Origin of the sequence: Vibrio sp. 1557 (assembly GCF_033340175.1) — a bacterium.
Lineage (GTDB): Bacteria > Pseudomonadota > Gammaproteobacteria > Enterobacterales > Vibrionaceae > Vibrio > Vibrio alginolyticus.
In genome coordinates this window covers 460,256-575,598 of record NZ_JAWOVZ010000001.1, presented here as the reverse complement: position 1 = coordinate 575,598, position 115,343 = coordinate 460,256, and the positions used below count along the sequence as shown (strand labels likewise).

Sequence of the window (115,343 nt, the reverse complement as noted above, 5' to 3'; positions counted from 1 at the left end):
AATTGAGGATATTGTCAGCTATATTGAAACTCACCTTGATCAAGAACTACGCTTGGAAAAGTTGGCGAGCCAATTCTCAATGAGTGTTTCAAACCTGCAGCGTCGATTTAAACAATCACTTAATATGACCATAAACGGCTACATTCGTTTTCGACGTCTTGAGATTGCTAGGCAACATTTGGAACGTGGCCTAGTGACGATAACAGAAGCCGCCTATGAAGCCGGATACCACCACCCTTCTAACTTCACTTATGCCTTTAAAAAGGCATTTGGTGTGCCACCACATGAAGTGATTAAAGAGTAAGGGGACTCTAGGTAACTGACTGTTATTTAGGAGTGTCTTATCCACAACATCGGTATATACTCGCCTTAAACGTTATGGAGGTTAAACATGAATATTGGTGCCGTCGCGAAGCTCACTGGGCTTTCATCTAAGTCGATTCGATTATATGAAGACAAAGGGGTCATATCTCCACCAGCGCGTAGCGACTCTGGCTATCGCGAATATTCAGATAATCATATTCAAGAGCTTAACTTGGTATCACGCGCAAAAAGCGCAGGCTTTTCGTTGCAAGAATGCAAAGAGTTCGTACAACTTGCTCATAACCCCAATCGCAAAAGTAGCGAAGTAAAAGCAAGAACCATGGACAAACTGAGAGAGGTTGAAGAAAAAATTGCACACCTCATGGAGATCAAAACGCAACTTGAAGGTTGGGTTTCTTCTTGTCCTGGAGATGCAGAGAGCCGATGCCCAATCATAGACGAGCTCACCAAGTAAGCCCGCCTATCTATTGATCTCGTTAAAAACGAACTAGCTCGCTTAATGATAAGTACACATGCGCTTACCGTTTAACTCTATGATGTTAAATGGCGTTTCATAGATGTCCTCTAGCGTAGACGCTTGAATAACATCTTCAACCGCACCACTCGCCACAACTTTACCTTTCTTAAGCGCCAATATGACATCTGAGTAACACGCCGCGAAATTAATATCATGAATCACGACCACCATGGCTTTATTCATGTCATGGGCTAACTGCTGCACAACTTTCATGATCTGAAGAGAGTGTTTGATATCTAAGTTATTAAGAGGTTCATCAAGAAAGACATAATCTGTATCTTGTGCAATCACCATAGCAATAAATGCAAGCTGTCGCTGACCACCACTTAATTCATCCAAGTATTTGTCTTGAATATCTTGCAAATCTAAGTAGTCGATCGCTTGTTCTATGACCTCATGATCTTCTTTAGTCAGATTTCCTTTAGAGTATGGGAAACGACCAAAAGAGACTAACTCTTTTACGGTAAACCGCATTGTAATCGAGTTAGCTTGGCGAAGTACTGCCAGTTTTTTCGCTAGCTCTTTTGTGTCCCATTCCGCGATTTCCTTGCAATCAATGATAACACTACCGCCATCTCGCTCCGTTAAGCGCGAGGCCATAGATAACAGCGTGCTCTTTCCCGCGCCATTTGGACCGATAATCGATGTTACCTTGCCCTTTTCAAACTGAGTATTGGCCTCGTCTACGACTTTGTTTGAACCGAAAGCCTTCGTTAATTTATCTATTACTATCATATTTATACAACTTTGTTTTTCAGCAGCAGGTATAAGAAATACGCACCGCCGATAAAGTTAATTACGACACTCAACGTCGTCTCAAAACTGAACACGTTTTCGATTATCCATTGCCCAGCAAGTAATGAACTGATGGATAGAAACGAACATCCGACCAATAGCGTTTTATGTTGGTAACTTCGGAACATTTCTCGGCTTAAGTTGGTCACTAGTAAACCAAAGAACATGATTGGCCCTACCAAAGCCGTAGAAATAGCAATCAAAACCGCCGAGATAATAAACACATTTCTCGTCACTTTAGGTACATCAACACCCAAACTTTTCGCATTGTCTTGGTCGAGCCAAAACACATCTAAAGTGCGATGCATCCTAAACAACAACCAACATGCAAACATCAAAGCCGGAGCACTAAAGTAAACCAAGTTCACTTTGACATTATTGAAACTGGCGTACAGTTTCGACTGAACAATTGCATATGTGTTTGGGTCCATCAGCAAAGAAAAGAATGACGCCGCATTGGAAAATAGCTGACCAAAGATCAAGCCGACCAATAGCAACGTAATCAAGTTCTTGCTGCCTTTTGAAAAGTAAAACCCAAACAGCAGTAGCGAAAACGACACCATTACAATTACTGCAATCGCGAAATTGACGTACAAGTTAAGAACTAAGGTACTCAACCCACCAAAAATCAACACGATCAAAATTTGGGTTAACACATACAGCGCATCAAAACCCATGATACTTGGCGTTAAAATTCGGTTGTGCGTAATGGTTTGAAATACAAGTGAAGACTGAGCAATGGCCACACCCGCTAGCACTATCGCCAATACTTTAGGAACTCTACGAGACAAAAAATATTGGTAGTTGTCAGCCGTTAGCCCAATACCAATAAACAGACACGCGAAAAGAATCGCAATGCCACCTAGCAGCAGGATTTTCGTTGAATCACGCATGTTGCTTACCTCGCAACAACATTGCGATGAATACCACGCCACCCAATATGCTAATCACGATAGAGATTGGCATTTCATGAGGGAAAATAATTAAACGACTCACCAAATCGCAACACAACACTAAAATGGCCCCATACATGGCCGTAAGCGGAATGTTCTTTTTGAGGTTATCGCCATAAAAGTGACTCACGAGATTCGGTACAATCAGCCCTAAGAATGGCAACTGGCCAACAATCATCACGACACTTGCTGACATGATGGACACCAATAGCACGCCAATCGTCACAACCTGCTGATAATTCAAACCCAAGTTAATCGCGAAATCTTTTCCGATACCTACGGCAGAGATCCTTGCGGCAAAAAGATAGCTGAGGATAACCATTGGTACCGCGATGTACAGCAGTTCAAAATCACCACGCAAGATGTTGGCGAAGTTTGCGACTGTCCAAGCATTCAGACTTTGAAGTGCATCATATTTGTAAGCGATAAACGTAGTCATGGATTGGATGACATTGCCGAAAATAATCCCGACAAGTGGCACAAAAACCACGCTCTTAAATTGAATGCGCTGAATAAAGAAAACAAACGCCAGCGTCCCAAATACCGAGATGCCGAACACGAGCCAAAGGTGATTATCATTACCAAAGAAAACCACGCTCAGTACATAGCCCAGCATGGCACATTCGATCGTACCAGTTGTAGAAGGTGCCGCAAATCGGTTCTGGCTGATTTGCTGCATGACAAGACCCGCAATACTCAAGCCAGCACCAGCAAGCAATATGGCAAATAAACGTGGTATACGGCTGGTAAAGAAAAGTTCTAATGCTTTCTCATCACCTGAAAAGAGTTGTTGGGGCGTCATGTTTGCCACCCCAACAAATAACGAAACCGTGCTTAAAACCACAAGGGTTAGCAATAACTTCTTCAAAGTTAACCTCTGCTATCTTGGATTACAGTTCAACGGTTTGCTTTATCTCACTGACCATTTTTTCTGTTGCTGTCACACCAGACATCGACAAGTACCACGCGTCCACATCTAAATAAGTGATTTTATGATTTTTATATGCCGCAGTCGCTTTGACTAAGTCGTTATCCATGGATTTACGAATATCGTTATCCGGCGTACCTGTCAGAGAATTTCGGTCAACCACGAGAATATTTTTCGGGTTAGCTTCACGAATAAACTCATAAGAAATGACATCTCCGTGAGTGCCCGTTTTCACGTGCTCAACCGTTTCCAAGAAGCCAAAGTCGTTATAAATGACGCCAAATCGCGACTGGGCACCAAACGCGCTGATGTTGTCACCCATGCTCAAAATCGTTAATGCATCATTTTTGTTCGATTGGTTGTAGTCACGGATTGCTTTAAATTGAGCATCTAGCGCTTCAATTTTCTGCTCTACTTTTTCTTCGATATTGAAGATCTTACCAATATTGCGCCATTGCGCTTGCGTGCCTTCCCAATAGCCTTGGTTCTCTTTCGCCGCAAAAACAACTGTAGGGGCAATTTCACTCAGCTCTTCATATTTCGCAGACGCTCGCGGACCAACCAAAATCAAATCCGGTTTTTGCATGTAGATGGTTTCAAAATCAGGTTCAAACAAACTACCCGCAGAGGTGTAGTTATCTTTGCTGTATTTTGAAAGGTAACTAGGAAGATTAGAAGAGTTAGATACTGCAACAGGATCGATACCAAAGTTGTCCAACGCATCTAGCGGGCCAAAGCCAATCACAACCACACGCTCTGGGGATTGTTCTAGCTCTGTTTGACCCATGTAGTGGTCAATCACAACTTTAGCAGCGAAAGAAGGAGAAACAGTAAATAACGACAGCATAGCCGCACCAACGAATTTTTTCATTTTGTTAAGCCTTAATGAGATCTATTATCATACGCGTTCGCAATATAACGCTACTCTTTAATGCATTCAACAAAATTTAAGGTACTTTACATTAGTTACGTTTACTCAAGACTTAGATATATCAAAGACTTATAAAACCCATCAGTTCCAATACCTGGGCGTATCATTCATGCGCTTCAATAAACGCTTTGAGTGCCAGCTCATCAATAATCTCCAAACCGTTGTCCGTTTTTGTAATCAATCCCTTTTCAATCAAGTCCTTAACTGCACGTCGATAGACTCGGCCTGAGGTACCAAACCGCTCAGCCTCTTGGTTCACTTTATCAAAACCACCAAGCAACTTATCCGTCTGATTACGGACGAGAAGATCATAGGCAATGTTGTAAGTAATGGGATGCAACAAACGGTTAGTGTAGATATCCATGGAGTCTTGATAATCCTCAGCCAATGCTGAAGCGAAGAACACCATCATTTGGGGATGATTTTGCAGTGCTTCGGTTAGTTTTTGGATACAGATAACATCAACCTGCATATGTTCATCTGCTATCACATTCCATTGACAAGGAGTCTGAGTGAAGAACTCCATTTCACCATAAATATGATAGTCGCAGTTAGCTTCCCCTAATTGAAAACGTCGTCCATTTGCGGCCAATATGTTCATCGAGACTCGACCTACTGGCACAACATACAAGTACTGAAGTTGCTCACCTTGGCGGAGAATTGCTTCCCCAGCATCAAAGTAACGCGAATTTATTTGGCATTGATAAATCAAATCGCGAAAGGTGGCACTCTTTTCTTCAAGGTATGTTTTGAAGCGACCAGTCGGATAAGGGCTGATTTTCATTTTCTGCTCTCTCAGAAAAAGTTACGGACAACTATTTAAGGTGGATTGTACCCCGTAACTCCAAATAAAAAAGCGACAGTGACCTGTCGCTTTACATCTATTCTGTTTATGTGACTTACTGAGATAGAGACTGGCTAACGCTGAGCAACCAAGGCTTCTAATGCCGTAATCGCGGCACTCTTCTCACCTTGCATCATTACTTTGGCCTCATCAACGTACTGACCAACACCTTCTTTCACATCTTGTTGATACAGCACCACGTTGTTTAATATCGAAGCCACATGAAGGCCTCGTAGTCGACCGACCGTAAACAGCGCAGAGGTTTCCATATCGGCACCTAAGATGCCTTTCTTGTTCCAATGTTGGCATATTGCATCCTCGTCATCGGTATAGAAACTGTCGTGAGAACGCACCACACCAAAATGATAATGCACTTTTTGCATCGACAAGTAACGCTCAACTTCCTTTAACAGTGGAAAGCTTGCGTAGGCTGGATAAGACGAATCGACATACGCTTTAGAGCCGCCCTCATCTCTTACCGCGCCTTCGGCAATGATCAACTCGCCAAGATGAATGCCTGATTGCATTGCCCCCGCCGATCCAACGCGTACCACATGAGTCACACCGCACTGTTTTAGCTCTTCCACTGCGATGATCATCGATGGCGCACCTATACCTGTACTACATACTGAAACAGGCTTGCCTTTGTAGTTGCCGGTAAACACACGGTACTCGCGGTTTTCCGACACCATTTCTGCATCATCAAATAATACCGCGATACGATTCGCTCGATCTGGCTCGCCGCATACAATAACGAGGGGAGCGATTTGTGTTTCATCCACTCCGATATGAGGTTGTTTGGCCATTTTTCGTTCCTTACGCAGCAGCGTGCGCTAAGGTTTTATCGCCATTGCGCTTAGCGCTACGAGCCCACTCACGCGTGCCATTGGCAGCGATGAACATAAGAATCGCGTACTGAACAGACATTGCGTAAACACCTTGCGTCGCGTAGATACCCACACTGATAATATTAATCACAACCCATAGAATCCAGTTTTCGACGTATTTACGTGTCATCAGAATTTGTGCAACAACAGAAAGTACTGTCATGGTTGCATCCCAGAACGGGAACGCGTCAGGTTCAAGCACCGGTTCAGCCAAGTCAGCACCAAAGAGATTCAAGCTATCAACAGCAATGTTTGCTAGCGCAAAGAAAAATGGGTCGATATAGATCGTTAATAATGCGATACATGCAACGCTAATAGAGGCAGTAGTAATAAGTTTCTGTTTATTTAACCAGCGAACCTCCAGCGTTTCACCTTGTGCGTTTGGACGAGTCCACGCATACCAGCCGTAAATGTTCGCACAGAAGAAAAACAATTGAAGAAGCAATAATCCGTATAACTGAATTTGAAAAAAGATAACGGCAAAAAGCGTGACATTCAGCAAACCGAATAAGTAGTTGATGGTTTTTTCTTGGCTGGCAAACCAAATGCAAAGCAGTCCAAAAACGGTACCGAAAGCTTCGATCCAGCTCATTGCGTAGCCGTCGCCAATCGGAATGTTAACGAGAGTATTATTAATATCGAGTAAGGCAAAGAGGTCCATAACATGTCCTTTATTATTTTGTTTGGAATACGCTTATATTAGAGCGTGATCCCCAACAAAAAGGAGGACATTTGTCCTCCTCTTGATGCACTCGATCATAATTCAGTTCAATGTTTACTTGAAAGCAATAAATGATGCTATTGAACGGTGTTGGAAATAGACGTGCCTATGAGTCCAAGCCTAGATAGCGTTTTTTGAATGCAGAAGCTGATGCAAATAAAGCTGACGCCAAAAGTGTAATAATAAAGCCAATTGCGTACTCAAATGCTTCATTAACCAGTAGCTGATAGCAGCTCACAAAAAAAATCAATACAACTGTAATAACATTAACTCGGTGAAACCAAGGGTGTTTTACAGATAACTTAGCGTAACCTTTTGATAACATTTGACTAATCCGCCAGACAACAATTAATAGTTTTATTTATAATCAACGACGATAGTAAGGCTTTATCGTATAAAGAGAAACGACTTTTTTAATTTTTTAGCTCAACATCACACGTCATTCAGTGAGGTTTGACTTTAACCTCTTGACGCTTTTTCGTTCCACTAGAGTCGGCTCTAATTGTACGACCTGTGCCTCTGTTGATTTTTCATCCAACTTTCGGACAAGAGTCTCAACGGCAGCCTGCCCCAAACGGTACTTAGGCTGATGAATGGTAGTTAGCGATGGCGACATAAATTTCGCGATATGGATGTCATCGTAACCAATAATGGATAGGTCGTCCGGCACTTTAATACCGAGCTCATTTGCGGCGTTAATCACACCCATCGCCATCATATCGTTAGAGACGAAAATCGAGCTGGGTAATGCGCCACGCTGAGCCATTTTTTTGAACGCTTGATACCCACCCTCACATTCGAAGTCAGACTCAATGATCCAATTGGCATTAAATTCCAAGCCAGCTTCGTTCATTGCTCGCTTATAACCTTCGTATCGCATTTGCGCTTGGTGTTTAATCAAAGGGCCAGTGATGCACCCAATTTCGGTATGGCCGCAATCAATTAAGTATTTCGCCGCTAAGTAACCGCCACGAAGTGAGTTGTCTTGTATTTTATCGCTTGTAAATAGCATCGGCCCCCAGTCCATTACCACAACTGGGATATCTGGGTAACGCTCAAATACATCGATACGCTCTCCTTCTAGCGACGAGCACATCAAGATCAAACCATCGACACGCTTTTGCAATAGCGTATTAATGGATTGACGCATACGTTCGTTATCACCCTCGGTGTTACATAAAATGAGGCTGTAGCCTTTTTGGTAGCAGCTGCGTTCGACGCCTTTTACGACTTCGCCAAAGAATGGGTTGGTTGAGGTTGTCACGAGCATACCAATGGTTTTGGTACGATTGACTTTGAGGCTACGCGCCAACGCAGAGGGCGCGTAGTAGTTAAGCTCTTTTGCGGCATTGTTAACGCGTTCAGAGATCTCTTCGCTCACAAAACGCGTCTTGTTAATAACATGGCTCACTGTTGAAGTGGAAACCCCTGCCAGTTTTGCGATGTCTTTCATCGTCGCCATGTTACTACTCCTATTTTAATGAGGCGTTGTGCGCCTTATTGTTCAGCGAGAAACGCGTCCACCTCTTCGCGGGTTGGAATCGACGTTTGCGCGCCAAAGCGGGTCACAGAAATTGCAGCCGCCGCATGTGCAAACTTAATCGCTGATTCTAAAGGTAAACCTTCTAGGAGACCAGTGACGAATGCCCCATTAAATGTATCGCCCGCTGCGGTAGTATCCGTCGCTTCAACGCGGAAACCCGAGATGATTTCGCCTCGACCGTTTTGGCTTAGCCAAACGCCTTTTGCACCGAGTGTGATCATGACAATTTCTATACCTTTACCATGTAGCACATTCGCCGCTTCTTGCGCGCTTTCGTTGTCTGTTACAGTAATACTTGTCAGAACTTCAGCTTCCGTTTCATTTGGCGTAATCACGTCAATGTAAGACAGTAATTCATCTGACAATTCACGAGCTGGCGCAGGATTCAAAATTACGTTGGTTTTGGCATCTTTCGCTACACGCGCAGCTTTCTCAATGCCGCACATCGGCGTTTCCAATTGCATTAGCAAGTAATCTGCTTGGCGAATACGCTCTAAATCTGGCTCAATCGCTTCTGCTGTCAGTTTGGCGTTCGCTTCAGCTGAAATGCAAATGCTGTTCTCACCACTGTCCGACACTTGAATCATCGCGATACCTGTCGGGCAATTTGGCTGCATCTTCACACCAGTGATATCGATGCCGTCCATTTTGAAGTTTTCGCGAATGTTAATGCCGAATGAGTCGTCGCCCACACAAGCGATAAAACCGATGTCTGCATTTAATCGCGCCGCCGCGACGGCTTGGTTGGCACCTTTGCCACCTGGGATAACTTGATAGTTGCGACCATGCAGCGTCTCGCCTGGGCGAGGGAAAGAAGGCACTTGAAGAACATGGTCAGCGTTTACACTACCTAACACCACTAACTTATTCATACGGTTATCCTCGGTTCTGAATGAACCCTTTTTAAAAACTGTTTAGGAAAATACATTAGATGACTTTAACTTCTCTTCCTGATGAAGGAGTCTCGATAAAAAGCCAAAGGCATCTATACCCCACACTTTGCAGTATTTTGGGTAAGTTTGCCCTCACCTCCTAAACGACAGATATAAACGGAGGAGAGAGCAAAAATTAGGATGATTTATTGGAACTTGAAACTTACTTAGTGACTACTTTTAGTGGTACTGGGATGTACTCTTCTACTTCTTCACCTTTCAAAACTTTGTCAGCCGTTTCAACACCTAAAGCACCGATAAGGTCTGGTTGCTGAGCAATAGTTGCCGCTAGTTTGCCACGGTTAACTGCTGCAATGCCGTCTTCCGTACCATCAAAACCAACGATAACGACATCTTTGCCAGAAGCTTGAACTGCGCGAAGTGCACCTAGCGCCATTTCATCATTCTGTGCAAATACCGCTTGTACATCCGGGTTAGCCGCTAGCAGGTTTTCCATTACGTTTAGACCTTTTGTGCGGTCAAAGTCAGCTGGTTGGCTAGCAAGAAGATCCATATCGCTGCCCTTCACGGCATTCATAAAGCCTTCACCGCGCTCACGCGCTGCCGATGTGCCCGCAATACCTTCAAGTTGAATGACTTTTGCTTTTTCGCCTACTTTTTCCATGATGTAGTGGCCTGCCATTTCACCACCAATTACGTTGTCCGACGCGATGTGACTCACGACTTCACCACGGCTTGCACCACGGTCTAATGTCAACACAGGGATCTTAGAACGGTTCGCCATACGAATTGCATTAGACACTGCATCAGAATCCGTTGGGTTGATAAGAATTGCTTTTACGCCGCGAATACTTAAATCCTCGATGTTCGACAGTTCTTTACTCGGGTCATTTTGCGAGTCCAGTACAATTAAGTCGTACCCCAATTCTTTCGCTTTTGCTTCCGCACCGTCTTTCATCGTTACGAAGAACGGGTTGTTTAGCGTCGAAACCACAATCGCCATGGTATCTTGAGCTTGCGCCGCTACCGATACGGTTGAAGAAAGAAGTGCAGCAGAGATAAGAGTTGCAAGTTTTTTCATCGTTCTAGTCCTTTGTGTAGGGTGAGCCAGTACACGTCCCCTGACTCGGTTTGTATTCACTGTTTTATATATACAGATTGTTATGAATTACTTGTTTTTGTTGTCTACCAATACCGCAAGCAAGATAACCACTGCTTTTGCAATCATTTGGTAGTAGGAAGAAACATCAAGTAGGTTAAGTGCATTGTTCAAGAAACCGATGATCAGCGCACCAATCAAGGTACCCATGATACGGCCTTTACCGCCCATCAAGCTGGTACCGCCAAGAACAACCGCTGCGATAGCGTCTAGCTCGTAGCCCATACCTGCTGTTGGCTGCGCCGAAGAAAGACGAGACGTTACGATAATACCTGCAAGCGCTGCTAGCATACCGCAGATGGCGTAGACACCAATCTTCACTCGGTCTACATTGATACCTGATAGGCGAGTCGCAGACTCATTGCCGCCTAGTGCGTAAACATAGCGACCAAAGCGCGTGTGGTTAAGTAAATACCAAGCCGCAGCGAACACAACCACCATTAACCAAACAGGAACTGGAATGCCTAGCGCGTAGCCAGTACCAAACCATGCGAACGCATCCGCGGTGTCAGTAAAGCCTGTCGAGATTGGACGACCTTCGGTGTACACCATGGTCACACCGCGTAGTAACGTCATGGTAACCAGCGTAGCGATAAATGCCTGCACCTTACCCTTCGCAATAATGATACCGCTGATCGCACCTAACGCTGCACCTGCGACTAAAGCAGTTGGAACCGCCACTAGCACCGGAACCTCAAGCGCAATCATGCTTGCCGCAAAGGCACCACACAATGCCAATACCGAACCAACACTTAAGTCGATGCCTGCTGTTAAAATAACTAATGTCATACCCACTGCGATAATGGCATTCACGGAGGTTTGACGAAGAATGTTGAGAATGTTGTCGACCGTAAAAAAGTTCGGGTTCAAAAATGACACAACAACGATCAGAAAGATCAAAGCTATCAGTGATTTTTGCTCAATCAGCCACTCTTTTGTGAACAACTTCTTGTTGCCAGTTTCGGTTGGTTTGCTCATGGTATTCGTACTCATGCTGCTTCCTCATTGATCTCTTTGCCTACGGCACAGGCGAGTAATTTTTCTTGATCGGCGTCTTTCGCATCAAATTCGCCAGTGATACGACCTTCATGCATCACTAAAATACGGTCGCTCATGCCGAGCACTTCAGGCATCTCGGAAGAAACCAAGATGATGCTCATGCCTTCGGCCTTAAACTTGTTGATGAGCTGATAAATCTCTTTTTTTGCTCCGACATCAACACCACGTGTTGGCTCATCCAGAATCAGAACTTTAGGTTTCGTCATTAACCCTTTCGCAATCGCAACTTTTTGCTGGTTACCACCAGATAAGTTGCCGATGATTTGATCTCGCGTTGGGGTTTTAATGTTGAATAACTTAATAAAATCTTCCACTGCAATCACTTCGTCGCTGTGTTGAATCTGGAAGCCTTTGGTCAGCTGGTTTAGCGAACAAAGTGACATGTTCTCCTTAACTGAAAGACCTAAAACCAAACCATCGCCTTTGCGATCTTCAGAGATGTAAGCGATACCATTTGCCAAGCCATCTTGCGGGCTAACCGGGTTAATAGTTTTGTTATCAAGATTGATAACACCATGCTCACTAGGTAATGCGCCGTAAATGACTTTCATGAGTTCAGTGCGGCCTGCGCCCATCAAGCCAGAAATTCCAAGAATCTCACCACGCTTGAGAGTAAAGCTCACATCCTGAACGCCAGATCCAGTCAAACCAATGACTTCAAGACAAGCTTCGCCATGTTGTACATCAATACGTGGATATTGCTCTTCTAATTTTCGGCCAACCATCATTTCAATTAGGCCATCTTCATCAGTGTCGGACACCTTGCACTCACCGATAAACTTACCATCACGAAGTACGGTAATGTCGTCACAGATTTCAAAGATTTCTTTAAGACGATGCGAAATGTATACGATGCCGCATCCTTGCTCGCGAAGCTCATTAATCACTTTAAACAGTGATTCCGTTTCGGTATCGGTCAATGCGTCCGTTGGCTCATCCATAATGATGACTTTCGACTCAAACGAAAGTGCCTTTGCAATTTCCACCATTTGTTGTTCACCAAGGCTTAAATCGCCAAGCAATGTTTTTGATGAGTGCTTGACATTGAGACGTTTTAAAAGCTTGTCAGCTTCGTCATACATTTTGCCCCACTGGATACGCCCTAAGGATCCAGTGAACTCTCGTCCCAAGTAAATATTTTCGGCAATCGTCAGTTCAGGAATCAGGTTCAGCTCTTGGTGAATAATACTAATACCAGCTTCCTGTGAATCGCGTGGCCCTTTAAAGGCCGCCGGCTGACCTTGATATTGAATGCTCCCCGCATCCATGTGGTAAATGCCTGTCAACACCTTCATTAACGTTGACTTGCCTGCTCCATTTTCACCCATCAGCGCCATAACACGGCCTGGATAAACATTCAGGCTTGCTTTGTCGAGTGCTTTTACGCCCGGAAACGCCTTCTCAATTTCGCTTAGTTGTAGAATGGCTTGAGTCATAATCTGTCCTCAATATCTCTGGCTTAAAAAACCACGCCCGCTTGGAAAATAACGTTCGCATATGGCGAGCATTCGCCGGTTCTTACGATAGCGCGACTTTGCGCCGTACGTGCTTTAAACGCTTCATGTGACACGTAGCTCACTTCAATAGATTTGCCCGTTTCTTCACTCTCTTTGCTCAGTTCGTTGAGCAACGCTTCATGCAAAACTGGGCTTGCATCAGAGAACTCTTCCGCAATGATGACCCCTTCGATTTGGGACTCAGATAGAATTACGCGAACAGTATCAAGAAAACTTGGTACCCCATGCGTTAGCGCCAAATCGATTCGCTGAACATGCTCTGGGATTGGTAGACCAGCATCACATATCGTGATCTCGTCGGTGTGGCCTAGCGTCGCCACCAAGTAAGAAATATCTGAGTTAATTAGGGTACTTTTTTTCATCTCATCGACCTTTCGGTTACACGTTCATACAACCATGAGCGCCTGTTTTAAAGTGTTTTCGTTATTAACAGAAAACCCATCGAAACGTTTCGATGAAATAATAATTCGTCATCGCAATTTGACCAGTGTGAGATCGATAAGGTGTGAGAATGATCTGTAATTCAATTGTCATTGAATAGGAAAAGTGCACTTGAGTCACACTTTACCATCGAAACGTTTCGATGACGATATTTCCCTGTCATTACGGTTAGGTTTTATACAGGGAGGAAGGAAAAGAGACGTCCAACTACTGAGAAAACTTCTAGTTAATAAGCTCGAAACCTTTCACGTCATCACAATTCTTAGATAGCTGCCTGATTTTGGAGAACGCTCACCTTACAATCTGGTTACAATTTGCCAAAACACATCATCCGTTCAGTACCTTACCTGGTACGCGACGTTTGTAGGGACACAAACGGAAACTAAGAACCATAATGAAGTTAAGCAATAGAGTCATTTTGCTTGTCGCGCCAGTGATCTTATTAAGCGCGTTAGTATCTAGCTATATTATTTATAGCATTCAAAAAGTGACGCTCATCAAGCGGGAAGACAGCTATATTCAGTTGCAGATGGAAAAGCTCGCCGGGCAGTTTCGACAAGCGAATATTTTTCTTAATAGCTATGCCTATACGCTCAGTAAAAGTGATGTATTACAAGACTATTTGGTTAATCATAACAACCCCTATCGTGAGCGAGTCTTGTTTAATCGATTAGACGAGACCGCTGAAGTATTAAGCCATGGTTACAAAGGCGATGCGAGCATGGCGATCCTCGACGGAAAACAAAACCTTCTCTACTACACAGAAAACAAGTATTACGAATCATCGGGCGTGGTCGACCCAAAGGTGTTAGAGTACATATCACGAAGTTTCAATGAGAGAGAGGCTTTCAGTCACACTGGCTTTATTTATAACTCCAGTGGACAAAGCATTCTTCTTCAATACGAGGTCGTCGACAAAAGAACGGGGACTCACCCTTTGAGCTTTGACTCAAAAAATGTGTTTTTTGTGGTAGTTTCCGTATCACTTGAAGCCTTTAACGAGATTAAGCATGACATCGAGTTTGACACGCACAGCGTGATTACTTTCGCCGACAAACCCATTTATCTTGATATTCCTCTCGCTCAAACCATTGAGCTGCTGCCGCACTTTTATGCCGTGCTTTCTCCTGCCGAATATTTAATGTGGAATAAAGTCGATAAAGTGTGGCTAGAACTTGCTTTCTCCTTTGGCGTAGCGGCGTTTTTCACCATCACATTAATCATTTTGGTGTTGTATCGCTATGTGTTGCGCCCCGTTTCTCGCCTTGATAAGCAGCTGAACGAACTTGAATCTAATCAACGTGACAATATTGAAAAGCTAGAAACAAACGATGAAATAGGACGCCTCTCTGCACGCTTTTTTGATATGTATGAGGAACTTAATGTCATCTATAAAAAGACAAAACGCCTAGCTGAAACGGATCACCTGACGCAACTCGCCAATCGCCATCGTTTTCATGAGCTTGCCACTCGTGAACTTATCTCCCCTTCGCAGTTTTTGTGGGTTGTTTACGTCGATCTTGATAACTTTAAATACGTGAATGATAAATACGGGCATGAATTGGGAGATAACTTATTAAAAGTGTTCTCATCACACATCAAGAATGCTTGTCAAAAGTTCTCGCACGATTACAACAGCCCCTGCTTTGCCGCCAGGTTATCTGGTGACGAATTTGCAATTTTACTGAGCTCAAATCAAGAGGTAAAACGCTTGCCTGATTTGCTTGCATCAGAGCTGCTAAAACCAATTAGTAATCTCAGTTCATCTTGGAGTAATTCATTTCCCGTTACGGCAAGCGTAGGTATTGCACAATATCCTCAAGACGGTACTGACATCGCGAAGTTACTCTCCAGTGCCGATGCGGCTATGTATCAAGCAAAACGGGCAGGGAAAAATCAATACGCCTATTATTCAGCCGCTCTCAATATTGAGTCTCAAAGACGAAGTCAACTTGAACGTGCGCTCCGAAAAAGCAATGTAGAGGAAGAATTTCACCTTGTTTTTCAACCCTATATGAACAATCGAAGCAACGAAATTGAGGGGTTAGAAGTCTTGTTGCGCTGGGAAGCCGAAGGTATCGGCCCTATCCCTCCAAAGGAGTTTATTCCAATTGCAGAGCAAGCCGGATTATTTGATAAAATTGACCGCTGGGTTTTCGCCAATGCAACGGCGGAATACCATCAATTAAGGAATATTTTCGGTAAGGATATTGTTCTTTCGGTCAATCTTTCATCAGCAGAGCTAAACTCGATAGAAATGGCAAACTACATCCATGAACAAGCGACACTGCACAGTGTTAAACCAGAATGTATTGAGATAGAAATAACCGAAACCTTTGCCGCAGAACAACAAGGAACGGCTCTACTTGATGAGCTATCAAAACGTGGCTACCGTCTTGCAATTGATGACTTTGGTTCTGGTTACACATCGTTAACTCAGCTCGTTCAGTATCCGGTTCAAAAAATCAAATTTGATCGAGAGTTCCTCGTTACATTGATGAAGACCAACAACGGCCATGTGATCAAACCTATTATTGAGCTATGCCATGCCCAGAATAAAACGGTTACAGCAGAAGGTATTGAACACAATATGATGCATGAATGGCTATCGGCATACCGCTGCGACTATATGCAAGGCTATTTATTTGGCAAACCAATGACTAAAGAACAATTGAGCTTGTGGTGGCAATCGGCAAATGACGACAGTCGATTTGATGCGTCCATGGCCAGCTCAATTAGGGTTTCAAGAACATAAGTTAAGGGGAGACGTACAGCTGTCACAACTGTGGCGGCTGTATTTAGTTATATATGAGCTTCATTGATAGATGCTCAGCTTTTGTTCCCCCATACCTATATCTATGACTTTAGTCGAGTAAATCACTATTTATTCGTTTTTAAACCAGCACTTCCTTGAAATCCAAACCGGTCAAATTCAGCGCTTTGACGCTATCGTACAAGCCACCTTTTTTGTCCGTGCAAAACGTTCTGAGCCCAGCACCTTTTACTCTGAACAAGTCAGATTCATTAACGGCTTCTCTATTCAAAACGAGTTTCTTAAACGGTCTAGCACGACTTAGCTTACCATGACGAAGATTATACTCGGTAGCAGAGGTATCAATGGCATCAATTTGAGTGACAATGTTTAATGCTCGCCAAGGCTTTCCTTGTAGATTTAATGGTAAAAATTCGACATTCTCGCTCAACACATCGAGCTTATCCGCAATAGAAGCGGATACAGCAAGAGTAAAAGATCCCCATGCTGCAATATCAGGCCTGGGTAATGGCTTTTCACCCTTAACGTCTAACCATTCAATATCAATACTTTTCCAACTGGCTTTAACAGACTCTCCATAGAGTTGGATAGGTTTGCTTGCCGTTACTTGAAGAGACATTTCCAATGGCGACTCTCGCAACATTGCAAAATCATTAACATTGGGAGTGACAATAAACACTTTATTAAATGCTGTCATAACCGTCCTTAAATAAATTTGAGCGCTTTTCTTAATGAGATGAGCACTCTCCCACCAAACCAAACATAATAGATAGAGTTTACTTTCATGTTCAAAAATTTAATGAATTCAGATCTGGCGTTCTTCTCTTTTAATTTCGAAGTTTTATTATTCATATATTTAATCCACACGATAGAATTATTTTTTCAATTTTTACTATGTACCCTTCCTTATGTAATCGAATAAATTAGAGAATAAACAATAGCACGCATCACTTCACTTTTGTCGAGCTCATCACTCTCACTTAAACGATACATTCACAAGTTCAATTTTTGTACGACTTAGACTTAGCTTTGTCAATCGTGAATTAAAAACAACCGATTCACCGCTGTTTTACTGCCTTTTCTTACCACCCTGTTGTTTATTCATACATTATAAATGCACTTATACACATAACGATTCGGCGTTACGATTTGTTACGAGTTAAATCACAAACTTTTGAGGTATTGGATAAAGCGCAGAAAAAGAAAACACATTGAAATAAAAAGAGTTTCTAAAGTACGAAAAATAAAACGCCGTTTTTATAAATTGGCAACTTCACAAATATCCTTAAACACAGTTTTATTAATTACATATATCAGATATTATTTACGCCGAAGTTTATAGAAACCATCGTTAAACTTCATATTTTATATAAGTTTCAAACAGTTAGTTTTTAACTCGAGAAATTATCGTCAACCCAATATCAAGCACCTAAGCGTGCAATAAGAAACATTGGGAATAGAATTATATTGATGTGCATGTTGTTTTAACGAGTGCATGAAGCAATCGGTAAATTTGTAACACCATAGAGTTTTATTTAGCCAAGATGAAAAAGTTAATTATATTATTTACATGTGCGCTGTTGTCTGTCTCACCTTTTGCTTTTGCAAAACAATCAGATAACGAACCCAGGGATCATTTACGACCAAAGCAAGTTGAACATGTGTTTAAACAAGCCAAGCTAGATGGCATAGTAGACTTTAAGTTGTTCAGTGACGCTTACATCGCTTATCAGAAGACACCCGATAGAAAGAAGTCGGTACTAACGATCATCGACTATAGTAAACCATCAACTGAAAAGCGTTTTTATGTGGTTGATTTAGATAAAAAGAAGCTAATTTACAATACGTATGTTTCTCACGGCGTGAACAGCGGAAAGAAAACAGCGACACAGTTTTCAAATGTCGTGAACTCGCGAAAAACATCATTGGGCACTTTTTTGACTGATACCACTTACTACGGCTCAAATGGCTATTCACTTCGATTAGATGGGCTAAGCTCTGGATTAAACGACAAAGCTCGCGAGCGTTACATTGTCGTGCACGGTGCCGATTACGCAAACCCTTCCTTCATCAAGAAGAATGGATACCTCGGACGCAGTTGGGGTTGCCCTGCTTTGCCAGAGAAGTTGTCTCGCGAGATCATTGACACCATAAAAGGCGGCAGCGTTATTTACGCAAGCGCATAATATCGATGCGACGAATATGGGGAAGAAAAAGAAGATTCTATTTCTTCCCCAGTAATAATCCTGTTAGCTTAATCGTCCTTGTGCAACGACTCTCTTTCCATTTTCGCTTACTCGAAAGCGAAAAATTATTGTGTTATTCGCTCATATGCCTAAGTGCGATCAGAAAACTCTGTTCATCCCCCTTCCATCTCGTTAGTATACGCTGAGTTCATCAGACACTGGCTTTCATCGTTATCATAGTTCCACTAAGATTCCTTAATCATGGTGGGTAACTGTGGCTTTATATGTTTAGGGTTACTTCTTGCGTTATCTACACCGTATATTATTGATGCTTTCTTTGTCCCTGCTTTCAGGGCTCATCACAGCTTCATATGCGCATGAGTGGCACCACACCAAACATTACACTTCCGAGCGTCTACTTAAACTCTCTCAACAAGACGATTTTGAGCTAGCACACACTGATTTTCATGCCTCAGCTTCTCTGAGCTCTTGGGGTTCAGAAAGTTACTACCTACATATAAAGCGCGAGTTGTTCGGGCTTGTTTCCTGTCGCCGAACATCAGCTACTGATGGCGTTTTATCATCAGATTTTACTCCTGATTATTTTTTACTTATTGCTTTCTCTTCTCCACCACTACTGGAGTTGGCAAAACAAGCATCTCGCTTACCTCTAGACAGTTATGGCGGACTCATGAGTCAACGCTCTCTTTATCGCCTCTCAGGAAGAAAGGAAGCGAACTTAATGTACGTCTTTACTCATGGTCGCAACGCCTTCTCTGTTGTTTAACTTTTTATGACATACAGAGAACACGAAAATGTAACGATAAGAGCCAATATGCTCATTGTTACTAGAACCAATTTGAGGTCCATATAATGACAAGAATCGCTACAACCATCGCACTAGCATTACTATTTTCAGCGGGCTCAACCTTAGCAAACACAGAAACTAAGCCAGAAGAAATGAGTAACGACACTCTGTTAGAGTGTGCCAACGTTTCTAACGCACGTATTGCAGTTCCGGAACACAGAGCGATGTTCAGACACTACTTAATGTCTGAGAGAGACTACAGCTTTGACCAGCTATCGTCTGCCGAACTTGAATTTAAAGCAGCAGATAAGAATAAGTCTGAAGTAGAGAACATCTACAAGTCTCAGTGCAAAGAAGTTGGCGAATACCTATATAGCATTGGCTATTAAATTCGAAACCCTAACGACACTCAAAAAGAAAGGCGCATACATTGCGCCTTTCTTTTTACTGACAAAAACCTGTCGATTAGATGTCTAATCTGCATACAAGCTTAAAAGTGTAAATCAAGTAAACTTACTGAGAAAACTCAGACACATCCTTGGGTTTACAGAACGCTCGACGTGCTTTAACAAACAAGAAACTAAGCACTCCAATCACAAGAGTAATTATTGGTGCCGCCATTAATAGCATTGTGATTGCTTTGCTCATATTTTCCGGTAGCAAAGGAAGTAATGAACCAAAACCGCATAATATCAGCGTCCATAAAATCGCACTCAGCCACGCAAAGTAATGGAATTTACTAATACGTTTCACTCGCAACCCCATCATTAATGGCAATAGGGAACGAACAACCGGAATAAACCGCGCGCACAAAAGCGCAACCAATCCATGTTTACTGAGTAATACGTCGACTTGTTCCAAACGCTTTTGAGGAACCGCGCTCACCCAACCTTGGACCTTAGGTAAGCGATTTAGCCACTTGCCTTGTAAATAAGCCGCCCAACTTCCCAATCCCGCACTAACAGCTATCACCAACATGATCATAATTGGGTCAAGGACGCCAACCGCCGCCAGCGTACCGGATAATACGACGACACTGTCGCATGGGAAAGGTGCAGCAGGAATAAAACCACTTTCCAAAAAAATAATCACAGCAACAACAAAATAAACTAAACCTGCACTGCCTGGCGCCATTAACGCCGTGAAATCTTGATGCCAAAAGGCACTCAAGACCTGAATTATCGAATCAAACATAAACCGCTCCTAAGCATAATTAACCAAAAGTTGCAAAAACATGGAATGTGTTAGCGAGCATGTATAAAGCGGTATATAAAATTCGATTCTTTTCTCACGCCGATTCTGTATTTAAAGTGAGTAAAAATACTTTCAATACAACAACCTAAAGCCTCATTGCCGATGCGTTTTAGCCGCTTCATCGAGTAAATTGCCGAACGATGCGCCCACCATGCTACATCAAGCATTTCAAACCATTCGGGTTCTACATCGTCGTTCGAGCTCATTTCCTTAGCATGGCTAACCCTCAATACATTCCGGCTGTTTAAACTCGGATAGTCTTGTTGTATTGGAGAGATAGGATATTCTGAAAAGTGCTTCGACTTAGCGTCAACAGCAATATTCTGGTTATGAAAGGAAAGAAAATTTGGGTGTGAGTGCGCCAGGCTCATGCTCGGAGCCAACAAGCAGAAAAGTAGTCCGAGTAAAGCAATCAGAATCGTACGCACAAAGGTAACCAAAACCAAAATAATAAGTTCTTTTAACCCTGTGCGTAACTATTGGCAATTAGTATTCTTAATCGTTAAGAATACTAATTATTTTTCACCGTAAGGGTAGCTTTCAAACATCTTCGCGATTTCTTCTTGGATGAGAGATTCTCTTTTCTCAGAGCTCATTGACTCAGACAGTTTACGACTTGAAACGCCTTTCCAAACGACTTGATTAGCCTTTGCATCAACCAGTTCAACCACCAACTTCCCATACTTACGTTCTTTATATCTTTCTGGGCTTGAAGTGATCACACCAAAGCTATTCCAGCCATAGCCAAAGCTCACCGACGATCCTGAAGAAACAAGCTCGGATTCTTCTACGATATCATGATGTACGTAAAGGTCACCGCCACTATTTACCTTAATTAAACCCTTACCCTCAAGCTGTTCAGCAAGCCCTTGCTCAATACGTCGACCATCAATACTGGTAGGAGCTTCCGCCTGAGCACCGAAGTCAAACGTTCTGTAAGCTGAAAAGTCGGCTTGTTTATCTACATCGGTTGTAACGTTAGTACAAGCAGATACCAGCATCACCACCAGCCCTAATATCAAACCTCTCATCATGTTAAATCTCCTTTGGTTAAGCTGACTGTTTCAGCAGAATTACCCTGTGTTATACATACGCATCAACAGTAAAAAGTAATCATTTCAATATCTAGTCTTGACCATGAAACGTGACTGTTCAATAAACGAGATTAACCTTTACACAGAAAATCTTGAATATCATCAACATCTAAACACCTAAGAATTCGGTGTTTACGACCTAATTGGAAGCCCCTAGGCTTAGTAGCGGAATCGCGAGTGCCACAAAAAACCAGAGACAATGAACACTTTAACATCAGTCCGCTACTTTTTTAGGCAACTGACAAACATTTGATGAGAAAAGACTTTTCTTTTTCGTCCAGTGTGGCATATTAACTGAGTCCTATCGATGCGCGGGCATCGTATAATGGCTATTACCTCAGCCTTCCAAGCTGATGATGCGGGTTCGATTCCCGCTGCCCGCTCCAATCTCTTTATCTCAATTTACTCATAAAAATCCGATGGCGGAGCGAACAAACGGCGGCAGCGTTGTTTCCATGATAAGTTTGGTCGAGTTACGTCATAAAACATGTCTTTCCATTCTGCAAACGTCACGCGGATGGGATTAAAGCTGTTTACAGGTTTAGAAACCCCATACCGAACCGTTTCCACCTCTGGTTCAAACGTTCCGAACATTCGATCCCAAATAATTAATACACCCGCATAATTTTTGTCGATGTACTGACGGTTCACACCATGATGAACGCGATGGTGAGACGGCGTGTTAAATACCCACTCTAGTGGCCCGAGCGAACGAATTGATTGGGTGTGAACAAAAAACTGTAAGCCCAGATTAAACAACACAACGAAGACAACCCATTTTGGCTCAAAACCAATAATCACCAAGGGCAACCAAAAAATCCACATCCCCGCTAGCGGATACATTAAACTTTGACGAAAGGCGGTACTGAAGTTCATTCTTTCCGAACTGTGATGAACAACGTGCGCGGCCCACATCCAACGAATACGATGGCTAGCCCGATGAAACCAGTAATAGAAAAAATCTTGCAGGACAACAAGTAAAAGAAAAGCTGAGACGCTCATTTCGATATCAAACAAACGCCAATCGAACCACCACAAATACAACTGAGCAATCAGTAAACCCGTGAGTATGTCTGTCGCTTGGTGTAAGCCCGCAAGAACAAAATTACACGCTACTTCAGGGAAGTAATACGTCGCGCTTTCAGGCAAGCGTCCCCTTCTTTGTCCGAACCAATATTCGGCAAGCATGCAGAAAAAGAAAACTGGAGCCAGAATCATCAGAAGTAATTCTGGGCGGTCCATCAACTGCGTCCAATCCATTGTGTTTCTACCATTTTGCATAGTGATCTTCAGTAAGACCCATAACTTCTTCTAACTGATGTTTGATGCCATTTCCATCGATAAGATAGCCAGAGAAATAACCGATATACTGACGAAAGTTACTTTTGAGAAGCCAAAAATTTTTCTTCTCTGAGCGTCGATTCAAAGGCGTGAACTGTAAGTTAACTCGTTTATCTTCAGACGTAATATGCCACTTTTGCCCTTCATCACTTCGTGAAAACTGAAACTGCACAGGTTGCAAAAAGTGACGCTGACCATTAATCCACAATACATTTTCGCAATAGCCAGTTTCATTAACGCCAGCTGCCAAGTTCAACCCCAGACGCCTGTCATCCTCAAAGCAATTGATACTCGCCCAGCGCCAACTTGTTTCTCGCCGCATGTACCCAGCGGAAAAATCGTAACCAGCAGCCACCTCTGAAAGATCTTGCTCTTTTCCTAATATGAACAAGTTACCGTCTACTGCTAACGCATTGTGCTTCTGAGTATATGTCCAACCCGCATAACCTGTTGGCGTACACAACATTAATGGCAAACTCATGTTTTCTGGACGTAAATAGAGATCCGCATTGACTGACTCTGTCACAAAGTGGACGTGCCAAATACCATCCTTAATAGAAAACTGAACTCTTTTGTTAGCAAGATGGGCAAGACTGCACCAACTGGAAGGCTGAGTTTGATAACCTATATTAAAAGGTTTCAACCATTGTTGCTCAATCAACTTATTCTTTTTAATATCAAACAGGTAGCAAAAGCCGGATGCTAAATACCGTATATCAGCAATCGCTACTCCAATGACGTAATCAGGTGTGACCAAATTGACGAACTGAAACTGCTTATAATCGCGGTAACGGCGCCACTTAGACACTGGCTTATCCATCTCATCGAGGTAAGTAAATTTATCTAGCTGTAACGATGTTGGAATTCCATCAAGGTGGCCAAACGCTGGTAGACCATTCTGCTGAATAAACGAGTTCAGAACCTTAAGCTCATCCATATAGTTGTCTTTTCACAAGTTATCACACACAAACTTTAACATGACGTTAACATAAACAATTTGCGTAACTGCACAACAACATCGACTAAAGTGATTTCTGCTTGTTATATGTGAAACTGATCACTCAACCACCCGCTTACTTAGCTCGCCCTACCTATCTCAACCAACACTGCCTGGGTTAGAAGCTGCACATTCTCATCCGCAGGAAAGACCACTACAACCATTGAATCTTGGTCAAAATCACTATTTAATGGAAATACATTCATATAAACTGATTGCTTATTCACATCAAGGAAGAAATCTATGTCATACATACACGATACTATTGTTGCGTTGCAACACAGTAGCCCTGCGCAAAAAGAATTTTACCAAGCGGTAGAAGAAGTATTAACTTCTCTCGCGCCGGTAATAGAAGGCAATAATAAATATAAGGAACAAGCGATTATCCAGAGGATCGTCGAGCCAGAACGTCAAATCATGTTTCGAGTTCCTTGGGTTGATGATGCTGGAAATGTACAAGTAAACAAAGGTTATCGAGTTGAATTCAACTCTGCTTTGGGGCCGTACAAAGGAGGATTGAGATTCCATCACTCAGTCAATGCGAGCATCATAAAATTTCTCGGCTTTGAGCAAATCTTTAAAAACGCACTGACTGGCCTTCCTATCGGTGGCGGCAAAGGCGGTTCAAACTTCGATCCTAAAGGAAAATCCGACGGCGAGATCATGCGATTTTGCCAATCATTTATGAACGAGTTGTACCGTCATATCGGTCCTGCCACCGATGTTCCCGCAGGCGATATCGGCGTCGGGGCGCGCGAAATTGGCTATATGTTTGGTCAATACAAACGATTGACGGGGCGCTACGAAGGTGTGCTTACAGGCAAGAGTCTGCTTTGGGGGGGCTCACTCGCCAGAAAAGAAGCGACAGGATATGGCGCCGTCTATTTTGCAGAATGCATGCTCAACGACCGCAACGATTCATTGAAAGGGAAAACTTGTCTCGTTTCTGGTGCTGGCAACGTGGCTATCTACGCCATTGAAAAACTGTACCATATGGGAGCAACGCCAGTTACATGCAGCGACTCTCGAGGTACGATCTATCATGAGCACGGTATTGATCTTAAGCTCCTAAAACAACTGAAAGAAGTGAAAAGAGCAAGCTTAGAAGAATATTTAGAAACTTACCCTGAAGCAGAATACACACCAGAGGGCGACTATCCTAATGAAGGACATGCTGTTTGGCGATATCAGGCTGATGCTGCCTTCCCTTGTGCGACTCAAAATGAATTAACGTCAGACGACGCACTGGCTCTTATCGAAAACGGATGTATTTTGATTAGTGAAGGGGCGAACATGCCAACCACCCGTGATGCTGCCAATATTATCGTGGACTCAGACATAGCTTATGGGCCTGCCAAAGCAGCCAATGCAGGCGGTGTTGCAACCAGTCAACTTGAAATGGCGCAAAACGCCAGCATGCAAAACTGGACGTTTGAACAAGTGGATAGTCAGTTGCAAACCATCATGAAAAATATTTTCATCAATGCAAACGAAACCAGTAAAGAGTTTGGCCAACCTGGAAATTTAGTTTTAGGCGCCAACATTTCAGGCTTTAGAAAAGTCGCTGATGCAATGATTGAGCAAGGTGTCGTCTAGATGAACGAGCCAGCAGGATGACTGCTGGCTTAATATAACTCCGCAATAGGCCGCGCTTTTTGATAAAGAGCTCCACTTAATTCGCAATAAGCGTTGTCACTTCTGTTTTAACGGAGTTGGCGATAAAGCAATTCTCATGGGCCATGTGGTGCAGTTTTTCTAATTGAGATGGTGTCGGTTGTTTTTCACCTGAAAATGTTATCTTAGGGTTTAACGTTACCTTTGATACCCACTCTTTTCCGTTTTCGCCTTTTTCAAGCTCCCCTACCGCTTCATCGAAGTAACTGTCCACAACGTAACGCCGCTTTGCTGCAATAGACAGGAAAACGAGCATATGACAACTAGAAAGTGCCGCGACAAACGCTTCTTCTGGATCAACGTTTTCTTCTACGGATAGTGGTAATGGTACTACGTGGGGAGATGGAGATGCTGGGACTTGCAACCCTCCATCAAATTGCCAAATGTGTGCCCTACTATACTTATTATCCTTAAACTCTTCGCCAGCTTTACGATGCCATTTGATTAAAGCGGAATGCTTACTCATTCTAACTCCCTGATTTTCCGACGACGAATCAACACTATCCGTCCTTGCCACAGTAAACCACAACAAAATGAGTTAAGGAAAGCATCGCACTCACAGGGACTATAAAATCTGTTGAGGATCGGCATTGTTCTTCTGGATATCATCCAAAAGTCTATGAGACTGATGGATGTTGACCTGTAACCGATTGATCAGCATCTGCAACTGCTCAATCTCGGGACTTTGGTTGGCTTTAAGTTGAGTTTCCAGGGCCTCCGTTTGGCTCGCCAAAATAGGTAAACTTAGGTTCAGTGCCATCCCTTTCGTTTTGTGCAACGTCAGCTCTAATGAAGCAAAGTCTTCAGCCATAAAGTATTCAATAAGCTCATCAACAGATGTCTCAAAATCGACAATAATGCTTTTTAGCAGCTCGTCGAGCGCTTCTGGCTCATCTCGTAAAGAAGCAAACATGCCTGAGCGGGAGAGTTCTTCCTCTGTTAACCTTAAGTTCTCGATTGGCTTACGCTGCAACTGAAGCACATTGCTGTCACTCGTTAGTGGCGGATTCTGTTTCGGTTCGAGTCTGGCGGCAAACTGTTTGAGAGCGTCTGAAAAGCTCTCATGCTGTAGCGGTTTTGTAAGCACATGGTCTGCTCCTGCTTCAATAAAGCTATCATGGGCTTCACGAAATACGTCTGCCGTGTACGCAAAGAGTAATGTCTTGATACCTAACTCTTGTCGGATAACGCGTGTCGCCTCAACGCCATTCATCTCGGGCATATGGTTGTCCATCAAGATCAGGTCGTACTCGTTCTCTTTCGCCTTTTTAACCGCGATTAATCCATTTTCTGCAACATCCACTTCATGCCCAAGCTTTTCGCAAAACCCCTTTGCCACAATGGCATTCACACGGTTATCATCAGCAAGTAGTATCTTTAAATGGTGTGATTTTGCGCGAGGTTTCGGTGCTTCTTGCTGCTTTTTCGGAGCAGATTCTACCCAAGGAATCGGCAACTCAACGATAAATTGACTTCCAACGCCTTCTATACTCTTCAGAGTAATATGGCCACCCATCAAATCGGTTAGTTTTTTGACGATGGCTAACCCAAGCCCTGTTCCGCCGAACCTTCGAGTCGTTGATGAGTCTGCTTGCTCAAACGAGTTAAAAATATGCTCGTGCTTGTCTGGCGCAATACCAATACCGGTGTCGCTCACGCGCATGACCAACAACTGATTCGATTCATCTAACTCAGTTCTAACCAGCACATGCCCTTCGTTGGTAAACTTCACCGCGTTACCGGCGAGATTAAACAAGATCTGTCGTAAACGCGCACAATCTCCAGTAAATTCAGTATATTCAGAAACCTCGTTTTCCAAGATTAACTCGATATTTTTTTCATCAACAAGTGGTTTTATTGCGCTACACACCGGAGAAAGCACTTGATCGAGCTTAAACTTAGCTTGCTCAAATTCCAGTTTGTTTTCTTCAACTTTAGAAAAATCCAAAATATCGTTGAGGATAGTCATCAGATGCTGGCCAGAGTCAAGAATAACCCTAATGTGCTCTTTCGTCGTCGGCTCTTTGGTCTCTTCTGCAATCATTTGAGAAAGCCCTAGTACGCCATTCATCGGCGTTCTTAGTTCGTGACTCATTGCAGCGAGAAAATTTGATTTCGCTTTTGCCGCTCGCTCGGCTTTGTTTCTCGCCTCTTCAATTTCAAGATTCAACTGTTTTAAGTTATGCATTCGGTGATGCGACTGATAAACAAACGCGCTAACTAGAAACATCACCGCGATAAATACAAACAGCCACGTAAAACGCGCCTCACTTTGAGCAATATTGAGTAACCGATGCTCTGAGCTTTCGACAAACTCAATATAAGTGTGATCAAGCAGTTCATTCGTCAGCAATTCAATTCTTTTATCACTCGTTTGAAGCCGTTTAAGGAAGTTCGCTTCCTTTTCACTCTCAACTTCGGTTTGTGTTAGAAGCAACTGGTTGAGAAATTCAAAATAACGACTGCCACCCAATGATTGACCGCTATCGATAGAAACCTCTTGCTGATACAAATTGAACAACATGAGTAATGCATACCGGTTTTCTACCTGAACACCAATTAACATATCAAGCTTCAACGTTATTTGAAGCACTCGCTCCTTAAACTGTTCAAGCGTATCCCTAACTTTTATACGATTGGGTGTCACAGGAAACCAAACTGATGCCTTTGATGATTCCAACAGTGCCTGTGCTGCGATTTCTATCTCTACTAAAGATGTTGTTAACTCATAGTTTTTCCTATCTTCAACGGCATATCGGTTCACGATAACATCACGCTCTTCAATCAACTCATGTCCGATATTCATTAGCTCTGCATGAAATTCTTGAGCGTTTTTTGAGTTCATATACGACATATACGCCAGTGTGCAACACGCCAGTATCCCAATAAAAAAGCAAAAATTGATCAGTTTGAATTTATTCATTTTCCAACACCTCTAAAATTATGGGTCTAGGTGCTGTCAACGACTGCAAGAATGCTTCAATGTCCGCGACATTCTCATCGTTCATCGTTATACCGAGTTGGGTTTTAGCCATGATTTGTATCGCGTCGGATAACTTATCGACTTGCCCATTATGAAAATAAGGACTCGTTAGCGCGACATTGCGCAAACTGGCTACTCTAAAATAGAATCGCTCTTCATCTTCTATCGTAACGAGTTGCCTGCCCGAGTCCTCTACTACTGGCTTATCCTTGAAATAGGCGAACCTTTGGATCATCGCTCCGCCGATATTTTTGCCCTGATGACACTGCACACAACCTGAAGTCTGAAATGTTTTCCAACCTCTGATTTGCTGTTCACTCAGTACATGCGTGTAACCCAATAAGTAAGCATCGAATGGTGCGCCAGGCGTCTGCAGCCCTTCAACAAACTCCACAATAGCGGACTTGATATTATGAACGTTAATCGGCAATTCACCGTCACGATTAAATAGCGCTTGATAATGTTCACTCTCTTTTACATATTGCTCTATTGTTTGCCAGTTTGAGTCCATTTCCATTGGATTATGGATTGGACCATCAATCTGAGCCATCAAGGTGTTTTCCGTACCATCCCATAAAAAACGATAATTTAACGCTGCATTAAACACTGTTATAGAATTTCTAATTCCATCACCTTTCACCCCCGTAGAGACAGGTGTATTTTCAGCGCCATTGGTTTGCAGATTGTGGCATGTCGCACAGCTGACATTACCATTTGACGATAATTGAGGATCGCGGAAGAGATGCCAGCCAATTCTCGCTAGCTTAATATCCACATTAGGATCACCCTGTATGGGCTGAACTAGGGAGATATCACCTAACATCTTCGCGTTTCTTGCGGTTGTTGTTTGGCTCAAAATGAGTGTTACAACAGCTAGTGCGATTGCGCTGAATTGCCTCATCAACTACATACCTTAAACTTGTCATTGATATGAATTTAGTTGCATTTTGGCGTTTTTTCCACCGACAGGAAGTTGAAAAAACGAGTTAAGTATTGCTTTGTTTAAGGCTTTGGTTGAAGAGGGAGTAATAAGGCGAATAGGAAGAAACTTATCGCCTTATGAGTAGCTAACGTATTGAAATCTGAGTTTAGTGTAGAAAAGCCAAAAACCGTTGAAACCAAGTCACCTCTCCATAGGAGATCAGATCGAAAATAGTAAAGAAAACGGCACAGATAACGGCCAACTTAATCAAACGCTGAACAATAAACATAAACATCACAATTACCAATAATTTGCTTTAGTTTACTATCTCACACAGCGTTTATATATAAAAAAGTAGTCTCCTAATTAGCCTCGGCAACTTATTCATTAGAACCTATACTCAAGCATCTCTAAGTTATTTGGATATACTTGAATTAGGATTTCAAAAAGTCCCTGTGACCACACAAGGAGGACTGCATGAAACGACTATGGATATGGTTCTTACCTTTACTCTTGATTGCCAGTCAAGCACTGGCGAATACCGTTTGGATTGTTCCTGTCAAAGGCGCTATAGGGCCTGCTACTAGCGACTATTTATCTCGTGAAATAGAAGAAGCTCAACTAAACGGTGTCAGTTTAGTGATCTTAGAGATGGACACACCAGGCGGCTTAGATAGCGCAATGCGAGATATTATTCACGCGATTACCACCTCCTCGACTCCCATTGCGACTTGGGTCGGCCCATCTGGTTCTAGAGCCGCCAGTGCCGGAACATACATCTTGCTCGCTAGTCACGTAGCCGCCATGGCTGAAGCGACAAACCTCGGAGCTGCAACGCCCGTCGCGTTAGGTGGTGCGCCTCAACCTCCTTCATCGGATGATGGCAAAGATCAAAACGCGGAAGAAACGCCAGAAGGAACCAACGAAAGCTCAGAAAAAGTTCCCGCTAAAACCGCAATGGAGAAAAAGGTAATTAACGACGCCAAAGCCTACATTAAAGGCTTAGCAAAACTTCATGGACGAAATGCAGAATGGGCAGAGAAAGCAGTAAGCGAGGCGGCGAGCTTGGATGCAACAGAAGCATTAGAATTAAACGTGATCGATTACATCGCCAATTCGCCAGAGGACTTAGTCAAAGCCATAGATGGGCAAACTGTTAAAGTAAACAATCGCACTGTGACATTGTCACTTGAAAATCCAACATGGGTTGAAAGAACGCCAGATTGGCGAGCAGAAATGTTAGCCGTTATCACCAATCCAAACGTTGCCTACATTCTAATGCTCATCGGCATCTACGGTTTACTTCTTGAATTTTACAACCCAGGAATTGGCTTACCCGGTGTGCTAGGTGGGATTTGTCTGCTTCTTGCCATGTACGCACTACAAATGATGCCCGTCAACTACGCAGGTCTTGGTCTGCTGTTACTCGGTATTGCACTAATGATAGCGGAAGCATTCAGCCCGAGCTTTGGTATTTTGGGCTTAGGCGGCGTTGTCGCCTTTGTTCTCGGTTCAATATTTCTCATGGACAGTGAGTTACCAGGATTCCAGGTCGCCCTTCCTTTGATTTTTGGTATTGCCATATTTTCCGTAGCTCTAATCGTGCTGACTGTCGGCCTGCTGCTTAAAATTCGTCGCCGGCGTGTAACGACGGGTTTAGAGACATACCCTGGGAAGGTCGCCGTGGTAAGCGATGACTTTATCGATGGCGAAGGACGCGTTCAACTCAACGGTGCGTTATGGCGAGCTAAAGCCAAAGACCATCAACAATTCAAACAAGGTGATCACGTCACCATTGTTAATGTTAAAGGGCTGACCTTAACTGTGATGCCTGATGACCGCCAAAATAAATAGGAGGCGCTTTATGATGCTCTATACCGTTGCGGTGATCGTGGTGCTGCTGTTCGCACTAGCGACCCAAATGTTCAAGGTTTTGAGAGAATACGAACGTGGGGTTGTGTTCTTTCTTGGTCGATTTCTAGAAGTCAAAGGACCTGGTTTGATCATCCTTATCCCATTTATTCAGCAAATGGTGAGGGTTGATTTACGTACTGTCGTTTTGGATGTGCCGACACAAGATTTAATTACCAAAGATAACGTTTCTGTGCGCGTCAACGCGGTCGTTTATTTTCGCGTAGTCGATCCTCAAATGGCGATTAACAATATTGAAAGCTACAGCGATGCTACCAGCCAGCTAGCACAAACCACGCTGCGCTCGGTATTGGGTCAGCATGAACTCGATGAATTGCTATCAGAGCGAGAACGCCTCAATAAGGATTTACAATCCATTCTCGATCAACAGACTGATGACTGGGGAATCAAGATTGCTACGGTTGAAGTCAAACATGTTGATTTAAATGACAGCATGGTCAGAGCCCTAGCCCGTCAGGCAGAAGCAGAACGTAACCGTAGGGCGAAGATCATTCACGCTACTGGTGAGTTAGAGGCTTCAAATAAATTAAAAGAAGCAGCGCAAATGCTCAACGAAGCACCGAATGCACTGCAATTACGTTACATGCAGACACTCACTGAAATCACTACAGACAAAACATCCACTATTATTTTTCCAATGCCGATCAATCTTGTCGAAGCTGTCAGTGATATCGCCGAAGCGGTGAAAAAGAATAAAGAGACACAAGATAAGTAAGGTTCTGACCCTAGGAAGTAACGACCACTCACGTTACTTCCTTATTTGGTACTCGCTTTAAGGAAGTGCCCATCTTCTTTATCACATTCTTGTTTCATTACTTCTAAGCCCGTTTTAAAGCATGTTCGCCAAGCGGTTTCAACATCGGCATCGTACCCGGAATCACACTGTCGAACCGTTTCTAACAAACTCTCAAGCCAAACATCAAAATCCTGCGGCTCTATACCAATATCTGCACTTGCATGCTTTTTCCCATACTTTTCCACCATTTTGTGCGCTTCGGTCGAGGTATCTGCCATCATAAAAAATACGATAGACCCTCTAAGCATTCTCACTTGTTGGTGCATGTCTATACCATCAAACTTCTGTCTAAAGTTGGCGCTTTTCGACCATAAATTTTTGTAGAACAAGTCGAAAAACTCCTGATCTGAAGTACAACGTTCATAGCTATCATTAAAAACTTCAATCACGTTCATGTTGCTTTCCCCTACGCCTTAATATGAGTTTAATTTAATATCAAATAAAAGCTTCCAAATAAGGACTTTTAAGTTTCAAACCGATCAACCCACATCGATTTTCAACAAAAAGTAAAAAGTGATTTAAATAAACACCCTCTTATCAATGAAAAAATATCCATTATCATGACCCCATATTCGAGGTACGCATGGTTGTCGATGCTAGTGCATCCTCATCTGTCATCACATAAAGAGGATATAAACGTGTCCCATCAAATCATTACCGATCTAAATAGCCGTTACACTGCAAAAAAATATGATGAAACCAAGCGCGTTTCTCAAGAAGACATGGCGATAATCAAAGAAGCACTGCGTTTGTCGGCGTCTTCTATCAATTCACAACCATGGAAATTCATCGTTATTGAAAGTGATGAAGCGAAGCAACGTTTCCACAATACGTTTGCAAATATGCATCAGTTTAACCAACCACACGCGAAAGCCGCATCACATACGATTCTGTTTGCTTACGATCCTAAATTTACTAAAGAGAAATTTGCGAAGCGTGTGGATGCAGAAGTAACATCTGGCCACTTGCCAGCGGAGATGTACAACAACTTTATGGGTGCTTACGCTTTTGCCGATGCAAATACGGACGAAAATGGCTTCAACGGAAACTGGACAAAAGCACAAGTCTATTTGGCACTAGGCAACCTACTACACACATTGGCACGACTAGGCATTGATTCAACACCGATGGAAGGTGTCGATCCGGCTCTGATTGGAGAAGAGTTTAAAGAAGAGCTCGAGGGCCATATTTGTGAAGTTGCGCTGGCGATTGGCTACCATAAAGATGGGGAAGATTACAATCATGGTCTTCCAAAAGCACGCCTTGCAATGGATGAGGTAATTACGACTCTATAGTCGACCATTGTCTTAGCTTAGCGACTTAACTCATTGTTTAAACTAAAAAGAGCCGCATTAATGTGCGGCTCTTTTTTACTTGGTTCTGCGTCAACGTTACGCAACTTGCTCTGACTTAAAATTACCAAGCAATGCATCGTAAAGCTCATTGTCGCTTAACACACCAACCAGATTATTATCTTCAACCATAAGCAGAGGCTGATTGCTGCGCTGTTTAAGTTCAATCGCTTCTCGCATACTGATTTCTGGGCTAACCTGAACCAGAGAGTTTTCATTAACTTCATCAAGGTTCGAAGAATCGCTCTTCCATTGAATCAACGATTTACCTTTATCCGCTAAACTTAACCCCTTGCTCTCTTGTATCACCCAAATATCTTTATCAGGGCAAATCAGAACACGCGTATCTTCGCGAACCAAATCGTCACGCATTAAGGAACGTCCCTTCAGCACATTTAATGGATTAGTGTGAGCAACAAAGTCCGCCACATAATCGTTTTCTGGAGCAAGAATGATCTGTTCTGGCTTGCCATGTTGAATCAGCTTTCCTGATTCCATAATGGCGATGTTGTTGCCGATTTTAAGCGCCTCATCCAAGTCGTGACTCACAAAAAGAATGGTTTTGTTTAGCTTTTCTTGCAGCAGAATCAATTCATCTTGAAGCTGAGCACGAATCAATGGGTCAAGCGCTGAAAACGGCTCATCCATTAACAAGATATCTGTGTCCATCGCGAACGCTCGCGCTAGGCCAACACGCTGCTGCATACCACCAGAGAGCTCGTGCGGGAATTTCGTTTCCCACTCAGACAAACCGACCATTTCGAGCTGTTCACGCGCTTTTTTACGGCGCTCAGCTTTACCAATGCCTTGCATCTCTAGACCAAACGCTACATTGTCTAACACCGTTAACCATGGCATCAATGCAAACTTCTGAAACACCATGGACACGCGGTGCGTACGAAGGTGGCGCAGCTTCTGTTCGTCACAGTTAGAGAGCTCAACCATATCGTCGCCATCTTTGATTTTCAGAGAGCCACGAGAAATATCGTTCAATCCGTTAACCGTTCGCAGCAAACTTGATTTACCCGAGCCCGAAAGCCCCATCAAGACACAGATCTCACCCTGTTTCACGTTCAGCGAAACATTATCAACCCCAACCACTTGGCCAGTTTCATCAATGATTTCTTGTCGAGACTTCCCTTGATCTAGTAGTGCTAGCGCCTGTGCTTGTTGCTGACCAAAAACGACATCAAGATTTTTAATAGTAATAGCGTCCATGATTATGCCTCCTTCTGGTTTGGTGCTTTACACAAGCGATCAAGAATGATGGCAACGAGTACAATCGCTAAACCCGCTTCAAAACCTTGTGAAATGTTTACCGTATTCAGTGCACGTACGACTGGCTTACCAAGCCCATCAGCACCAACAAGCGCCGCAATGACAACCATAGACAAAGACAACATAATACATTGCGTAACGCCAGCCATAATACTTGGCAATGCCGCAGGTAACTCCACCTTAAACAGTAGCTTCATGCGGCTGGCACCAAATGCTTTACCCGCTTCAAGTAGCTCCTCCGGCACTTTAATAATGCCGAGGTACGTCAATCGAATTGGCGCAGCGATAGCGAAAATGATGGTCGAGATTAGACCAGGGACAATACCTAAGCCAAACAGAACCAAGGTTGGAATTAGGTAAACGAATGTCGGTACGGTCTGCATCAAATCGAGTATTGGCCGCAACAAGGTGTATAACCAAGGACGGTGCGCCGCCATAATGCCCAACGGCACGCCAATTAATACGGAAATCGTTGTCGCTGCAAACACAAGGACAAAGGTTTCCAGCATTTCTTGCCAGTAACCAAGGTTGAGAATTGCGAGTAAGGCCAACACGATAAATACGACAAGAGGAATGCTGCGATGTAAGAACCAAGCAATTGCCGCCGTCATAATGATTGGCGCTGCAGGTGGCATCCATTTAAAAATGTCCACCACGAAAAGAATGATCGTTTCAAGTGTAATAGAGATTGCATCGAAAAAACCCGATGCATTGATGGTTAACCAATCGACGCCAGTTTCCATCCATTGGCCCAACGGTAGTTTGTTGTCCGTAATAAAATTCAAAATAAAACCTTTGTGTTAATGAAGCGGGCAAAACTCTGCCCACTTTCTTTTAAAAAAACGAGCTCAAATACTGCTTATTAAGCGTTTGTTTTTAAGTAGTTTGTAATAGCTGTTAGCGCATCTTGGCCATCTACCGTTTTCACGCCCTCTAGCCACGCTTCAATTTGCTCTTGGTTTGCATTCAACCATGCTTGCGCTGCTTTTGATGGCTTCTGTTTCTGGTTAAGAATCGCTTCCATCAGTTCATTTTCCATTTCTAGGTTAAACTCTAGATTTTTCACTAGCTGACCTACATTTGGACACTCAGCGAGGTAATTTTTACGTACGTTTGTGTAGACGTTCGCGCCGCCGTAGTTAGGACCGAAGAAGTCATCACCACCCGCTAGATATTCCATTTCAACGTTACTATTCATTGGGTGCGGCGCCCAACCTAGGTACACAATCCATTGATTGCGGCGTGCGGCACGTGATACTTGAGACACCATGCCAGCTTCACTGGACTCAACTAGGCTGAAATCTTTTAGGCCGAATGCGTTACTATCAATCATTGACTGAATTAAGCGGTTGCCATCGTTTCCAGGTTCAATGCCGTAAATGCGGTCTTTAAATTTGTCGGCATGTTTTACTAGGTCAGCGAAGTTGGTTACGCCTGCGTCATAAACGTATTTTGGAACCGCTAGCGTGTACTTTGCGCCAACGAGGTTCGCGCGTACGGTTTCAACAGTACCTGCATCACGGTATTTCGCGATATCACCTTCCATCGTTGGCATCCAGTTACCTAAGAAAATGTCGATATCGCCATTAGCCATAGAGGAGTAAGTTACAGGCACAGACAGAAGATCAGTCTTCGTTTTGTACCCCAACCCTTTAAGTAACTCTGATGTAACGGCAGTGGTCGCTGTGATGTCAGTCCAACCTACATCTGCGAAACGAACCGTTTCACATTGGTTGGCGTAAGCGCCTGTTGCTAAAGTACTTAGTGCAATTGTTGAGAAGATTTTTGTCATCTTAGACATGTTGAATTCCTTGTAATGATTACTGACTTTTTCATTTTATGAGATCGAATCGAGATCTCTTTTTGGCGGATGCATTCGTTGCATCTCTTGCCAGTCCGGTGCAATCCAAACTGGTACGTTGTTCGACGTTTCTAGGGCGTTATCCAAAATCATATCCGCGGCGCGTTCTGCCACCATAATCGTTGGCGCATTTAAATTACCGTTCGGAATGGTTGGGAAAATAGAAGAGTCCACCACACGCAAGCCTTGAATACCGCGTACTTGGCATCGCTCATTTAAGACGGCTAATGGGTCGTTATCTGCGCCCATTTTGCAGGTACAAGATGGATGGTAAGCACTCTCGACGTTTTGCTTCACCCATTCATCAATCTGTTCATCCGTTGTGATGTTCAGACCGGGTTGGATCTCATCCCCACGAAACTCATCCATGGCTGGCTGATTGAGGATCTCGCGAGTAAGGCGAATACAATCACGCCAATCCTGCTTATCTTGTTCAGTGGAAATGTAGTTAAACTCAATCTTCGGCTTATCATTCGGATTCGCAGAGACAACTTCAACCGACCCGCGACTTTCTGGCTTGTTAGGTCCAACGTGCACTTGGAAACCATGACCATCAAAAGCAGCTTGCCCGTCATAGCGCATTGCCGCTGGCAAGAAGTGATATTGAATATTTGGCCACTTTAGTCCTTCACGAGAGCGGATAAACGCACACGATTCAAAGTGGTTAGTAGCACCAAGGCCTTTGCGAGTTAATATCCACTCAGTGCCAATCAAGCCCTTGCTCACCAAACCTAATTTGCTGTTGAGCGTGATAGGTTGCTTACAGTGATATTGGAAGTACACTTCTAAGTGATCTTGCAGGTTTTTACCTACCCCTTCCAACGAGTGTTTCACCTCAATGCCCGCTTTTTCTAATACTGCCTTAGGGCCAATGCCTGAAAGCTGCAACAGCTGAACGGAGCCAACCGAACCCGCACTCGAAATCACTTCATTATTCGCAAAACATTGCTGAATTGAACCTGACTTTTCAAATTCAACGCCTACCGCTTTCTTACCTTCTGCACCAGTTTCTTCTAATAAAACTCGATGAACCGTCACCCTCTTCATTAGGGTGAAGTTTTTGCGTTTTTTAGCGCGGCTTAAGTATGCATTAGAGGTCGAAGCGCGTACGCCTTTGTCGACGGTCATATGCATTGGGCCAAAGCCCTCTTGTTGATAACCGTTGTAATCTTTTGTTTCTGGGTAGCCCGCTTCTTTGCCTGCATCAATAAAAGCTTGGTACAGTGGATTGAGCTTCATATCGTTGCCGTTACATGTGCCGACTGGACCGTGATCGCCCCGATATTCATCAGCACCACCAATCCAAGACTCTGCTTTACGGAAATAAGGCAAACACGACTGATAATTCCAGCCTTTCGCGCCTTCCTCTTCCCACTGGTCAAAGTCACAAGCGTGTCCGCGAACGTAAACCATGCCGTTGATGGATGAGCTACCACCCAGAACTTTTCCGCGAGGGCAATGAAGTTGACGGCCATCCAACCCTTGCTCTTCAACCGTCTCAAACTGCCACGCGTATTTTTCAGTGTTCATCGGGTAAGAAAGCGCCGTTGGCATTTGGATAAAAATACTTTTATCCGACCCACCCGCTTCGAGTAATAGGACCGAATTTTGACCACTTTCACTTAAGCGATCCGCTAACACACAGCCGGCCGAACCCGCACCGACGATGATGTAATCGTAGTGTTGTTGCATTTTTATTCTCCTAGGAGTTAATACTCATCACCGTAGATAAGTGAACGAAATTAGCGTAGGAAAAATGCTTGAGAACAAGGCGGAAATTTTCGATAAGTAGTTAACCTACAATCAAAATTGACAACGCAGTTATCGAGCATTTTTTCAAGCTAAAGTGGTCAGTTATCTACTACGATTGGTATCATTTGTAAGGGCTTTCGAAGTCGCTTAGCTGAACCAGAACACTCTTCGTTTGCGTGTAATGTTTAAGGGTTTCGACTCCGTTTTCACGGCCAACACCTGATTGCTTGTAGCCGCCAACTGGCATTTCTGCAGGTGAGTCACCCCATGTGTTCACCCAACAAATACCCGCTTGAATTTGATGGATCACACGGTGCGCACGAGATAGGTTTTGAGTAAATACACCTGCCGCTAAGCCATAATCGGTGCCATTTGCACGCGTAATCACTTCCGACTCATCGCGGAATTTCAGAACTGACATTACCGGGCCAAAGATTTCTTGTTGAACGTGGCTCATGTCATCATCGCAATCGACAAATACGGTTGGAGCAACAAAGTTACCATTAGCTAGACCATTGTCTGTTACTTTGTAGCCGCCAGTCAGTAACGTCGCGCCACTCGCTTTCGCGGCTTCAATCGCTCCTAGAACTTTCGATTCATGATCTTTAGAGATTAGCGCGCCAATTTGCGTGTTCTCATCAAGCGGATCGCCGACGACTAACAGCTCGGTTCGGGCTTTAAGCTGTGCGATAAAGTCGTCATAAATACCTTCATGGACAAATACACGTGTACCATGCGTACAAACCTCACCTTGGGTGTAGAAGTTCGCCACCATGGCCGCAGAAACGGCATCGTTTAACTTCGCATCATCAAAAATAATCAGCGGAGACTTGCCACCCAGCTCCATCGTTACTTGTTTTAGTGTCTTAGCGCTGTCACTCATGACGACTTTACCGGTGCCTGACTCACCCGTGAATGACACTTTTGCGATATCAGGATGCGCCGTTAGCATCTGTCCTACTCGGTAATCCCCTTGCACGACATTAAATACGCCATCTGGCATGCCCGCTTCTGAATAAATTTCGGCGAGCTTAAGCGCCGTTAATGGTGTTTCTTCTGATGGCTTGAAGATCATTGCGTTGCCCGCAGCGAGTGCTGGCGCCGATTTCCACATCGCAATTTGAATTGGATAATTCCAAGCGCCAATACCCGCGCAAATGCCCAATGGCTCACGACGTGTATAGAAAAACTGATCGTCGCTGAGTGGCTGCTGTTCACCTTGTAGACTTGGAGCAAGGCCAGCGTAGTACTCAAGAACATCGGCACCTGTTGTGACATCAACCGCGATAGCTTCTTGAATGGGCTTACCAGTATCTGCCACTTCCAATGCAGCCAGCTCGTCATTACGCTCACGTAAAATGGCAACGGCTTTGTGTAAAATACGGCTGCGCTCAATCGCAGTCATCGCCGACCATGCAGCAAAACCTTTCTTGGCCGATTCAATCGCTGCTTGAAGATCGTCTTGGTTCGCTTGTTTAATGTTGGCCAATGGCTCACCATTCGCCGGATTGTAAGTGGTGAAGTGTTCATCTGAACACCCGTCGTACATCGCACCATTGATATAGTGTGCTTTCATTTCCATTTTGAAGACCTGTAACTTTTATATTTTTTCAGAATAAAACGTAAGTTGTTTTTCGAGATAATCGTTGATGATGATTCTCGCTCTTTCTGCATCAATGCCTTGCGGGTTGAGCGTTCCGCGCAGCCAAATTCCATCAATAAGTGATGCAATACCATGAGCAACCAATTCAGCCTGCTCTGCATTTAATAATGCTTTGAGTTCTTTTCTTAGATGGGACAATAGACGTCGTTCGTTGACACGCTGCAAACGCTTGAGCTGCTCGTCATGCATTGAGTACGACCAAAACGCCAGCCAAGTCTTAGCAACTTGGTTTTCTGCCTGATAGCCGACAAAGTTACCATCAATGATGGCGTTAATTCTTTGGTGATGAGCATCACTTGGCAGCTCACGTAACTTCTGTGTGATAGTGGACGAAAGCTGACGCAAGATTTCTCGCATCGTTTCCTCCAGCAATCCGTGCTTACCACCGAAATAGTGGTTGATAATCCCCGTTGATACACCGGCTTCTTTGCTGATTAACGAAATACTCGCCGCGTGTAAACCGACTCTATCAATCACTGACATTGTCGCTTTCACAAGCTGCGGTTTTCTGATTTCAGGCATCCCCACCTTTGGCATTTTGCGTCCCTGTTATTTTTAATTGAACGGTTAGTTAAATATAAAATGCCTGAAAATTAATTCGAACTCAAATTATTTTTAAAGAAAAATGTTAGTAAAAAAGGATGAAAAGTTGAGGGTGTACGAAAAATCGCTCGGTAAGAACTTGTTGGGATAACTAGATTTCAGTTTAAGAACAAACAAACAAGAAAAACAAAATCAAACACTTAACTCTTTCTCTATTTTTGAAACGATGATGAACGAGTTGATTTTTGAACAACAAAAATCTGTGCCACAAAAAATTTATATCGACCACTAATCATTTCACCTGTACATGGTTTGTTTGTACAAAGAATAGACACACTAGTTTGTTATAGTTTTGTATACACAAGTGGCATTCGCACTTTGAAGGTGAAGGAGGCAAAAAGAGAGGTTATATTGAACGCCATGAATATGCGATTCGATATCCTTAAGCCATTTTTAAGTAATATCGCCAAGTGACTTTAAGATGTTAGATTCAGCGTTTTATATTCGAAGCAAGGATCTCAAAGTCACTTGGCTATCAAAGTAAATGGGAGGGATAAGTTCAGATTCATCGTGCGATGAGCCTGAACTTTTGATTTCTGTTACGCTAGCGAGCGACCTTTCACGCAGTTGCGTCCGTTCGCTTTCGCTTGATAAAGCAATTTATCGGCCTGATCGCAAAGTGATTTAAAACTCATCTCATTATCTTCAGTGGTAACGACTCCAAAACTACAGGTCACTCTCACTTCTTCTTTCTGTTCCGTAACAAAGCCATGTAGGGATAAAGCGCTACGTAAACGTTCTGCAGTAATAAGGGCGTTTTTATGGTCTGTATTGGGCATAACAACAACAAACTCTTCACCACCAAAGCGAGCAACAATGTCGTTCTCACGTACAGTTTCCTCCAACACTTTGGCAACGCCCGTTAGTACGGTATCTCCAAACACATGCCCATAGGTATCATTTACCTGCTTGAAATAATCCACATCGATTAACGCTAAAGTTACTGGCCCCGATTGTGGTTTATTTGGCACCATTTTCTGTTTATCGAGTTTGCTATCTACCCATTTATTTAAAGCTAGATAACCGTACTTAACTTGCTCGACTTGCTCAAAAACAAAGTGTTGTATCTTTTCTTGCTTAGATTGAGGTACCGGTTTTTCTTTTCGCTCACGCCTCACTTCTACTGGCTTAGTGAACCAGTCCTCTAAAAAACGGCGATTGAACAACCCTGTCAATGTGTCTGTCTTTGCGAGGCGACGCATTCTCAAACGCGAGCGATTGACGACGAGAAATACTACCGCCATCAAAAATAGAACACCGATGAGCGCAAGTAGCGCTTCACCCAATAAGTAAAAAGTACGACGGTTATTTTCTAGCTCCATACGCTGCAACACATTGTTCCAATTGAGATCTTCGTTCTCATATTCAAGTCGTTCCAACTCAAATAACGTCTGCTGGCGCTCAAGATTTTCAACTTCTCTTTGATTGCTAAATTGGATAAATTTATCGTGATAGTTACCGTAAGTTTCGAATGCTAGTTTAAAGTCATTGCTTCCCGCATAGGCCATAGCGGCGACTTTTAGTAGCTCCATTTGCTGTTGCTTGACGTATCGACTCTCTATAATCTCCGGCAGCATTGGCGCGATCATCGCTAAAAGTATTTCAAATTGCTGCTGCTCTAACATATATTCGGCTTGTAACAACTTAAATGTTGCCAAATATGCGCTAGACGTTTCTCTGTACTGTAAATTCTCCGCCAGCTTCAAGTGGTTAACCATCTTCTTTTCTTGATTCGTCTCGCGATATAAAGCTGCAAGTTCAAGGTTAACTCGAAATCTAAAGCGTCCATCACCGATAATTTGAGCCAGCTTTAACGCTCGCTGATATGACGCTATCGCCTCTTCGTATTGGAACTGTGCTTTATGAAGTTTCGCTATCGTCAAAACGCTCAACAACTCATTGAACGACATACGCCTATCCCTAAAGTAGCGATATGCTTGTTCCAAAAGCGCCTCAGATCGGTCGTAGCCCTGAATTTTGACAAGCACGTCACCTAGCTCTAATGCTGCACGTTCGACCAGCCCGTGAACACCTGAAGATTCAGCCGCATCCATGGACGACATAAGTGCAGCATAGGATTTTTTAAACTCACCTTGCTCATCGTAATAGCGTCCTTTTAGCAACAGGATTTCTGATTCAAGTTGCTTATCACCATTCTCACGCGATGTTTCCAACAAGCTATCCAACGCAGAAAGCGCGGTATCGATATCGCTCTTTCCAACCATAGTTCGCATCTGAATCAACTTAAACAGGAGATACTCATGGCTCTGTGGACGCACAAGCTCCAATCCTTTTTGAACGACACTCTGACTCTCTTCTACGCGCCCTAGCAGCTCTAAAACCGTGGCCTTGGCAAGCCAGTAACGCACCAACAGCGCTGTTGGTTGGTTTTGTAGTAAAGACTCTTCTTCTAACGCTTCAATCAAAGCTAAAGAACTCTGAGGTAATGCGTAAATTTGATTTTCGATGCCTTCTAACGACTGTAAAAACTTACCTTCCTGTTCCACCTTTTCTGTGGAGGCCTGAACAGAAAAACACAGACACCCCAATAATAGCGGCATCGTCCTAAGCGAATGAAATAGTGACATTATTGCTCTTCCCTAATGGGTAGTTACTTCAGTGTAATTGAGAATTCTGATTATTTATTATTAAGACAACTGAAGGTTATTCAGTCAGCCTCATATTCCCATGTATTTTGCGCTGAATAATAAATCACCATCTTTAGATGCCGAAATAGTTTTCGGTTACAATATGACCAATAAGAATGTTTTTTACACACCAAGAATAACGATCTCGTTAGTGAGACAAAAGATCGTCTTAGTTGTGAGTTAATACATTTACATGACAAGCAATATAGAACTAACCATTCACATTAGAAATAGAATCAATTTTTATACCGTTCGATGAGATAGCAGTCGACCATGCATCCAATACATTTTTCAGATAGAAGCAATAAAAGACAGAAGAAAGTGGAAGGAAGCGGACAATCAAACTCGCTCCCCTTTTTTATGTTGCAGAGGGGGTTACATTCGCATTCCGCCATCGACTTCGAACACTCGTCCGGTCACGAATTCGTTGGTTAACACGTATTTTATGGTCGATGAAATTTCATCCGCCAAACCTAAACGTCCAACCGGAATCATTCCGATTAAACGTTCCATCGCTTCAGGTTTTATTTGGTCTGTCATGGCAGTTTTGATGACACCCGGAGCAATCGCCACTGAGCGAATTCCGAAACGCCCTAACTCTTTCGCCCACACCGTTGCCATGGTGGCTACCGCCGCTTTAGATGCTGAATAGTTGGTTTGACCAATATTCCCGGCACGCGCAACGCTGGATATGTTGATCAGAACCCCTTTGCTATCGGTGTTCAGCATTACCTTGCTCGCTTCACGGCCACACAGGAAAGTGCCTGTTACATTCACATCTAGAACAGACTGAAATTGTTCCAGCGACATCGTGTTAACCTGACCATCTTTGACTTTAATGAACATACCATCACGCATAATACCTGCGTTATTGATAACACCATTGAGCTGCTTGAAATCTGCCTCAATTTGCTCAAAAGCAGTGCACACCTGCTGTTCGTCAGTCACGTTCGTCACATAAAAACGAGCGGTAACGCCGAGAGATTCACATTCCGCTTTCGTTTCAGCCAGTTGCTCTGAATTGAGGTCGATAAGCGCAAGATGAACGCCATTTTCCGCCAGTGACAGTGCCATTTGTTTACCCAGCCCCTGCCCTGCCCCCGTGATCGCAATGACCTTATTTGCTAACTCCATAAGCGCTCCTTAGGCCTGATTTTGCTTTTGGTAGAACTCAAACAAGCTTGAAAAATCTTTTTGCCCGTTGCCCTGACCGTTGTGAAAATTAAACAGGTTACGAGCCAAGCTGCCCATTGGCGTCGATGTTTGACTGGCAACTGCCGCTTCCATCGCAAGACCCAGATCTTTAGCCATTAACTGGCTCATAAAGCCGCCCTGATAACCATTGCTTGCTGGCGTATTTTCCATCACACTTGGACAAGGGTTATAAAGCTCTAGCGCCCAGTTACGTCCTGAACTTTGCAACATGATGTCGGAAAGCACTTTGGGATCGAGTCCGTTTTCCATCCCTAAATTGAGTGCTTCACAGGTGCCGCTCATCAAAATGCCCAACATCATGTTATTGCAGATCTTCGCCACCTGACCAGCTCCAGCATCGCCTGCATGGAAGATGTTTTTACCCATGTGGCTAAGCACCGCTTTGGCTTGAACAAAGTTCTCTTGTGAGCCGCCAACAATGAAAGTTAACGTACCTGCTGCTGCGCCCGCAACGCCACCAGATACTGGTGCATCAACAAAACTGATACCAAGTTGCGATGCTTTTTCGCCAACCAAACGAGCAGTCACCGGATCGATGGTGGAAGAATCAATCAGCAAGGTACCTGATTCGACGCTATCTAAGATGCCATCTTGACCAAGATAAACGCTTTGAACGTGTTGGCTCGCTGGCAGCATAGTGACAACCACGTCAACACCTTGTACTGCCTGCTGAACGGAATCGGCAGTTGAAGCGCCCAATGCGGTCAACTCCTCAACTGCGCTTGGGTTCAAATCAAATACTTCGACATTCAAGCCCGCTTTGAGTAGATTCTTAGCCATAGGCGCACCCATGTTACCAAGGCCAATAAATGCAATTTTGTCCATATCGTATTTCTTCCTTGTACTAAAGTGCCGCTATAGCTACCGACGATGCGGTCAGTGGGTATTCTGCTGAGTCAATTGGCGAGAAGAAGCGCTCCAAAGCTTGTGGCGTTACGTCAGAAACCGTGCGATGTTGCCAAGTCGGTTGATTGGTTTTATCAATAATCAGCGCACGAACCCCTTCTCTAAAATCACCTTCTAAGCCACAACGTAGTGTTAGGTTAAACTCCATATCAAAACACGCTTTCAAAGAGAGATTTTGATACTGCGTTAACTGCTGATAAGTGATACTGAGCGACAACGGACTGCCATAGTTCAGTGACTTCTGCGCATTGACGAACCACTTGTTATCAACGTTAGCACGGCTGATTGCGTCAACAATTGACGCTAAGTCACCCGAACATAACTGCTCAATCAATTCCGCATAGGGCATCAACATCCCTTCGCTTGGCTCGTCCACGTGTACCGAACGCAGCGTAGTAGCGATTTTTTCGTTGATGTTCGCTTCACCTTTCCAACTTACCGATGCAAGCAGATCCAGCAGCACTTGCTTGTTTTCTGGCTGTGCAATCCATTGGCTTAACCCCAACGCTTTCATATCTGTTGCGTTAATTTGGCAAGCCGTCAAACTTAAGAACAGAGCCAAATGTTTTGGCAACTGGTTTAGGAAGTACGTCGCGCCTACATCTGGGTAAAGGCCAATTTTAATCTCTGGCATTGCAAAGCGGGTGGTGGTTTCTGCTACGCGATGACTTGCGCCCATAAACAGGCCAACTCCCCCGCCCATCAAATAACCATGTCCCCACGCGATGATCGGTTTTGGATAAGTATGAATAAGATGATCACAGCGATATTCGAGGTCAAAGAAGGTTTCCATCGCTGAAAACGCAGAATCAAAATCTTGCTCTTTGTTTTCAAGTGCACGGTAGATCGCTTGAATATCGCCACCAGCACAAAACGCTTTTTCACCTTGAGCATGCAAGAATACCGCGACGACGCTGTCGTCCGTTTGCCATTCACTAAGCTGTTTGTACAACTTCTCAATCATCACGTAACTCAACGCGTTGAGAGCAGCTGGATTATCAAGCTCTAGCACACCAATAATAGAGCCATCAGCGCACTTAAGTTTTGAAACATTTACTGTACCTGTCATTTGGCCTCCGCTAGCTGTTTGTCCATTGTGGCTTGCGCTTTTGCAAAAACGCATTCACACCCTCAGTCTGATCTTGTGTATTGAACAGCTGTAAAAACAGTTCACGCTCCAAAACCAATCCAGCCGCGTGAGTTTGGCTGCGTCGACCTTGAATGAGCGTTTTGCACGCTGACACAGATTTCGGTGATTGACCTGCAACACGCTGCGCTAGTTCCATAGCCGCTTCGAGTGCTTGACCTTTCGCTACCACCTCTTCGACTAACCCAATTTTTTCCGCTCGCTCGGCCGTCACTCGTTCGCCACATAGAATCATACGCTTCGCCCAACCTTCACCTACCAATGCGGTCAGGTTTTGTGTCCCACCCGCACACGGCAACAAACCTACCGATGCTTCAGGAAGTGCCATTTGTACTTGTTCTTCTGCGATACGAATGTCACACGCCATCGCCACTTCCAGACCGCCGCCCATCGCATAGCCATTAATCGCTGCGATAGAAACCCCATCGAATGCAGAAAGCGCTTCAAACGCTTCACCAAATGCGAACGCCATGTTTGCTGCTTGTGATTTATCACCCGATGCAAAGTTATTAAGATCTGCTCCAGCAGAAAAGAACTTCTCGCCTTCGCCTGTTAAAACCAACGCATAAATAGAGCGATCATTGCTAAGTTCAATCGCCAACTCTTTTAGCTGATTCAAAGACTCAAGCGTCCAAGTGTTCGCTGGCGGATTACTAATCGTGAGCTTGGCAATATGCGCTTCGCGCTCTAATTTGATTTGTGCCGTCATAATCTTTCAGTCCTTTTTAATTTCTTTAGGTAAGGCTGTGTCTCGCTGATTAAAGCAGCTCAACGCCTTCCGTTAGTAATCGTCTTGCGACGATCAGACGCATGATTTCGTTGGTACCTTCAAGAATTTGGTGAACACGAACGTCTCTGAAATGGCGCTCGACTGGATATTCTTTGATGTAGCCATAGCCACCGTGAATTTGCAGCGCCTGATCGCAGACTTTAAAGCCCACATCAGTAGCAAAGCGTTTTGCCATGGCACAGTACGCACTTTTTTCTGCGTGCTGGGCATCGAGTTTAGCGGCAGCGAGTCGCACCATTTGACGCGCAGCGACCAGCTCAGTCGCCATATCAGCAAGCTTGAACTGCAACGCTTGAAATTGCGCCAGTGAACGGCCGAACTGTTTGCGTTCGTTCATATATTGCTTGGCTTCGTTCAGTGCTTGTTGCGCAGTACCGACGGAACAAGTAGCGATATTGATTCGACCACCATCAAGGCCAAGCATGGCGAACTTAAAGCCTTCTCCCTCTTCACCCAACAGATAGTCAGCCGGAATGCGGACATTTTCGAAGGTAATCATGCGAGTTGGCTGGCAGTTCCAGCCCATTTTGGCTTCTTTTTTACCGTAGCTAATGCCTTCGCAATCAGCAGGAACAACGAATGCAGAAACGCCACCCGCTCCTTCACCACACGAACGCGCCATCACGACGAGAACATCTGTATCACCCGCACCCGAGATAAACACTTTTGCTCCATTGAGGACAAACTCATCGCCATCACGCACTGCGCTAGTCGTTAGAGAAGCGGCGTCAGAGCCGGCATTAGGTTCGGTTAAACAGTAGGAAGCGAGCTTTTCACCCGAAATTAGATCCGCGCTAAATTGCTGCGCCACTTCTGCTTTGGCAAAGCTGGTGATCATCCACGTCGCCATGTTGTGAATGGTCATAAACGCAGTAGTCGCGGTACAACCCATAGCCAACTGCTCGAAAATGATCGCCGCATCCAAACGAGATAACCCTAAGCCACCATGCTCTGGCGGCGTATAGATGCTCAGAAAACCAAGTTCACCTGCTTGACGCAGTACGTCTTTAGGGAAATGATGGTTTTCATCCCACTCGGCCGCATGAGGCGCTAACATTTGGTCTGCAAACTGCTTTGCTACTTCGGCAAACGCGAGTTGATCTTCGTTTAATTCAAAATCCATCTTGAAGTCCTAAGGTCTAATTCGTTGCATTTGTATCCGAGCCAAGCCCACTTAAACGGTGGCGCTTGGCTAGAGGTGTCGCTAATCCAGTAATTAGCTAAGTTGAATGGTCATGTTTGGACCGCTTGGAATGTCATCTTCAAACCAACGCGCGGTGACAGTTTTCGTCTCGGTGTAGAAGCGAACCGCTTGTTTACCGTAAGCATGCAGGTCGCCGTAGAAGCTGCCTTTCCACCCAGTAAATGAGAAAAATGGCAATGGCACCGGAATCGGCACGTTGATGCCTACGTTACCTACTTCGATATTGTGTTGATACTTTCTCGCGGCAGCGCCGTTCGCCGTGAAAATAGACGTACCATTACCAAAGCGGTTTGCATTGATCAGTTCAATCGCTTCATCTAGGTCATCCACTTCCATAGTTAACAGTACAGGCCCGAAAATTTCTTCCTGATAAATCGACATGTCTGTGGTCACGTTGGTAAACAGTGTTGGCCCCACCCAGTTACCGTTCGGGAAGCCAGGTACTTGGCACTCTGTCCCGTCCAGAACACAATTCGCGCCTGACGCTTTGCCTTCATTAATCAAATTCACCACTCGCTGCTTCGCTTGAGGGCTAATCAGTGGACCATAACCGGCGGTTTCATCATCCCACGCGCCAGGCTGAACCTGAGCTAACGCCTCTTTAAGCTCTGGAATCCATTCTTTGGTTTCGCCGACAAATACGGCAACCGAAATCGCCATACAGCGTTGGCCTGCAGCACCAACTGACGCGCCAACTAGGTTATTGATGACTTGCTGTTTGTTTGCATCCGGCATGATGACCATGTGGTTCTTAGCACCTGCAAATGACTGCACGCGTTTCAGGTTGTCTGTACCTGTTTTGTAGATGTACTCACCAACGGGCACAGAGCCAACAAAAGAGATCGCACGAACAACTGGATCAGTCAGAATGCGGTCGACTTGCTCTTTGGTCCCGTGAACAACTTGCAATACGCCTTTTGGTGCGCCAGCTTGTTCAAACAGCTCCGCCAGTTTCATTGCCGTTAGTGGCACTTGCTCTGACGGCTTCAAAACAAAGGTGTTGCCACAAGCGATCGCCATCGGGAACATCCACAATGGGATCATCGCAGGGAAGTTAAACGGTGTAATGCCAGCACAAACGCCGAGCGGTTGAATGTAAGAGTAACCATCAATATTGGTCGCGACGTTCTCAACCGTTTCGCCCATCATTGAGCTACAAATGTTTGCAGCTTGCTCTACCACTTCAATTCCGCGCCAAATGTCACCCTTTGCATCCGCGAGGGTTTTGCCTGTCTCACTTGAAAGCAGTATCGCCAACTCATCGTGTTGCTCTTTTAACAGATGTTGGTAGCGCAACATCAATCTAGCACGCTCCGGCGCTGCAACTTCTTTCCAGCGTTTGAACGTTTCTGTTGCGCTGGCAATCGCCGCATTCATTTCCGATTCCGTGGCACAAGGTACTTGTGCAATCACTTCGTTGGTTGCCGGGTTGGTTACATCTAGCCATTGTTTTGAATCGGAGATGGCAAATTCACCACCGATATACTGCTTTACTTGTTCTGTCATGATGACATCCTTGTATTTTTCAGCTTGTTACTGACTACTGTTATGTAAGTGAAACTTTGTTGAGAATGATTTAGCAGATTTCAATCGCGATAGCGGTAGCTTCGCCGCCGCCAATACAAAGCGATGCAACGCCACGCTTACCACCAGTTTGTTTTAGCGCATGAATCAAAGTGACAAGGATTCGATTGCCACTTGCGCCTATTGGATGCCCCAGCGCACAAGCCCCTCCGCGAGGGTTCACTTTGCTCTCGTTCAGTTCGAGAGCTTTCACCGCGTATTGAGTCACGACAGCAAAAGCTTCATTGATTTCCCAAAGGTCCACGTCTGATTTGTCCCAGCCCGTTTTTTCCAGCAGCGATTCAATCGCGAAGACTGGTGCGATGGTGAACTCATCAGGCTGTCTTGCATGCGTGCTGTACGCGACAATTTTGGCTAGAGGCTGAAGGTTTTCCTGACGACCAAACTCACTATCGACTAAGATCATTGCCGACGCACCATCCGAAATGGAACTAGAGTTTGCTGCGGTTACGCCGCCATCTTTGGCAAACGCAGGGCGTAAGGTAGGAATTTTAGTGACGTCGAGTTTGCTCGGTTGCTCATCATCTACAACCAAGGTTTCGCCGCGCCGACTTTTTACGTTAACAGGCACGATCTCTTCTTTGAACAAACCTTGCTCGATTGCTTGCTGCGCACGAGTCAACGACTGTTGCGCCCAGGCATCCATACTTTCACGGCTGAACTGATACTTTTGCGCCGTCTGTTCTGCAAAGACACCCATCAGCTCGCCTTGGTAGGCATCCTGCAACCCGTCATAAAACATGTGATCAAGCACTTGCTCGTGACCTAAACGGAAACCATCACGCGCTTTCTTTAATAGATAAGGAGAAGACGACATGTTTTCCATGCCACCAGCGATGACAGCATGCGCATTACCAGATTGAATAAGGTCATATGCCAGCATCACGGTTTTCATACCCGATCCACAAACTTTGTTCAGTGTCGTACAACCAATCGATTGTGGCATTTCAGCTTTAAGGCTTGCTTGTCTTGCAGGCGCTTGCCCCACACCGGCGGGTAAAACGCACCCCATCAACACTTCGTCTATTTTGTGCACATCGAGTTGGCTTTCGGCTAGCGCCCCTTGAATGGCTTTCGCACCGAGTTCCGTGACATCTGTTGAAGCTAATGCACCTTGAAAAGAGCCGATAGGCGTTCGCTTAGCGGCAACAATCCATGTTTCATTTTTCATTCCATTAACCTTTTGTTGACGTTTACGTCATAACTATACTAACATTTACGTTAACGTCAAGTTTGAGGTTATTGTTTGTTCGAGTGATTCTTTGATTTCGAGTAAATGCGAGTGATATCAAGGCTCAAGAGTGGATGTTGTTTGTTTACTTTAACGTTAACGAATTGTATATTCATGTAAATGTTATACGAAAGTCGTAAGGTTAAGGAATGAACACATTTAAGATCAGCGAGCTCGCGAAAGAGTTCGACATTACTACTCGAAGCATTCGCTTCTACGAAGATTTAGGTCTCCTAACTCCAGAACGTAAAGGCAACACTCGAATCTACAATGGTCGTGATCGAATTCGACTAAAACTGATTTTGCGAGGTAAGCGATTGGGCTTTTCTCTTGCAGATATCAAAGAGTTATTTGAACTCTACGATACCGATCAAAGTACTGAGCAGTTGAACTATATGATTCGGTTGATCGAAGAGAAGAAGGCAGCATTGCAACAGCAAGCAAACGACATTCAAGCGGTAATGATGGAGTTAAATGCTGCGCAGTTGCGATGCCAAAACACACTGAGATCCATGAAAGGCGAAAAAGTCACCTAACACCTCAACTCTGGGATGTAGGTGACGTAAAGGCAAGGACACGCAATGAAATCTACCTACTCTTCCCTGAACTTTGTTTATGACGAAAATACCGATTTGCTTCGCGAGCAAATCAATAGTTTTGCTGCAAGAGAAATTGCGCCGCTAGCGCAATCTATCGACCAAACTAACGACTTTCCAAACCATCTTTGGTCCAAATTAGGTGACATGGGTCTTTTAGGTGTGACCACCAGCGAAGAGTTTGGTGGTGCAGGCATGGGCTATCTCGCCCACGTTATCGCTATGGAAGAAATCAGCCGAGCATCCGCTTCGGTTGCGTTAAGTTACGGCGCTCACTCCAACCTTTGCGTCAACCAAATCCACCGTAACGGCACACAAGCGCAAAAAGAGAAATACCTACCTAAGCTCATCTCCGGTGAACATATCGGCGCCCTTGCTATGAGTGAACCCGGCGCCGGCTCTGATGTGGTCTCTATGCAGCTTAAAGCCGAACGTAAAGGCGATATTTTCCTGCTAAACGGCAACAAAATGTGGATCACCAACGGCCCTGATGCACACACCTATGTTGTCTACGCAAAAACCGACCCAAGCCAGCACTCCAAAGGCATCACGGCGTTTATTGTGGAACGCGGATTCCCTGGATTTACTCAAGCACAAAAACTCGACAAGTTGGGTATGCGCGGCTCGAATACGTGTGAGCTGGTCTTCCAAAACTGCGAAGTCCCTACGGAGAATATTCTCGGCGAAGAAAACCAAGGCGTGAAAGTATTGATGAGCGGCCTCGACTACGAACGTGTGGTGCTTGCAGGCGGCCCACTTGGCATCATGCAGGCGTGTATGGATATCGTTGTGCCTTACATTCACGACCGTAAACAGTTCGGTAAATCCATCGGTGAATTCCAGCTAGTTCAAGCAAAAATCGCGGATATGTACACACAAATGAATGCCGCTAAAGCGTATGTTTACGCCGTCGCTGCCGCTTGTGATCGTGGTGAAACCACACGTAAAGATTCTGCTGGCGCGATCCTCTACAGCGCAGAGCTGGCAACCAAGATGGCACTGGATGCGATTCAACTACTTGGCGGTAACGGCTACATCAACGAGTTTGATACGGGCCGTTTGTTGCGAGATGCCAAGCTGTATGAAATCGGTGCGGGCACTTCAGAAATTCGCCGCATGCTTATTGGTCGCGAATTGTTTAACGAAAGCGCCTAATCAACATACCTAGGCGTTCTGAATCTAAATAAATTCCTTATTCAACCTAAATCTTATTCAACATAGATAAAGGCGGGTGGTGTCACCCGTCTACCGAATGGAGATCGGCTATTTATGGCTTGTTTGACGACCAATATTAATACCCACTCAGAGCAGTATCAGGAAAACTACCGCTCTATGGCGTCACTTGTAGATCAACTTTATACCGTGACTGCCCAAATAGAAGATGGTGGCGGTGAGAAAGCCCGCGAGCATCAGCAGAAGAAAGGCAAACTTCCGGTACGTGAGCGCATTCTTGCCCTACTCGACCCTGGTTCGTCCTTTCTAGAAATTGGTCAATTTGCTGGCTGGGATGTGTATCCAGATTACGTTCCATGTGCTGGAGTGGTTGCCGGTGTGGGTGTAATTGACGGCAATGAGTGCATGATCGTCGCGAACGACGTGACGGTAAAAGGCGGCAGTTACTACCCACTCACCGTGAAAAAGCACTTAAGAGCACAAGAAATTGCAGAAAAATGCCAACTGCCGTGTGTTTACTTAGTCGACTCTGGCGGCGCTAACCTACCCCGCCAAGATGAGGTATTCCCAGATAAAGACCATTTTGGCCGTATTTTCTACAACCAAGCCCGTATGTCGGCCAAAGGCATTCCACAAATTGCGGTGGTCATGGGGCTATGTACCGCTGGCGGCGCTTATGTTCCTGCGATGTGTGATGTTTCCATCATAGTCAAAGAACAAGGTACGATTTTCTTGGCAGGTCCACCTCTTGTAAAAGCAGCGACAGGTGAAGAAGTCAGCGCGGAAGATCTTGGTGGCGCAGACGTTCACTGTCGCACCTCTGGTGTGGCGGACTATTACGCAGAAAATGATCACCACGCGTTAGAGTTGGCAAGACAAGCGGTTTCACAAATCAACCACTTGAAACCCGTTCAACTCAAGCAAAAAGCACCTCAGGAACCACGTTTTCCTGCCCAAGAGCTGTACGGCATCGTCGGAACCGATCTTAAAAAGCCGTTTGATGTTAAAGAGGTCATTGCCCGAATTGTTGATGATTCCCAGCTCGATGAATTTAAAGCCTTGTTCGGCGAAACCTTGGTCTGTGGCTTTGCCCATATTCACGGTATGCCGATTGGCATTGTCGCTAACAACGGCATTCTATTTTCGGAATCAGCACAAAAAGGCGCGCATTTTATTGAGCTGTGCGCACAACGCAAAATTCCTCTGCTCTTCTTGCAGAACATCACGGGCTTTATGGTCGGTCAGAAGTACGAAGCCGAAGGCATCGCCAAACATGGTGCGAAAATGGTAACTGCTGTTGCGTGTGCAGACGTGCCGAAGTTTACCGTGGTTATTGGTGGATCGTATGGCGCAGGAAACTACGGCATGTGTGGCCGCGCTTATGATCCAACCATGATGTGGATGTGGCCAAACGCGCGCATCTCCGTCATGGGTGGAGAGCAAGCGGCTGGCGTGATGGCGCAAGTGACCCGCGATATCAAAACTCGCAAAGGTGAAAGCTGGAGCGTAGAGGAAGAAGAAGCGTTCAAACGTCCAATTGCGGAGCAATATCAGACTCAAAGCCATGCATACTACGCCAGTGCACGCCTGTGGGACGACGGCATTATTGATCCCGCCAAAACCCGTGATGTTGTCGGCATTGCTCTGTCTGCTGCGCTTAATGCGCCAATATCAGACAGTAAATTTGGCATCTTCCGCATGTAGTCGGATGCAAGGCAAGCCTTAACTCCTCGCGAATACCGATGTTTATACAAGTAACGGTTAGCGAGTATTGGAATACAGACTGAAATGTCAGACAAAGGAAGTCACATGACCGGACTACTGCTCGAAAAAGACAACAATGGCGTTGCTTGGTTGAGCCTCAATCGACCAGAGAAACATAACGCGTTTAATGATGAATTAATTGCTTCACTTATCGAAATCTTGGAAAAACTTGATAGAGACGACTCTCTACGTGCATTGGTACTAACGGCCCAAGGTAAACACTTTTCTGCGGGTGCGGATCTTGGCTGGATGCAGTCAATGGCAACCAAAACCGAGGGTGAAAACCTGCAAGATGCACAGCAACTAGCAAAACTTTTGCATACGCTGGATACCTTTAGCACACCGACTATTGCTATGGTGCATGGCGCTGCATTTGGCGGCGCACTTGGGCTTATCTGCTGTTGCGATATCGCTATCGGTACACCTGAAAGTCGCTTCTGTTTGAGTGAAGTGAAGCTCGGTTTGTTACCCGCCACCATCGGACCTTACGTAATCCGAGCGATTGGACAAAGACAGAGCCGACGCTACTTTTTAACCGCGGAACTGATTGATGCCGAAACCGCGCTATCGATGAGTATTCTTCATCAGATAGACGCTCAACCACGTGAAGCCGTCAATCGCACCATTGATCACCTGCTCAACAACGGTCCACAAGCCATGCAGGCAGCAAAAACGCTCTGCTTACGTTGTGACAATCAACCTATCGAGCATTCATTAATTGAATACACCAGCCAAGCTATTGCAACCGCCCGCGTGTCCGCAGAAGGACAAGAAGGACTGAGTGCATTTTTTGAAAAGCGCGCCGCCAATTGGAGGAATCATGTTTAAAAGAATACTGATCGCAAACCGCGGTGAAATTGCCTGCCGAATCATTAAAACCGCAAAAAGCATGGCTATCGAGACGGTTGCCGTCTATTCCGAAGCGGATCGCAGCAGCTTACATGTTAAACAAGCGGATTTCGCTGAATTCATTGGCCCCGCTCCGGCGAGTGAATCGTATCTCGATATCGATGCGATTATCGGCGCTGCGAAAAAATGGCAAGCCGATGCTATCCACCCTGGGTATGGTTTTCTTTCCGAGAACCCGAAACTGGCCAAAGCGTGCAGCGAAAATGGCATTGTTTTTATTGGCCCTTCCACCAGCGCAATTGAAGCAATGGGTTCGAAGTCGCAAGCCAAAGCCATCATGTCTGAGGCGAACGTGCCCTTGGTTCCCGGCTATCACGGCACAGACAACAGCGTAGAGCACTTATTAGCGGAAGCGGAAAAAATCGGTTACCCAGTGATGCTTAAAGCAACACAAGGTGGCGGCGGTAAAGGCATGCGAGTGGTCAATAGCGCAGCCGAAATGCCTCTGGCCATCGACGGTGCGCAGCGTGAAGCACTTTCAAGCTTTGGCGATAAGCAGCTTCTAATCGAAAAATGTATATTGCAGCCTCGCCACGTTGAAGTTCAGGTATTTGCTGACCAACATGGCAACTGTGTCTATCTTTCTGATCGCGATTGCTCCATTCAACGCCGTCACCAAAAAGTAGTCGAAGAAGCACCAGCTCCCGGTCTTAGTGATGAACTGCGTAAACAAATGGGTGAAGCTGCGGTTCAGGCCGCTCAAGCGATCGACTATGTTGGCGCTGGCACGGTGGAGTTCTTACTCGATAGCCGAGGTCAATTCTACTTCATGGAGATGAACACCCGTCTGCAAGTTGAGCACCCTGTCACTGAATTGATCACCGGCGTTGATTTGGTGGAGTGGCAATTCAAAGTCGCAGCTGGCGAGCATTTACCTATTTCGCAATCTGAAATCACCCACGACGGCCATTCAATTGAGCTGCGAATTTACGCAGAAGATACAGACAATGACTTTATGCCGTCGACTGGCCGCATTGACTACTTAAAAGAACCCGTATCAGACAGTAATGTGCGCCTAGCGCGCGTACGCGTTGATAGTGGTGTTACCCAAGGCGATAGCATCAGCGAATATTACGATCCAATGATCAGCAAACTGATCGTCTGGGGGCAAACTCGTGATATCGCACTAAAGCAGCTTAAGCAGGCGTTAACTCAATATCACGTACGTGGAGTAACGACAAACATTGGTTATCTGCACAGTATTATTTCGCAGCCAGCCTTTGCCGAGATTGAGCTCGATACAGGTTTCCTCGTAACACATCAACAAGGCATAAATGAGCAGCAAGACGTGTCGGATTCAATCTGGCTTACATTGGCGGCGGTTGCTCACCGGAATGATCTCATTTCAAAATCAGACAGCTCAACGTTACCCGCGCCAACCAGACGAGGTTTTAGACTGTCAGTTGACAACGTTTACCGATTTAACTTCACGGATGCCAATGCCAACCATCAGGTACGTTTGCAACAATCATCGCAAGATACAGGATCTCACTTCACTGTCCGATGTGGTGAGGAGCTGCATCAGGTCATCCTGCTTGAAAGTGGCAACCAGATTATCGTCGATATTGATAATGTGCGTTACACCTTTAATGCACTTAGCGATGAACAAAGAACAACACTATTTTATCTTGGTCAGCAGCGCACGTTCGCTCATCAACCTAACTTTGACTCTGCAAAAGATGTAGATGATGAACTAAGTCCAACCGCACCACTCAACGGCATAATTTCAGCAGTTATGGTGGCTAAAGGTGACGAAGTGGCGGCGGGCGTTCCGCTTTTGGTACTCGAAGCAATGAAAATGGAATACACCATCACGGCTCCGGTCGCAGCAACAGTCGACGAATTGTTTTATCAGCACGGGGACCAAGTACAGCACGGTTCCATACTGCTGAATTTGTCTTTGATATCGGATAACGTCAGTGAAGATAAGGAGCGCGAATATGCTACCAGCGAAGGTTAATATCGTCGAAGTCGGCGCTCGTGATGGTCTGCAAAATGAAACGGCAGTGACGCTGGTTGATAAAATCCGTTTGATTAACCAACTAAGCAGCAGTGGCTTAAAGCATATTGAGGCGGGATCTTTCGTCTCTCCAAGGTGGGTGCCTCAAATGGCCGATTCCGATCAGGTGTTTGCTGGTATCTCAAAAAAGCCTGACGTGGTTTATAGCGCGCTCACACCAAATCTCGCAGGGTTAGAACGTGCGCTGGAAAGCGGTGTAAAGCGAATTGCGGTGTTTGGCGCCGCTTCAGAAACGTTCAGCCAGAAGAACATCAACTGCAGCATTACCGAAAGTCTCGCTCGATTTGAACCCGTTATCGAATTGGCGAACCAGCACAACATTCCTGTACGCGGGTACTTGTCTTGTACCATGGTGTGTCCATATGAGGGAGTAATCAAGCCAGAGCAAACTACCAAGGTCGCCAATACGTTGTTTGATATGGGATGTTATGAGATTTCGCTCGGTGATACTGTCGGTAAAGCAACGCCTAATCGCGTTATCGCCATGCTGGATTCGTTGTTAACGCTACTGCCAAAAGACGCGCTCGCAGTACATTTTCATGACACTTATGGACAAGCATTAGCCAATATCTACCAAGCCTTGTTAATGGGCATCAACACCATTGATAGCGCAGTAGCGGGGCTCGGCGGCTGCCCTTACGCGAAAGGAGCCAGTGGTAATGTTGCAACGGAAGATGTACTTTATCTGTGTGAGCAACTTGGGATTGAAACGGGCGTTGACCTTAGCGTCATCAATGAAGCGGGTTGGCAAATTTGCCGTGCGTTAGGAAAGTCTCCTGCTTCTAGGGTCGCATTAGCTCTGGGCGATCCGTATAGCTTGTAAATCATCAACAACCAATCAGGTAATGTATTTCAACGGGCATGCAGACGTACGTGCCCGTTTTTTGTTGTTACTCATAAAAACCTTAACGCTCAACGGTCTTCATCACATTAATTAGTGTCTGATTTCAGCTACAATTTAGTTTCAAACCGAACATATAAAACAGGATCAGGTAAATGCTCATAACATTTCGTTGTCGAAGCCACTCAAACGTCACGATGTTTGGTGATATTGCATTAGATATGCTCAAAATGATGGGTCACAGCGGCACGGTGCCGGGATCAATTTCCGCTCAAGATGTTCCTGACGCGCTATCAAGATTAACTTCTGCTCTATCTGCGAAAAATGCAGCTGAAGAAAACCTCCCTACTGATGTAGACGAAGAGGAAGAACAAGCAGAGCCCGCGGTAAGCCTAGGACGCAGAGCGTTTCCACTGATTGAGTTGCTAAAATCAGCAATCAAAGAAGAATGCGAAGTCATGTGGGACAACCAATAACGCCTTCAAACTGGTTTCTAGCGAGGTGAATCCGTGTTGTGACCGCCTCGCTATGGTTACTCGACACCAAGATAAGAACACCAATACCGCTTATCGCCCTATCCGTTTCTCTCCCTAGACAACTTGATTTCCCCATCAATGTGCACATCTCGTTGTGGAAACGCGATTTCAATACCGTGCTTTTCGAAAGCTTCATAGATTTCAAAACGTATGGTACTTGCGACCGTTCGAATCCCGCCCTCAACCGTTGAGTTAATCCAAAAATAAGATTCGAAGATCAAAGCATTGTCACCAAAGTCTTGAAAAAACACGTCTGGAGCTGGCGAACTCAGAACTTGCGCTTGCTGCGAAGTCACTTCCGCCATTAAGGCAGCAACCTGTTTGACATCGCTCCCATACGCGACGCCGACGACGACCGAGCCACGGACTAATCTGTCGCATAACGTCCAGTTGATCACCACGTTCTCAATCAACTGACTGTTGGGAATGAGCATGTGAACGCCATCGGTTCGCCTGATTCGAGTTGAACGTGTATTTATTTGCTCGACAATGCCTTTGGCGCCCTCAACCTCTAAAAAGTCCCCAATTCGGATTGGCTTTTCACCAATCAAAATCCAGCCACTTATGAAGTTGTTAATGATGTTTTGTGCACCAAAACCGAAGCCGATAGCGATGGCACCAGACAGAAAGGCGAACGCGGTAATTGGCACATTGATCATCGAAAATGTGGTCATAAAAATAATGGCGAGAGCGATGACAAATAATATCCGTTTAACCAAATGAATGACGTTTGGATCTTTCCCCGATGAGGACATTCTTGACGTAACGGTTTTGATTAAAATTTTGGACAACCATAAAGCGACAATCACCCATGTCGGCACCATCAATATCGCCCACAACGTGATAGGTTGTTCGTTAAAGGTAAACAGCGTTGTTTCTAAAAATGAAATGACCCGTTCGAACATAAAGTGCTCACTCTTGATTCATCGTTACCAGCAAGCCAGAGCGCATAAGTCTTATATTTTTAGCCCAATCGATAGCGCAAGCGGCTCAATTAAGTTCTTCTTATTAACTATATTGTAATCTACGCAAAACGCTTCGAGTGGTTTCCCGCTTTGGCTTCAACACGATTAAGCCATTTAAGGAGTACGTCTTTGTGTACTCAACGAGCCAATCAACCGACTAAACACGCAAGGCAAATCAGTGATAACTTTCTGATTTTTAAGCATCAAATTTTCACTTCGAATCTCCTTCACTTATCATTATGCACCTTATTGCAAATAATATTGATGGAATGATTGTTATGTCAGAACTGACTCGGATGCGCTCTGGAGAAACCTATAATTGTCTGGATGAAGAACTAAAGCTCATGCGCGCCAAAACCGCGCAGCTTGTCTTCCAATTTAACCACGAGCCAAACCCAGATATCCGTAGACAACTGCTGGCGGAAATGGGCGTCCGTATAGAAAACAACGCCTGTATAGAGCCACCGCTTCAACTTACCTACGGTTGCCACTTGTCCATCGGGGAAAACACCTACATCAACTGGGACGCCATTATTCTGGACAATGGGCAGGTTGAGATTGGCGCGAACGTCATGATTGGGCCTAGAGTGCAAATTTACACAGCCGCTCATTCACTCGATACACAAAGACGCTTAGCCGGAGATGAGATCGCCAAACCGGTAAAAATCGGCAATAACGTTTGGATTGGTGGGGGCGCAATCATACTGCCAGGCGTGGCCATTGGCGATGAAGCCGTCGTCGGCGCTGGCTCTATCATAACCAAAGACGTTGCGCCGGGCGATCGAGTTGCTGGAAATCCGGCGCGCTCCATTAAACCCAAAAACTGAAGAAAGTCGCTATTTTGCCAAATGACAGCGAATAATGTTGGCAAGCAAATTGAGAGCATGGACGTATTTGTCATTAAGCTCAAAAGAAGCGTTAAGACGAATACAGTGATCGTATTGTTCTGTCAGGCTGAACATCTTTCCCGGTGCGATGCTGATATTACCTTTTAGCGCTTCTCGATATATCTGCAAGGCATCAATATGCTTGGGAAGCTCTAACCAAATAAAGTACCCACCGCTTTGGCTTAACACTTTGACTGCTTCAGGTAACAGCTCACTAAGCAGAACCGTCATCTTACTTTTACGTTCAAACAGCTTTTTCCGTAACTGCTTCAAATGAGATTCATAATTGCGGCTTGTTAAATAGTGTACCAATGTCATTTGCACTGGTGCACTCGTCGCTAATGTACTCATTAACTGTAACTTTTGTACCTCTAGCGCCCGCTTTCCCGCCGCAACCCAACCAATACGTAGCCCTGCGATTAATGATTTTGAAAACGAGGAGCACAACATGGTATTGCCCGTGTCATCAAACATTCTTAGTGGATAAACCGAGTCATTCCCTGCATGCAGTTCGCTGTACACGTCATCTTCAATCACTGGCACGTTATATCGCTGTGTCAGTTCAATCAGCTTTTGTTTTTTCTCGTTGGAAAGCGTAAAACCCAGAGGATTCTGGAAGTTCGACATCAGCCAGCACGCTTTCACATCGTGTGTTTGCAGCGCTCGTTCCAATGAGTCTAGGTCAATGCCCGTGACTGGGTCTGTTCTTACTGAGAGCGCTTTCAAACCTAACCGCTCTAAGGATTGCAATGCACCATAAAATGCAGGCGACTCCACAACCACCCAATCTCCCGGTCTTGTGCTGGCTTGCAAACTGAGCGTTAACGCCTCCAGCGCGCCTGCCGTAATGACAATTTCATCGGGTGAAATTTCAATGCCTTTCGCAGCATAACGCTTCGCGATGATGGTGCGTAATTGTTCGTTTCCCGGCGGTAAGTTATCAAAGGTGGTGGAAATCGGCATATTGCGAGCGGCTGCGCTCATCGCCCGATTCACGTGATAGCGTGGATACAAACTTGGGTCTGGATAGGCAAAGCCAAAATTGATCATGGATGGATTTTTACTCGCCTGCAGAACATCAAAGATAAACTCATTGATGTCTACCTGCTCTGTCCACGAAACCGCGGCTGGCGCTTGGGGTTCATTTGAACTCTTAATATTGGGAGCGACTCGATAACCAGAGCGCGGCTGTGACGTTACCCAGCCTTGAGATTCCAGAATTTGATAGGCATGCAACACCGTCATCAAGCTTAAACCCGAGTGTTCAGATTGGCGACGCAGAGAAGGCAGCTTGTCACCCGGATGCCATATCCCCGATTTTATCTGCCTTTTAAGCTGTTCCACTAACTCTTGATACTTCGCCAAACGCAAATCCCCTTCCCTAAAGCCGAATTCAAAATAATAACACTTCAATATTTAATCTGTTATAGGTTTATAGTCACTGTCTGTACCTACTTCCCTCATTCCGCTCCTCTTAAAATAGCTCTCTCATAAAACTTAAAAGATCAAAGGAAGTTTAATGTTTGGCCTCGACGCATTTATGCTTGCACGGATACAGTTCGCCTTTACGGTATCCTTTCATATTATTTTCCCCGCTATCACCATAGGTTTGGCCACCTATCTCGCCGTGCTGGAAGGCTTATGGCTAAAAACACGCAATCCCGATTACCAAAAGCTCTATCATTTCTGGTCGAAAATTTTTGCGGTTAACTTTGGGATGGGCGTTGTATCTGGCCTTGTCATGGCCTATCAATTCGGCACCAACTGGAGTGGTTTCTCCGACTTCGCTGGTTCTATCACTGGCCCATTACTGACTTATGAAGTGTTAACGGCATTCTTTCTCGAAGCCGGATTTCTTGGCGTAATGCTGTTTGGTTGGTGTCGCGTCGGCGAAAAGCTGCACTTTTTTGCAACCTCGATGGTGGCGTTAGGAACGATCATTTCGACGTTCTGGATTCTCGCCTCCAACAGTTGGATGCAAACGCCACAAGGCTATGAAATTGTCGACGGACGTGTGGTGCCAACCGACTGGTTTGCTATCGTTTTCAATCCTTCATTTCCTTATCGTTTGGCGCACATGAGCGTCGCGGCTTTCGTCAGTTCAGCACTCTTTGTAGGCGCGTCAGCCGCTTGGCATTTATTGAGAGGCAATCAATCGACTGCGGTAAAAACCATGTTTTCGATGTCGCTCGGGATCTTAGTGTTCCTTGCGCCACTCCAAACCGTGATTGGCGATGTGCACGGGCTAAACACTCTGGAACACCAGCCCGCCAAAATCGCTGCCATCGAAGGACATTGGGATAACAGTGATGGCAAACCAACCCCATTGATATTGTTCGGCATGCCAAACATGGAACAAGAACGCACAGACTATGCCTTAGAAATTCCTGTTTTAGGAAGTTTGATCCTACGCCACAGTTTAACTGAGCCAATCCCGGCACTGAAAGACTTCCCGAAAGAGGAACGACCGAACTCACCTATCGTCTTTTGGTCATTTCGAATCATGGTCGGGCTAGGACTTCTGATGATTTTACAGAGCTTCTACAGCATATGGTTACGAAAAAAGAACACGCTTTATACCTCGCGTTGGTTCCTCAAGTTTTCATTATTTATGGGGCCATCTGGTCTTATCGCAATACTCGCTGGCTGGTTTACGACAGAGGTTGGTCGGCAACCTTGGGTCGTTTATGGCGTACAAAAAACGCGTGATGCGGTTTCTGCACACGGAGACCTACAAATGAGCATCAGCCTGCTGTGTTTCCTTGTTGTGTACAGCTTGGTGTTTGGTTTTGGGTATTACTACATGATCCACCAAATCAAGAAAGGCCCCGATGCAATCGAACACGATGAGCACGACATGACGACCGTTTCAGGCCGCATCTAGAATTTGTCACAAAGTTAAGGTAGAGAATATGCATTTTGATTTATCCGTGATTTGGTTCGCGATCATCGTTTTTGCCACTTTGATGTACATCATCATGGATGGCTTCGATTTGGGTATTGGAATACTGATGCCCTTCATCAAGGATGAAAAACAAAAAGACGTCATGGTCAACAGTGTCGCGCCAGTTTGGGACGGCAACGAAACTTGGATTGTGCTTGGAGGCGCATCTCTATTTGGCGCTTTTCCGATGGCTTACGCGGTAATTATTGAAGCGCTAACCATCCCTTTAACGTTGATGTTGATTGCTTTGATCTTTCGTGGCGTCGCGTTTGAGTTTCGCTTTAAAGCATTGGAAAATCACTTAAAGTTCTGGGATCGCTCTTTTATGGTCGGCTCGATTTTAACCACGTTTTTCCAAGGCATCGTTGTTGGCGCGGTAATTCAAGGCTTTGCGGTGGAAAACCGCGTCTTCGTAGGTAGCCAACTCGACTGGCTCAGCCCTTTTCCCATCTTTTGTGGTTTGGGTTTAGTCGCAACGTACGCGCTGCTTGGTAGCACATGGCTCATCATGAAGACGGAAGGTGAACTGCAAAACACGATGCACCGCTTCACTAACAAAACACTACTGGCGATGATCTCCGCATTAGTCATTGTGAGCGCTTGGACTCCACTTGCTTACCCTGCCATTGCGGAAAGATGGTTTTCTCTGCCTAATTTGTTCTACTTACTGCCCGTACCTGTCATTACTGGGCTGGTATGCTTGAAGATTGCCGACTCCGTTAAAAAGCGTAAAGAGCGCAGCCCTTTCGTGATGGCGTTAGTGATCGTGATTCTCGGGTTCGCTGGGCTTGGCATCAGTATCTGGCCAAATATCATTCCTCCTAGCATATCAATATGGGAAGCAGCGGCTCCTGCAAGCAGTCAGCGCTTTATGCTCGTTGGAGCAGTGATCATCATCCCGATTATTCTGGCTTACACCTTTTGGAGTTACTACGTCTTCTCCGGAAAAGTAAAAGAAGGCGAAGCGTACCATTAACGAGTTGATAAGGAGTGAGTATGAAAATCAAAAATTGGTGCCGCCAATGGGCTTGGATGGTTGGAATATGGGTCGTTAGCGTCGCTGCATTAGGGTTAGTGTCTATGTTATTTCGCGTCATGATGACCGCTGCAGGGTTAAAATCTTAGCTCGGCACGTTTAAGTCAATAAAAAATGGATGCCTCTAGATCTTGTGTAAGAGCTAGAGGCGTTTGCATTCAAGTCCGACTTTTCACGTGTGCAGACAATACGATCGTAGATTCTAAACCGCGAGCCACTTCAAAATAACCACCAGCACGAGATAGCTGACGAGCCGTCAATTTTTCTTTGCCTAGCTTTTCAAACCAATAAGGCGCCAATGAGCACTGAGCCGAACCTGTGGCAAGATCTTCTGAAATACCGATTTTAGGTGCAAAGTAACGCAGCACATAGCCACTATCAGAACTTTGAGCCGTCACGATGACAGCATGAAACTCATCAATTTTAATCAGCTCATCAAAGTTAGGTTGATAGCGAACAACATCATCTTCTGATTCGAGAACAACAACCAAATCACGCGTTGTAAAAGCATCTACGGGGTGATTGGAAAAGCCTGAAATACCCAAGGGGATGGCATGAGGCTTGGCTAGCCAACTTGGCATCACTATCCGATACATTCCATCCAGTCCAGTAACGGTAACATGACCATACTGACTTTGTAGAATGACCTCGTTCTTATGATAGTTGGAAATGATTGCAGCGCCTGCGCCCAAACTTCCGTGTCCGCATAGGTTGATCTCTCCTTCTAGGCTAAACCAGCGAATGTGGTAGTCACTGCCAGACTGAACCACAAATGATGTGACAGGTTGAGCGACCTGATGAGTGATTTGAAGTAATTCAGAATCACTCAGCCAGTGATTTAGTTCGACAACGCCACATGGATTACCTTGAGCTAACTCATCACAAAATACATCAAATATTTGCGCTTTAATCATCCATCACCCTTGCGGTTTAACCATGCATTAAATCAAGGTCCTCGTCATTATCATCTCGATAAAAACGAGAGTTCAGCTATCAAGTCAACTTGATGTAGGTAATATATACGACAACAGAGTCGCAATCTTCAGTAAGTTTTGTTCGTTGGGTACAATCGACAGGTTATATGACAAAGCTTTAAGCCTCAACATGACCGATGTGCATGGCTACTTTTAGCGCTTGTTTATTGAGATTAGACGCCTCCCAAGCAACAACAACACGACTAGTGAGAGGGATATCCTCAATCTCGGCGACTGTCGCGGAATCATCGAGATGTTCAGCCAGTGAGCGCGGAACGAGAGCGATACCTAACCCAGCCTGCGCCATGGCAATCGTCGTACGAAGTTGCGGTGCTGCGAACTGTGGTTCGAGCCTTACTCCTGCGTCGGCAAAAAGTGTGCTCATGCCATCAAACAATGCGGGTCCAGTCTCTCGTGGAAACAGTAAAATTTTATGGCCTCTCAACTGTTTCATCTGGATACAGGGATATTTTGCCAGTTCGTGCCCCGCCGGAATCACCGCGACAAACGGGTCGTTAAACAACACCTTGTGCTCAAAAGGCTCACTGGCGTAACAGGGTAGCCGCATGATTGCGAGATCAAGTTGTTTGCTTTTTAACTGAGTGGCAAGCTCTGGCATTGATAGTTCCGCCGTCTGTAAATGAACCCCATTCTCTTGAATACGCCCAATCCTCTCCAATACCTTAATGCAGGTTGATGTTGACGTCGCGAACGCGATTTTAACCTGCGTATTTTCACCACGGGCAATCTGTCGGGCTTTTGCTTTAGCGCGTTCCACATCAGCAAGAATATTTACCGCATCCGTATAAAAGACTTGCCCTGCATGGGTCAGTTCTACTCCTCTAGACAAGCGCTTAAATAAGTCCACGCCAAGCTCGTGCTCTAGCTTTTTGATTTGTTGACTCAAAGGAGGTTGCGCAATCCCTAACTGTTCAGCTGCTCGGGTAAAGTGACGAGTCTCGGCGACCGCGACAAAATACTTCAGGTAGCGAAATTCCATATATTTTCCATATCAAAATAAATCTTTTTTATATTGGATTTAGCACCGTGTAGAAGTCAATCTAAATATACTCTTCATTGCATAACTGGTCTTACTCATGCGTGGATTTTATAACCCTCTATGCGCTTGTTCGCTTGAAGTAGCGAAAGAATTTTCTGAATACCATCACGTTACCGGAGATGGTGAGATTTATCAGACTTCGTTAATGAGTGCTTTGATAGCTGGTGTTTACGAAGGCTCAACAACCATAGAAGAACTGCTGAAACATGGGGATTTTGGTTTAGGTACGTTCAATGAATTGGATGGTGAGTTGATTGCTTTTGATAAGGAAGTTTTTCAACTCAAGTCGGATGGCTCCGCAAACCCGGCAGACCTAGCGCAAAAAACGCCCTTTGCTGTCATGACTTTTTTTAAACCTGATATCGAGCTGCCACTGACATCGCGCATGTCACGTCATGAAGTCCATAACCTCATAGACGACATGGTTCCAAGCGATAACCTATTTTGCGCAGTGCGCATTGATGGCGTTTTCGATTCAGTTCGCACTCGTACCGTACCTAAACAAACACGCCCTTATCGGCCAATGCTTGAAGTGGTCAAAGAACAACCAACATTCCGCTTCACGCATAAGCAAGGCGTGGTCGCCGGCTTTCGCAGTCCTAAATACACGACTGGCATTAATGTGCCCGGCTATCACGAACACTTTATTACCGATGACCGCCAAGGAGGTGGTCATATCCAGGATTACAGCATTTCGTCAGGGTTCCTCCAGATTGGCAAAGTCTCACGGCTAGTGATTGATACCCCAGTATCGACAGACTTCCTCAACGCCAATTTGGCTCCGGAAGATATAAATACCGCCATAGAAAAGGCGGAAAAGTAACAAAGTCAGGCAAATAATAAGGACAACAAATGCAATCCAAACCTTCAAATAAAAATGGAGCTCAGTTGATCGCTCAACAGCTAGAGTCTCTCGGCATTAAGTACATTTTCGGTATTCCTGGTGCAAAAATAGATCGACTGTTCGATGCGATTGAAGACACTAACATCCAAATGATTCCGGTACGTCACGAGGCTAACGGCGCGTTTATGGCGGGCGTTATGGGAAGACTAACCGGCAAAGCAGGCGTCACAATGGTTACGTCAGGCCCTGGCTGTGGAAATCTAGTTACGGGGGTTGCAACAGCAAACTCCGAAGGCGATCCGCTGATTGCTATCGGTGGTGCGGTGAAACGAACTGACCAGCAAAAACAAACACACCAGAGCATGGATACCGTCAGTATTTTTCGCTCTATAACTAAGTTCAGTGCTGAAGTGCAGCATGTGGACGCCGCAAGCGAGATCATGGCGAACGCATTTCGTATCGCAGAGTCAGGTCGTCCTGGGGCTTGCTTTTTGAGTCTCCCCCAAGATGTTTTATCCGAGCAAACCCAAACGGACATTATTGTCCCCTCGCCTTACACACAGCCTGGTTGCGCAGACATCGCAGCAATCGAAGAAGCGGTCAGTCGAATCAGTAAAGCAAAGCGCTGTGTGGTTTTACTTGGCCTTCACGCGAGCCGCAGTCAAAACGCTGCTGCTATCGCTCGGTTTCTTCAAAATACGCAGCTACCCGTTGTCGGCACTTACCAGGCCGCCGGCACGGTAGACATCAATTACTATCATCACTTTGCTGGGCGTGTCGGTTTGTTTAATAACCAACCTGGCGATGTTTTACTGCGGGACGCCGATTTAATTCTCACCATCGGCTTTAGCCCAATAGAGTATGACCCTGAGCTTTGGAACAGCCACCGCAACCCAGTGATTCACCTCGATATTGAACCAGCAGAATACCAACTTAATTATCAGCCTTGTGTTGAAATCGTCGGAAACATTGCGCAGTCATTAGACAAGATGGGCAGCTATATCTCTGAATATGCTCGCCTTTCCCCAACGGCACTTTCAGTACTGGAAGAGGTCGCACTGCAACGGCAAGTGATCAAAACCTATCCCAATGTCTATCACAAGCAAGGATTTCATCCACTGGCGCTAATAAAAGCTATGCAATCTATCATCACACCGGATACCACGCTATGCCTTGATATGGGGAGCTTCCACATCTGGATCGCTCGTTACTTGAGCTGTTTTCGAGCTCGCCAAATGCTGGTGTCTAACGGCCAACAAACAATGGGCGTTGCACTACCATGGGCCATTGGTGCCAGCCTACTAAAACCTGGTAGCAAAGTGGTATCGATATCAGGAGACGGCGGTTTTATGCAATCGAGCATGGAGTTAGAAACCGCGGTTAGACTGAACTGCAATATCGTCCATATTGTGTGGGTTGATAACGCCTACAACATGGTAGAAATGCAAGAGATCAACAAATATCAGCGCTGCTCTGGTGTGAAATTTGGACCAATTGATTTCAAGGCCTACGCCGAATCATTTGGCGCGAAAGGCTTCGCAGTGACTAGTCAACACGAATTGCTACCGACATTGAATAAAGCCATGGACGTTGAAGGACCAGCAGTGGTGGCTATCCCCGTAGATTACAGCGACAACGACAAACTGATGTTGCCGCGCACAGAGAAAAATCAAGATCCCGTTTTTGTAAGTTTCGAAGGAGAAATCGCATGAGAGGATTAAAAAATAAAGTCGCACTCGTCACTGGTTCTGCCAATGGTATTGGTTTGGCCATCGCAAAACGTTTGTATGAAGAAGGCGCAAACGTCGCTCTTGCCGATTGGAATGAAGAGCAGTTGGCAAACGCCGTTGAGGGCTTTGATAAACAGCGTGTGTCTGCGCATTCTATTGATGTTTCTGACCCAGAAAAAGTCGCAGCACTGATTTCTGATGTTGTTACCCGTTTCGGTAAACTGGATATTTTAGTAAACAATGCTGGCGTACATGTCCCTGGTTCCGTGATTGAAGGTAGTGTGGAAGACTGGAAGAAGATCTCTGGTGTAAACATTGATGGTGTTGTTTATTGCGCGAAGTTTGCTTTGCCTGAACTCTTAAAAACGAAAGGTTGTATGGTAAATACCGCGTCCGTTTCCGGTTTGGGTGGTGACTGGGGTGCCGCATTCTATTGCGCGAGTAAAGGCGCAGTGGTGAACCTTACCCGAGCGATGGCATTGGACCATGGTGCGGAGGGCGTAAGAATTAACGCCGTATGCCCAAGCTTAGTAAAAACCAACATGACGAACGGCTGGCCGCAGGACATCCGCGATAAATTCAATGAGCGCATTGCGCTCGGCCGAGCCGCCGAACCTGAAGAAATTGCGTCCGTCGTGACTTTCTTGGCAAGTGATGACGCATCTTTCATTAATGGCGTAAACCTACCTGTAGACGGCGGTGCCACCGCATCAGATGGCCAACCTAAAATAGTATAAGCATGAAATAGACAGATCAGTGAGAGACGTTCTACTACCTTTCGGATCGATGCTGATCTGTCGCTTTACGCTCTGAGCACACAACCCGTGCCGGCAATAAACTCAACCACTCGACCGCTGTTAGAGATATCTCAACAACTTAAACCAGCAACGAGAAATTAATGTTTCACACAAACCGACAAACTATGTAAGCATTCCATCAGGCATAGAGTGAAGACCTATGTATCAGCGATTCACAAAGAACCAGACAGTTTCCGCGAATACTTTCTAAAGAAGTCTCAGTGACGACTAACGTTTCTGCCACACCATCCATTGCTCTCTGCCTTTAAAAACCTCAACACTGTTTGCCACCACTGAGGACTTCACAAGTTCAAACGTGGGCTCTAGAAAAGATGCCAACTCCCCACTTCGCAAACAAAATGGAGGAAAGCGTGATAGGTAATTATCATCAATGACGAAAAAACCAATTAGAAAACCTCCGCTTGGCAATAATTTATCCACCATCGAAAAGTATTCTGACCACATATCTCTCGGTAGTGCTGCGAGAAAGGCCCGCTCGTAAATGACATCAAACGAGTGAGAAAAATCGGCATTAAATACATCACCCAATACGACTTTATCTTTGTAGTTACCTAACGTTGATTGCGCCATTTTTACCGCTTCTTGGCTGTAATCCATCGCGATCACGTCATGCCCATATTGAATAAAAGTGCTCAGTTCATAAGCGGCACCACACCCAGGAATAAACACTGACTGGCCTACATGAAGTGAATTGTCGAGATAGTCCTTGAGTTCTTGAGGTGTCGATTGGGCATCCCAAGGCATAGTGCCTCGGATAAACAAATCATCCCAGAATTGTGTGTTAATCATTGGTGCCTGTTTCATTTACCCGCTCCCTGATTGCGGTAGTAAAAAATAAAGGGATACGCAGCGCAATGTGGTATCCCTTTTCTAGCCTTTTGTCTGACGTTGTTAGTTTTTTATGACAACCACTTTCTACTGCACTTATGCCACCAATGAGTTAACTGCGAAGATCATTGATTAACGGCTGCTCCGCTTGGTTCGGTACAAACTGGACATTGCCTTTCAGTTTAGTGACAGACTGGAGTGTTGCTTGAATGTCCTCTGCTGATACATGCACATCATGACAACAGAAAGTAATGGCATCGTTGAAGCCATCGCGCTCAATTTTCAAGGAGCCTTTAATATCGTGGCGACGACAGACTTCTTGGATCTGATGCGGATAAACAAACAGCCCTTTTACTTTCACCGCGGAGTCTGCTCGTCCCATCCAGCCCTTAATTCGTGCATTCGTGCGTGAAGAATCAGAACTTGTCTCTAGGTATGCCGATAAATCTCCCGTTGCGTAGCGAATCAGCGGGAACTTCTCATCGAGCGACGTTACAACGACTTCACCGACTTCTCCCGGTTGTACAGGAACACCATCAGGATCAACGATTTCAACAATAATATCTTCGGCAATCACTAATCCTTGTTCACCAGACACTTGATAAGCAATCAAACCAAGCTCTGCACTTGCGTAGGCTTGAAAGACTGCAATGCCTTTTTCCTCAAACATCTGTTCCATGTCTGCTGTAACCGCTTCACCAGAGACCAGAGCTTTCTCAAAGCTAGGCAGCTCATTGTATTTCTCTTGATACTTTTGTAGCAACGTCAGCAAATACGAAGGTGTACCAGTGTAACCATTAGGTTGAAGCTGTTTAATTGCTTCTATTTGCGCTTCGGTATTGCCTACTCCAGCCGGAAATACCGCACAGCCACAAGCCCTTGCGCCACCATCCATAATAAATCCGCCAGGAGAGAAATGGTAAGAGAGCGTGTTATGCACTAAATCACCCGCACAGAACCCAGCTGCGTGAAACGCGCGCCCCATACGCCAGAAATCGGCCTCATCCGTTTGAGCCTCATACAAAGGCCCAGGAGACTGAAAAACACGTGCCATTTGACCAATGGCAACGCTATTTAAGCCACCAAACGGCGGTTTAAGTTGCTGCTGATTAGGTACATTGAACTTACGTGTAATCGGGAACTGAGCAAGCCCTTCACGATTGTTTGCCAATGTAGGATCTAACTCAGAAAAATGCGCTGCGTAATGTTCGCTATTGGCTTTCGAATTTTCAATCAGCGCTGGCAAACGTTGAAACAGCGACTCTTCTCGCGCCTGTAGAGACAACGATTCTTTCGCATCAAATAGTTCGTTCATCCTTGCTCCTTACAACCAACGCTTACGACGTTTGTAAGATTTCAGATTCTTAAAGCTCTTGCGATCTTCATCGCCGCCGCCAAGGTAGAATTCTTTTACGTCTTCATTGTTTAGCAATTCGTGCTTGCTGCCATCTAGTACGATTTTGCCTGATTCCATGATGTAACCGTAATCGGCCGCTTGAAGAGCGAAGTTGGCATTCTGTTCAACCAAAAGCATGGTAATACCTTGCTCTTTGTTGATCTTGTTAATAATGCTGAATACTTCTTTAACTAGCAGTGGAGAAAGCCCCATAGACGGTTCGTCCAACAAAATCATCTTCGGTCGAGCCATTAACGCTCGGCCAATAGCTAACATTTGTTGCTCACCGCCAGACAAATAGCCCGCCAGGCCAGTGCGCTCTTTGAGTCGCGGGAAATAGTCAAACACCATTTCGATGTCTTGTTCAACTTCGTTGTCAGTGCGTGTATAAGCGCCTAAGCGAAGATTTTCTATTACCGTCATATCTTCAACAATTCGGCGCCCTTCCATAACTTGGAAGATGCCCGAACGGACGATCTCTTCCGGGCTTTTGTTGTCTATACGCTCGCCCATGAAGTTGATTTCGCCGCGCGTCACTTCACCATCTTCGGTTTTCAATAAACCAGAAATGGCTTTCAACGTTGTGGATTTACCCGCACCGTTGGCGCCCAGTAAGGTCACAATCTGCCCTTTTGGAACTTCTAAACTCACACCGCGAAGTACTAGTATTACTTCGTCGTAGACGACTTCAATGTTGTTCACTGAAAGCAGTATTTCTGCCGGTTCGATATTCGTTGCTAATTCAGCCATCAAGCTACTCCTTGCTAGGGTGAGAGTGTTCTCTCACCCATCCTTATTTTCAGTAAGCTTTGTTATTAATAAGTCGTAGATTAGTAACCTAGCCAATCGTCACGACGTGACAATGTCACCTGAGATACTTTCTTAATATCAACTGCGCCGCCATCGTTGTTGCCCATAAAGACGTTCACGGTTGTTGTGCCTCGGTGATCTTCCGGTTTCCAGTTCGCAGGGACACAAACACCTTCTAAGCCTTGTGGTACCCAGTTGTCATGGACATACATGCCCTTCTTGATGTTTTCACCTGTGATGCCACCGTTGTCTTTCGCCCACTCCATTGCTTCTTTCATATAGAACGCAGAACAAATACCGCGAATGTAATGGTGAGTTCTGAATTCGCCCGGCTCTGATTCAGACTGCTTAGAAATCTCACGAACCAGCTTCATGCCCTCATTATCATCTCCCCAAAACGCCGTCATACCCGGGAAAACGTAATCTTTAAGGCCATCGCCTGCTGCTTCAAGCACTGGCTTGTCGCCGCCCCAAATGTTTGCCATGTACTGGAACTCTGTCCCAACCGTGTTACAAGACTTCACTAGTGAGATAACCGAGCTACCGATATTAGCAATGTAACCATAGTTGGTGCCTGACTCTTTCAGCGACAAACATTGCGCTTTGAAGTCCCCTGGTTTTAGTGACACAACGACTGGGTTTTGCACATCAAAACCAAGCTCTTTAGCGTACTCTGCACACGCTTCTTTTGGCGCATTCGGGAATGGATGGTTATCGCCAATGTGCGTAAATTTCGGCGCACCTTGATTGCCCTTAGATTCCCAATCTTCTTTCGCCCACTTAACTAGCGCACGGCACGCATCTGAGTACGACGCACCATAAAAGAAATTATAAGGCGCTGGTTTCGCGGTTTTTGGGTTTTTGCCAGTTGGGTCAGTTAAGTGACCAGAGTAAGAAGCAGAGAACACCGGCACTTTGTCTTTGGTGACAAACGAAATAAGTGCTTCGGTATCCGCCGTACCCCAACCTTGCAGCGCAACCATGTCTTTACGCGCCACCCAACGTTTATAGTTAGAAATCGCCACTGGTACTTTGTACGCCATGTCTACTGTTTCAAATTCGAGCTCGGTACCGTTAATGCCACCGTTTTGGTTAATCCAACGCAATGCGTCTCGCACGCCAGAACCATAAGGCTTGCTCACATAGGCAGTTGGTCCAGAAAAGTCGACTAATTGCCCGACAAACACAGAATCTTTTGCCCAAGTTGCGGTAGTAAACAGTGCAGATGACAGCACCAACGTTGTCGCTAAATGTCCTTTGTTCATAACTCGTTGTCCTTGTTATTGAGGTATATTCCACTTAATTCCACGTTAATATGAGAACGGATAGTGTTTCCAATATGCTCGAATCTGTTGCCAGCGATGCGATAATCCTTGAGGTTCGAAAATGAGGAACAGCATGATGACTAAACCAATCGCCATCTCTTTGAAGTAAGCCAGACCATCAGTGAAAGCGGTGGTATCACCAAACGCTGAAAGCCCCGTTACGCCAAACTCTAAAACTTCAGGCAGAAGTACGATAAATATCGTCCCCATCAGCGTACCTTTGACTGAGCCTAAGCCACCAATGATGATCATGGCCAAAAACTGGATAGACATCATGATGGTGAAACCTTCTGCTGATACAAACCCTAGATAATGTCCGTAGAGTGCGCCCCCGATGCCTGCATAGAATGCACACACTCCAAATGAGAGAAGACGATACTTGGTTAGGTTGATGCCCATGATCTCTGCTGACAGATAGTGATCTCGTACTGAGACAAACGCGCGACCGTCACGAGAACGGATTAAGTTTGATGCCCACATATACATGAAGATCAGCGCAAACAGAGCGATGTAGAAGAAGCTTTCGTCAGTCGTAAACGCAAAGCCAAACAAATTAATTGGGTTCGCGCTTGCACCGTATGAGCCGCCACTGAACCAATCTGCGCGAGCAAAGAAGTCCTCTAGAATAAACTGCGCCGCCAACGTTGCGATAGCTAGGTATAAACCTTTAATTCGAGCCGCTGGCAGACCAAACAGCATCCCCACAATCATGGTTAAGTAACCCGCAAGCGGAATCGCAAACACGACTGGAATGTTAAACTGGTTATTTAGCCAAGCCGATGCAAAGGCGCCAAAGCCAAAGAACGCACCGTGACCTAGCGAAATTTGTCCGGTAAAACCAACCAGAATGTTTAAGCCCAATGCCGCGATACCGAGGTATGCAATCTGAATAAACAGGTTTAGGAAGTAAATATCCAAGACCAGCGGTGCTGCCAGCATGGCGATGACACCTGCAATCGCAAGGCTTCTGATGGTTTTGGTTTCAAAAATTGGCGTATCGCTTTTGTATGTGGTTCGAAAATCCCCACACGGGCGCATGCTAAGTTGAGCCATGTTATTTCTCCTTAAATACGCTCAATATCTTTGGTACCAAACAGGCCATATGGCTTGAAGGCAAGAATGATTAACAGCACATAGAATGGTGCGATGTTGTACAAGTTACCCACTTGCAGGTATTGGCTATCAAAAAACTCAGCCAAGTTTTCTAGCACCCCGATGGTGATACCACCGACAATTGCGCCGACTACCGAATCTAAGCCACCTAAAATAACGGCTGGGAAAACTTTGATACCAATAATGGATAGCGCGTCAGATACGCCGTTAACGATACCGATAACAATCCCTGCTGTTGCAGATACCATTGCCGAAATGGCCCAACTGATGGCGAACACTTTCTTGATGGAAATGCCAAGACTCTGGGCTACTTGCTGGTTGAATGCCGTTGCGCGCATTGCCAGACCCATTTTGCTGAATTTGAAGAACCAGTAGAACGCGCCCATGATGAGCATTGAGAAGATCAAGCTCAGAATGTAAGCAAACTCAACATTCAAACCTCCGATATTCACCACGTTGGTTTCGAACACTTGCGGGTACGACACAGCAGAGACACCGAATATCCACTTCATCAGCGCTTGGAAAAACATCGATAGACCAATGGTCACCATGATCACAGAGATAATCGGTTCACCAATCAACGGTCTGAGCACAATGGTTTGCACGGCGATACCAAAAATCATCATGAACGCGAGCGTGAGTAAAAAGCCTATAAAAAACGGTAACTGTAGGTGTACCAATGCCGCCCAACATACCCATGCGCCAATCAACAGGAACTCACCCTGAGCAAAGTTGACCACCTGGGTCGATTTGTAAATCAATACAAAGCACATGGCGACAACGCCATACAACATGCCAACGATCACGCCATTAATGACGAGTTGCAGTAATAAATCCGTATTCACTATGCGATCCTCCGTTGTTCGCTATCCACTAGTGTTGGCTCATGCTCAATAAGCGTTTCAATAACTAGCGACGTTTGAATGCGTGTTTTGGTGCCATCTTGATAAGTGATCACTGTATCGACATCGACTTTTGGATCGTCGCTGTAGATGGTTTCGATGATGTCTCCGTATTTCTCTGCAACCACACCACGGCGTACTTTACGTGTGCGAGTTAGCTCTCCATCGTCGGCATCCAGCTCTTTGTAAAGTAGAATGAATTTGCTGATCTTCTGTGCATCCGGTAGGGATTCGTTCACTTTTTGAACTTCTTCACGAATCGCTTGGTACACTTCTGGTTGAGCAGATAAGTTGGTGTAGTTGGTAAATGCCAAGCCGCGTTGCTCTGCCCACTTCGCGACGATCGCATAGCGAATACAGATGATGGCAGACAGCCAAGGTCGACCTTTACCTACCACCACGGCTTCTGCAATAAACGGCGAGAACTTGAGTTTGTTTTCAATGAACTGCGGAGAGTAGCGGTCGCCGTGGCTGGTTTCCGACATATCTTTCAGACGATCAATCACCACCAAGTGACCGGAATCTTTAAAATAACCCGCATCGCCTGTGTGCATCCAACCATCTTGAACATCTTCATCATATGCTGCTTGGTTGTTTAAGTAGCCAGTAAACATGCCTGTACTTTTCGCGATGATTTCACCAACGCCATTGCTGTCTGGGTTGATGACTTTCACTTCTGCATTATCAAACGCAACACCAACGGAATCGTAATCCACATCATCCGCTTGGTGCACGGTGTATGCGCCACACATTTCGGTCTGACCATAAAGCTGCTTAAGTGGCACACCAATAGCTTGTAGGTAACGGAAAGTGTCAGGCCCCATCGCCGCACCGCCCGTTGCAGCAGATGTTAGGTTCGAAAAGCCTAAACGGTCTCGCAAAGCACGCAAAAGAATCCATTCGGCGAGTTTAGAACGTTTGCCCTGCTCTAACGCTTTGTTGGCTAAGCTCATGCCCAGTTTGTACATCTTTTGCTTAAACGGTGTCGAATCCATCATTCGTGCAGACACGTCTGCCACAATGTTTTCCCACACACGTGGCGCTAACAGCACAAAGTTTGGACCGATTTCACGCAAGTCGGACATCATGGTTTCTTGTTCTTCCACAAAGTTAACGATTTGACGAGAAATCAACGCCTGACCAACCACGTAAACCTGCTCCATAATCCAAGGCAAAGGCAGAACAGAAACGTAGTTGTCGCCTGGGGAACGAGGGTCTGCACGCAAGTAAGCCGCACAGTGATCCAAGAACGTGCCACTGTGTAGCTGAGCCAATTTTGGTTTAGAAGTCGTACCCGACGTTGTACAAAGAATTGAAAGATCGCTGCCTTTGGTTTCAACAACCATATTGAGATATTTGTCTGGGTCCGCTTTATCAATCAGCTGACCTTTTTTGTAGACCTGTTCAACATCAATCAATCTTGGATCATCGTATTTACGCATTCCACGAGGATCGCAGTAAATAATGTATTCAACGCTAGGAATTTCATCACCAAGCTCAAGCAGCTTGTCGCATTGCTCTTCATCTTCGGCAATCACGACTTTTGCTTTGGCATAGTTGATAAGGTACGCCACCTCTTCGTGCATAGAATCTTGATAGATGCCCAGCGAGAAACCTTTGATCGCATGTGCCGCTAACTCGCCCCATACCCATTCCGGGCGGTTATCACCTAACAAACCAACGACATCTTGCTCACCAATACCCAAATCTCGTAGTGCCAGTGCCATCCACTTGACGCGGTTTTCATAATCCTTCCAAGTGAACTCTCGCCATATACCAAACTCCTTTTCACGCATTGCGACTTGTTCGGGCCAGTTCTTGGCATTGTGTTGCAACACTTTTGGAAAGGTATCTAAGCGGGTTATATCTGCCCAATCATTATGTTGCTGTGCCATTATGCACTCTCCTCTAATGTCGGTAACTCTTCGCCTAAGTACGCTTGTTTCACATGTGGGTTGGCCATCACTTCTTCAGGCTCACCCGTAGCAATGTGTTTACCGAAATCCAAAACCAAAACGCGATTAGAGATGTCCATGACCACGCCCATGTCGTGCTCAATCATGATGATCGTGATATCTAATTCTTCATTCAGATCCATGATGTAACGTGCCATGTCTTCCTTTTCTTCCAAGTTCATACCTGCCATTGGTTCATCAAGCAGCAGTAACTTAGGTTTTAAGGCAATGGCACGAGCAAGCTCTACACGCTTACGTAAGCCGTAAGATAGGGTGCCTGCAGTCGCTTTTCGGATGTGCTGGATTTCTAGAAAATCGATCACGTCTTCCACATATTTGCGGTGCGCCATCTCTTCTTTCTGCGCATTAGAGAACCAATAGAGTGGCCCCGTGACGAAGTTGTTTTTTAGTAGGTGGTGTCGGCCAACCATGATGTTGTCCAGTACCGACATGTGAGAAAAGAGCGCTAAGTTTTGGAAGGTTCTTCCCAACCCTAACTCAGCTCGTTGGCTAGGTGTCCGTTTAGTTACATCATCTCCAGCGAAGATTACAGAGCCTTTGTTTGGTGTGTATCGACCAGAGATGCAATTGAGCATTGAGGTTTTACCTGCACCGTTTGGGCCAATGATTGAAAAAATTTCCTTTTCATTCACATGGAAGCTCACGTCAGTTAAAGCTTTCACCCCACCAAAAGCCAATGAAATATCGTTTACCTGCAACAGAGGCGATTCCGATACCATAGTTGATCTCCCTTTCGTTATTTTAAGTGCGTTCCATTGAGCACTATTTGATCAAACCTAACTTTGATACTGGTAACCGCTTTTACACCTATGCATCAACTTTGTATTCAGTTTACGTAAACGTCAATTTAAAATCAGAATAGTGCCTGAAAGATTAAGTTGCAATCGAGTTCATCGAGAAAGATTTGAACTAACGCAAACTTTAAGTAAATAAATTGTTAATAAAAATTATTCTCAAACGCTTACATATTTGGATAGTTCGGACCACCACCACCTTCTGGCGGAGTCCAGGTAATATTTTGACTTGGATCTTTGATGTCGCAGGTCTTACAGTGGATACAGTTGGCCGCATTTATTTGCAGCTCTGGCTGCTGCTCCCCCTGTACGATTTCATACACGCCAGCCGGACAATAGCGCTGTGCTGGCTCTGCATATAATTCAAGGTTCTGCTCAATAGGGATCCGCTGGTTCTCCAGTCGTAAGTGGCATGGTTGATCTTCCTCATGGAAGATATTGGATAGATAAACAGAAGAGAGGCGATCGAAACTTAACACGCCATCAGGCTTCGGATAGACAATTTCATTGCTGCTTTCCGCCAATAACAGAGACTGATGATCAGGCTTATCACAGCGGATATGCCACTTAGCTTTGCCTTTTAATACGTTATGTTCCAGCAGCGCTAAACCACCGCCCAGCCACGATCCAAAGCGGTGAATGCCACTTGAGAAGTTACGTGCTTGATAAAGCTCTTCATACAGCCAAGACTGTTTGAAATGCTTTTGATAATCAGCAGTAACTGACTGACTCTCAAGGGCTTCACATACTGCTTCAGCGGCAAGCATGCCAGATTTTATTGCCGTGTGTGTGCCTTTGATTTTAGCGCCGTTAAGTGTTCCTGCATCGCATCCAATTAATAAACCACCAGCAAATTGCTGAGTGGGAAGCGAATGAAAGCCACCCTTGGTGATCGCCCTTGCGCCATAGCTAATACGCTTCCCATTTTTGAGGTATTGCTCAATCAACGGGTGGTGTTTAAAACGTTGAAACTCATCAAATGGACTCAAGTGCGGATTCTTATAATTCAAGTCAACAATCAACCCGACGGCAACTTGGTTTCCCTCTAAATGGTAGAGATAACTGCCACCTGTAGCTTCATTTGATAGCGGCCAACCTAATCCGTGCACTACTAAACCTTGCTGATGCTGCTCTGATGGGATTTCCCACAGCTCTTTAAAACCGATAGCGTAATGTTGAGGCGTTTTCTCTTCAGCAAGATTAAATCGGTTAATCAACTGCTTACCAATATGCCCCCGTGCGCCTTCAGCAAATAAAGTAAACTTCGCTCGCAGTTCAATACCAGGTTCGAAATTTCCTTTTTGTTCACCATTTTTGTCTAACCCCATATCGCCCGTGATCACGCCACAAACACGACTATCTTCATCGATGATCGCTTGACTGGCGGTAAAACCTGGGTAGATCTCCACCCCCAAGTTCTCAGCCTGCAACGCCATCCATCGGCATAGACTGCCCAAACTTATGATGTAATTACCTTTGTTATGTAACGTATTAGGCACCGCCCAAGAAGGCAGTTCATGACCATTGATGTCATTGCCTAGATAGTAGGTTTTATCTTGGTTTACTTTGGTATTGAGCGGAGCGCCTTTCTCTTGCCAGTCGGGAAAAAGCTCATCCAAACTTCGCGTTTCAAACACCGCACCCGATAAAATATGCGCTCCAACTTCAGAGCCTTTTTCTACCACGCAAACAGAGAGGTCTTGTTCTTTTTCTGCTGCTAATTGTTTGATTCGGCATGCCGCAGACAAGCCTGCGGGACCTGCGCCTACAATCAGAACATCAAATTCCATGCAGTCTCTTTCCATGATTGCATTCCTTTTTCTTTGCATGTTGCCAACTTGTTAATCAACAATATATTTAAAGTTGACGCAAACGTAAAGGTAAATTAACATCATTTTAAAGACGTCATCACATCGTCTTCACTGTAAACACATAGTCTTCACTGTAAAAGGAATCTAACGTGAAAATACTAGTGCCAATCAAAAGGGTCATTGATCCCTACGTTAAAGTTCGCGTGAAAGCGGACCATAGCGATGTTGAAACCAATAACGTCAAGATGACGATTAATCCATTTTGCGAAATAGCCGTTGAAGAAGCCGTACGACTAAAGGAGCAAGGTATTGCAGATGAAGTCATCGTTGTCAGTGCCGGCGGTAGCCAGTGTCAGGAGCAACTACGTACTGCGCTTGCGTTAGGTGCCGATCGCGCTATTCATATCGATACTGAAGACAAAATAGAGCCATTGGTCGTCGCTAAGCTGCTCAAAGCTCTGGTTGAGCAAGAACAAGCACAGCTTGTGATTACGGGTAAACAATCCATTGATACGGACAACAACCAAGTGGCTCAGATGCTGGCCGCCCTACTTGACTGGCCTCAAGCAACTTTCGCTTCCGACGTGAAGATAGAAGATCAAAAAGTTCAGGTCGTGAGAGAAGTGGACGGCGGCTTGATGACGGTCGCGATGAACTTACCTGCGGTGATCAGTACTGACTTACGCCTGAATGAACCGCGTTTTGCCTCTTTGCCTAATATCATGAAAGCTAAGCGCAAGCCGTTAGATACCATCACACCTGACAGTCTGGGTGTTGAAGTGGTATTTAGCCAAACCATTCAAGAAATCACACCGCCAGCGCAAAGAAAAGGTGGCATCAAGGTTGAATCTGTCTCAGAGCTTCTCGATAAGCTGCGTAACGAAGCGAAGGTGATTTCATGAAGAACTTAATCATAGCAGAGCATGACAATAACCAATTGCATGCTGACACACTCAAAGTGGTTAATGCAGCAAAACAAGTCAGCCAAGACAATGTTTTGATCGTAGTGGGCCACCAGTGTGAAGAAGTCGCTCAACAAGCTTGTCGCGTTGATGGTATATCAAACGTAATTTGTGTCGATGATGAGCAACTTAAGCATCAATTTGCCGAGAGTATCGCACCTATTGTAGTGAGTGTTGCTGAAGGTTTTGACGCAATCTGGGCTAGCTCATCATCAAAAGGGAAAGATCTTGCACCGCGAGTAGCAGCGAAGTTCGGCGTTGGGCAAATTTCCGATATTGTCCAAGTTATCGATGAAAACACTTTTATCCGCCCTATTTACGCAGGAAACGCATTTGCCAAAGTGACCACCAGCGACAAGGTTCGCGTCATCACCGTGCGCGCGTCTGCGTTTGAGCCGGTTACTTGTCACAACCAAGCTGATATTAAGCATCAGCAGGTCACTATCTCAGCTCCAATGGTTGAATTGGTTTCTGTCGATAAAACCGTGTCAGAACGTCCTGAATTAAGCGCGGCAGAGGTGGTTGTGTCAGGTGGACGCGGGGTCGGTAGCAAAGAGAACTTCGCGTTGATCGAACAAGTTGCCGATAAACTAGGTGCTGCCATTGGCGCTTCTCGCGCGGCAGTTGATGCCGGGTTTGTTGCCAACGACTTACAAGTGGGTCAAACCGGTAAAATCGTTGCACCTAAGCTTTATATAGCGGTTGGGATTTCCGGTGCCATCCAGCATCTTGCAGGAATGAAGGAATCCAAAGTGATTGTCGCGATCAACAAAGATCCAGAATCTCCTATCTTTGAAGTTGCCGACTATGGATTGGTTGGTGATTTATTTGAGGTACTACCTCAGCTTGCCGAACAACTTTAAACGATCAGATAAGGGGCGAACACCGCTATGTTCGCCCCTTTATTTTGTTTTTGGTCATATTCAAAAGAATTGAAATTAGAGGGACCTATGCCAAATTCTGCACCTATTTGGTCACCATCTGCTGAGCGCGTCAGCAATAGCAACTTATTACGGTTCATCGAAAAGGTTAATAAAGACAAAGCCGAAGGTACCGTAATCAACAATTACACGTCTCTACACCAGTGGTCCATTGAGCACAATGATGAATTTTGGCGACATACTTGGCAGTTTTGCAACGTAATCGGAGATATAGGTTCGCAAATCAAGAGCCTTGGCAGTCCCAAATGGACACAAACAGGTTCTAATCATCACCATGTAAATAGAGACACAGTATGGTTTGCTGACGCCACGCTGAACTACGCAGAGAACCTCCTATCTCAGGCTGAGCAATCACCAGAGCGTGAGTTTATTGTTTTTAGCAATGAAAGCGGTGAACACCGACAACTCACCGGTAAACAGTTGCTTGAACAAGTTTCTGCCATTCAACAATGGCTACTCAATTGTGGTGTCGGTAAAGGCGATGTCGTTGCGGGTTATTTGCCCTACCTTCCTGAAACCGTTATAGCCATGTTGGCTACTACAAGCCTTGGCGCTATTTGGACTTCAACCTCTCCTGATTTTGGTATCGATAGCGTCGTAGAGCGTTTTGGTCAGGTTAAGCCGAAAGTTCTTTTTTGCTGTGATGGCTACCAGTTCGGAGGCAAAGCTTTCGATATGACGGACAAGAACACCACTCTTAGTAGTAAGTTAAGCAGTGCCTCCGAAGAGACTACTATTAGCGTATGCCAAATCGAATATTTACAAAACGCTAAGAGAGCTACCACTTCTGACTTTGTCTCTTGGTCCGATATTACTCACCACTTTTCTCCACAATCAATTCAATATCAACCAATGCTGTTTAATGACCCGTTATTCATTTTGTATTCTTCTGGTACAACAGGTCAACCTAAGTGTATTGTCCATTCCGCAGGCGGTACCTTGCTCAATCACCTCAAAGAACATCAACTGCATTGCGACATCAAATCGCAAGACAAGGTTTTCTACTACACAACATGTGGTTGGATGATGTGGAACTGGCATGTTTCCGCTCTTGCGAGTGGTGCAGCCTTAGTGATTTACGACGGTAGTCCGGTTTACCCTGATCACTCCGTCTTATGGCAATTAGCAGAAGAACATAGCGTGTCGCTGTTTGGTACTTCAGCGAAATACTTAGAAGCACTGGAACAGGCAAACTGCTCTCCAAAACTAGAACATAACCTGAAGTCACTCAAAACTCTTTGCTCAACTGGTTCGGTGCTTTACCCAGAACAATTTAGTTATGTCTATCAGCACATCAAGCAGGACTTGCATCTCGCTTCTATCGCTGGCGGCACGGATATTTGCGGATGCTTTGTACTGGGAAACCCTATCTCACCAGTTTACAAAGGTGAATGCCAAGGCGCAGGGCTGGGAATCGACGCACGTGTTCTAGAGGATGATGGACATACTATTACGCAAAAACGCGGCGAACTGACTTGTAATAACTCGCTACCTAACTTCCCTATTGGCTTCTGGCACGACAACGGCGAACTTTATCACAACGCTTATTGGAGCAAGTTTACCGATATCTGGCACCATGGCGACGATGTGATGCAAACCGAACATGGCGGCTTTATTTTTTATGGCCGTAGTGACGCAACCTTAAATCCAGGCGGCGTACGCATCGGTACCGCTGAAATCTATCAGAAAGTGAACGCGTTACCCGAGGTTGAAGACTCCATCGCTGTCGGCAAGTTAAACCAGCAGTCTGAAGAAATCTGGTTACTAGTAAAACTCGCTCACAACGTCGAGTTAACCCAACAACTCACCGATTCAATTCGCCAAACATTGAAAACAAAATGTTCACCGCGCCATGTCCCACGACAAATTTTTGCTATCAGTGATATTCCTAAAACGCGCTCAGGCAAATTGGTTGAGCTAGCAGTGAAACAATTGGTAAACGGACAAGCTGTAAAAAACATTGGTGCTATTGCTAACCCAGAAGTGCTGGAAGAAATTAAAACGCTTTTCAACATAGAAAGTGGCGCCACTGTCACTTAGAGACTCAACAAGTCTTCCAACAATACAGACGGGTATAACCTAACTGTATTTTTAGCTCGCTCAATAACTCCTCCCCACTTTCGTGGAAACTGCGCGAAATATGCTTCATGTACACAAAAAAGGTGAGATAATTCTATCTCACCTTTGAGCCATATGAGCTGGAGCATTAGTTTGGGGGTTAAGCTTTTATCAGTTGGCTCATATCTTCGCGAACTTGTGGCACCGTTAAACCAACGATGATTTGAAGGCTCTCTTGATTTCTAACAATATTCACCGCTCCGTGCTGTGTGAAAAATGCGTTCTCCTTTACAAGAGAGACATCTTTAACTTTAACACGCAAACGCGTCGCGCAATTAGTTAACAATTCAATGTTTTCTTTTCCACCCAGACCTTCAATAAAGGCACTAGCTTGTGACGGACTTGCGCTACTGTTATGGACCGCTTTCGCTTCTTTGTAGTCAGCTTTGGAATACAACTTACTATCTGCACCTTCACGTCCCGGAGTAAGTATGTTGTATTTTAAAATAAGCGCGCGAAACGTAACAAAGTAAACACCAGTAAACATGAGACCAATAATAATCTGAATCACGTATGTTCCTGCATGGTTACCAGCCAAAGGCAACCAGTTTTGGAAAATGAAGTCTATCAAGCCAGTCTGAAAGTTACCGGAAACACCAAACATAAAGGCGATCGTTGCCATTGTCGCAGATAACAACGCATGCAAAGCAAACAGCGCAGGTGCGATAAATAAGAATGTAAACTCTATTGGTTCGGTTATCCCTGTAAGAATTGCTGTGATTGCGGCTCCGAGCACTAACCCCATCACCATCTTTTTATTTTCTTTTTTCGCAACTGAATAGAGTGCTAGTGCGATACCCGTACAACCAAACACTTTACCCATTCCCGTCAACATCAAACCACCCTGAGGAAATTGTGTCGTTAAACTTTCCGAGCTCTGGGCGAATGTCTGTATATTTTGAATCCAATAGGCAACCGTTCCGCCATCGACTGCAACTGGCCCATAAAAAACGGGACCATATACGAAATGATGCAACCCCGTTGGTATCATGATTCGCTCTAAAAACGTAAATAGCCATACCCCTAACGATCCAGCAGAAACCAAAAATGATTGCAGATTGTTAATACCATGCTGAATACTTGGCCAAGTCAAACAAGTTAGAATTGCCATCACGACCATAATGGGGAAACTAATGATCACAACCAATGGCGTTCCGCCAAATACAGCCGCCCAATCCGGTAGCTTTTTATCAAAGAATCGGTTGTGAACCCAAACAGAGAGACTTGCAATTAAAATGGCACCTAGTAAGTTGGTATCAAGCGTTAGAATGCCACCAACTTCAGTCAAACCTCGCTCACCTTCCGTATAGTTCACGCCCAGTTCTGGTCCCCAAAATTGAAGGATTCCACCAATAACGTAGTTAAACGTAATGTAGGAAACGAGTGTTGCAAGTACAGCGCGACCAGATGCTTTTTTAGCTAAAGCGATAGGTAACCCAACGGCAAAAATAAGTGCCATATTTTTAAATACAGCGAGAGATGCCTGTAAAATGATCGTCGAGACTTTAACCCAAGCACTCCCCTCTAGTGCCCAAGGAAACACTTCTTGATTTAACAGCACAACAGAGAAACCCAATAACATGCCCGCTGCTGGAAATAATAGAACGGGAACAAACATCGCGGCTCCGAACCTTTGAATAATGTCTTTCATATAAACCTCTTGTTTCATTCACGGAGCCTACAAGTAGGCCCCGAACGTCCAGTTGTTATTGAAAAAATTGAGGAAGGTAGGCTTTATTTTCTTCTAGTAATTGTTTTGTTATTTCTTTAGCTTTTGGCACATTAACCACGGTACGGTTAAGTGTGAGTGCATTAATCAGCTTTTGCTGACTTCCTTCGTACCAAGCATCCACAACTAATTTCTCGTAACCAAGTTGGCTCTCAATCATGGCTTTTTGGAAGGTTGGGATTTTTCCTACAGTAAAAGCTTTCGGTCCATCACTAGTTAGCGCAGCTGGAACTTCTACCATGGCGTCATTTTGTAAATTTGTAATAGCACCATTATTCGGTACGATGACGAGATACACATCGCTCAAGTTGTAGGCAAGCGAAGCCGCAACTCTCACCATGTATCGACCATGGATATCGGCATGCAGTGTTTCGTGCTTCGTGGTGCCCGCTTCAATTATTCTTGCGTTCAATTCGAACACTCGTTTCTCACGGCCGTTAATTACCTGCCTTGCGCGGGTATTGTTGATATCCTCTTTCGCCACCATTTTTTCAGGGTACAAATAGTACTGAAGATACGTATTCGGCAAAAACTCTGGATTATCAGCAAGCATTGTTCTCATGTTTTTGAATGTGGCTTGCCACGATGGGTCATCCGCTATTTCCGCATCAACCGCACTGATCCCTTCTTTTAGGATGATATTTTTAATTTTGTCCGTTAAGTCTTCACCCTGTTTGTTACGAATTTTGGTAAACCAGCCATAGTGATTAAGCCCAAAATATTCAGGAACGAAGTCCCAAATTTCACATCCTAACAATTGCGCATAGCTGACCATAATCGCTGCTGGCATATCACAGATATTTAGAATTCGCTTATCATGCGGAAATTCACGATTTAAAGCTTCAGCGACAATTGCCGCCGGGTTGGTGTAATTAAGAATCCACGCATCTGGACACGTTTGTCGGATCTCGTTCACTAGCTGGATCATGTCGCCGATAGAGCGAAGTCCATATGCCATTCCTCCCGCGCCACATGTCTCTTGCCCAACACAAGAGTTGGATAGCGGGATTTGTTCATCGCGCTCGCGCATGGCCAACCCACCAGTGCGGATCTGGATAAAGAAAAAGTCCGAATCTGCGAATGCGACAGATTTATCCGTTGTATAAACAAACTCTTCAACTTCTGGATAGTGTTCTCGCAATAGAATTTCAGTAGCTAATGCATTCGATTCTTGGCGTTTCTCATCTATGTCGTAAAACACGACTTTTGCGAGTGGAAAGTTATCTTTTTCGGCAATAAGGCTGTTCATCATACCAAGTGTGTATGTACTGCCAGCACCAACAATCGTTAATTTTTGACGTTTCATTTCGCTACCTCAAATGTTTATCCTGAAAATGTATAAAATAAGTATTAATACTTTTATGATACATTTAAAGTGTAAGCACAAAGATACGAGATAAAAATCACACAAAGATCCTAAGGAAAAGTATTAACTACATCTCAGATCACATTCTTGCTATCATGATCCAAGACTTAGCGAGGTATTATGAAACCCAAATACATAGACATTGCGGAACGATTAGAAAAAAAGATCAAAGATGGGGAACTACAACCTAAATCGATGCTTCCAAAAGAGAGTGATTTGCAAGAAGAGTTTTCCGTAAGCCGCGTAACCATCAGAAAAAGCTTACAAATTCTGGTCGACAATAATTTAATTAGTCGGACAAGAGGTAGTGGAACTTATGTAAACGATCTAAAAGCCCAACATGATGCCTTACATTTGCTGGGTTTTATCGAGGAAGTCAGTAAACAGGGGAAAACGCCTAGCTCTCAAGTCATAAAGTTCGAACTTAAAAAACCGAATGAACAGGTTGCTAAGCAGTTAAATCTCTCGCCCAATGATGATACATATGAAATACATAGACTCAGATGTATTAATGATGAGCCTGAAATTTACGAAGTCACTCATATGCCAGCAGTGTTATTTCCAGACTTGAGCATAGCCATAATGAATGGTTCTAAATATGAGTACATTGAAAATAGCAAAGGATTGAAAATTGCGAAAAGCAGTCAGTCTGTCAAACCGTATTTGTTAGATGCAGAGACGGCCTCATACCTGAATGAATCAGAAGCTTCCCCTATTCTAAAAGTTGAGTCCACTGGTTACCTAGAAGATGGTCGTGCATTTGAATATACCGTCAATTACTTCCGACTTCATCAATACAGCTTCGAGTTTATTTCAACTAGGACGTAGTACTATTCGACGCTAATGGTTAATCATTGCGCCAAATCTTATATCCGACCTCTCGCATTGCTCTGCCGAGCAGGTGGGAGGCGACTGGCGCAGTGAGAACGATAAACAACATCGTACCGATAACCCGAGAGATCACGGTAACTTCAGGGAGTGAGAAAGCGACCGCTAATAACAAGCAGCTCACTCCGACAGTTCCAGCTTTGGTCGCTGCATGCATTCGGGTATACAAATCAGGAAGCCTCAGGACACCTAGACTTGCAACCAAGGTCAACAATGTTCCTAAGCATAAAAATAGTCCAATCAACACGTCCATTATTCTTTCTCCTTTCTTTTAACGATCAAACGTGCAAATGCGATCGTGCCGAGAAATGCGACCAAACCTAATGTAATGGCGATGTCTAACAGAGCGTCCTCACCGCTGTCTAAGGTGTAAACCGTAATAAATCCGATAGTGATAAATGAAATCAGATCTAACGCCACAACTCGATCAGCTAGCGTTGGTCCTAGAATTAAACGAGCAAAAGCCATAACAAAGCTGAGTAGTAGCCCAGAATAGGCAAAAGTGACCGTTATTTGCAGCCAACTATCCACGCGTCACCTCCAAAATTCGATGCTCTAACCCATCTTTAATTCCGCGAATAACCTCTTCATGTTCAGGTGCAAACATGGCATGAACGATAAGATACTTTTTATCAGCCGTAACATCCAAACTAAGCGTACCCGGTGTTAAAGAAACCATGTTCGCCAGTAATGTGATTTCTAGGTCAGAATCGACCTCCAGAGGGACATAAACGATATCAGGCTGACTCAAATGAGTAGGTGTCACGACGTCCCACACCACTTTCGCAACCGATATAACCATTTCATAAGCGAAGTACACCAATAACTTCAATGCAGATGCAAAACGTTGAAAATAGCTCGTTTTCAATCCAAATGGTTGACTCAACCTTAAAGCAAAAAAGCCGACCGTAAATCCGACAACAAAATTCAGACTCGAATAGCTGCCATTAAGCATCATCCACGCTAACGCTAAGAAAAAATTGAGGAATAGATAGATCATGTATTTCCTCCTAACACCACTCTGATGTATTCAGTCGGATTTAACAGTTGTTCTGCAGCTTGAACGGAAAATTGATAAAAAGGCTCCGCCACTAAGCCAATGATTAGCGTCAACGTTGTCAATACAATAATTGGAACGCAGTACAACCAATGTACTTTGGCCTGCAGAGTCTGTTCTGGCTTCTCTCTAAATGGCTTTTTCCAAAATGCCTCACTCCAAATTTTCGTCATCGAGTAGACGGTAAGCAACCCCACCAATAACGCGGTACCTGCTAACCAGTAATATTCAGCCTGTATGCTCGACTTGATGACCAATAGCTTTCCCCAGAAACCCGATAGCGGTGGAAAACCGGCCAGAGAAAACGCAGGGACAAGAAACAAGAACGCTAACCAAGGCATAGCTTTGTATACCCCACCCAAATGTTCAAGTTGACTAGAGCCATATTTGCGCTCGATGAATCCACCTATTAAGAACAAATTCGCTTTTACAATGATGTGATGAACAATGTAGAAAATGGCACCGGCTAAAGCTAAGGGAGTGTAAATAGCCAACCCCATGATCATATAGCCTATTTGGCTAATAATATGAAAAGAAAGAATTTTCTTAATGTCGAATTGGCTAGCCGCTCCTAAAACGCCCGTTAACATGGTTAGCCCTGCGACCCAAATTAACGTCGGTTGCCAACCACTCTCGGCGAGCGGAAATACCAAGGTAAAGACTCTTATCAACGCGTATACACCGACTTTAGTAAGCAACGCGGCAAACAGTGCCACCACACCGCTTGGTAACGTGTGATAAGAAGCTGGCAACCAAGCAAATAAAGGAAAGAGTGCCGCTTTAATAGAAAAGGCAAACAAAAATAGCGCGGACAGCATCATGTTGATGCTCAATTCATTTTCCCCTACTTTGGTGTAGAGATCGGCCAAGTTCAAGGTGCCCGTTGCGCCATACAACAAGCCGATAGCAAGCAAAAATACCAGCGTCGAAATCAGGTTCAACATCACGTACTTTACTGCACCATCAACTTGAGTTTTCGTTGCATCTAACACCATTAAACCAAATGATGAAATGAGCATGACCTCAAACCAAACATACAGATTAAAAATATCTCCAGTCAGGAAAGCGCCATAAACGCCAGCAAGCAACATGTGCATTAACGCATGGTAATTGCTATAGGAGGGCTTTCGGTGAAGGTCCGCCATCGCGTAGAAAACACATATCGCACCAATCACCGCCGTGATCATCACCATAGCAACGCTGAGGTAATCTGCGACAAACACGATACCAAATGGCGCACTCCACTGACCAAAAGCAACGGCTTGAATACCATTATTTATGATGTTTTCTGTGAGAAAGCCCGCAACGAAAAGGTTCGAAATCGCACTTACACCGCTCAACCACTCAACACTTTTTGTTGAGCGACGGACGAAGAAGATAATCAACGCCGTACTCAGCGAGAGAACTACCGGTAACGTAAGCAAAATCGAACTCATTGACCCTCCTCAGAACGTTGCATTTCATCGACGTTTGCAGTTCCAGTGTCTTTATAAGCTCGATAGAACAGCATTAAAGAAAAAATAAGTAGTCCAAAACCGATGACTATCGCAGTTAAGATAAGCGCTTGAGGTAAAGGATTTGCCGCGCTATCTGGTGGTAAAAGAGCATTATCGCCAATCAATGGCGGCTCTCCAGGCGTCAGCCTTCCAGCGGTAAAAATAGCAAGGTTAACCGCACTACTGAGTAACATGATGCCGAACAAAAGGCGCAAGATATGCTTTTCAAGCATTAAATAAACACCTGCTGCGACAAATACTCCAATGACAACACTCCAGACTATTTCCATCACTCTAGCTCCTCATTAATACGAAGCAGCATACCCATCACGCCACCTATAACGGCAAGGTAAACACCAACATCAAAAACCAATGGCGTCCCTAGTGGTATCACGTCTTTCCACCACAGTCCGGTCAAAAACGGTTTATCAAACGCAAAGCTCAAAGCACCAGAAACTAAGCTCAATGCGATGCCAGATAACGCAATGAGAAACGGTTTGAAATACAACCTAGAACGAACGTATTTCGGTGATTCCGCGAACATGAGAAGTGATAAACCAATAACGGCAATCAACGCACCAATAAAGCCACCACCCGGTTCGTTATGACCACGTAACAACAGATACACTGAAAATACGAGCATGAGTGCCGAAACGATGTGTGCCGTGGTTGCAAAAATTAATGATTGGATACGATTTTGCTTTTTCGCTCTTGTCTTAAGCAAGCTCACTGCCGCAATCCCAGCAATAACAACGACGACAACTTCTCCCAATGTATCAAATGCGCGAAAGTCGACCAGAATAACGTTAACAATGTTTCGCCCATGTCCACCCGGGACACTGTTTTCTGCAAAGAAATCTGACACCGAAGAGTCCATCGGCTGAGACGTGATTCCTAACAAAAGTAAAGTAACCGAAACTCCTATCACACCTGCTATGCAAATATTCGCTACTTTACGTCTTATTGAATGCTTGGGCACGGTGGTTAGACGTGGCATATGACGCATTAACAATGCAAGAAAGACCACCATTAATGTTTCCACTAACAGTAAAGTCTTCGCAACGTCCGGGGCGCTATAAATCATAAAAACAAGCGTGGTCATGAAGCCAATCATACCAAGCGCAGAAATCGCAAGAAGTCTTGCGTGGGACAACGTACATACGAGCGCAGCACCAATCAACAATAAGGCAATACCAATCTCATAGAAAGTGACACTTGAAAGTTCGCCAACCAAAGGCAGAGGAATAAGCGCTACCTGACTCAGTAACGCAACGGCAAGTACCGTGAAAAATAATAGGACATAGCGACTCAATTTCTTTTGCTGTAACCGCGCCGTTTGCCACTTCGCCACTGTCATCATGCCATCTAATAGTCGTTCAAAAATATTCTCCGCTTTGGGGACGAATAGATGTAACCGCTGAAAAAATGCAGACACAGTAGGATAAACACGGTACACCACATACCCCAACGCTAGCGTAATAACGCTTAACACTAACGGTACATTCACGCCATGCCATAGTGATGTCTCTTTAAGAGTTGCTGTGGGCAGAATGTCAGCAGAGCCCGGAAAAATAATATTGCGATCTAACCAATTCAAACCGAATAACGGAACTAGGAGGCTGCCAACTGCCAAGAGCAAAGGCGAGATCCACATGGCTTTTTTTGTCTCAACTGGCTTAGTTTCAATCGGCACGAGATCACGGCGAGCAAAGAATGGTCTCGCAATAAGCATAATGGTTAGCGCGACCATCAGTATATTCACGATTAAAAGTACAAAGGCGATCCAGTTATTGAGCTCTACTGCGGATTTGTACATGTATTCTTTGCTCAAAAAGCCTAACAACGGCGGGAACCCCGCTTTAGACAATGCAGCCAAACTCCCCGCAACCATGCTGATGACGAGAACTGACTTCAGACCGTACAATTGATCAATATCTCGTGTTCCTGTCGCTTTGTCGATATTACCCACCACCATAAACAGCGCAGCTTTATAGAAAGAGTGAGCGAGAATAAACATCAATACCGCACTAACGGCCAAATCTGTGCCCATACCTAGTAATAATGTTAATTTACCCAAAGCAACATTCGTGCTGTAGGCTAGCATCAGCTTCAAGTCAGTTTGTTTTAATGCGACAAATGTGCACCAAATGGCCGTGATACTCCCAGTGATGACTAAAGCATAAAACCAGATCTCGCTGTGGGCATAAACTGGCGATAAACGTGCTAATAGGTAAATGCCTGCCTTTACCATTGTTGCCGAGTGTAAATACGCACTGACCGGAGTGGGAGCTGCCATCGCGTTAGGTAGCCAAAAATGAAACGGGAATTGCGCAGATTTAGTAAATGCACCGAGTAGTATGAGCACTAGAGATGGGATAAACCATTCATGCTGCGCAATAGTGTCTGCCTGCTCGATAATGGTATTTAGCTCATAACTCCCAGCCATTGCTCCCAGCAAGATAAGACCAGCTAGCAACGCTAGTCCACCAGCACCGGTAACAATCAGCGACTGCAAGGCGTTTTTCCGAGACGTTTTATTTTCGTGATTAAACCCGATCAGTAAGTAAGAAGTGATGGTGGTGAGTTCCCAGAAAACAAATAACAACAGAATGTTATCGCTCATCACAATCCCTAGCATGGCAAGCATGAATAGGGTTAGATACAAATGAAAGGAAAACCGGCTATCACTTTCTCGTAAATAAGCCAAAGCGTAGATTTGAATCAGTGCGCCAATCCCACTGATCAGTCCCGCAAAAAGAAATGAAAGACCATCTAATCTAAAGCTAAGGTTGATATCGAGGCTTGGTATCCATTCCGCATTCCAGCTCACGCCTGCAGGAGTATAGATATAGAAGAGAAAAGAGAAGATTAAAACTGGCAGCGCAGGGAAAATCAGTAAGACCAACTGATTATCTAGGTTTTTCGGTAGGTTTTCTTTACCCGTTATGTTATTCAACATCGCAGCCCATTCGTTATTATAAGAAGATACGCCCTATCCGGCGCAAATGACAAACTCCACTGTATTGTTTTAGCCCAAGCGCTTCAAAAACGATCATGAAACCAAGGGAAAAGTAGCAAACAGTAATCACTGAGTGCTACTTAGAGGAACGCCGATACAAACCGCTATTTGCTGTCTGCTACGGCATAAGAACGTAGGTCACTACTTACGTGTTCTTGGCTGAATGTATATGGATTATCGTCATCAGCTAACTCGAATGCATCGTAGGTGCAGTCACCGATATCATTTCTCGGACAAACATAAACATTCGAACGTTCTATCATTTCTGTGTGGCATTTCGGGCATAGGTTTTTCATGTCACTCTCCTCTGATAACTTATTGATACATTGATAATTCCATGTTCTAGAGATCCATCTCCCTCCTTTACCTAAAACATCACTTAAACCCAACTTTGTTACACCCCAATTACTGAATCGGTGAGACAAAACCATCGGGCTTAAGAGCGACCAAACTACAGTTAATCGATTGCAAAATATTTTCAGCCGTATTACCAATGACATAGCCAGATATACCAGTTCTCGCTAAGGTTCCCATTACCAGCACGTCTACCTCAATACTCTCTACGTAATCTGGAATCTTTTCGTCGGGTTTTCCATGCAGGTGGTGAATCACAATTTCACCTGTAATCCCAGACTCCTCCAACAGCTGTTGCAGAGCTTGTTTATGATCGGCTTTTGCTTTGTCGAGTTCATGTTTCAACTCAGCATCATCGACTTGAATCCAAGCGTTACCATTAAGGTAGTTTTCTAAGTAATACTCCCAGCAAGAAATCACGTGTAAACGACTATCGCAGGTGTCGGCTATCGAACGCGATAATTCGAGTAAACGCACGGCTAATGAGTGCTGTTCATCGCTTGCCGTTAATGGGTCGATAGCCACAGCAACACGGCGCTTATCTCTTGGCTTATCAATTGGTCGGTGCAACCAAAGCGGACAAGGGCATTTTCGTAACAGAGTCATATCAATAGCTTTGAAACCCTCAGCACCTTCACCGAGCGGTTCAGCTTCTTTGATGATGAGATCTTTGTTATCAGCTAATGCTTCTTGAATAATACAGACAGCGGGCTTTTCACTGCTTTTCACAGTAAGAGGAAATGCGAGATCCTCTTCAGTGAGTCCCAGCTTCTGTCTGTATTCGTGAATACTTTGTTTGAGGGAGTCTTGCAGCGATTGCTCATAACTTTGCTGATACTGGATCATGTCTGTTGGGAAATCAGGGCACGCTATTAGCCCTGAGACAGGCACTTTGTTGCTAGATGCAATCCTCATCGCTTGTTCGAGGGCGTCACTATGGCCTGGCAATCCTTGTGTTGCAAAAAGTATGTTTGCGAATCGTTTCATACACACCTCCTTGTTTGGTTAAATATTAACCACCCACAAAGTATAATACCTAACGGATAATTGTAACGGCTTGTGACGTTGATGAAATCAATTCTCATTAAGAGACGGGTATTGCTTCACTTGGTTTTACGTCACACTCTCCTTTCATCACAACTGCCGCCTTCTGACCTAAATAAATTCCGCTACCTAAAATTGAGACCAAATAAAAACCCAAATTACTCAAAGTTTTTTCTCACCTTGAGTAACTTGGGTATAAGCAATAACACACTTAGTGTCCGGATTTAAATGGATGGCCTAAATTTTCACGCAACTTAGTTTAAAGATGCCATCTCAATCACGAATCGGTATAAAAAATTTACGGCTTTAGTGACCTAAAATCGCCGTAACTCAATGTTAAGGTTGTTGTTTTGTCGGTGCCAAAGCAATTTCACGAACACATACACCTTGCGGTTGCTGATAAGCAAACAGCACTGCTCGTGCGATGTCATCTGCGGCCAACACACCGCCCATATCCACCTTCCAGGCGTCATAACCATCTTTAATATCTTGAGACGTTGTATGTGAAAGTAATTCCGTTTCCACTGCACCAGGTGCAATCGTGGTAACGCGAACATTCGATGATGCAACTTCCTCACGTACGTTTTCAGAAACCGCATGAACCGCAAATTTGGTACCGCAGTAAGCAGCATGATCAGGGAATGTTTTCTTGCCCGCAATAGAGCTGATGTTAATGATCGTACCACTGTTACGTGCTTTCATCGGTGCTAGGACGGACTGCATGCCATTGAGTAAGCCAATTACGTTCACATCAAACATGCGCTTCCACTCCGATGCTTCCTGAGTATCTATCTGACCGAGAAGCATAACGCCTGCGTTATTTACAAGTGCATCTACCGGACCATACAACGCTTCAGCTTTCTCAATTGCAGCCTCAAAAGAAGCTTTGTCGGTCACATCTACCTTTTCACAAAGCGTATTTGGTAAGTTTAATGCTTCCAAACGTTCTACACGTCTTGCTAACAAAAGAAGAGCATGGCCCTGTTCACTGAAGTGACGTGCAATCGCTTCACCAATGCCTGAACTAGCGCCTGTAATAACAATTAACTTTTTCATTTTGAATCCTTAATAGAACGGTTTACATCAGTGGCGGTAAGTTTAAGAAAACTTTGTTTGTTGATATATACCGACCTAGTTGAAACACTGTTGTTATACTGCAACAATACTTTTTTGAATTATGAAGAAGTCATCATGCAAACACACATCAACCTTGCGGATATTCGCTCTTTCGTCCTAATCGCTCAACTAGGAAACTTCACGAAAGCAGCAGAGCAACTTGGCGTTTCTCGCTCACACGTTTCACGTCAAATAACAAATCTGGAGCAACAGATTGGTGTCACTTTGCTACAAAGGACCACTCGAACACTGAACCTCACCGAAGCAGGCAAGGTTCTGTATAAACAGTGTGAAACTGCCCTTCACAATATTGATCAAGCTGTTATGGCAGTGGTTGATGATGTAGAAGACTTAAGAGGTGACATTCGTATCAACTGTGTGGGGGGCTATTTAGGAGAAGACGTTGTCGCAGATATCGTTGCTCAGTTTCTAATCCAACACCCACAAGTGAGCATTAACTTAGATTTTAGTAGCCATCGTGTCGATTTAATCGCAGATGAATTCGATATCGCTTTTCGAATGGGAAAGTTAGACGACTCCAACTTTATCGCTCGCAAACTGATCGATGTGGAAATGGGGACATACGCAAGCCCAAACTATTTAGAAACATATGGCTATCCTTCGCATCCAAAGGACTTAGAAAAACACGTTTGTTTGACAGGTAGTGTGACACGGTGGGCATTTGAGAACACGAATACAAAGCAGTCAACGGAACACCAGATACGTGGACAGTTACGATGTAAGAGTGGCAGAGTAATGATAAAAGCAGCCTTGGCGGGAAATGGCATCATCCGTGTGCCAGCACTTTATTGTCAACAAGAACTCCAGACAGGCAAGCTAAAAGAAGTGTTTACCAATTGGAGCATTCCGAGTGTGGAATTTTCACTCCTTTATCATCACGACCGACATCAACCAAAACGCATCCGAGCCTTTGTTGATTTTACTACGCAATACTTTCGCAAACTGCAGAGTAAAGACAAGTAACCTGCACGTTGGTACCTGTCTATGTATGCTTTATAGGCTGAGCCTGTGAACCTGGGGTTTGTTCTAGAAAGAGTGTGAGCATTTTGACGCTTAAGGTTTGGTTTTCATAAACGTCAGAGGTGTTTGTCCAGTTTGCTTTTTGAAAAATGCAATAAAAGCACTGTCTGACGAAAACTCCAGCCAATCGGCAGCTGCGCTGACTGGCATGCCCGTTGATAACAATTCAACTGCCTTTAAAAGCCTCCACTGTTGCCGCCAATCTTGATAATTCATTCCCGTTTCCGACTTAAATAATCGTGTTACCGTCTTGGTGCTTGCCCCAACTTTGCTTGCAAGAGTAGTAAGTGAAGGAGCTAGAAATGAAGGTTCAACCAACTCTCGACGAAACGTTGTTAAGCGCCGATGTGATGGCAAAGGCAACTGAAACGAATAACGTTTCGCAGCATAAAACTCCTCCCAAAAAAGCGCCGTCGTATTTACCATCTCGCTGCTAGGCTTATCCCACTCCCAAAATGACATTTTATCAATAAGAGCTTGGAGTAAATTATTCACTTCTATCATCGTGATCTTACTCGGACAGGCAAACTCCTCACAATCAAAATACAAAGATCGGTACGCCACCACATTCGTCATTAGTGCGCGATGCGGCGTATTAGGTGGGATCCAAACCGCCTTTGTCGGTGGCAAAATACAAATCGAGTCTTCCAGAGCAAAACTCATACAACCTTGAGGTGCGTACAATAACTGCCCTTTCTTGTGCATATGCATACCTGAGTCGTGCTTGCCAATATCCGCAGCAATTCCCACTACACAATTAGAAATTTTGTCTGCATCAAATTGTGTTTTTTCGTTAATAAGCGCCATTTTGTCCGAATGTTGATGTATTTGGTTTTTATGTTGTTATTAGATCAATCATAGCCTCATTTATACTGCCCGCCAACTTCATTAACGATGGGTAACAATATGAATACTAAGCCCTCTTTATGGCTCATGCTGGTTATGTTGATGTTTCCGCAAATTGTAGAAACTATTTATAGCCCAGCGCTGAGCTCAATCGCTCTTTCATTTGATGTAAACCACGCACAAGCAGCCCAAACATTGTCGATTTACTTCCTAGCTTTTGCCATTGGCGTTGTAGTTTGGGGAGTTCTCGCAGATAAACTGGGAAGAAGGCCCACCATGCTTATTGGGCTCTTTATCTATGGCTGCGCATCTTTACTCGCAACTCAAACCGAAAGCTTTGCTGTTGTCATGACCGCGCGAGCCCTAAGCGCATTTGGTATCGCGGTAGGATCCGTTGTCACACAGACCATGCTTCGTGACGCGTTTGACGGTCAAGAACTGAGTAAAGTCTTTAGCTTAATGGGGATGGGTATATCAATCAGCCCGGTAGTTGGCATGCTATTAGGCGGGCAGCTTACAGCGCTTGGTGGATACCGTTATGTGTTTTTTGCCTTGTTTTTAATCGCGTTAGTATTGCTCGCTTACAACGTTATTAAGCTTCCTGAAACACAGAAGGAACAGACACCAGTACGGTTGCATCAACTTAGCTGGAAAATGGTAAGAGACGCGCGAATTTGGCGCTCAGGATTACTGGTTGCTTTGTATAACATTGCTCTATTTTCTTATTACCAGCTTGGCGCATTTACTTTCTCGGTACTTGGGTATAACTCCGAACAATTTGGATACAGTGGCATGGTACTGGGGTTAGGCACTCTGCTTGGGAGTTGTTTAAACAAATCCCTAGTGTCTAAAAATGTTCGAAAAAGCCAACTACTTTGGCTCTCAGCAGTATTGCTTAGTTTGGGATCAGTCGGTGTGTTGATTCTGAGCCAATCAATCTGGTTTGTTGCTCCAATGGTGTTAGTCGTCATGTCTTATGGGATTGCGATACCCAATATACTCAGTGACGCACTCGTTGATTATAAACAACAGGTAGGTAGCGCAGGCGCTTTATTTGGGCTCATGTACTACATCATGATCGGGACGGGATTAGCGATGGCTGGAACAGCACAAAACTTAGGTGTCGTTCTATTAGCATGTAGCTGTTTAGCGATTTTATTAGCGTTTTCTAAAAGGCAAGTTCATACCAACTTGTGACCAGATACTACGCATTGCTTGCCTAATCTTCCGAAGATTGGTCTACATCTTTTCTAACGGTTAACTAAAACGTAAATAAAAAGCGCCTGTCGGCGCTTTAATTATCCATAGATCTTATTGCCATGTTGGCTCGCCAAACTCTTCACAACGTTGATTGTCGTAATTTTCAATGCGCCCGCGTTTACCTACAAACTGAACCTGAACAACCATTCCAGCTTCAACATATTCACTGAAATAATCGCAAGAAACACGAAAACTAGTATCGCGTATAACAATTGGTACCCATTCATAGCCGCCGCTGCGTGGTAAGTAAGACTTGAAGGTAATGACCCCGTCATCTGAAACGTTGATTTCTTCATCATATTCATTCAACTTATAAAAACGTTGTCCATCAAACTCTGTCTTTGCTTTTTCAATTATTTCCTTCGTTGCTGTCGATTGCATCGGCGTATTTGAGACCAGTTGACACCCAACAACAGATGTCAATACGGACAAAGCCAAAGCGAGTTTAGTTATTTTATTCATTTACCTAACCACTGTTGAATTATTCAACACTTACCATTTTAAAAGGAGGGAGACCATACTTTATTTTAAAGAAAATAAAAAGCGCCTTTCGGCGCTTTTTATCTGAACATTTCTTATCCAAACGTCTCGAGTAGATTTTCTAGAAAAGCTAACTTTTTATTACAATGAATTTTATTTAGGCTCTCACCGGAATCTATTGCTATTTAACCCCAAGCTTCAAACTCATTAGGCTTTACGTGTTTTATTTTTAATCTAACGTTGGGATCCAGAGCTGTTTCAGTTCCCAATTCACAGTAGTACTCAACAGCATTTTCATCTTCAATCATGTCAACGAAGCTAGCAACGACACTCAACCGTCCACCACCTCTAGTCAATGAAAAGTACGCATTCTTGTTTTCATTTACTTCAAATTTCAAAGGAATGAATTCAGGTTCTTCAAGAGAAATATCTATCCATTTATAGTTATCTAAACTCTTCCCCTTTCGTGGGGCATAAACTGTTTTCAACCCATTTTCGTCAACAACGAAGTACATCGAATTCTCAGCTTGATTAAAGCAAGCTTTCAAACTGCCACCTTTATTTTCTAAATCACACGTAAATATGACAGAATTTTGGTTGCAGCTTGCACTTACAAAATTTGAAAACGACACAATAAATGAAAACCCGACCATCACAATTGATTTATAAATTTCATTGAATTTAAGCATTTCAACTACATTAAAAATAAAAACAATATATTCACTTTATATTAAAATAGTCTTCATCAGGGAATTTTTCGTTGGTTTTGTTAGTACTATACTTTCCATTATATGGATTAATCGTCAGTTCTTCACCATTATTATCAAACTTAAACTGCCTTCCATCAAACTCTCCCTTTATCCTTAAACTTACTCTACCTTCAATAATCTCAACATATTCATATCTTGATGAAAAACTATTCCAGCAAACATCTCGCCTATGTTCGTCATAATTAGCAGAAAAAACTATTGTAGAAGAACAATAATTCTCTTCTCCATTTCTATTCCAATACAAAATCCTATCTTTAGGTATGTTCATATTAAAATTATCTCTCTGGAAAATGTAAGACAACACGCCAGTATAATTATTATTAGCGTTTTTTATTATTTTACTATTATCTCTGTCCAATAATGTATGATCGATAATATCAAAACCATAATCGTAAATGTCATAACTAAGGTTCAAACTACCAATCTCTTTTGGAACTTCTTTTTTTTCTGTGTCAAAAATAAAGTATGCTTCGCTATTTATATTACCATTAGTCAAGTCAACCAAATAAAGCTCTTCATTCAATTTAATTAAATCGCTTGTGCCACATGAGTCAAAAAAGCTAAAATCATATGAAGTTCCATTTGCTTTTAGAGAATATTGACAAAAAGGCCCCTCAGCCTCTGTGAATTTTTGCTCTTGCGTAATACTGCTTTCCGCAAAAGAATATGTTGATAAAAAGATTAAACTAAATGTAATCATTTTATTCATTTATCATTAACTCCAGCTTGTGATGTACACTCTTACTTCTTTTATAGTAATTTTTATTGATCATTGAACTATCCTTAAGATAAAACTTACTAAAGTCATAGTTATCGGATATTGAATTACAATTAATCAACTTTGAAAGTTTTAATAAGTTATTTTTTCTCTCTAACAAATGATTGTAACCACCATTTACTGAGATCGTTACACGAAATAGATCATTCTTGGTAGCGAATGGACGAATATCTCCCCAAGCACTACCTTTTACCCAAAACCACCCTGAAGAATCTACTGCCGTGTGTAAATCTTTAGCAACGCTTTCTATCATTTCTTTTGTAAGATCTTTAGTATTCACACCAAAGTATTTAGCATAGTTTTCTATATGTGTTATCTGTAATAAACCACGTCCATGATAGAATGCACCACCTCTGTACTTATTCCATTTCTCTGGATATTTCCCGTTATAATAGTACTCTTCCGTCGTTTTGAAAAAATCACTTTCTTGAAATGCTTGAGACAGAAAGTGGATTTTATTCAAACAATCATCGATTTCATACGTCCTAAACATGTCATTCAAGCTATTTAATAACTCATCTAAAGAAACATTTCTCATACTGTCATAATGAGAGTTCTCAAAAATAGTTTCTTTTCCACCTAAGACTTCAAGTAAAAAACTCTTGGAAATATCACGATTACAGAAACATTTACTTTGGGTGTGATTTCCTACAAAAGGCCAATAATGCCAAAGGCTCTTATCATCGCTTAGTTGCAAATCACCTTGTAAATCTTGCATCCATGAGAACTTATCTGCTCTTTCCAGTTCGAATTGCGAGAAAAGATCAAAGCTATCCATCACTTGATCGCGCCATGGGGAGTTACGGTAGTCCTCTATAGTCACAAAACCAGCGGAGCACTTAATATCTAGAGCTTCCTTTGCGGTCTGATGGATTGATTCATAAAGACTTTGTGACGACTCTGTATGCCAATCTGTAGGATGTTTCACAATAAATCGCTCAAAGTGTTTACGCTTACCGTCTAAGTATACTTTGGCATCGCGAGCAGTGAACGAGGAGAAGTCCGTTACTTGATCTTCTGTCACAGATTCAAGTAATTGCTGAATAAACGAATTACTCATATCAACGGCACCGCTACTATCGGCCCCATCGAGAACAACAAGTGGATTTTCTTCCGCATTTTTGGGAGAAATCTGTTTTTTGAAAAATTCGGGCGGCTCCTCAAAAGAGAACATCTCGATATGCACACGATTATCTTCTTTCTTAGTTCCAATTGCATCGTTACTGTACTCATGCAGTCCCATGTAACCGATATCTTCCCCAGCTGAAACCTTTATCCCCTCTCTAAATAGGAGTGGGAGTAAAGAAACCACACTACCGTCCCTAATCATTGCCGCCTTGTCCGACATCCATTTAGGTTCTGAAACTGGTTCTGATAGGACAGCAGAGGAATCTTCTAAAATGTCAAAGTCACTATTGAGACCCGAAGCAAACCAAACAATCTTGTTTAACAGTGCTTTTTCGCTACCACTTGCCGATTTACCATTCTCTACCACACGACACTTTATCATTTTGTAGGTATTTTTGTCGATCTGGTATGGATGGGTCTCCTTCTCTTCTGCATACAGGTATTCAAGTAATGTTCCTTTAGACATCGACTGTTTTTTTTCACCAGAATTAGTAGGCACATCACTATGTTTGAAAGTGCGTACATTTCTCGCTTCTTGTAAACGGTAACGCGTGGTTATAGATGAATTGGCGCCAATATCTGAAGGTGGCGCAAGGTGCATATAAAGTGTATAGAACTTAAATACATCTTCATTATCTTCGGGGTTTACAGCCTCATGCTCGATAAGCACAAAGTTATTACTATACTTAAACTCTTGCTCTTGGTACGTTGATGTTAGGTAATCAGGATTTATGCGAAATGCCACTATTTTTCCATCAAGCATCGCTTGAATAGGTCTGAGCCCTTTCCCCCACGGTAACATTTTTGATGTTAAGTGAATGCCACTATGCCAACCGTACCCTTGTCCTATTAAATAACGACCGCTCTTAGCTTGATCAAACAATTTCGTAAAATCACTGAGCGTGTAGTAAGCGTCACCTTCTCGTTGCGCTATCGGAAAAACTGCATCCATGATTTAAATGTCCTAGTCAGAAAAGTTATCGTCAAAAGTGACAAATGATGGGCGGTTCAAGTTGTTTGACTTCGTGTACACCACCGCATTAACCCTACCTAAATTAGTAGCAAAGCTAGATTGGCTCGCTATGTTAACGGTACTCCCAAGGGCCATTGCCGATATAGAAATTAGGGTGTCATTTTTGGTTTCGAAAATTTGGCTAATGACGTCAGGAAGTGCTTTTTTGAAGTGGTTAAGTGCTTTTTTATAACCGTTTATACCCTCTTCAACAGAACTCAACGATCTTGCAGAAGCTTGGCTTTGTATGAAATCTAAACGACCGATGATTTCACTGTTTAGCTCATCGATGTATGAACAGATTTGATTATTTATCAACGTCCATAAAACAAACTGCAAATACTTCACAGTATTCCCAGTCCCTAAAAAGCGAAGCTTCGCTAATAATTCATAGGGAGGCTCAAACACATCAGCTTGATATAAGACTCTCAATATATCGCCATTTTCGTGTACTTGCTCCAAGAGCAGTTCAACTAAAGGTTCATATTTCTCTAGCGCAGTAGTATCAGTTTGGATGTGATAAAGTGCCGAAACATAAGCATCAGAAAAATCTTTAGAGTGATTTTGACTAATCGCATAAGGAGACGATATACGGCTTTGCTCTAACACAATATCTTTAAAGTCATCATCACTGAAGGATGGGGACATCAATATGCCCCAGTCATTAGCAACCCCAACACGATCTTCCCAAAATGGCGAGCGGCGACCTGCGACAAACGTACAAAAATCATTCGGATCAGGGTAAGTTTCCGTCACAATATTTTCAGCTAAAGATTGGTTCGGCGTATAAGAGTCTTGAGTTTCGCTGAGCACTAACTTGCATTCTTTTAGAGCGAGACCATTAACAGATGCTTTTCCGCTAGAATCCAGCACTCCACTCCCAATGACAGCACCTGAAGGCTCGACTAAAGAAAATTGTGCATTAGAGTAAGGGAGCCCATTTGGATATTTGCATTCTATATCCAGCGTATACGTCCCTTCCTGCTCTTCAGTCACAGAAACCGATGGGTTTTGTGCGCCACCCAAACACATAGTGTTGGCTTTGTTCATGGTCATTTGATCGGACAGACGACATACGCCCTTACCTTCAAATTTAACCGTTGGTGAGGCTGAAATGAATTTTGCTTCGGCTTCTATCGTGCCTGAGGCAACGCCTTTTCTATCACCGCCCGCATCGCCGGTACTTTTTGAGAACGTACTGCCCTTGATAGCGACACTGTTACCGCCATCCATAGAGACTGTCGTAGTCCCACCAGCAAGGTCTGCTGATTTAGCATTGTTGCCATAAGGGATAGGGACGACTGGTTTGCCGACCTTAGTTAAACAAACATCTGGGAGCGTTGCATTCGCTTCACCACCTGAGCCTTTATGAACTATCGAAAGTCCATTCGCACCAACTGTTACGCCCATAACCAATCCATTTGAATTTTATTGATTGAATGATAAAAGAGATCGCAAACTGCAATCTCTCTAAATAACTAGTGAATTTCACTAAAAGACCAGTGATATTCACAACAAGCCCTAAAACTGGCAGAAGATCTCATTTTAGATCTCTGGTTATCTATACATTTCAAGCAGTTGCTGAAATTTTAAGTCTATGACGATGTAGGTTGCCGCATACATAAGCGCAAACGTCATCGCACTAAGACTTAAGATCAGCTTGGGTGAAATTACCCTTTTTAACGGCTTCTTTAGATATTTAGCTTTAAGGTTGATTAAAGAAACTTTTTCTTGTTCTGCTAGGCGGTCATCTCGCACTAATCGATAAATGGTGCTGCCAATTTCCGCTAACTTTTCGTTACCACGCTCTTCACGGCCATACTTGCCTTGGAAACCAAGTTGAAGCAGTAAATAGAGAAACTCTATAACGTGACGGTATTTACGAGGGTCGGCTTTTAAGCGATCGAGAATAACGAAGAACTTATCACCACCAGACGTTTCGTTGTGGAATTCAGACAGTAAGCTGTTCTGGCTCCAGTGACTATTTGCCCCCCATTCTTGTCGACAAACAGACTCATCAATCGCCGCACACAAGCAGTAACGAATAACAAGAACCGAAGCACGATCGAGCTCCATTTCATTAAGTTTTCGTTCGCCTTTTCGAATCTCACGTGCCACTTGTTCACGAAATGGCATCGGGTCATCAAGCCAAGGGATCGAAGACATACAAGACAGACTGGCGATCAACCATGAGAACTGGTCCACCAACGGGTTAATACCCATGTTATCGATAGATAGATCTTGTACTGCGATGTTTCTCGACAAGTCAGGCGCTGGCATTACCTCCATTGGTTTGCCAGGCTCTGGTTGGAATAAGACTACGGTGACGTCGGTTTCTGCGTAACTCATAGACGAACGGCCCAAAGTTGCAATGATAAGTTAGCGAAATCGCCCGCAACGTGAATCGCAATCGCAGCAGTGTTCTTCAACGCCATCCACTCTTCGCCCGTTTTATCGAGCTCGAAATAGGTGTAGCCAGCATGATACGGCAGCGCGCGTGGCACAACTGGCATTGGTTTAATCTCAATCCCAGGCAGTTGAAGGTTAATCAAGTCACGTATGTTATCGATAGAACCGATCTTCGTTTGGCTGACAAACTGGGTATGCAGAACATCCAAGGTCACGTCGGCTTTAACTGCGAGGATAAAGGTTGTCGTATCAATGATCTTATTGTCAGGGATTGCTGCCGTTCTGATGCCATAGTTCTGATCTTTTAAGGTCAGTGGAATTGCTCTTTGTTCAGACATCACGCTCAATGTCATTTTCGCACTGTCTAGGACGCGAGAAAGACAGCTAGTAAGATCACCATGATTGTACTTAGTAAACTCAATAGGTCGGCGTGTCGTTGAACACAGCGTCGAAAGCTCACCTTCTGCCTGAAGAAGAATTCGATACAAAGACTCAGGATGCACAGCTTCTGTGCTTGCGAAATGCCAAAACAAGGGTTCGTATCGGTTGAGCGCTTGCAATAGCATAAAGTCAGAAACCGATGATACGCCTTGTTGATCCACCACCCCTAATCGCTGGACTATCGATTCCGCGCGATGCTTCAACATAGAAGCAAACTCGGTCGCAAATTTACTCAGTACTGTCGACGCATGAATATCGATACAGGTAGGAATGAAACTATCATCTAAGATCACGCTGCCATCAGGCTTCACTTCTGAGATCTTTAAGATCGGAATAGACGTGTAAGCACTCTTATCTTCATGATCGTACATTAAGCAAAAGTTAAGCTTACCGACGACGATATTTGCCATGTCTTCCGAATCATAACAAGCGTCAACCGCTTCTTGAGATTCCATCGTATAGCGCGCACCGTCTTTTTTGGTGCCAAATAACTCAGAGCGTTCCGATGGTAACGGACAGCACAAATAAACGACTTTATCGGCAATCGAAGGATCTACATCTTTCACTTCAGGCAGCTCAGCAAGCAACGGAAGCTCAAATGGTGTCCGGTCTTGTAAAATGCCTTCAGCACGAGTAATACCTATTTTACCCAGTGCTAGTAACTGAGAGTTGATTTCTAAACGTTTAATTCCCCAATGCAAAGGCGATGCATTGGCACTCAGTAGGCTCGATAGTTTACTTTGCGAACGATCGAGTTGTTGAAAATGCTGCGGCTTCATGAACATTCCATCTTGCCAAACAACTGGATTGTATAAAGACATGTTTCTATCCCTTAAAAGTAAACCTGTTCAATGCCGCGAGTGTTATCAGAAATTAACTCACTGCCCTCTAACTTGAGCTTGATGTAGTACTCGCTCTTCTCTTCAATAACTTCCACTTTTCGCCAAGACGAACCATCAATATCACGAAAAGCCACTGAAAAACCGACGGCACGAGTGTCAGGGTCTAGCGTTAGCATTTCATGAACTTTTCCACCTGGCTGTATTTGATATTCGTAACGTTTGATGTACTCATCACCCAACGACGCTTTATCGTTTTCAAACAGCGCAAAAAAATCTAAGCTTCGGAATAAAACTGGCGAATTTAATTCGTGAAGACGGAGAATAACTGGAGATGACTGGCCCCCATTTCTCACATTGAGTACAGGTGATGCCTCAATAACCAATTCAATGGACGAAGTTTCTGGTGTGATACCCGTGGACTCTTTAAATTGATCCCACATGGAACAACCGGACAACATGGCAAATCCGAGTAATACGGCGATACTACGCATAGTTTCCCTTAATCACTTTGTTATAGTTTTTCTTAATCAGCCCTTTTAAAGATGTTTCATTAAGCAGGCGACGATTATTAGTGTAGAAATCTAGGTATTCGGCCCACAGTTTTGACTTAGTTGAGAACAAAGACTGGCTAGCGACCCTGTTAGCAAATGCTACGGGATCGTTCGTTTCTGACTGTTCTAAAATGAGCTCATTCAGTGCTTTGTTAAACATAACTTGGTGGTCGTTCAACTCATCGAGCATTTGTTCAACCAGTTCATTTGGAGCCAGTAATTGCTGACTATTCAAAGTGAGCATTAGCTCTGCGATGTTCGAGTTAGCCTCACTCGCACTCTGCTCATCTTTTAACGATTCCACTTCGTGCAACTCTTTCTGTAGGTTATCAATACATAAACGCAAGCAAGTGCCCATTTGCTTGAATAACTGCGCCTCGTTTGTCATCAACTCTGGATTTCGAATACCCAAACCATCAAAAAACGCTTGCGCTATATCTTGAGAGCAAACGGCCGCATCAGTATCGACTTGTGCTTTCGTCGTACTGTTTATCGCGTGCTCTGCCGTAGGTATTTGAAGTTGATGATTAGTGTTAGGAGAAGGCGTAAAAGATTGGGTCATCTCTTCCCATTTTGACCCTGTGTTAGCCTGCTCTACGACCATCTCAGTAACATTAGGCGTACGATGTTGTCTTTGAATCGTGCTATCTGGGGCTACCGTGCCAGGTTGCATCACCTCAGCTGAGGCAATATCGGCTCTATGTGCCTTACCGCTTTCTGGCGCTAATGCATCATTGACTGATGCGTTACTCTTGGTTTCCGCAGCCATCCAGTCTTCAGGGATGAGGCTTGGCTGATCGAATTCGGAATATATGCTGAAACTGTCATCGACCACCTGCCGTGTGCTTTCCACGGTTCTAGATTGTTCAGATTCTGTACGCTCATTATCACGAATTAAGTAATCGTCATCTCGCTGCATCGAAAAGTTAAGGTGAGCAACAGGATCATGACAATCAATGTCATCCTGTTTAGTCTCCATAAATAAATCTTCTAAGGCACCGACTTTTTCTTCCTCTTCGACAACCGCATCTCCTAGACTAACCAGAGGATCGCTAGATACTCGCTCAGGAGCAATATCAGCGGCGATGTCTAGTGTTGAGGTAACGTGCTCAAGAGAAACACCAATCTCATATTGCCCTAAAGAAATGATGTCGCCATCAACTATCGCAACGGGTTGATTTTTTAGTATTTTATTCCCATTTACCATTGTGCCGTTAGTTGATACGTCACTTATATAGTAGGTATCTCCATACACGCTGAGCAAACAATGAGTGCCCGATATAAAGCGGTTGTGATCGGCTAAAGACACGCTACAGCTTGGGGAACGACCTATCGAACCACCACTTTCAGGCATTTCAATATGCTTTGCACCGGTGTATTCCTCTGGACACTTTGAGATAAATAAAACTAGCTGATTTGAGTACATTTACGAACCTCAAAAGAGCAAAGAAACTGATAGTTCAAGCCCACCAATTCCATCATTTACAACCGGAAGGATATAAGAGGCCTGCGGGATAATTTGTATATGGGCGTCAGGATTACTGCCTAACTTTATAGCAGTACCAAGGGTCACAACCGCACCTAACTCAAACTGGTCGATGTCTTCAACACTCTCATAACGATAGCCCTCTTGGTCTACTTGCCAGCGATTAGAATATTGCGAGTAACCGACAGACAAGCCCGCACCAACGTATGGCGTGAAAACACTCCAAGAAGTCAACGCATATTGAGGAACAACACGAAGTTCATAGTTCGTCGCTTCTTGATATAAGCCGTTTGCTGGCGCTTCAATATCTTCTGCTAGATAGTTTAGCCCTAACCACCAACGCCAACGGTTATTGTTTTCATCAATAGGACGAGTATGAACCAAGCCGAACCTAAGCGTATCCTGCTCACCACTTTTACCTTCATCGTATTTAATGCTATCGATAGTCAACATACTGGTAGAGAGTCCATATCGCTCCCCTTTTGCCATTACAACAGAAGAAAATAGACACATGGCTGAAATCAGCCCAATTTGACTTGGTTTTAGCATTTCGTCCCTCTAGGAAAACCGATATTCTACTTAGAGGCGAAAGATATCAATTATATTCTCTTTTTCAATAAGCCTAAAAAAACACCTATAATTTAATACATTTCAACTATCAGGTTGGTTGTTTTACCTACAAACAAAAACTAAAGAACCGACTACAGATTAAGTGACGAGACAGTAAATCTTTCTATTTAAATAGAAGTAACAGAATTTGATTGCTAATTGGACAAAACGTAATCTCCGATAACAATTTAGTTACTTTTTAATCCACGTTCTCATCTTCATATATAAGTTTCTTCTTATAAATAGACTTAACTATTGATATTAATATTATGAACAAAGATCACACTAAAAGTAATTTAATTTCTTTTAATGAATTTTTATTATCTAATCCGCTTATTTTGTCTATAGAATTGCGACAGATGTGCACTGCTTATAATTTAATATAACAGTAGTGAAATCCTATATAACTTAATACTTCTATATGATCAGTTGGAACTTTCCTTATGTTTTTTACCGACTTCGCTCGAAGACCAATCGATGAAAATAACCCAAGCGGCTCTAATCCTAATGGTTCTGAGGATTTTGACGAAATTAAACGTCAAATAAACAACCTGAATAAAGTCACAGGGAGAGTCTCGTGGAAAACGGTTCAAACACTCTCAAAAAAGATCTTGAGTACCCAAGCGAAAGACCTACGTTGTTGCTGTTACTTTACCGTTGCGTCAACCTATAACGACGGCTTAAGAGGCCTTGTTGAAGGGTTAAACTCAATACTTGATGTGTGTGTCGTATATTGGTTCAACGCGTATCCAGAGCATTCAAAGTCAAAGGCACGAATGAGCGCTATTGAATGGATGGTAGAGCATACTGAAAAACGAATTAATAAGCATCGGGCGTTACCAGAAGAGCTTCCATTGATAGAGGCAGCACATCAATTATGCTTGAGGATTGAGGAAGAGCTTCGTCTTCATTACGGTATTGAAGCGCCGTCATTAGGTCGCATTCGCCGTATTTTGAATCAATGGATTGAGCAGATAAAAGAACAACAGATTGCGGCTGAGTTACGCGAGAAAAAACAAGCCAACACTAGCGCTCCTGCAGCAACGCAGAAGGCACCTGAAATTAAAGTGAATGTGTCTCCCTCTCCAGCACCGGTGTCATCACCCAACCTAAATAGCCAAGAGAAAGCATCACCGGCAAAGTCTGGTCGATTTATGATCTACTTCGTTATTGGTTTGATTGTTACTGCGATATGTTCACATTTCATGTACGAGCAACAACGTTATCGAACATTGGAACAAAAAATTAATCAAGCTTCACTTAATGAACTTGTAAATTTGGTCGCCTCGTTAGATTACGAAAATAAAAAATATGCTCAGTCATTGAAAACGCAGGCCATTAATCGTGTCGATATTATGATGAATAACTGGTTTTTAGACTCGGCAAAAGTAAGTAACGTCAGCGAGCTCGATAGCTTGACCAATGAATTAATCGCGATCTATCCGGATTCGTCTTCTGCACAGCAACTACGTCAGAACTTTTTGACACAGAGCGCCCATTTAGAAGACCAGTTTATGGATGTTTATAAGCGATTCTCAGACGCAAGAACGGTGTTTGCCAACGTAGCTAGACAGAATGTAGATAAGAACTCTGAAAAGGCGTACGAATACAGTAACTCGTTATTCCCGCTTTTAGGTCGTATTGAATACGCTGAAAAGTATTCACAGCAAAAGGAAATTGACCGCGCAACCCTTTTACTGAACATCTACCTATATAAATTGAGTCAGCTACAAGCTGAAAAAACTGACAATAAATAACAATACAATTAAAGAAGTTTTAGGCTTATGTTCAAACAAAAACTGTTTAGAAATCCAGTGGTGATTTCTACTATATTGATGTTTTTAGTGGCTGCAATTATCACCACTATTTATCTGCTTTTTCTTGACGAAATCGATCAACTTTATCTTTGGCTGACCCTTGGTGCTATCGCCATTGTTTACGTCACTTTTCAATTCACATTATGGTTGAAGAAAAAGAACAACGCTAAAGCTCAACATTTGGAAACCGAGGAAGAAGCACTTTCTATGGTTATCCAGCCTCTTCTTGCTAACTCAGGCAAGAAACCAATTTACCTGATGCTTGGTAATAAAGGGTCAGGGCGACGTCAATTTTTATTTAATTCTAGTGCAATTAAACCGATGGATCGCACTAGAACCGCTAAGAATGACTTTTTTGAATGGTACGAATCTGACAGCGCTGTATACATCAAACCAGACCAACGCTTAGTGTTCCAGGAAGTATCAAGCAGTGATGCTTCTTTATGGAATACGTTCATTGAAGAAGTTATTCATCATCGACCTCGAAAGCCATTTTCTGGGTGTCTATTCTTCACCGATTTCGAGTTCATGATCGTCTCTGAGCCAGAGCAAAAAGAGTACACCATTTCGTCGTTATTGGCGCGCTTGAGTACCATCAACTCTAAAACGTCTTCAGCATTGCCAATCTATTTGATTATGTCAAAGCTAGACAAGTTAGATGGCTTTAAAGAATACATGCACTTTAGCTCTCTCAAGACACGTGTTGAGTTCCTCTCTATCCCACTAAAAGAAGCCAAAGGTGTATTTGCAGAGTACTACCGCGATAGCTATCGAAATCTAGTGAGAGTGCTTGAAAGTAATGCGCTAGATGCATCCGCTAATTCAACGGACATTGATGAGAAACAAGCAATACTCGCTTTCCCTAAGCAGTTTGAGCTATGTCAGTCTGAAGTCAGCTATGTGCTTGAGCGTCTATGTGATGTTAACAACGGTGTCTATTCACTAGACATCCGTGAGATTTTCTTTAGTTCGAGTCTGCAAGGCGGTCGCAAGTACAATTTACTTGCAAAAAGTTGTAGTAATTACTTCAACTTACCTATTATCGCGTCAGAGCATACTCAGTTAACAGAAACGCCTTATTTCTCTCGCTTTCTGATTGATTCACAAATATTGCCGGAAAGCGACTTTGCGGGCGAAAACAAGACGTATCTTCGTCTAATTCAGAGACAAAGCCGTTTGGCAATACTCGGCTCTATTATCCTGCTTACTGGGGGCAGTTACTTCTTTTTCACGACATTAGACAGTAACTTACATGTGATGAATCAACTCTTGAGTATCGATGACAAATCACAAGTGGAGCAAGATGCAAGATTCGATGAGCTTTTAGCGAAGGCGACGAAAGCAATAGAGCCTTCTTATGGGGCGTGGCTTAAAGGTTCTAAGGCTTTGGATGAAGAGATATTACCACTCAACATTAGCCGTTTGGATCAAAGCACTCGCATCGCTTACGAAGCTTTACTTAAGGACGTTGCTCAACAGTTAATACCTCTTATTGAGAAAGGTTACCGTCTACAACTGACACAAAATCAAAACACTTTTACACGCGCTTTACCTCTATTGAAGGGGTATCTAATGCTAAACGATCCAACAAAGCGTGATATCCGTTTTTTGCGTCATCAAACTCTCCAAATGATGAACGATTTAAGCAACCAAAGTGACGTCGTCAATCAGGCGATGCGCTATTTGGACGCTTACTTTCGCACGCAGTTTGATCCAATTGATATCAATATGGATCTTGTTCGCGCAACACGTCGCTCATTGCTAGCAAATTCGAATGTTGATCTCGTTTATGCAGGCATTTTAAACGAAGCAAATTCGATTGATTTAGGAACCCTAGATCTGCAACGAGCTGTGGGTTTTGAGTTTAGCAATGTATTCAACACACCAATCGATAGTGAACGCTTGATCGTAGATAAGATCTATACCTCCACTGGCTTTAGCACTTTTTATCGACCACGCGTGGACCTAATGTCACAACAAGTCATCAGTGACAACTGGGTTTTAGGTCTGTCACAACACGTTATTCCTACTAGTGAAGAACAAGAAGCCTTCAAAGAGGAAGTACGTAAAAAATATACTGACGACTACATCAGTAATTGGCGCAATGCGCTGAGTGAACTAAAAGTCCAGAACTATGACAATGTCGGCGATCTAACGAACGCGATAGACTTAATCTCGGGCCCTTCTTCACCAATGACAACCGTACTGAAGCAGGTCTATGCCAA

General features: G+C 44.2%; 103 protein-coding genes, 1 tRNA gene and 1 pseudogene (2 of these 105 running past the window's edge). 33 read left to right on the top strand and 72 right to left on the bottom strand.

All coding sequences use genetic code 11. From position 1 onward, the window contains the following. Both R7070_RS02555 and cueR read left to right on the top strand, forming a co-directional pair. Positions 1-304, top strand: partial view of a helix-turn-helix domain-containing protein gene (locus tag R7070_RS02555; protein ID WP_025767867.1) — the end only. The gene continues 665 nt to the left of window position 1, outside the view; 304 of the gene's 969 nt are visible here — the last part of the coding sequence; its start codon lies off the left edge, out of view; it ends in the stop codon at positions 302-304. An 87-nt stretch (positions 305-391) separates the two neighbouring features. After that, positions 392-778, top strand: a complete 387-nt coding sequence (gene cueR / locus R7070_RS02550; RefSeq protein ID WP_256900082.1) for a Cu(I)-responsive transcriptional regulator — start codon at positions 392-394, stop codon at positions 776-778. Between the two features lie 42 nt (positions 779-820). On the opposite strand, the gene vctC is transcribed toward cueR, so the two are convergent. The 13 genes from vctC to rbsD all read right to left on the bottom strand — a co-directional run bounded on the left by vctC (position 821) and on the right by rbsD (position 13,433). Then, positions 821-1,576, bottom strand: a complete 756-nt coding sequence (gene vctC / locus R7070_RS02545; protein ID WP_025767868.1) for an iron chelate ABC transporter ATP-binding protein VctC — start codon at positions 1,574-1,576, stop codon at positions 821-823. A gap of 2 nt (positions 1,577-1,578) precedes the next feature. Further along, positions 1,579-2,529, bottom strand: a complete 951-nt coding sequence (gene vctG, locus R7070_RS02540) for an iron chelate uptake ABC transporter permease subunit VctG (RefSeq protein ID WP_005376631.1) — start codon at positions 2,527-2,529, stop codon at positions 1,579-1,581. Beyond that, positions 2,522-3,457 (bottom strand): iron chelate uptake ABC transporter permease subunit VctD, encoded by a 936-nt coding sequence (gene vctD, locus R7070_RS02535; protein WP_017820306.1) that lies wholly within the window; start codon positions 3,455-3,457, stop codon positions 2,522-2,524. The genes vctG and vctD overlap by 8 nt, the downstream gene beginning before the upstream one ends. A 22-nt stretch (positions 3,458-3,479) precedes the next feature. Then, a complete protein-coding gene (locus R7070_RS02530) occupies positions 3,480-4,388 on the bottom strand; it encodes a siderophore ABC transporter substrate-binding protein (protein WP_005376635.1) in 909 nt (302 codons plus the stop codon). 163 nt (positions 4,389-4,551) lie between these two features. Continuing rightward, positions 4,552-5,232 (bottom strand): Crp/Fnr family transcriptional regulator, encoded by a 681-nt coding sequence (locus R7070_RS02525; protein ID WP_005382613.1) that lies wholly within the window; start codon positions 5,230-5,232, stop codon positions 4,552-4,554. A 134-nt stretch (positions 5,233-5,366) separates the two neighbouring features. Then, the gene (locus tag R7070_RS02520; RefSeq protein WP_318141082.1) at positions 5,367-6,098 is read right to left on the bottom strand and encodes a nucleoside phosphorylase; all 732 of its coding nucleotides are present in this window, start codon (positions 6,096-6,098) and stop codon (positions 5,367-5,369) included. Positions 6,099-6,108: 10 nt separating this feature from the next. Continuing rightward, entirely contained in the window at positions 6,109-6,840 is a 732-nt protein-coding gene (pnuC, locus tag R7070_RS02515; RefSeq protein WP_017820308.1) for a nicotinamide riboside transporter PnuC, read from the bottom strand. Positions 6,841-7,339: 499 nt separating this feature from the next. After that, a complete protein-coding gene (locus R7070_RS02510; protein WP_005373138.1) occupies positions 7,340-8,362 on the bottom strand; it encodes a substrate-binding domain-containing protein in 1,023 nt (340 codons plus the stop codon). Positions 8,363-8,397: 35 nt separating this feature from the next. Continuing rightward, on the bottom strand, positions 8,398-9,315 hold the full coding sequence (gene rbsK / locus R7070_RS02505; protein ID WP_256900083.1) for a ribokinase: 918 nt from the start codon (positions 9,313-9,315) through the stop codon (positions 8,398-8,400). A 223-nt stretch (positions 9,316-9,538) separates the two neighbouring features. Next, positions 9,539-10,417 (bottom strand): ribose ABC transporter substrate-binding protein RbsB, encoded by an 879-nt coding sequence (gene rbsB, locus R7070_RS02500; protein ID WP_005373143.1) that lies wholly within the window; start codon positions 10,415-10,417, stop codon positions 9,539-9,541. A gap of 87 nt (positions 10,418-10,504) precedes the next feature. Continuing rightward, positions 10,505-11,488 carry a ribose ABC transporter permease gene (gene rbsC, locus R7070_RS02495; protein WP_005382618.1) on the bottom strand — a complete coding sequence of 328 codons (984 nt, stop codon included), beginning with the start codon at positions 11,486-11,488 and terminating at the stop codon, positions 10,505-10,507. Beyond that, a complete protein-coding gene (gene rbsA / locus R7070_RS02490) occupies positions 11,485-12,990 on the bottom strand; it encodes a ribose ABC transporter ATP-binding protein RbsA (RefSeq protein WP_085569089.1) in 1,506 nt (501 codons plus the stop codon). The genes rbsC and rbsA overlap by 4 nt, the downstream gene beginning before the upstream one ends. A gap of 23 nt (positions 12,991-13,013) precedes the next feature. Beyond that, positions 13,014-13,433, bottom strand: coding sequence for a D-ribose pyranase (gene rbsD / locus R7070_RS02485; protein WP_005382620.1), 420 nt, complete (start codon positions 13,431-13,433; stop codon positions 13,014-13,016). 473 nt (positions 13,434-13,906) lie between these two features. Here rbsD and R7070_RS02480 point away from each other — a divergent pair, with 473 nt between their 5' ends. Further along, positions 13,907-16,267 (top strand): EAL domain-containing protein, encoded by a 2,361-nt coding sequence (locus R7070_RS02480; protein WP_206957751.1) that lies wholly within the window; start codon positions 13,907-13,909, stop codon positions 16,265-16,267. 139 nt (positions 16,268-16,406) lie between these two features. On the opposite strand, the gene R7070_RS02475 is transcribed toward R7070_RS02480, so the two are convergent. Next, complete coding sequence (locus R7070_RS02475) at positions 16,407-16,982, bottom strand: imm11 family protein (protein WP_025767876.1); 576 nt, start codon at positions 16,980-16,982, stop codon at positions 16,407-16,409. Positions 16,983-17,829: 847 nt separating this feature from the next. On the opposite strand from R7070_RS02475, the gene R7070_RS02470 reads away from it, so the two are divergent. The 3 genes from R7070_RS02470 (at position 17,830) to R7070_RS02460 (ending at position 19,668) form a co-directional block, all read left to right on the top strand. Further along, complete coding sequence (locus tag R7070_RS02470) at positions 17,830-18,471, top strand: murein L,D-transpeptidase catalytic domain family protein (protein WP_017633652.1); 642 nt, start codon at positions 17,830-17,832, stop codon at positions 18,469-18,471. Positions 18,472-18,799: 328 nt separating this feature from the next. Further along, positions 18,800-19,258, top strand: a complete 459-nt coding sequence (locus R7070_RS02465) for a hypothetical protein (protein ID WP_017633653.1) — start codon at positions 18,800-18,802, stop codon at positions 19,256-19,258. Positions 19,259-19,344: 86 nt separating this feature from the next. After that, complete coding sequence (locus tag R7070_RS02460; protein WP_005382624.1) at positions 19,345-19,668, top strand: hypothetical protein; 324 nt, start codon at positions 19,345-19,347, stop codon at positions 19,666-19,668. A 124-nt stretch (positions 19,669-19,792) separates the two neighbouring features. On the opposite strand, the gene R7070_RS02455 is transcribed toward R7070_RS02460, so the two are convergent. The 3 genes from R7070_RS02455 to R7070_RS02445 form a co-directional block, all read right to left on the bottom strand. Beyond that, entirely contained in the window at positions 19,793-20,473 is a 681-nt protein-coding gene (locus R7070_RS02455) for a DedA family protein (protein WP_115386592.1), read from the bottom strand. A gap of 50 nt (positions 20,474-20,523) precedes the next feature. Continuing rightward, entirely contained in the window at positions 20,524-20,961 is a 438-nt protein-coding gene (locus R7070_RS02450; RefSeq protein ID WP_225455293.1) for a hypothetical protein, read from the bottom strand. An 87-nt stretch (positions 20,962-21,048) separates the two neighbouring features. Further along, on the bottom strand, positions 21,049-21,567 hold the full coding sequence (locus R7070_RS02445; RefSeq protein WP_318141081.1) for a DUF4136 domain-containing protein: 519 nt from the start codon (positions 21,565-21,567) through the stop codon (positions 21,049-21,051). 371 nt (positions 21,568-21,938) lie between these two features. Between R7070_RS02445 and R7070_RS02440 the strand changes: the two genes are divergently transcribed. After that, positions 21,939-22,013 (top strand) — tRNA-Gly (locus R7070_RS02440). Between the two features lie 16 nt (positions 22,014-22,029). On the opposite strand, the gene R7070_RS02435 is transcribed toward R7070_RS02440, so the two are convergent. Beyond that, on the bottom strand, positions 22,030-22,887 hold the full coding sequence (locus tag R7070_RS02435) for a sterol desaturase family protein (RefSeq protein WP_005373167.1): 858 nt from the start codon (positions 22,885-22,887) through the stop codon (positions 22,030-22,032). A gap of 7 nt (positions 22,888-22,894) precedes the next feature. Further along, positions 22,895-23,905: a DUF2804 domain-containing protein gene (locus R7070_RS02430; RefSeq protein ID WP_053307607.1), complete on the bottom strand. Its 1,011-nt coding sequence runs from the start codon at positions 23,903-23,905 to the stop codon at positions 22,895-22,897. A 303-nt stretch (positions 23,906-24,208) separates the two neighbouring features. Between R7070_RS02430 and gdhA the strand changes: the two genes are divergently transcribed. Beyond that, positions 24,209-25,561 (top strand): NADP-specific glutamate dehydrogenase, encoded by a 1,353-nt coding sequence (gene gdhA / locus R7070_RS02425; protein WP_025767881.1) that lies wholly within the window; start codon positions 24,209-24,211, stop codon positions 25,559-25,561. Between the two features lie 76 nt (positions 25,562-25,637). Here the strand turns inward: gdhA and R7070_RS02420 are convergent, their stop codons facing one another. From R7070_RS02420 to R7070_RS02410, 3 genes are all read right to left on the bottom strand, one after another. Beyond that, a complete protein-coding gene (locus tag R7070_RS02420; RefSeq protein WP_025767882.1) occupies positions 25,638-26,105 on the bottom strand; it encodes an OsmC family protein in 468 nt (155 codons plus the stop codon). A gap of 99 nt (positions 26,106-26,204) precedes the next feature. Next, positions 26,205-28,562, bottom strand: coding sequence for an ATP-binding protein (locus R7070_RS02415; protein WP_025767883.1), 2,358 nt, complete (start codon positions 28,560-28,562; stop codon positions 26,205-26,207). Then, positions 28,555-29,523 (bottom strand): cytochrome-c peroxidase, encoded by a 969-nt coding sequence (locus R7070_RS02410; RefSeq protein ID WP_017820324.1) that lies wholly within the window; start codon positions 29,521-29,523, stop codon positions 28,555-28,557. Before R7070_RS02410 ends, R7070_RS02415 begins: the two co-directional genes overlap by 8 nt. Before the next feature lie 498 nt (positions 29,524-30,021). On the opposite strand from R7070_RS02410, the gene R7070_RS02405 reads away from it, so the two are divergent. Both R7070_RS02405 and R7070_RS02400 read left to right on the top strand, forming a co-directional pair. Further along, positions 30,022-31,398, top strand: coding sequence for an NfeD family protein (locus R7070_RS02405; protein ID WP_005373182.1), 1,377 nt, complete (start codon positions 30,022-30,024; stop codon positions 31,396-31,398). 10 nt (positions 31,399-31,408) lie between these two features. Continuing rightward, the gene (locus R7070_RS02400) at positions 31,409-32,191 is read left to right on the top strand and encodes a slipin family protein (RefSeq protein ID WP_256900085.1); all 783 of its coding nucleotides are present in this window, start codon (positions 31,409-31,411) and stop codon (positions 32,189-32,191) included. A gap of 41 nt (positions 32,192-32,232) precedes the next feature. Here the strand turns inward: R7070_RS02400 and R7070_RS02395 are convergent, their stop codons facing one another. Next, a complete protein-coding gene (locus tag R7070_RS02395; RefSeq protein ID WP_005373198.1) occupies positions 32,233-32,667 on the bottom strand; it encodes a globin in 435 nt (144 codons plus the stop codon). Between the two features lie 243 nt (positions 32,668-32,910). Between R7070_RS02395 and R7070_RS02390 the strand changes: the two genes are divergently transcribed. Next, a complete protein-coding gene (locus R7070_RS02390; RefSeq protein ID WP_005373200.1) occupies positions 32,911-33,567 on the top strand; it encodes a nitroreductase family protein in 657 nt (218 codons plus the stop codon). A 96-nt stretch (positions 33,568-33,663) separates the two neighbouring features. On the opposite strand, the gene choV is transcribed toward R7070_RS02390, so the two are convergent. The 14 genes from choV to R7070_RS02320 form a co-directional block, all read right to left on the bottom strand. Next, entirely contained in the window at positions 33,664-34,842 is a 1,179-nt protein-coding gene (gene choV, locus R7070_RS02385) for a choline ABC transporter ATP-binding protein (RefSeq protein WP_005373202.1), read from the bottom strand. A 2-nt stretch (positions 34,843-34,844) separates the two neighbouring features. Then, a complete protein-coding gene (gene choW, locus R7070_RS02380) occupies positions 34,845-35,687 on the bottom strand; it encodes a choline ABC transporter permease subunit (RefSeq protein ID WP_005392552.1) in 843 nt (280 codons plus the stop codon). A 77-nt stretch (positions 35,688-35,764) separates the two neighbouring features. Next, positions 35,765-36,703: a choline ABC transporter substrate-binding protein gene (locus R7070_RS02375; protein ID WP_005382646.1), complete on the bottom strand. Its 939-nt coding sequence runs from the start codon at positions 36,701-36,703 to the stop codon at positions 35,765-35,767. Between the two features lie 36 nt (positions 36,704-36,739). Beyond that, positions 36,740-38,455, bottom strand: coding sequence for a choline dehydrogenase (betA, locus tag R7070_RS02370; protein WP_005373209.1), 1,716 nt, complete (start codon positions 38,453-38,455; stop codon positions 36,740-36,742). A 181-nt stretch (positions 38,456-38,636) separates the two neighbouring features. Then, positions 38,637-40,097: a betaine-aldehyde dehydrogenase gene (gene betB / locus R7070_RS02365; protein ID WP_256900086.1), complete on the bottom strand. Its 1,461-nt coding sequence runs from the start codon at positions 40,095-40,097 to the stop codon at positions 38,637-38,639. Between the two features lie 18 nt (positions 40,098-40,115). Further along, positions 40,116-40,715: a transcriptional regulator BetI gene (betI, locus tag R7070_RS02360; protein WP_017820329.1), complete on the bottom strand. Its 600-nt coding sequence runs from the start codon at positions 40,713-40,715 to the stop codon at positions 40,116-40,118. A 605-nt stretch (positions 40,716-41,320) separates the two neighbouring features. After that, complete coding sequence (locus tag R7070_RS02355; RefSeq protein WP_081008327.1) at positions 41,321-43,342, bottom strand: tetratricopeptide repeat-containing diguanylate cyclase; 2,022 nt, start codon at positions 43,340-43,342, stop codon at positions 41,321-41,323. A 462-nt stretch (positions 43,343-43,804) separates the two neighbouring features. Next, entirely contained in the window at positions 43,805-44,563 is a 759-nt protein-coding gene (locus tag R7070_RS02350) for an SDR family oxidoreductase (RefSeq protein WP_033906450.1), read from the bottom strand. A 9-nt stretch (positions 44,564-44,572) separates the two neighbouring features. Continuing rightward, on the bottom strand, positions 44,573-45,469 hold the full coding sequence (gene mmsB, locus R7070_RS02345; protein ID WP_213967137.1) for a 3-hydroxyisobutyrate dehydrogenase: 897 nt from the start codon (positions 45,467-45,469) through the stop codon (positions 44,573-44,575). A gap of 19 nt (positions 45,470-45,488) precedes the next feature. Then, the gene (locus R7070_RS02340) at positions 45,489-46,619 is read right to left on the bottom strand and encodes an enoyl-CoA hydratase/isomerase family protein (protein WP_213967138.1); all 1,131 of its coding nucleotides are present in this window, start codon (positions 46,617-46,619) and stop codon (positions 45,489-45,491) included. A gap of 10 nt (positions 46,620-46,629) precedes the next feature. Further along, the gene (locus R7070_RS02335) at positions 46,630-47,406 is read right to left on the bottom strand and encodes an enoyl-CoA hydratase (protein ID WP_017633670.1); all 777 of its coding nucleotides are present in this window, start codon (positions 47,404-47,406) and stop codon (positions 46,630-46,632) included. Positions 47,407-47,455: 49 nt separating this feature from the next. Then, positions 47,456-48,610, bottom strand: coding sequence for an acyl-CoA dehydrogenase family protein (locus tag R7070_RS02330; protein ID WP_005373226.1), 1,155 nt, complete (start codon positions 48,608-48,610; stop codon positions 47,456-47,458). Positions 48,611-48,703: 93 nt separating this feature from the next. Further along, complete coding sequence (locus R7070_RS02325; protein WP_248486415.1) at positions 48,704-50,197, bottom strand: CoA-acylating methylmalonate-semialdehyde dehydrogenase; 1,494 nt, start codon at positions 50,195-50,197, stop codon at positions 48,704-48,706. A gap of 70 nt (positions 50,198-50,267) precedes the next feature. Next, complete coding sequence (locus R7070_RS02320) at positions 50,268-51,446, bottom strand: thiolase family protein (RefSeq protein ID WP_213874273.1); 1,179 nt, start codon at positions 51,444-51,446, stop codon at positions 50,268-50,270. 209 nt (positions 51,447-51,655) lie between these two features. Here R7070_RS02320 and R7070_RS02315 point away from each other — a divergent pair, with 209 nt between their 5' ends. The 7 genes from R7070_RS02315 (at position 51,656) to R7070_RS02285 (ending at position 59,285) form a co-directional block, all read left to right on the top strand. Further along, positions 51,656-52,042 (top strand): MerR family transcriptional regulator, encoded by a 387-nt coding sequence (locus tag R7070_RS02315; protein WP_005373242.1) that lies wholly within the window; start codon positions 51,656-51,658, stop codon positions 52,040-52,042. Positions 52,043-52,087: 45 nt separating this feature from the next. After that, positions 52,088-53,257 carry an isovaleryl-CoA dehydrogenase gene (locus R7070_RS02310; protein WP_025767892.1) on the top strand — a complete coding sequence of 390 codons (1,170 nt, stop codon included), beginning with the start codon at positions 52,088-52,090 and terminating at the stop codon, positions 53,255-53,257. Positions 53,258-53,371: 114 nt separating this feature from the next. Further along, the gene (locus R7070_RS02305; RefSeq protein WP_025767893.1) at positions 53,372-54,979 is read left to right on the top strand and encodes a carboxyl transferase domain-containing protein; all 1,608 of its coding nucleotides are present in this window, start codon (positions 53,372-53,374) and stop codon (positions 54,977-54,979) included. Positions 54,980-55,084: 105 nt separating this feature from the next. Then, positions 55,085-55,867: an enoyl-CoA hydratase-related protein gene (locus R7070_RS02300; RefSeq protein ID WP_169628738.1), complete on the top strand. Its 783-nt coding sequence runs from the start codon at positions 55,085-55,087 to the stop codon at positions 55,865-55,867. Next, positions 55,860-57,908, top strand: a complete 2,049-nt coding sequence (locus R7070_RS02295) for an acetyl/propionyl/methylcrotonyl-CoA carboxylase subunit alpha (RefSeq protein WP_256900087.1) — start codon at positions 55,860-55,862, stop codon at positions 57,906-57,908. The genes R7070_RS02300 and R7070_RS02295 overlap by 8 nt, the downstream gene beginning before the upstream one ends. Then, positions 57,889-58,791: a hydroxymethylglutaryl-CoA lyase gene (locus R7070_RS02290; RefSeq protein WP_169628740.1), complete on the top strand. Its 903-nt coding sequence runs from the start codon at positions 57,889-57,891 to the stop codon at positions 58,789-58,791. The genes R7070_RS02295 and R7070_RS02290 overlap by 20 nt, the downstream gene beginning before the upstream one ends. 173 nt (positions 58,792-58,964) lie before the next feature. Continuing rightward, a complete protein-coding gene (locus R7070_RS02285; protein WP_005373256.1) occupies positions 58,965-59,285 on the top strand; it encodes a DUF1840 domain-containing protein in 321 nt (106 codons plus the stop codon). A 98-nt stretch (positions 59,286-59,383) separates the two neighbouring features. Here the strand turns inward: R7070_RS02285 and R7070_RS02280 are convergent, their stop codons facing one another. Further along, positions 59,384-60,250 carry a mechanosensitive ion channel family protein gene (locus R7070_RS02280; protein WP_256900088.1) on the bottom strand — a complete coding sequence of 289 codons (867 nt, stop codon included), beginning with the start codon at positions 60,248-60,250 and terminating at the stop codon, positions 59,384-59,386. Positions 60,251-60,588: 338 nt separating this feature from the next. Here R7070_RS02280 and R7070_RS02275 point away from each other — a divergent pair, with 338 nt between their 5' ends. After that, positions 60,589-61,137 (top strand): sugar O-acetyltransferase, encoded by a 549-nt coding sequence (locus R7070_RS02275; protein WP_169628742.1) that lies wholly within the window; start codon positions 60,589-60,591, stop codon positions 61,135-61,137. A 9-nt stretch (positions 61,138-61,146) separates the two neighbouring features. Here R7070_RS02275 and R7070_RS02270 read toward each other — a convergent pair whose 3' ends face one another. Next, positions 61,147-62,562, bottom strand: a complete 1,416-nt coding sequence (locus R7070_RS02270) for a PLP-dependent aminotransferase family protein (protein ID WP_318141080.1) — start codon at positions 62,560-62,562, stop codon at positions 61,147-61,149. A gap of 154 nt (positions 62,563-62,716) precedes the next feature. On the opposite strand from R7070_RS02270, the gene R7070_RS02265 reads away from it, so the two are divergent. Genes R7070_RS02265 through R7070_RS02255 form a run of 3 tightly spaced genes read left to right on the top strand, consistent with a single transcriptional unit; the run spans position 62,717 to position 65,266 of the window. After that, entirely contained in the window at positions 62,717-64,081 is a 1,365-nt protein-coding gene (locus tag R7070_RS02265; protein ID WP_256900090.1) for a cytochrome ubiquinol oxidase subunit I, read from the top strand. Between the two features lie 28 nt (positions 64,082-64,109). Beyond that, positions 64,110-65,117: a cytochrome d ubiquinol oxidase subunit II gene (gene cydB, locus R7070_RS02260; protein WP_047101326.1), complete on the top strand. Its 1,008-nt coding sequence runs from the start codon at positions 64,110-64,112 to the stop codon at positions 65,115-65,117. A gap of 20 nt (positions 65,118-65,137) precedes the next feature. Beyond that, a complete protein-coding gene (locus R7070_RS02255) occupies positions 65,138-65,266 on the top strand; it encodes a DUF2474 domain-containing protein (RefSeq protein WP_005373267.1) in 129 nt (42 codons plus the stop codon). Between the two features lie 69 nt (positions 65,267-65,335). Here R7070_RS02255 and R7070_RS02250 read toward each other — a convergent pair whose 3' ends face one another. Together R7070_RS02250 and R7070_RS02245 are read right to left on the bottom strand one after the other, a co-directional pair. Then, positions 65,336-66,091, bottom strand: a complete 756-nt coding sequence (locus R7070_RS02250; RefSeq protein WP_186585396.1) for a PhzF family phenazine biosynthesis protein — start codon at positions 66,089-66,091, stop codon at positions 65,336-65,338. Positions 66,092-66,269: 178 nt separating this feature from the next. After that, entirely contained in the window at positions 66,270-67,151 is an 882-nt protein-coding gene (locus R7070_RS02245) for a LysR family transcriptional regulator (RefSeq protein ID WP_213903275.1), read from the bottom strand. 97 nt (positions 67,152-67,248) lie between these two features. Here R7070_RS02245 and budA point away from each other — a divergent pair, with 97 nt between their 5' ends. Genes budA through R7070_RS02230 form a run of 3 tightly spaced genes read left to right on the top strand, consistent with a single transcriptional unit; the run spans position 67,249 to position 70,522 of the window. Continuing rightward, the gene (budA, locus tag R7070_RS02240; RefSeq protein ID WP_005382707.1) at positions 67,249-68,034 is read left to right on the top strand and encodes an acetolactate decarboxylase; all 786 of its coding nucleotides are present in this window, start codon (positions 67,249-67,251) and stop codon (positions 68,032-68,034) included. A 29-nt stretch (positions 68,035-68,063) separates the two neighbouring features. Continuing rightward, a complete protein-coding gene (gene alsS / locus R7070_RS02235; RefSeq protein ID WP_158173444.1) occupies positions 68,064-69,767 on the top strand; it encodes an acetolactate synthase AlsS in 1,704 nt (567 codons plus the stop codon). Beyond that, on the top strand, positions 69,764-70,522 hold the full coding sequence (locus tag R7070_RS02230; RefSeq protein ID WP_256900091.1) for an SDR family NAD(P)-dependent oxidoreductase: 759 nt from the start codon (positions 69,764-69,766) through the stop codon (positions 70,520-70,522). The genes alsS and R7070_RS02230 overlap by 4 nt, the downstream gene beginning before the upstream one ends. Positions 70,523-70,810: 288 nt before the next feature. Here the strand turns inward: R7070_RS02230 and R7070_RS02225 are convergent, their stop codons facing one another. The 9 genes from R7070_RS02225 to R7070_RS02185 form a co-directional block, all read right to left on the bottom strand. Then, positions 70,811-71,407, bottom strand: coding sequence for a methyltransferase domain-containing protein (locus tag R7070_RS02225; RefSeq protein ID WP_005382731.1), 597 nt, complete (start codon positions 71,405-71,407; stop codon positions 70,811-70,813). Positions 71,408-71,543: 136 nt separating this feature from the next. Further along, the gene (locus R7070_RS02220; RefSeq protein ID WP_033906431.1) at positions 71,544-72,746 is read right to left on the bottom strand and encodes a phenylacetate--CoA ligase family protein; all 1,203 of its coding nucleotides are present in this window, start codon (positions 72,744-72,746) and stop codon (positions 71,544-71,546) included. A 9-nt stretch (positions 72,747-72,755) separates the two neighbouring features. Further along, the gene (locus tag R7070_RS02215; protein WP_005373283.1) at positions 72,756-73,577 is read right to left on the bottom strand and encodes an ABC transporter ATP-binding protein; all 822 of its coding nucleotides are present in this window, start codon (positions 73,575-73,577) and stop codon (positions 72,756-72,758) included. An 80-nt stretch (positions 73,578-73,657) separates the two neighbouring features. Then, positions 73,658-74,902: an ABC transporter substrate-binding protein gene (locus R7070_RS02210; protein ID WP_005373285.1), complete on the bottom strand. Its 1,245-nt coding sequence runs from the start codon at positions 74,900-74,902 to the stop codon at positions 73,658-73,660. Between the two features lie 45 nt (positions 74,903-74,947). Then, positions 74,948-76,015 (bottom strand): branched-chain amino acid ABC transporter permease, encoded by a 1,068-nt coding sequence (locus R7070_RS02205; RefSeq protein WP_005373288.1) that lies wholly within the window; start codon positions 76,013-76,015, stop codon positions 74,948-74,950. 11 nt (positions 76,016-76,026) lie between these two features. Then, on the bottom strand, positions 76,027-76,920 hold the full coding sequence (locus R7070_RS02200; protein WP_005373295.1) for a branched-chain amino acid ABC transporter permease: 894 nt from the start codon (positions 76,918-76,920) through the stop codon (positions 76,027-76,029). Continuing rightward, positions 76,920-78,872, bottom strand: a complete 1,953-nt coding sequence (locus R7070_RS02195) for a long-chain fatty acid--CoA ligase (protein ID WP_005373296.1) — start codon at positions 78,870-78,872, stop codon at positions 76,920-76,922. Before R7070_RS02195 ends, R7070_RS02200 begins: the two co-directional genes overlap by 1 nt. After that, on the bottom strand, positions 78,872-79,672 hold the full coding sequence (locus R7070_RS02190; protein WP_005373297.1) for an ABC transporter ATP-binding protein: 801 nt from the start codon (positions 79,670-79,672) through the stop codon (positions 78,872-78,874). Before R7070_RS02190 ends, R7070_RS02195 begins: the two co-directional genes overlap by 1 nt. Positions 79,673-79,914: 242 nt before the next feature. Then, on the bottom strand, positions 79,915-81,552 hold the full coding sequence (locus tag R7070_RS02185) for an electron transfer flavoprotein-ubiquinone oxidoreductase (protein WP_005373299.1): 1,638 nt from the start codon (positions 81,550-81,552) through the stop codon (positions 79,915-79,917). Positions 81,553-81,707: 155 nt separating this feature from the next. Here R7070_RS02185 and R7070_RS02180 point away from each other — a divergent pair, with 155 nt between their 5' ends. The 3 genes from R7070_RS02180 (at position 81,708) to R7070_RS02170 (ending at position 85,501) form a co-directional block, all read left to right on the top strand. Beyond that, on the top strand, positions 81,708-82,460 hold the full coding sequence (locus tag R7070_RS02180) for an electron transfer flavoprotein subunit beta/FixA family protein (protein ID WP_005373300.1): 753 nt from the start codon (positions 81,708-81,710) through the stop codon (positions 82,458-82,460). Continuing rightward, positions 82,457-83,383, top strand: a complete 927-nt coding sequence (locus tag R7070_RS02175; protein WP_005373301.1) for an electron transfer flavoprotein subunit alpha/FixB family protein — start codon at positions 82,457-82,459, stop codon at positions 83,381-83,383. The genes R7070_RS02180 and R7070_RS02175 overlap by 4 nt, the downstream gene beginning before the upstream one ends. A gap of 87 nt (positions 83,384-83,470) precedes the next feature. Continuing rightward, positions 83,471-85,501 (top strand): acetoacetate--CoA ligase, encoded by a 2,031-nt coding sequence (locus tag R7070_RS02170; protein WP_104980552.1) that lies wholly within the window; start codon positions 83,471-83,473, stop codon positions 85,499-85,501. A gap of 178 nt (positions 85,502-85,679) precedes the next feature. Here R7070_RS02170 and R7070_RS02165 read toward each other — a convergent pair whose 3' ends face one another. Together R7070_RS02165 and R7070_RS02160 are read right to left on the bottom strand one after the other, a co-directional pair. After that, positions 85,680-87,230 (bottom strand): alpha-glucoside-specific PTS transporter subunit IIBC, encoded by a 1,551-nt coding sequence (locus tag R7070_RS02165; protein ID WP_017633701.1) that lies wholly within the window; start codon positions 87,228-87,230, stop codon positions 85,680-85,682. Positions 87,231-87,285: 55 nt separating this feature from the next. After that, the gene (locus R7070_RS02160) at positions 87,286-88,614 is read right to left on the bottom strand and encodes a 6-phospho-alpha-glucosidase (RefSeq protein WP_005373308.1); all 1,329 of its coding nucleotides are present in this window, start codon (positions 88,612-88,614) and stop codon (positions 87,286-87,288) included. Positions 88,615-88,794: 180 nt separating this feature from the next. On the opposite strand from R7070_RS02160, the gene R7070_RS02155 reads away from it, so the two are divergent. Next, positions 88,795-89,502 carry a GntR family transcriptional regulator gene (locus tag R7070_RS02155; protein WP_005373312.1) on the top strand — a complete coding sequence of 236 codons (708 nt, stop codon included), beginning with the start codon at positions 88,795-88,797 and terminating at the stop codon, positions 89,500-89,502. Between the two features lie 19 nt (positions 89,503-89,521). Here R7070_RS02155 and mnhG read toward each other — a convergent pair whose 3' ends face one another. The 9 genes from mnhG to R7070_RS02110 form a co-directional block, all read right to left on the bottom strand. Further along, the gene (gene mnhG, locus R7070_RS02150) at positions 89,522-89,815 is read right to left on the bottom strand and encodes a monovalent cation/H(+) antiporter subunit G (protein WP_005373314.1); all 294 of its coding nucleotides are present in this window, start codon (positions 89,813-89,815) and stop codon (positions 89,522-89,524) included. Continuing rightward, positions 89,815-90,093, bottom strand: a complete 279-nt coding sequence (locus R7070_RS02145; RefSeq protein ID WP_005373317.1) for a cation:proton antiporter — start codon at positions 90,091-90,093, stop codon at positions 89,815-89,817. Before R7070_RS02145 ends, mnhG begins: the two co-directional genes overlap by 1 nt. Continuing rightward, a complete protein-coding gene (locus R7070_RS02140) occupies positions 90,086-90,562 on the bottom strand; it encodes a Na+/H+ antiporter subunit E (RefSeq protein ID WP_005373320.1) in 477 nt (158 codons plus the stop codon). The genes R7070_RS02145 and R7070_RS02140 overlap by 8 nt, the downstream gene beginning before the upstream one ends. Then, positions 90,559-92,055, bottom strand: a complete 1,497-nt coding sequence (locus tag R7070_RS02135; protein ID WP_085569114.1) for a Na+/H+ antiporter subunit D — start codon at positions 92,053-92,055, stop codon at positions 90,559-90,561. Before R7070_RS02135 ends, R7070_RS02140 begins: the two co-directional genes overlap by 4 nt. Further along, positions 92,052-92,405 (bottom strand): Na+/H+ antiporter subunit C, encoded by a 354-nt coding sequence (locus tag R7070_RS02130; protein ID WP_104980551.1) that lies wholly within the window; start codon positions 92,403-92,405, stop codon positions 92,052-92,054. Before R7070_RS02130 ends, R7070_RS02135 begins: the two co-directional genes overlap by 4 nt. After that, positions 92,405-95,074, bottom strand: a complete 2,670-nt coding sequence (gene mbhE / locus R7070_RS02125) for a hydrogen gas-evolving membrane-bound hydrogenase subunit E (protein ID WP_104980549.1) — start codon at positions 95,072-95,074, stop codon at positions 92,405-92,407. The genes R7070_RS02130 and mbhE overlap by 1 nt, the downstream gene beginning before the upstream one ends. A gap of 164 nt (positions 95,075-95,238) precedes the next feature. Next, positions 95,239-95,430 (bottom strand): hypothetical protein, encoded by a 192-nt coding sequence (locus tag R7070_RS02120; RefSeq protein ID WP_005373328.1) that lies wholly within the window; start codon positions 95,428-95,430, stop codon positions 95,239-95,241. A 109-nt stretch (positions 95,431-95,539) separates the two neighbouring features. Next, positions 95,540-96,475, bottom strand: a complete 936-nt coding sequence (locus tag R7070_RS02115; protein ID WP_054574676.1) for a universal stress protein — start codon at positions 96,473-96,475, stop codon at positions 95,540-95,542. A 393-nt stretch (positions 96,476-96,868) separates the two neighbouring features. Continuing rightward, positions 96,869-97,588, bottom strand: coding sequence for an SDR family oxidoreductase (locus R7070_RS02110; RefSeq protein WP_213897077.1), 720 nt, complete (start codon positions 97,586-97,588; stop codon positions 96,869-96,871). A 135-nt stretch (positions 97,589-97,723) separates the two neighbouring features. Here R7070_RS02110 and R7070_RS02105 point away from each other — a divergent pair, with 135 nt between their 5' ends. Further along, positions 97,724-98,632 (top strand): LysR family transcriptional regulator, encoded by a 909-nt coding sequence (locus R7070_RS02105; protein ID WP_005373334.1) that lies wholly within the window; start codon positions 97,724-97,726, stop codon positions 98,630-98,632. Positions 98,633-98,722: 90 nt separating this feature from the next. On the opposite strand, the gene R7070_RS02100 is transcribed toward R7070_RS02105, so the two are convergent. Next, positions 98,723-99,496 carry an AraC family transcriptional regulator gene (locus R7070_RS02100; protein ID WP_137282732.1) on the bottom strand — a complete coding sequence of 258 codons (774 nt, stop codon included), beginning with the start codon at positions 99,494-99,496 and terminating at the stop codon, positions 98,723-98,725. 99 nt (positions 99,497-99,595) lie between these two features. Here R7070_RS02100 and R7070_RS02095 point away from each other — a divergent pair, with 99 nt between their 5' ends. Beyond that, positions 99,596-100,732, top strand: coding sequence for a multidrug effflux MFS transporter (locus R7070_RS02095; protein ID WP_005373339.1), 1,137 nt, complete (start codon positions 99,596-99,598; stop codon positions 100,730-100,732). A gap of 114 nt (positions 100,733-100,846) precedes the next feature. Here R7070_RS02095 and R7070_RS02090 read toward each other — a convergent pair whose 3' ends face one another. From R7070_RS02090 to R7070_RS02045, 10 genes and pseudogenes are all read right to left on the bottom strand, one after another. Then, positions 100,847-101,257, bottom strand: a complete 411-nt coding sequence (locus R7070_RS02090) for a hypothetical protein (protein ID WP_064369330.1) — start codon at positions 101,255-101,257, stop codon at positions 100,847-100,849. 203 nt (positions 101,258-101,460) lie between these two features. Continuing rightward, the gene (locus R7070_RS02085) at positions 101,461-101,964 is read right to left on the bottom strand and encodes a hypothetical protein (protein ID WP_005373343.1); all 504 of its coding nucleotides are present in this window, start codon (positions 101,962-101,964) and stop codon (positions 101,461-101,463) included. A 31-nt stretch (positions 101,965-101,995) separates the two neighbouring features. Next, positions 101,996-102,754: a hypothetical protein gene (locus R7070_RS02080; protein WP_005386126.1), complete on the bottom strand. Its 759-nt coding sequence runs from the start codon at positions 102,752-102,754 to the stop codon at positions 101,996-101,998. After that, entirely contained in the window at positions 102,747-104,903 is a 2,157-nt protein-coding gene (locus R7070_RS02075; RefSeq protein ID WP_005386124.1) for a hypothetical protein, read from the bottom strand. The genes R7070_RS02080 and R7070_RS02075 overlap by 8 nt, the downstream gene beginning before the upstream one ends. An 893-nt stretch (positions 104,904-105,796) precedes the next feature. Continuing rightward, positions 105,797-106,373, bottom strand: a pseudogene (locus R7070_RS26785) (DUF4150 domain-containing protein); the annotation flags it as partial. 147 nt (positions 106,374-106,520) lie between these two features. Continuing rightward, entirely contained in the window at positions 106,521-107,312 is a 792-nt protein-coding gene (gene icmH / locus R7070_RS02065) for a type IVB secretion system protein IcmH/DotU (protein ID WP_005373354.1), read from the bottom strand. Beyond that, on the bottom strand, positions 107,309-108,634 hold the full coding sequence (tssK, locus tag R7070_RS02060) for a type VI secretion system baseplate subunit TssK (RefSeq protein WP_005373357.1): 1,326 nt from the start codon (positions 108,632-108,634) through the stop codon (positions 107,309-107,311). The genes icmH and tssK overlap by 4 nt, the downstream gene beginning before the upstream one ends. A gap of 11 nt (positions 108,635-108,645) precedes the next feature. After that, complete coding sequence (tssJ, locus tag R7070_RS02055) at positions 108,646-109,146, bottom strand: type VI secretion system lipoprotein TssJ (protein WP_130546340.1); 501 nt, start codon at positions 109,144-109,146, stop codon at positions 108,646-108,648. Beyond that, positions 109,139-110,632: a type VI secretion system-associated FHA domain protein gene (locus R7070_RS02050; RefSeq protein WP_213909505.1), complete on the bottom strand. Its 1,494-nt coding sequence runs from the start codon at positions 110,630-110,632 to the stop codon at positions 109,139-109,141. Before R7070_RS02050 ends, tssJ begins: the two co-directional genes overlap by 8 nt. A gap of 9 nt (positions 110,633-110,641) precedes the next feature. Beyond that, on the bottom strand, positions 110,642-111,241 hold the full coding sequence (locus tag R7070_RS02045) for a hypothetical protein (RefSeq protein WP_132937161.1): 600 nt from the start codon (positions 111,239-111,241) through the stop codon (positions 110,642-110,644). A gap of 503 nt (positions 111,242-111,744) precedes the next feature. Here R7070_RS02045 and R7070_RS02040 point away from each other — a divergent pair. Beyond that, positions 111,745-113,058 (top strand): type VI secretion system ImpA family N-terminal domain-containing protein, encoded by a 1,314-nt coding sequence (locus R7070_RS02040; protein WP_005386112.1) that lies wholly within the window; start codon positions 111,745-111,747, stop codon positions 113,056-113,058. Positions 113,059-113,085: 27 nt separating this feature from the next. After that, positions 113,086-115,343 carry the 5' portion of a type VI secretion system membrane subunit TssM gene (gene tssM, locus R7070_RS02035; RefSeq protein ID WP_167416124.1) on the top strand. 1,132 nt of this gene lie beyond the right edge of the window, so only the first 2,258 of its 3,390 coding nucleotides appear in the window; the start codon lies at positions 113,086-113,088; the stop codon falls past the right edge of the window.

Bases quoted from the DNA above. Each gene is read 5' to 3' on its own strand.
- rbsD (WP_005382620.1), bottom strand. From the start codon at position 13,433: ATGAAAAAAAGTACCCTAATTAACTCAGATATTTCTTACTTGGTGGCG.
- R7070_RS02300 (WP_169628738.1), top strand. From the start codon at position 55,085: ATGACCGGACTACTGCTCGAAAAAGACAACAATGGCGTTGCTTGGTTG.
- R7070_RS02280 (WP_256900088.1), bottom strand. From the start codon at position 60,250: ATGTTCGAACGGGTCATTTCATTTTTAGAAACAACGCTGTTTACCTTT.
- R7070_RS02225 (WP_005382731.1), bottom strand. From the start codon at position 71,407: ATGAAACAGGCACCAATGATTAACACACAATTCTGGGATGATTTGTTT.
- R7070_RS02140 (WP_005373320.1), bottom strand. From the start codon at position 90,562: ATGATCTATCTATTCCTCAATTTTTTCTTAGCGTTAGCGTGGATGATG.
- mbhE (WP_104980549.1), bottom strand. From the start codon at position 95,074: ATGTTGAATAACATAACGGGTAAAGAAAACCTACCGAAAAACCTAGAT.
- R7070_RS02420 (WP_025767882.1), bottom strand. From the start codon at position 26,105: ATGAGTAAGCATTCCGCTTTAATCAAATGGCATCGTAAAGCTGGCGAA.
- R7070_RS02315 (WP_005373242.1), top strand. From the start codon at position 51,656: ATGAACACATTTAAGATCAGCGAGCTCGCGAAAGAGTTCGACATTACT.
- R7070_RS02100 (WP_137282732.1), bottom strand. From the start codon at position 99,496: ATGGCGCTTATTAACGAAAAAACACAATTTGATGCAGACAAAATTTCT.
- R7070_RS02275 (WP_169628742.1), top strand. From the start codon at position 60,589: ATGTCAGAACTGACTCGGATGCGCTCTGGAGAAACCTATAATTGTCTG.
- R7070_RS02245 (WP_213903275.1), bottom strand. From the start codon at position 67,151: ATGGAATTTCGCTACCTGAAGTATTTTGTCGCGGTCGCCGAGACTCGT.
- rbsC (WP_005382618.1), bottom strand. From the start codon at position 11,488: ATGAGTACGAATACCATGAGCAAACCAACCGAAACTGGCAACAAGAAG.
- R7070_RS02470 (WP_017633652.1), top strand. From the start codon at position 17,830: ATGAAAAAGTTAATTATATTATTTACATGTGCGCTGTTGTCTGTCTCA.
- R7070_RS02255 (WP_005373267.1), top strand. From the start codon at position 65,138: ATGAAAATCAAAAATTGGTGCCGCCAATGGGCTTGGATGGTTGGAATA.
- R7070_RS02115 (WP_054574676.1), bottom strand. From the start codon at position 96,475: ATGAAACGATTCGCAAACATACTTTTTGCAACACAAGGATTGCCAGGC.
- R7070_RS02320 (WP_213874273.1), bottom strand. From the start codon at position 51,446: ATGAAAAATGAAACATGGATTGTTGCCGCTAAGCGAACGCCTATCGGC.
- budA (WP_005382707.1), top strand. From the start codon at position 67,249: ATGCGTGGATTTTATAACCCTCTATGCGCTTGTTCGCTTGAAGTAGCG.
- R7070_RS02480 (WP_206957751.1), top strand. From the start codon at position 13,907: ATGAAGTTAAGCAATAGAGTCATTTTGCTTGTCGCGCCAGTGATCTTA.
- cueR (WP_256900082.1), top strand. From the start codon at position 392: ATGAATATTGGTGCCGTCGCGAAGCTCACTGGGCTTTCATCTAAGTCG.
- choV (WP_005373202.1), bottom strand. From the start codon at position 34,842: ATGGACGCTATTACTATTAAAAATCTTGATGTCGTTTTTGGTCAGCAA.
- R7070_RS02155 (WP_005373312.1), top strand. From the start codon at position 88,795: ATGAAACCCAAATACATAGACATTGCGGAACGATTAGAAAAAAAGATC.
- tssJ (WP_130546340.1), bottom strand. From the start codon at position 109,146: ATGCGTAGTATCGCCGTATTACTCGGATTTGCCATGTTGTCCGGTTGT.
- rbsB (WP_005373143.1), bottom strand. From the start codon at position 10,417: ATGAAAAAACTTGCAACTCTTATCTCTGCTGCACTTCTTTCTTCAACC.
- cydB (WP_047101326.1), top strand. From the start codon at position 64,110: ATGCATTTTGATTTATCCGTGATTTGGTTCGCGATCATCGTTTTTGCC.
- R7070_RS02045 (WP_132937161.1), bottom strand. From the start codon at position 111,241: ATGCTAAAACCAAGTCAAATTGGGCTGATTTCAGCCATGTGTCTATTT.
- R7070_RS02530 (WP_005376635.1), bottom strand. From the start codon at position 4,388: ATGAAAAAATTCGTTGGTGCGGCTATGCTGTCGTTATTTACTGTTTCT.
- mmsB (WP_213967137.1), bottom strand. From the start codon at position 45,469: ATGGACAAAATTGCATTTATTGGCCTTGGTAACATGGGTGCGCCTATG.
- R7070_RS02435 (WP_005373167.1), bottom strand. From the start codon at position 22,887: ATGGATTGGACGCAGTTGATGGACCGCCCAGAATTACTTCTGATGATT.
- R7070_RS02090 (WP_064369330.1), bottom strand. From the start codon at position 101,257: ATGAATAAAATAACTAAACTCGCTTTGGCTTTGTCCGTATTGACATCT.
- R7070_RS02465 (WP_017633653.1), top strand. From the start codon at position 18,800: ATGCTTTCTTTGTCCCTGCTTTCAGGGCTCATCACAGCTTCATATGCG.
- mnhG (WP_005373314.1), bottom strand. From the start codon at position 89,815: ATGGACGTGTTGATTGGACTATTTTTATGCTTAGGAACATTGTTGACC.
- R7070_RS02050 (WP_213909505.1), bottom strand. From the start codon at position 110,632: ATGTACTCAAATCAGCTAGTTTTATTTATCTCAAAGTGTCCAGAGGAA.
- gdhA (WP_025767881.1), top strand. From the start codon at position 24,209: ATGTCATACATACACGATACTATTGTTGCGTTGCAACACAGTAGCCCT.
- R7070_RS02415 (WP_025767883.1), bottom strand. From the start codon at position 28,562: ATGAATAAATTCAAACTGATCAATTTTTGCTTTTTTATTGGGATACTG.
- R7070_RS02525 (WP_005382613.1), bottom strand. From the start codon at position 5,232: ATGAAAATCAGCCCTTATCCGACTGGTCGCTTCAAAACATACCTTGAA.
- R7070_RS02330 (WP_005373226.1), bottom strand. From the start codon at position 48,610: ATGGATTTTGAATTAAACGAAGATCAACTCGCGTTTGCCGAAGTAGCA.
- R7070_RS02265 (WP_256900090.1), top strand. From the start codon at position 62,717: ATGTTTGGCCTCGACGCATTTATGCTTGCACGGATACAGTTCGCCTTT.
- R7070_RS02290 (WP_169628740.1), top strand. From the start codon at position 57,889: ATGCTACCAGCGAAGGTTAATATCGTCGAAGTCGGCGCTCGTGATGGT.
- R7070_RS02285 (WP_005373256.1), top strand. From the start codon at position 58,965: ATGCTCATAACATTTCGTTGTCGAAGCCACTCAAACGTCACGATGTTT.
- R7070_RS02190 (WP_005373297.1), bottom strand. From the start codon at position 79,672: ATGGTATCGGAATCGCCTCTGTTGCAGGTAAACGATATTTCATTGGCT.
- R7070_RS02175 (WP_005373301.1), top strand. From the start codon at position 82,457: ATGAAGAACTTAATCATAGCAGAGCATGACAATAACCAATTGCATGCT.
- R7070_RS02395 (WP_005373198.1), bottom strand. From the start codon at position 32,667: ATGAACGTGATTGAAGTTTTTAATGATAGCTATGAACGTTGTACTTCA.
- R7070_RS02350 (WP_033906450.1), bottom strand. From the start codon at position 44,563: ATGGAGTTAGCAAATAAGGTCATTGCGATCACGGGGGCAGGGCAGGGG.
- R7070_RS02325 (WP_248486415.1), bottom strand. From the start codon at position 50,197: ATGACAGAACAAGTAAAGCAGTATATCGGTGGTGAATTTGCCATCTCC.
- R7070_RS02430 (WP_053307607.1), bottom strand. From the start codon at position 23,905: ATGGATGAGCTTAAGGTTCTGAACTCGTTTATTCAGCAGAATGGTCTA.
- R7070_RS02375 (WP_005382646.1), bottom strand. From the start codon at position 36,703: ATGTCTAAGATGACAAAAATCTTCTCAACAATTGCACTAAGTACTTTA.
- R7070_RS02130 (WP_104980551.1), bottom strand. From the start codon at position 92,405: ATGGAAATAGTCTGGAGTGTTGTCATTGGAGTATTTGTCGCAGCAGGT.
- R7070_RS02135 (WP_085569114.1), bottom strand. From the start codon at position 92,055: ATGAGTTCGATTTTGCTTACGTTACCGGTAGTTCTCTCGCTGAGTACG.
- R7070_RS02085 (WP_005373343.1), bottom strand. From the start codon at position 101,964: ATGCTTAAATTCAATGAAATTTATAAATCAATTGTGATGGTCGGGTTT.
- R7070_RS02220 (WP_033906431.1), bottom strand. From the start codon at position 72,746: ATGAACGAACTATTTGATGCGAAAGAATCGTTGTCTCTACAGGCGCGA.
- R7070_RS02080 (WP_005386126.1), bottom strand. From the start codon at position 102,754: ATGAATAAAATGATTACATTTAGTTTAATCTTTTTATCAACATATTCT.
- alsS (WP_158173444.1), top strand. From the start codon at position 68,064: ATGCAATCCAAACCTTCAAATAAAAATGGAGCTCAGTTGATCGCTCAA.
- vctC (WP_025767868.1), bottom strand. From the start codon at position 1,576: ATGATAGTAATAGATAAATTAACGAAGGCTTTCGGTTCAAACAAAGTC.
- R7070_RS02170 (WP_104980552.1), top strand. From the start codon at position 83,471: ATGCCAAATTCTGCACCTATTTGGTCACCATCTGCTGAGCGCGTCAGC.
- R7070_RS02120 (WP_005373328.1), bottom strand. From the start codon at position 95,430: ATGAAAAACCTATGCCCGAAATGCCACACAGAAATGATAGAACGTTCG.
- R7070_RS02110 (WP_213897077.1), bottom strand. From the start codon at position 97,588: ATGAAAAAGTTAATTGTTATTACAGGCGCTAGTTCAGGCATTGGTGAA.
- R7070_RS02405 (WP_005373182.1), top strand. From the start codon at position 30,022: ATGAAACGACTATGGATATGGTTCTTACCTTTACTCTTGATTGCCAGT.
- R7070_RS02105 (WP_005373334.1), top strand. From the start codon at position 97,724: ATGCAAACACACATCAACCTTGCGGATATTCGCTCTTTCGTCCTAATC.
- vctG (WP_005376631.1), bottom strand. From the start codon at position 2,529: ATGCGTGATTCAACGAAAATCCTGCTGCTAGGTGGCATTGCGATTCTT.
- R7070_RS02455 (WP_115386592.1), bottom strand. From the start codon at position 20,473: ATGTTTGATTCGATAATTCAGGTCTTGAGTGCCTTTTGGCATCAAGAT.
- R7070_RS02335 (WP_017633670.1), bottom strand. From the start codon at position 47,406: ATGACGGCACAAATCAAATTAGAGCGCGAAGCGCATATTGCCAAGCTC.
- R7070_RS02295 (WP_256900087.1), top strand. From the start codon at position 55,860: ATGTTTAAAAGAATACTGATCGCAAACCGCGGTGAAATTGCCTGCCGA.
- pnuC (WP_017820308.1), bottom strand. From the start codon at position 6,840: ATGGACCTCTTTGCCTTACTCGATATTAATAATACTCTCGTTAACATT.
- R7070_RS02520 (WP_318141082.1), bottom strand. From the start codon at position 6,098: ATGGCCAAACAACCTCATATCGGAGTGGATGAAACACAAATCGCTCCC.
- R7070_RS02230 (WP_256900091.1), top strand. From the start codon at position 69,764: ATGAGAGGATTAAAAAATAAAGTCGCACTCGTCACTGGTTCTGCCAAT.
- R7070_RS02475 (WP_025767876.1), bottom strand. From the start codon at position 16,982: ATGACAGCATTTAATAAAGTGTTTATTGTCACTCCCAATGTTAATGAT.
- betI (WP_017820329.1), bottom strand. From the start codon at position 40,715: ATGCCAAAGGTGGGGATGCCTGAAATCAGAAAACCGCAGCTTGTGAAA.
- R7070_RS02165 (WP_017633701.1), bottom strand. From the start codon at position 87,230: ATGAAAGACATTATTCAAAGGTTCGGAGCCGCGATGTTTGTTCCCGTT.
- R7070_RS02215 (WP_005373283.1), bottom strand. From the start codon at position 73,577: ATGGCTGAATTAGCAACGAATATCGAACCGGCAGAAATACTGCTTTCA.
- R7070_RS02205 (WP_005373288.1), bottom strand. From the start codon at position 76,015: ATGGCTCAACTTAGCATGCGCCCGTGTGGGGATTTTCGAACCACATAC.
- R7070_RS02185 (WP_005373299.1), bottom strand. From the start codon at position 81,552: ATGGAAAGAGACTGCATGGAATTTGATGTTCTGATTGTAGGCGCAGGT.
- R7070_RS02355 (WP_081008327.1), bottom strand. From the start codon at position 43,342: ATGCCGCTATTATTGGGGTGTCTGTGTTTTTCTGTTCAGGCCTCCACA.
- rbsA (WP_085569089.1), bottom strand. From the start codon at position 12,990: ATGACTCAAGCCATTCTACAACTAAGCGAAATTGAGAAGGCGTTTCCG.
- R7070_RS02400 (WP_256900085.1), top strand. From the start codon at position 31,409: ATGATGCTCTATACCGTTGCGGTGATCGTGGTGCTGCTGTTCGCACTA.
- R7070_RS02445 (WP_318141081.1), bottom strand. From the start codon at position 21,567: ATGATGAGAGGTTTGATATTAGGGCTGGTGGTGATGCTGGTATCTGCT.
- R7070_RS02250 (WP_186585396.1), bottom strand. From the start codon at position 66,091: ATGATTAAAGCGCAAATATTTGATGTATTTTGTGATGAGTTAGCTCAA.
- R7070_RS02340 (WP_213967138.1), bottom strand. From the start codon at position 46,619: ATGACAGGTACAGTAAATGTTTCAAAACTTAAGTGCGCTGATGGCTCT.
- R7070_RS02160 (WP_005373308.1), bottom strand. From the start codon at position 88,614: ATGAAACGTCAAAAATTAACGATTGTTGGTGCTGGCAGTACATACACA.
- R7070_RS02210 (WP_005373285.1), bottom strand. From the start codon at position 74,902: ATGAACAAAGGACATTTAGCGACAACGTTGGTGCTGTCATCTGCACTG.
- betB (WP_256900086.1), bottom strand. From the start codon at position 40,097: ATGGAAATGAAAGCACACTATATCAATGGTGCGATGTACGACGGGTGT.
- R7070_RS02195 (WP_005373296.1), bottom strand. From the start codon at position 78,872: ATGGCACAGCAACATAATGATTGGGCAGATATAACCCGCTTAGATACC.
- R7070_RS02040 (WP_005386112.1), top strand. From the start codon at position 111,745: ATGTTTTTTACCGACTTCGCTCGAAGACCAATCGATGAAAATAACCCA.
- icmH (WP_005373354.1), bottom strand. From the start codon at position 107,312: ATGAGTTACGCAGAAACCGACGTCACCGTAGTCTTATTCCAACCAGAG.
- R7070_RS02075 (WP_005386124.1), bottom strand. From the start codon at position 104,903: ATGGATGCAGTTTTTCCGATAGCGCAACGAGAAGGTGACGCTTACTAC.
- R7070_RS02460 (WP_005382624.1), top strand. From the start codon at position 19,345: ATGACAAGAATCGCTACAACCATCGCACTAGCATTACTATTTTCAGCG.
- R7070_RS02310 (WP_025767892.1), top strand. From the start codon at position 52,088: ATGAAATCTACCTACTCTTCCCTGAACTTTGTTTATGACGAAAATACC.
- tssK (WP_005373357.1), bottom strand. From the start codon at position 108,634: ATGTCTTTATACAATCCAGTTGTTTGGCAAGATGGAATGTTCATGAAG.
- R7070_RS02410 (WP_017820324.1), bottom strand. From the start codon at position 29,523: ATGAGGCAATTCAGCGCAATCGCACTAGCTGTTGTAACACTCATTTTG.
- R7070_RS02305 (WP_025767893.1), top strand. From the start codon at position 53,372: ATGGCTTGTTTGACGACCAATATTAATACCCACTCAGAGCAGTATCAG.
- rbsK (WP_256900083.1), bottom strand. From the start codon at position 9,315: ATGAATAAGTTAGTGGTGTTAGGTAGTGTAAACGCTGACCATGTTCTT.
- betA (WP_005373209.1), bottom strand. From the start codon at position 38,455: ATGCAACAACACTACGATTACATCATCGTCGGTGCGGGTTCGGCCGGC.
- R7070_RS02510 (WP_005373138.1), bottom strand. From the start codon at position 8,362: ATGGCGACGATGAAAGACATCGCAAAACTGGCAGGGGTTTCCACTTCA.
- R7070_RS02095 (WP_005373339.1), top strand. From the start codon at position 99,596: ATGAATACTAAGCCCTCTTTATGGCTCATGCTGGTTATGTTGATGTTT.